Raw genomic sequence first — 115,343 nt, 5'->3', positions numbered from 1 at the left:
GCGGACAGCTCACGATTACGACCGATGTTGAAAACTTCCCCGGCTTCCCCGAAGGGATTCTGGGGCCGGACCTGATGGACAAGTTCAAGGCCCAGGCCGAACGCTTTGGAACGGTGATTCGCCATGAGACCGTGGAAAGCGTCGAGCTGGGCGCCCGCCCCTTTGTCGTGCAAACCGACGAGGCCCGCTACGAAGCCGACGCGCTCATTATCGCCACCGGCGCCTCCGCCCGCTGGCTCGGCATTCCCGCCGAACAGGCGCTGATGGGCCATGGGGTGTCGGCCTGCGCGACCTGCGACGGCTTTTTCTTTCGCGGCAAAGACGTGCTGATCGTTGGCGGCGGCGATACGGCGCTGGAAGAAGCCAATTTTCTGACCCGCTTCTGTTCTCGCGTGACGGTCGTGCATCGGCGCGACGAGCTGCGGGCGAGTAAAATCATGCGCGATCGGGCCATGGGCAACCCTAAAATTGACTTTCTGTGGAACGCGCAGGTCGTCGATATTCTGGGTTCAAAAGAAAACGGCGTGCATGCCGCCCGCATCCGCGACACGGTGAGCGGTGAAGAGCGCGAAGTCGCTACTCAGGGCGTCTTTGTCGCCATCGGGCATAAGCCCAACACCGAGTTGTTTCAGGGCAAGCTCACGCTGGATCAGGCGGGTTATCTCGTGGTCACGCCGGGTTCCGCCAGTACGGAAATCGAAGGCGTATTCGCCTGTGGCGACGTCGCCGATCACAAGTACCGACAAGCTATTACCGCAGCGGGGACCGGCTGCATGGCCGCCATGGAAGCGGAACGCTATCTTGAAGCCCTCCACGCGACGCCCGCCGGGGCCGTCTCCTAAAGGCGGTCGGGCGCTTGGCGAAGTTTCGCTCAGGGTTTATCGCGCTGGTCGGACGGCCCAACGTGGGGAAGTCCACCCTGTTGAATCGTCTGGTGGGCGAAAAAATCGCTATCGCGACGCCGGTGGCCCAAACCACGCGCCATCGCATCAAGGGCGTGGTGACGCTGGACAAGGGCCAGTTAATTTTTCTGGATACGCCGGGGTTCTCCAAGCCGCTGGATTCCCTGGGCAAGTATCTTTGCGATGAGGCGAGCGCCGCGCTGGCCGACGCGGACGCCATCGCCGTGGTGGTTGACGCCTCTCAGGCGCCGGGCAAAGGCGATGCATGGGTGTGTGAACAGGCGCTCAAGGCCGGCAAGCCGATCTTGCTGCTGCTGAACAAGAGCGACCTGCTCAAGGGCTCCGAAGAACAGCGCGCGGCGCGACGGGCGGCCTATCTGCGCCTGTTCGCGGACAGGCCGGATTCCGTAGATGCGCTGATGGTGTCCGCTCACACGGGCAAGCGCACCGATCGCATCGCCGATCGCCTGTTGCGCTGGATGCCCGAAGGCCCGCGCTACTACGACGCCGACGCGCTGACCGATCAGCGCCTGCGCGAGATGGCCGCCGAAACCATCCGCGAGAAGGCTTTGCTGCTGACGCGCGATGAGATTCCGCACAGCGTAGCCGTGTGCCTGGATCGTTTCGAGGAAACAGCGGATATCACGCGTATTGACGCGACCCTTGTCGTCGATCAGACGTCTCAAAAAGGCATTCTGATTGGGGCCGGCGGTTCGATGATTAAAGCCATTGGCGCGGCGGCGCGTCAGGATCTGGAATCGCTGATGGACGGGCCGGTGTTTGTCGGCCTGACGGTCAAAGTCCGCAAGAATTGGCGCAAAGACCCCAAGTTTCTGCAATCGCTGGGACTGGCGCCGCCTCAGGGCCAATGACCCGCAGATTGGTTTTATGCGCGCGCTTCCAGTACAATACCGGCCTGTCCATTCAGGCGCAAGCGTCCGATGCCTTGTCCGGCGCATTGCCCGGTCTCGTTCCGCCCCCAAGAGGAGATTTGCCATGACCGTTCGTTTGACTCTGTCGCCCCGCCGTGCGTCGATCATCGCCCTTTCGGCCCTGTTCTGCCTTCAGGGTCTTGTCTTCGCTGAGGGCGTGACCCCGCTGAACGCGGGCAGCGCGTCGATGGTGGATCTGCCCAACACGTCGGCCAAGGCGATTACGCTGGATATCGAAGACGCCCGTTTCGCCTCGCGCTCGGTCGGCCGGCTGAAACTTGAGGCTCAGGGCGTGGATTTCCGCAACGGCGCGCTCAACAGCCTGCGGGCCACGATGCAGTCGGGCTACTTCGACAATAACCTGAAAGTGGACGAACTGGCGCTGGTGACGCGCGGATTTTCGTTTGACCCGATGGAATTGCTGAACCATCAGCGCTTTTTGCTCACCCAGCCCGTGACGGCGGATGTGCATCTGACCTTATCCGAAGACAATCTCAACGCGTTTTTCTCGAATCCCAAAACCATCGAGAAGCTGGAAAACGCCATTGCCAGGAAGACGGCGGGCGTGAAGCTGGTGACGCTTTCGAATCCGTCGCTGACTCTGCGCGGCAAGGATGCGGCGCAGATGAATCTCACCGTGGTGGTGGGTCAGGCCGTGGCCGCGCCTATGCAGCTCGACGGCAAACTGGGCGTCAATAACGGCAAGCTGGCGTTTCGCGATCTCGCCGTTACCGCCAGTCAGGCCGCCCTGCCGGTGGACGTCTCGCGGACCATCGAAAAAGAGCTGAACAAGGCGATCGATATAGAACGTCTGGGCAAGGATGACTTTCAGGTCCGCGCCGAGCGCCTGACGTTTGGTCGCAAACTGATTCGTATAGACGGCACAGCGTCGCTGACGCGTCTCAGCTTCGGTAAAAACTGACGCCTTATGTCTTTGTCGCCGTCTGCCGGGACCCTGCGTCTCAGCGCTTACGACTACCCGCTGCCCGAGTCGCTGATTGCGCGTTATCCGCTGCCTGAACGCGATCAGAGCCGGATGCTGACGCTGGGGCGCGCCAGCGGGGAAATGGCGCATCGACGTTTTGAGGAGCTGCCCCAGTTGCTGGCGCCCGGCGATCTGGTGGTTCTCAATAATACGCGCGTGCTGCCGTCGCGGCTAATCGGGCATCGCGAGGGCTTTAGCGGACGCGTGGAAGTCCTGATGCTGCATCCGGCTGGGGGGAATGAGGATCCGTTAGTCTGGGAAGCGATGGCGCGGCCCGCGCGCAAGCTTGCGCCGGGAACCCGTATTGTTCTGAACGCCAGCGCCGCGACGTTGACCGTGGTTTCCCGCGCTGAAGAAGGCCGCGTACGGGTGCGCGTCGATCTGGGCGAAGAATTTTCTTCTGAAACAGAATCCGGCGTGTATGCGCTAATGGCCCGCGTCGGCCAGATTCCGATTCCGCCTTACCTGCGCCGCGAAGCGGAAGCCGCCGACGCCCAGACCTATCAGACGATCTTCGCCAAGGCGCCCGGCGCGCAGGCGGCCCCCACCGCCGGGCTGCACTTCACCGAAAAAACGCTGGCCGCGTTGAGAACGCGCGGCGTTGAGATAACAGAGATCACGCTGGCGGTCAGCAGCGGTACGTTTCGTCACGTCACCAGCGACGATATTACGCAACATCGCATGGATCCCGAGCATTACGACGTTTCTCCGCAAGCCGCACAGGCGATTGAAGCGACGCGCGCCCGGGGAGGCCGCGTCGTTGCCATTGGCACCACCGTGACCAAGACCCTGGAGACGGTCGCAAGCCGCCATGGCGGCCGCATCGTCGCCGAAGCGGGCTGGAGCGAGCTGTTTATTCATCCGGGGTTTACGTTTCAGACGGTCGATGCCATGCTGACGAATTTTCATCTGCCGCAAACCACGCTGCTGATGCTCGTCAGCGCCTTCGCCGGGCGGGATCGGATTCTGGCGGCCTATCACGAGGCCATCGCTCAAAGCTATCGCTTCTACAGCTATGGCGACTGCATGCTGCTGATTTAACGACCAGTAGAACGCGCGTAAGCGATTATCGCAGATAATTCAGCAGGCTGGGCTGCAAGACCCGCGCGGTCACGCCAAGCGAGGTCTGGAAGGTGTTTTCCATGGCGTTGAGATCTGAGATTAATTTGGCGGCGTCGATGTTCTGAATATCCGCGTATTGCTGGGTCAGAATACCCTGACGCTCTTCGATACGCTTGGCGGTTAAATCCAGCCGATTGGCGCTCGCTCCGACCGTGGCCTGTTGCGCCAGCACCTGATCGAGATTGACATCCATTTCGTCGAGCCGTTGACGGATTTCAGTGGTATTGCCCCCGAGTAAGTCCAGTTTAAGTTCGACCAGCGTCTTGAAAACCCCGCCCGATCCCGGCGAAAACGTTGGCGGAAGCGGCGCCGGGGCCAGCGTCTGGACGTTGCCCAGAATCGACTGGCCGTTAAGATTCACGTCCACTGTGACGCCTTTGGAGATTTCAATCGTCCGGCGCCAGTTATCGGTGGGTAAATTGCCGCTATAGTTGATGTCATCGCTTCCCGGCGGGCGGTCGAAGGGAGGGGCGTCGGTGCGCTTGCCGCCGAAAATATATTTACCGCCGATACTGGTATTACCCAGTTGCACCAACTGGTTAATGATACCGTCAATTTCCTGCGCCAGCGCATTGCGTCCGGTTTGGCTGGTCGTCACATTGGCGCCCTGAATCGCCAGATCTTTTGCCCGGTGCAGCAGTTCCGTCATGCTCGAAAGCGCCGAATCGGCGACCTGGGTTTCGGATTGCGCGCCCTGGATATTGCGCGCGTAGCGCTCATCGGTCGACAGGGTGTTGGTTAAATCGAGAATTTTGGTCAGGCCGACCGGATCATCTGAAGGGTGATTAATATTATTGCCAGAGGCCAGCTTCTCTTGCAGGCGCGAGAGCAAGAGCATGTTTTGATTCATGAATCCGACGGACTGGCTGGTCATAAAGCCATTTGAGATGCGATTAATACTCATGGGGAGAAATCCTCTTGGTTTACAGTCGGCGCGCCTGGGTCATGAGAGCTAATTGACCATATTCAGGATGGTTTGCGTCACTTCATTGAAGACCTGCATGGTTTTGGAGGAGGCTTCAAACGCGCGCTGGAAGCGAATCAGGTCCGAAAGCTCCTCGCTCTCGTTAACCCCGGAAACCGATTGACGGCGCTGATCCAGCGCCTTGACAACGGAATCCTGACTGTCGTTGCGGTTTTCGAAGGTGCGGGCGTCAATCCCGAGACTGGACACCACGCCGTTATAGAATTCAACAAAGCTGGTATTGCCCAGCGCCGCATACGCGCCATCGCGCAGTTGGGCCATGGCCAGCGCATTACTCCCGTCGCCCGCGCCCAGAAACGGGTTAGGCGGCCCTTCTGCCGCTGCAACCAGAGAAGGATCCTGAATAATATTGGGATTAACGCGATAACGGAAAATATTGAGTCCCGCGCCTGCTGTCAGATTAAACAGCGGTTCGCCCGCCTGTACGTTCCCGTTGAGATCCCGGCCCGTGGTCTGCAGAGCGTTGACCTGCGAGGCGAGCGTATCCAGCAGATTATCGATATCTTCCAGCATGCCGCGCACGGTGGATTGCGTGGCGCTTCGGCCCGCCGCATCCACAATGCCCTTGATGCCCCCGTATTGTACGGCGTTAACCGGCGCATTCAGGATATCGACGCCCGAGACGGCCGTGCGCACCAACGACGGTTCGTTTTCGGGATCCGGGATGGGTCCGGCGTTGGCGACGACTTGCAGCGTGTCGAGCACGGTCCCGCCGCGCACCATTAATTGTCCGGCAATGGAGACGGCCATCTGTCCGTTGGAGGTCTCCTGCGTGGTGATATCCACGAGTTTGGAGAGCGCATCCAGCGTATTATCGCGTTTGTCGAGCAGGTCGTTAGGCGATGCGCCGGACGCCTTGACGGTCAGAATCTCCTGGTTATAACGCGCCAGTTCGGCCAGCTTGTTATTCACTTCGGTGACGTTAATGGCCAGTTGACTCGTCGTAAAGCTGCCCGGCACGGCGGGGTCGCCTACCATATTGCGTTGAAGCGTTGCCAGCTGATTGGCTTCCTGCTGGAAGACCGTCAGAATATCCACCGCGTGCTGAATAAAATCTGCGCGCACAGCCTGGCTTTGTGGATTAATGCTGAGTTCTTGCGCGGCGTCGAAGAATTTTTGAATCGAGCCGTTAATCGCCGATTTCGATGGTTCAGCCGCGATGCCTTCCAGCTGTTGCAAGGCGTCGCGGAAGCTGGCGTTATATCCCTGAATGCCGCTTTCTGCGCGGTACTGGATGTCGATAAACGCGTCGCGAATCCGCTTGATGTCGACGACCTGCACGCCCTGGCCGACTTGCCCCGAGCGGAGATCCTGCCCCAGTTGAACGGGGCTGGCGTAAGCGTCAAAGGCTTCGAGATTCAGACGCTGACGGCTGTAGCCGGGCGTGTTGGAGTTGGAAATGTTGTGATTGACGGTATTCAACGCCATCTGCGTCGCCAGCAAGGCGCGATGCGAGGTGTAGAATCCGAAAAACGCGGGCGTTATCATCCCAGAATCCCCTCTCTTCGGCGCAAACGCCTATATTTCGCGGCGAATGGTAGATGCCTGTTCGGAAACGCGAACGGCCCCCGGACGCTGCCCCCGGCGATCATAAGCCCCGCCTTCGGGAATCAACCGCTGGGCAATGGCGTCAATCGTGCCGCTTACCCACTGGATAGAGGTCTGCAAGAGCGATTGAACGCGTTCGTGGCGCAGTTGCGCGCTTTCTATCTCGCGCAGCAGTTCGCGGCGCATCTCGTTCAAGGGTCGCGCTTCGTGCGGGGGGAGCTGCGCCAGCGTTTGCGACAGCGGCGTATGCGAATTTTCTCCGGATTGATTTAATTCTGCCCGGCGTTCCGCTTCGAGCGCGGCAATCTGCGCGTCAAGCGCCTGAAGATCCGCGTCGACGGCTTCCAGTTGTTGCATATCGCCGTCAATTAATGCGCGTTGCTTAACGCCCAGACGTTCGGACGTCTGGCGATACAGCGTCAGACGCTTGGCGAGAAAGCGGCGGACATTGGCGGCGTTGGGCGGCGTCGCGGCGGCGGGCGTCGCGTCTACCGGCGTGGGGTCCGAAAAAGAAGGATTCATGAGAAGGGCTCCTGTAGCGGGACAAGATTCAGGCGCGATAATCGGCCAGCAGGCTGCCGCCTTGCGCCATGGCGCGTGACAGCGCCGTGCGGGTCAGACCGACGTAACCGAGCGTTTCGGCCAGCGCGCTCACTTCGCGGAACAAGGCTTCTGAGGGATCGCGGCCCGATCCGGCGAGCGCCTCGCTTTGAAGGGCATTGCGCTCCGGATGACGTTCTGTAGAGAGCGGCGGCGGATTCCAGACCTGAGGCGAAGACGGCGCAGCGGTTTGCGCGTTCTGAGGGCGCTCCTGCATAGGGAGCGTCTGACGCAGACGCAGGCGCATCGACGACGAGGCGACCGTGGCGGCCTGCGAGGCGGATCCTGTAACCGATGAAATCGTCATCCCACTACTCCCGATTGCCCGTGGGCGTTTCTAACCCTTTTGATCCAGCTTCTGATCCAGCTTCTGATCTGGCTTCTGATCTGGCTTCTGATCTGGCTTCTGATCTGGCTTCTGATCTGGGCGATTCAGCGAGGGCGTCGTTTTTTCGGCGTCCAGCACGGCGGCCATTTGGCGATAAATGACCGGGGCCAGGCCAAATCCGCTGCCGCCGGGGCGTTCTGCGGACATTTGACCCAGATGCTGGTTCAACATGCCGCGAAAGACGTCTTCGCCGTATCCACCGCTGAGCATCGATTGCGAGCGGTCGATGGTCTTGTCCATGGCCGCCATCATCTGCTCCATAAAAATCCCCTCAAACTGCAAGGCGGATTTTTTGAGCGTTTCGCGCTGCTTGTCAGGCGGCGCCAGAAATTCGCGCTGGAGGCGCAGCAACTGGTTTTCGGGGCGGATGTCGGCGGTCATTACTAAATAATCTCCAGATCGGCTTCCAGACTGCCGGAAGCTTTTAACGCCTGTAGAATCGAGATTAAATCGCTGGGCGTCACGCCGATGGCGTTGAGCGCCGCAACCAAATCGCCCAGCGTGGCGCCGCCGTTGAGTTCGATCAACGAGCCCGCCTGTTTGTCGATATTAATCTCGCTGTTGGTGACGCCGGCGGTTTGTCCGCCCTGGCTGAGCGCGCCGGGCTGCGAAATTTCGTTAGAGGTTTTGACGGAAACCGTAATTCCGCCGTGGGCGACCGCTGAGGGCAGCAAGCGCACGCCGTTGCCGATGACGATCGTGCCGGTGCGTTCGTTGACGACGACTTTTGCGATCTCATCGATCGATTGCACATGAATGTTTTCCAGTTGGGCGATAAAGCGAATGCGATCGTCCAGAAAACGCTCAGGCAATTGCACGCGAACCGAACTGCCATCGACGGCGCGCGCCGGGGCCAGTTGTTTGCTCACGGCTTCGGCCACCCGGTTGGCCATGGTGAAGTCGGTGCGATTCAGCACCAGATCCAGCCCGGCGTCGTCGCCGACCGGCGTCACAATTTCCCGCTCGACAATGGCCCCGCGTGGGATGCGCCCGGTGGTAACAATCGCCGTACGCTTGGACGAGCCGCCCGCGTCGGCGGACGTGCCGCCGGTGGAAACAGCACCCTGCGCTACGGCAATAATTTCGCCGTTGGGGGCAAGCAATTGCGTTGAAACAAGCGTGCCGCCTTCCAGACTTTTGGCGTCAGCCATAGAGGAAACCATTACGTCAATCTGCTCGCCTTCTTTGGCAAAGGGCGGGATCACGGCGGTGACGATGACGGCGGCTGAGTTGGTGCTGCGGATGTCGTTCTGGCTCGCCATGCGCGATCCCATATTGCGAATCATGTTAAATTCGGCGTTGACGGTCGATCGGCTCTGATCGCCGGTGCGCGGCAGGCCCACCACGAGTCCGTAGCCAACGACCTGATTAATTCGAACGCCCTTGACGTGGGCGATGTCTTTCAGCTTGAGTTGCGCCGCCAGCGCCGGAGGCGGCGTCAGGGCGGCCTGCATCAGCATCAACGCCAGGACGGCGATCGCCAGAATCACAATCGTCAGAATCCGGGAGAGATCGGGTAAGGTCCAAACGCGGATATGCATCATCGATCCCCTAATTAAAGAGCTGTAAGAGCTTGTTCAGCATTCCGTCGTTCTGCTGACGGGTAATAACGCCGCGACCGCCCACCTGCGCGCGGAAATTCCCAACCTGACTGGACGCGATGCGGTTATTCTCGTCGAGGTAATACGGGTTGACGATGCCCGTGACCAGCAACTGCGTTTCGTCTTTATTGATAAGGACGCTTTTGGCGCCTTGAACCACTAACGCGCCATTGGGCAGCACTTGCACGACCTGACAGGTAATGGTATCGGTCAGGCGATTCTGGCGCAGGGCCTTGGCTTCGCTTTTAAGCTGATTACTGGCGTTAGAGCCGTTTAAATCGGGAAATGCAATGCGTTGCGGCACGCCTAACTGGTGAATCACCCGATTCAACAGCCCCGAGGAATTTTCGCCAACCGCCTGATTGCGCTTGACCTCCAGCGAGGCATTGGTGGTCATATTGGCGTTATCATCCACCAGAATCGTCACCAGATCGCCCACGCTGCGCGGAATCGGCTGGGTGAAGAGCGACGAGGGCGTAAATATCGCCGGAGCCGTGTACGTGGCGCTGGCGCGAAACAGCGATTCGCCATGGGCCGTCAGGACGGGGGTCGCCATCAGCGAGGCGAGCCCCAAGGCGAGTACCAGATGATTGAGCAGCAGACGATTGCAAGGCTTCATCTTAGAGATTCACCTCCACCAGGTTATCGCCCTTGACCACGCCGGTGTAGAACAGGGCGCGATTCAGGCTTTGCCGCACGCGCACGCGATCGCCGATACGCCCGTCGCTCATGGCGGTGCCCTTGAGGGCGACTTTGACGGGCAATCCGCGCACGACGACGCGCACGGGTTCGTTTTGTCGGACGGCGGGCGGATTGACGATCTGCCCTATTTGCAGAATTTGGCCGGGTTGCAGCACCAGACGGCTGGCGAGCGTCTCCAGCGGGATTTCGGCGCCGACGGCGAGATCAAAGCTGTCAGTAAGCGCGCGGCGCTCCGCCTTGAAGTCTTGCGCGGCGAGGCGCTGACCAGCCATCACGCGGTTTTTTGCGACCCAGACGGTTTTACTGAGTGAGATTTTCACCGGTACGCCGACTTCCACCACCTGGCCGTCGGGGGCCTGAATCCGCGCGCGAATCAGCGTGCGGGGCGCAAAGTATTGCATTAAGCTGGATTCGCAGGTAATCGCCAGCGTATCGGCAGATGCCACGCTGGGGAAGTCAATGGCGCGGCGCGCAACAGGAAGCGTTTCGACCGACAGGGTTTCGCCGTGCGCAACCAGGCCTTTATCGGCGGCCACGCCCTCGACGTGGCGCATCACCGCCTCTTGCAGCGCCCTGGGAGAAAGCGTCGCCGCCTGAGAAACGCCCACGACAATCGCCAGCGACGCCAAAACGCTCACAATAGCGCTCAAGCGGCGGGTCGATAAAAAGTCTGTCAAACGCGTCAACGTAAGTCTCCCTAAAGCCTTACACAATGTTATTGACGTTCTTCAGCACTTCGTCAGAGGCGCGCATAACCTGCGAGTTCGCCTCAAAGGCGCGCTGGGCGGTAATCAGGTTGATGAGTTCTTCGACGATTTGCACGTTGGAATTTTCCAGAAATCCCTGATTAATGCTGGTGTTGCCAAATTGTCCCTGTCCGGCGGTGCCTTGCAGCGCGTTGCCCGATCCGGGCGTCTCGCGAAAAATATTGCGTCCGATGCTTTCAAGACCTGCCGGGTTGGAGAACTTCGCCAGTTGAATCTGTCCAACCTGATTCAGGGTTTGCGAGCCCGACTGGCGCACGAACACGTTGCCGTCCAGCGCAATCACGACTTCGCTGGCGTCCGGCGGAATGGTAATGCTGGGTTGCAGCATATAGCCGTCCGACGTAACAAGCTGGCCGTTGGCGTCGCGCTTGAACGTCCCGTCGCGGCTATAGCCGACTTCGCCGCTGGGAAGCTGCACTTGAAAGAAGCCATCGCCCTGAATGGCCAGATCGAGCGGGTTGCCCGTCTGCGCCACCGAACCCGGCAGAAAAACGCGTTGCGTGGCCGAAACCCCGACGCCCAGGCCCACTTGCACGCCTACCGGATCATAAGTCCCTTGCGGCGTCAACGCGCCGGGCGACTGGAACGTCTGGCTGAGGAGATCCTGAAACTCCGCCCGGACCTTTTTATAGCCAGTGGTGTTGACGTTGGCCACGTTGTTGGCGATGACGTCAATGTTAAATTGCTGCGACTGCGCGCCGGTGGCGGACGTATAAAGGGATCGCATCATGGCGGAAGGCTCCGGGGTTAAGGGGAGGGCTTATCGAACGCGACCGATGTCGTTGACGGCTTTGGTCAGCGTCTGGTTTTGCATCTGGATGGATTTCTCCAGCGACTCGTACAGCCGCATACCGGTGATGTTGTTGACCAGTTCGCCAATCACATTGACGTTTCCGGTCTCAACAGACCCTTGAAAGACTTGATACCCCAGCGGTTCATCTGCCGTTTTAGGGACATGAACGCTTGCAGAAGCGGTTTTGCGGAACAGCGTATCGCCCTGCTTTTCCAGCGCAGCGTTATTGTCGAAGCGCGTGATTTTGAGGGTCCCCAAGGCCGTGGCGCCGCTGGTAACCGAGGCGTTCTCGTTGATATGGACTTCTTGACCGTCCATCGGCAGGCGAATGGGGCGGTCGTCTTCACCCAGCACTTTCATGCCGTCCAGCGTGATGAGATCGCCTTCCGCGTTAGCGACGAAATGACCGTTGCGCGTATAGAACGTCTGCCCTTTGCCGTCCTGTACGGTAAAAAAGCCATCACCCTGAATGGCCATATCCAGGGGATTGCCCGAGTGATAAATTGCGCCCTGCGTAAAATTAATCGCCGTGCCGTAAGTTTGCGCGCCGGTGGTGATGGTTCCGATCGATTTGGCGCCCTGCTGATCCACTTTTTGAATCAGCATGTCGGGGAAGCTTTTGTAATTGACGCCGTTCTTCTTGAAGCCTGTCGTGTTGACGTTGGCCAGGTTATTGGCGAGCGTGTCCATTCCCATCGAGGCCGACAACATGCCCGCTGCGGCGGTATACAAGCCTTTAATCATGGAGGGCGACCTCGTTTTGCGCGTACTGGCGTTGCAGCGACATCACGCGGCTGACGTACCCGCGCGTTTCTGCGTAAGGCGGCACGCCATGATGGCGATCGACCGCGCCGGGCCCGGCGTTATAAGCCGCCACCGCTAACGGCGCGCTCTGATATTTCTCTACCAGCCCCTTGAGATAGCGGGTTCCGCCCGCAATATTCTGGGCAGGATCGAAAGGGTCGCTGACGCCCATCTCACGAGCGGTTGCGGGCATCAGCTGCATCAGCCCCTGAGCGCCGACCGAAGACACCGCGCGCGGATTCATACCGGATTCCGCCTGAACAACGGCTTTGACCAGGCTGGGATCGAGCCCTTCGCGTTGGCTGGCCTGCTGAATCAGGGCATTAATCTCGTCTGGTCCGGCGCTTGCGGCTTGCCCGGCTGCGGGGGGAAGCGTTTGAAGCCTGGCGTTCAGCGCGCGCGAAAAATCGGCGCCCGAGGCGTCCGACGGCGGCGTTTCGGGTCGCCGGACTCCTATCTGGCGTTCAATCTGTCCAATGCGCGACAGCGCCATCTCCAGATGGTTCATGAACGTCTCTCTTGCTTTCCCTTAGGACGAGTTGCGCACCGGCGCATTCGTGTCACACAAAACCCACACTCTCACCGTATCCTTTGACGCCATGAGCTTCATCCACCGGATAGAGGAAATTTCCATGACCGTCTGCACCACCCCCACGGCGCCCGACGACGAATCTCCCCCAGCGGGGGCAGGGCATTCTGGCAAGAGACAAAGGGGAAGAAAATCGCCCTCTCTGCTTTATATTTCTTCGTGTCATGGCAACAATCGCGCTTGAGGCGTGTTCTTCCGGGCAACGCGTAATGTCATGGCAAGCACGCTTAACGCAGGATTCCCCCGCGATGGATTTTCGGCCTGTCTCTTTCTCCGCGCTCTCTACTCAGATCACGCCGCCGGCGCTTCGCTTCGGCGCTCAACGCGAGCGCTCAGCATCTGGATTATCGGCGCCGATGGATACGGTTCGCTTTGGCGCCAGCGACGCGTCTTTCGACAAGTCGCCCCTGCCGGCGGAAAATGACGTGATGTCGTCTCGCGAAATCGCCGGGCGACTCAATCCGCTGACGTTCTCAGGGCCATGGGAATCCGCGCGCACTCAGCAGCAGATGCAGCGCTATATGCACGATATTAAGGCGCCGATGGATTTTGAGGCCTTCCACTCGGGGATTCCGGCGCTTCTGTATGGCGTCGCCAACCAGTTGGCCAGTCAGAGAAAGTCGGGCGACTCGATTGAAGGCATCGTTGACCAGGCGACTCCCGTGGAAGCGCCGTTTTATCAGGTCTTCTCTGATTTCCTGACCCCGGAAGCGCGTCGCAAGCCGATTTCATTCCTGCACGCCGCGCGCATCATTGAAGATCACCTGCATCGGGCCTGGTGGCCGTCTCTCCAGGAAAAATCGGCTGTCCCCGAAGGCAGCCCGATGCCAGAGCCGTCTCCTGAGAGTTCGTCTGCCTCAGGCGGCGCAACTCAGAGTGAAAACCGCTGGACCCGCAAGCTTCATAACTTCATGGATCCCCGGCAATGGACGCCGCTGAATAATCCGATTGTCTGGGCCATGGTGGGCGCCATCGCCTTGATTCCGCCTATGACGCCGCTTGGATTGATTACGCTGCCTGCGGCGCTGCTGGTGGGCTATCTGCTCTCATCCGACAAGCCCCAGCCCTCGCCTGCGGGCAACGGCGCCGCGCCGGAATTCAATGGGTCGACGGAACAGGCCGGCGAGCTGGACATGCCGCTCAAGCAGACGCTAACGGCCTTTTTGCGCCAGACGCCTAACATGCGCGAGCAGACGCTGGGCAACTATCTCACGGTCCTGAACGATTGCGCCGAAGATCCCAAAGCGCCCGCAATCGTCAAAGAGGTTGCGCATCGGCTGAAAGGGCTGCGAGACGCCCTCAGCGCATTGCCGGAAGCGAGCGTCGACCCGGAGAACCGTCCTGTCAGAACGCCGTCTCAATCCGGGTCTGAACAGGCATCCCCAGACAATACGCTCTCAGATGATGAGAAGGGGCGGTTTATTCTCGACGCAAACTACCAGCATGCGGTGCGCCAGCAAAACGCGCCGTCTAAAATTGCCCAGTTCGAGCAGCGCCTCGATGCGCTTAAACGCGCCGGAAACATTACCCCGCAAAACGAAGCCGTCGTCCGCGGCTGGATAGAAGAGCTCCACAGCGGTAATCCGGCGGACCCGGGTATGGGAATGATCGAAAAGACCCTGACGACTTTTTTCAGGCTTCCGACGCGATCGGTTACGCCAGCGAAATTAAGCGAGGCGCAGGCGAGTGAGATTCTCGACCGCGACCATTGGGATATGAAACAGCCCAAGGACATGGTCCTGCGATACTTGATGAAAGAGCAGCATCTGGATGCGCTGGGCGTCCCAAAGGACAAGCGCCGCCCTGAAATCCTGTGCTTTGTCGGCCCCCCGGGCGCCGGTAAAAGCACGCTGGTTCGTTCTCTGGCCGAAGCCATGGGTCGCCCGATGGCCAAATTATCGCTGGGCGGCGTGCACAAAGAAGACGATATTCGCGGGCTGCAACGGTATTACATGGGCGCCAAGGCAGGCGGCATCGTATCGGAACTCATCCGCACCGGGGTCGATAACCCCGTGTTTCTACTGGATGAGATCGACAAAATGGGCGAATCTTCTCACCACGGCAACCCCGCCGCGGCCTTACTCTCCGTCCTGGATCCCGACCAGAATCGCCATTTTAACGACCACTTTCTCGATGGCGTAGACGTTGACCTCTCGAAGGTCCTGTTCGCCTGTACGGCCAACGATCTTGAAAAGATCCCCGGCCCGCTGCGCGACCGGATGAAGATTATTCCGATTAACGGCTATCTGCCCAACGAAAAACTCACCATGCTGGAAACCCATATCCTGCCCCGCGCGCGCACGCGCAACGGGCTGGACCGCGAAACCCTGCAACAGAAAGGGCTGCTCGACCCTTCGGTAAGCGGCGAGCCTTTTACGCTGCCACAGGCCACGCGCGAAGCCCTGATCGCAGAATACGGCCACGGCGACGGGGGCGTGCGCGGTCTTGATCGCCTCATCGACACCATTGCGCAAAACGTCGCGCGACATTTGCGCGCGGTCGAGGGCCGCCCCTACGTCGCAAGCGATTTCCCCACGATTCAACCCGCGGATTTACCGCAGTATCTGGATCAAAAATACGGTCATTCGACGTCCCGGCTCGATCCCGCGCCCAAGATCGGGCATGTGAACGTACTCTATTATCAATCCGGCGGCGGCGGGGGCGCCATGGGGTATTACGTGGACGTTGTGCCAGAATCTTCCGGCAAAACCGGATCCACAAAAACCACTCGTACGGGAGCCCAACTGTTAACACTCGCCGAATCCACCGGCGGCATGCAAGGCACGAACGTGGATTCTGCTCAGATTGGCTTTAATTTTGTGCAGAACCACTTCGACAAGATCCAGCGCTACTGGCGCGAAAGCGATGATCCGGCTGTGCAGCAGGCGGCCCGCCTCTATGACTGCAAAAGGCTTTTGGTGAATACCAGTAAGGCCTCTCCGGGGTCTCCTATGGACGGGCCGAGCGCCGGCGCCATTCAGGCCATTGCCCTGATCAGCGCGCTGACCGGCTTGCCGGTGCCGGGCGATTTTGCCATGACAGGGACCATGGACCTGCGCGGCAACGTGGGCATCATCGGCGGCGTGCGCGAGAAGATTACCGGCTCGTTCCAGCAGGGCGTGCAGCGGTATTTCATCCCGCGGGCCAATGCGCCGCATCTGGTGGACGTGCCCGAGAGCGTCAAGAGCGCCGTCAGCATTACGCCGGTGGATCACATTACGGATGTAATGGCCGGACTGTGGGGTAAAGACAATCCGCTGGTCAAAGCGTTTCGAGAGGACCCCACGCTGACGCCTTATCAAAAGCCGCCAAAAACCGGCTTGCGATTCCCCGCAGATGACGCGCCGAACGCGCCGGCAGCGGCTTAGGCGCGCGCGTTCCGTTTCCTGGCGTTAATTCTATTCTTCGTAGCGCATCGTGGCTTCGGCATGAATGGGAATCTGTCCCAGATTATAGGAATTCCCGCCGCTAAAGGCCGCCAATAGCGGCTCTACCGGCAGCGGATTCGTAATCGAGAAATCCAGGACGACTTCCACGCTTCGTTCGCCGACGGGCAGCGCCGGGTCCGGCGGCGTGACATCGATATCGTCCGGCATGACGATCAGCCCGGTGGTGCGCTGAACCATCGAAACCACATAGGTTTTAACCGCATCCACGCCCGCAGCGCTGGTAGCGGGCGCGCCGATTTCCTGATTCAGCGAGCCGATGCGCGCGCCTTCCCGCGCGGCGGTGACGATGGCCTGCTGCACGTATAAATACGCGCTCATGCTGGCGACAACCGTAATCATCAGAACAAACATAATGATATTGGCCGTCATTTCAATCATGGCCTGGCCGCGAGAGCGCCCGCGAAGGCGCAGGGGCGAACAAAAGCGATGGCAGACACGAACGTTCATAGGCGCTATCCGTCTCTTATGCGAATCGCGTAGCCAGCAAGCGCGGGATCGTTGCGATCGCCGCGCTGCTGAAAGCGGTTAAAAGGCTCAGCCGTGGCTTACGTAGGCAATTGGCCCGTGAAGAACGATTGAACCGAATCCATAATCTGGTTAAACAGGTTACCGATGCCATCCGGTCCAATCGCCAGAACGGCGGCGACCAGAACGGCGGCGATAACCAGCGCGCCGGCGTATTCAATAACGCCTTGACCCTTTTGCTGCTTTCTCATCTTCATGTGCGCAATACTCCTAAGGCTTACCAACTCTCACGGGCGGAGGCTTGTGTATACGTGCGAGCCATCAACTCCAGCACAGGCTTCCGCTTAACATTTCGGCAGCCGCGTGGAAAACTTTAACCCGTCCGAGTTCCAACAAACCAACCTTGCCAGACATAGGTTTCATGCCAACATGCGAGCATTCATAAACGCTTCGATTTATACTTCTTAATAACAATCCTCGTTTGTCGCACGGGCACAGGGTTTTAGATTTCCATCCAATGGGCGCGTTTTCTGATGCGCTTCATTCTGTGAGGAACGCTGTAACCTGTTTGCTCCATTTCAGGACGGTTCCCCTATTGAGAGGATCCTCGCGACTGCGTAACGGCAGCGCTAACATGATTGACCCGCTGTCAGCGCGATGGCAGCGGCTAATCTTTGATGTCGCCGTGATTAAGGCGAACGTTTCAAGCCCAAATCTTACCTTCAGAAGCGAACACCCGCACCGGGACGCTACAAAACGCATCCTGAGGGTTGAAAACCCCTTCAAAACACAGGATTCGGTTCGGAACGGGAGCGCTTCTCGAGAAGTCACCTTCACGCCACACGCCATAGCGGCGCAAATCCGTGACATAAAAAGACATCCTGAGATATCCTCTGGATCCAAACATTAAATCATCGCTAAGAAAGGCCTGTGGCTAACAACTTCCCCCCGAACTCGGGTTTTATTCATCTGTAAGCGCTGATTGAGCGAGTCTGGAGTGGTTAAAATGGCGTCTATTGATAAAATATACGGCAATAACCCCTTCGCCTCCTCGATGGTGGCAATGCCAGGCGTTGCGTCCCCCGGTCGGGTTTCGCAGCCTCAGCAAACGCCCCGATTCCAGGGCGCCGACGGCGGCCTGAATGACAAAAGCTTTGAAAACGCTGTCGCTGGCAATTGCTATACTCTCGGCGCTCAAAAATTACAGCCAGCCAATTATTCCGCGCCTGTGTTCGGCGGATATGGCCAAGCTCGCGATATCGCTTTCGCCTAATTGCTCTCCTTCTCTCCATTAATGCTATCATATGGACGCGGCGTTCCCGGAAACGGGCGCCGCTGTGTTTTTTTGTAGGCATATTGGGCCCGACGCCGTGAATGAACGCGACCGAATCGCCTGCATTGAGGCGACGCTCAACGCGGGACGCGATCCGCGCGCACAAGGGTTGGCGCTGGACGATGACGCGTTCTTCGATCCAAACGACCGGCGCATTTACACCACCGATCTGCTCGTAGAAGGCCGGCATTTCGATCGCCGATGGTCTTCGCCCGCCGATATCGCGTGGAAGGCCGCTGCGGTCAACATCAGCGATATTGCCGCGATGGGCGGACGGCTGACTTATCTGCTGGTATCGCTGGGCCTTACGGAAGCAGACGACGCGCGCTTTCTGGAACCATTTTACGCCTCACTGGCGACGATCTGCCGACAGTTCGGCGGCCGGGTCATCGGCGGGGATACTGTTGGCGCGGATCAGCTAATCATCAACGTCGCCGCTGTCGGAGAATTGCCGATCGAGCACACGCTGGGCAGACGCTCGCAAGCCATGCCGGGCGACGCGGTGATCTGCACCGGATTCCACGGGATGAGCGCTGTCGGCTTGCAGGCCTTTCAACGCGATATCGCCGGTTATGAGGCCTGTCGTCTGGCGCACCTGCGACCAACGCCGCGCCAGAGCGAAGCGCTAAAACTCTCGCGACTGTTCTCGCGCTATAGCCTGATGGACTCCAGCGACGGACTGGCTGACGCCGCATTGAAAATCGCCGCCGCCAGCGGCGTTCGTCTGGAACTGGCTGAAGAATGGCTGCCCATGCATCCGCAAGTCAGCCAATTTGCCGACGGACATGGGCGCTCTGCCGCTGAGCTGGCCCTGTACGGAGGAGAAGACTTTGAACTGATTGCGACGGTCCCGGTGACGGCCTTTCTGCCCAAGGGTTTTACCGTTATAGGACGCGTACGCGAAGGCGCGCCCGAGGCCGTCTGGCTGCCGCGCAACGGCGCTCAGTGGGAAGCGTTGTCTTTTGATAAAACCTGGCGACACTTTCAATAACAGGATGTAACAAAAACGCAATTTTATATCTTTTTTATTTTTAATAGATATATAACTGTTTTTTAAAATTAAAAATCCTCAACGGATACAGAGTTCAAGCCCTACGCCACAGAAAGAGTCTCGCTGATGGACGCCCCTCCCAATCGCCCCCTGATGACCCCACACTGCCCAACGCCCGATCCGGGGCAACGCGCGTCGTGGGTAAATTTCGCCAAGCTGCAGCAAGCGCAGCGCGAGCTACTCGACTGGGCCTCGCTAGCAGACGAATCGGCATTCGATTACGCCTATTTAAGGTAACGCCGCCATCGCCGGACGCGGGCAAAACCGCGCGGGCCATGACGGCGCTTTAAACCGGATTTTAGCGCCCCTGCCTAGGCGGGGACTTTGCTATTGAGTTTTTCGACATTGGCGGCGACGTCCTGAATGGAAATCTCGAGCATCTGACGCTCTTCGGCGCTCAGCTCGATTTCCATCACCTGCTCAATGCCGTTGGCGCCGAGCTTGACCGGTACGCCGACGTACAGATCCCGCACGCCATACTGGCCGGTGAGATACACAGCCGACGGCAGGATTTTATTTTTGTCTTTGACGATGGCTTCAATCATTTCGACCACCGAGGCGCTGGGGGCGTAGTAAGCCGAGCCGGTTTTCAGCAGGCTGACGATCTCGGCGCCGCCGTTGCGCGCGCGCGTGACGATCTGCTCGATCTGATCGGCGGGCATCAACGCCGTCAAGGGAATCCCGGCGACGGTCGTGTAGCGCACCAGCGGGACCATCGAATCGCCGTGGCCGCCCAGCACAAAGGCTTGCACCTGCTCGACGCAGACGTTCAACGCTTCGGCGATAAACGTGCGGAAGCGCGACGTATCCAGCACGCCTGCCATCCCCAGCACGCGCTGATGCGGAAAACCCGTGGCCTTCAGGGCGACGTGACACATGGCGTCCAGCGGATTGGAGACGACAATGACGATGGCGTCCGGCGCATAGCGCTTTACCTGCGTGCAGACGTCGGTCATGATTTTGGCGTTGACTTCCAGCAGATCATCGCGACTCATGCCGGGCTTGCGAGGCATACCAGCCGTGATGGCCACGATACTGGCGCCGTCCAGCGCGCTGTAGTCATTGCTGCCGATAACGCGCGAATCGTAACCGTAAACCGGTCCGGCCTGGAGGATATCCAGCGCCTTGCCTTGCGGAACGCCTTCCACGATGTCAATCATCACGACGGTTTTGGCCAATTCGGCTTCGGCAAGACGTTGCGAGAGCGACGCGCCGACGTTTCCGGCCCCGATAACGGCAATTTTCTTATGCATGCGGAAAAATCTCCTTTAACTCGCTAAAAAACAATGCCTGATGACGTTAATCCCGGCTGTCCACCGTGATTTTAGCGCGTTTGGGCGGACGCCCGCGACGACGCTTGGGCTTGTCTTCGGCCTCGGTCTCGTCTTCTTCGGACGCATCCGGCGGGGCGATTCTCGCGTCGTCGCGGTCATCGCGCTCGTCCTCATCGTCATCATCAGAAGCGTCGACCTGCTCAAGGTTGCGCTGATGCAGGGCGGACCAGTCCTCGTCATCTTTGACAAGCGACTCCTTCAGCAGGCGAGAGCGCGTCGACGATCGCGGCGCCTCCTCATCGTCCTCTTCTACAGGGGACAACTCGTCAGATGCGTCTTGAGACTCTTGAGAGGCTGGCGAAGACGCCTCAGGCCCCAGATCATCCACGTCCAGATCGCCGAAAGCGCCTTCATCCGAGGTCATCGAGCGTTCCGCTCGTTCCTCGCCGGCGGCGGCGCGATCATCCTGAGGCGAGTCGCCGTTGCCGTCCTCGTCGTCCATCAGGCGCGATTGCGCGTATTCGCCCGGACCGACGGTTTCAATCGTCCGAACCAGCGTCTGAATGTCATTAGCCCGCGGATTCATACGGGACAGATGGAAATTGGCCTGCGGCGGCGTACTGGAGAATTTGGCCACATAGGCGAAACGGACGCCCAGCTCCACAAAAATACGCTCCCGCAGTCGTTCTTCCAGCGCAAAGAAATCGCTGGGGCGTCGCGAGTCGGGACGCCCTCCCTGAGGGGCTCCGGGCGCGCCACCGCTGCCGGGACGAGGCCCCATGCCGCGTTGTTGAGAAGCGGGCGCGCCTGGCGCCGCGCCTGTTGCAGGCGAGGCATCCGGCGCAGGGCCGTTCAGCGGAAAACGAGGCGCGCGATCGCCTGGCGTCACCGTGGCATTAGAAGCGGCAGGCGGTCTGGGTCCGCGATCGCGACCGCGCGGCCCGTTGTTGCGACCCTGTCCGCCGCGCTGGAATCTGCTCTGAAGGCGCGGGTCGCCTTCGACGTTAGGCGGCGACCAGCCAAACGACTCTACCGCGTGTCCCGTGCCATCGCACGCCGAGCAGTGATGCGAGAAAATCTCGCTCAAGGACTGGCCCTGGCGATGACGCGTCATTTCCACAAGGCCGAGATCGGTCAGTTGGCCCATCTGCGGCTTGGATTTATCCGGCGCCAGCTCGTTTTCAAACGCTTCGAGAATGCTGAGCTGATCGGCGCGCGACTCCATATCAATGAAATCCACGACAATCATCCCGCCGATATTGCGCAGACGCAGTTGACGGGCGATCTCCGTACAGGCTTCCAGATTGGTCAGGCGAATGGTCTCAGCCTGCGATTTCAAACTGGTAAACTTGCCGCTGTTAACATCGATGACGGTCAGCGCCTCTGTCGGCTGTACATAGAGATACCCCCCACAGGGCAGGGGGACTTTGGTATTCAGCGCCAGCTTGATTTCGCGATCCACGCCAGTCCCGACCAGAATCGATTGCGCGCCGGCGTGCAGCGTGACCTTGATGTTTTTATCGAGATTCCAGTTTTGCAGCAACTGTTGCGCCCGTTGCTGGCCAAAGGCGGTATCCACGATGATTTCAGTCACGTCCTCGGTGACGACTTCGCGAATCACGCGATACAGCAAATCCTGATCGCGATACAGTAACGAGGGCGGCGACGACGTGTCGGCGGCGGCTGCGATATTTTGCCAGCGCTCCAGCAGGGTTTCAAAGTCTTCCTGAATGTCGGATTCTTTCTGATTATTCGCTTCGGTGCGAATGATCACGCCCACGCCATGTGGTTTGACCATACTCACAATGGCTTTCAGGCGCGAGCGTTCTTTTTGGGCGTCAATCTTGCGGCTGATACTGATTCCCTTGGATTCCGGCATCAACACCAGAAAACGCCCCGGCAGGCTGATGTTGGTGGTCACGCGCGGCCCTTTATGGCCGGTGGGTTCTTTCATCACCTGTACGACGAGTTTTTGCTTGGGCTTCAGACGCTCGGTCAGATCGCCGCGCCCCTGCGCGTCGCTGGAGTGCAGAAACCCCATCTTTTCGCCGCCGACGTTAACGAACGCCGCGTCGATACTGGGCAAAACGTTTTCGACCGTGCACAGATACACGTCGCCCAAGAGCATATCGCCTCGGTGAATCAGAAATTCAACGGCCCGATCGTCTTCAAAGAGCGCTGCGATGTTATCGCGCTCGGAGACAATGACTTTACGTTTGGTCATGAGAAAAATCCTTATCAGTTAAGCGTGGCTTACGATTTGCTTCTGTCAATGCGAAAAAGCCCCATGCCAGACGCATGAAGCGAATCATCGGGTAAAACTCGCGCGACGCAAGCGGCTGCCGGGCGCTTGGCGCGCGCGCGTAAAACGATTGGGTTACAAAAGCTGATGGGAACCGCCTGCACCGGGGGAACGCCCTTTCACGGCGAGATAAAACTGGCAACGAGACAGACACGGCGCGCCTAACCGTCTGATGCAGGTTTCCCCCAAGGAAGCGCGTGATTACAGCTCTATGGATGTCCGGGTAAGCGCCCAGCGGGCGTCCGGGTCAATCAGGTTCAAGAGCCATACGGGCTTGATGTAGGTGCGCTTTTCCGCCGGGGGGCTGGAGAAGCTGAAAGAAACCTGTACATGAGGGTCAGTGGCGCTGACGTCCAGTGAAGCAAGATGCGGGGCCAAATCGAGAATTTCCGAAGATGAGCCGGTCTTGCCGGAGCGTTTCCGTTCGATGGGCAGCGTCCGCTGGGCCGCCAGATATCTGACTCGTTCCTGTATTTTAACCCGTTGATCGTCGTCCTGACAAGTCCACCGGGCAGTGTAGTTCCAGCGGCGGATGCTCGGCTCGACGCCGGGCGAATGCGCAGGTAGCAGCGTCTGGGCCAGCGCCTTGCCGCCTTCGGGGAGACGCGCGTTCAAGGGGCCGAGCGCGTCTTCGATGGCCTCCACCAGATCAATATCGACGTATTCGGCCAGCGCTTCGCAAAACATCGGTAGCGCGGGGCTGAACGACAGGCGCGGTTTTGGATTGAATCCCTGACTATACGCCACCGGCAGGCCTGCGCCCAACACAGCCCGATGCAACAGCCGCAGCCAATCCAGATGCGAGATAAAGCGAAGCGCGCCGCGTTTTTCAATGGTCAGGCGAAGCTTGAAGGCGGGAGGGCGCGTCATCGCCTCTGAGCGCTGGGTCGGGCGCGCGCGCAGACGGCGCGGCTCTCCGGGCGCCGACGGCGTTAGCGAGGGCGGGGCCGCCGCAAACGAGGGCCAGGTCGCAAAGGTCGGGCACACGCCACAGGAACTGCACGTCTCAAAGCACGGCGTGGTACTGGCTGCTGCCATTGCCCGCTCGTATTCGCTTTTGAGCCAGGCAGCGTCAAGCCCCATGTCAATCGCATCCCACGGCAGCGCTTCTCCGGGGGTGATGAGCCGCTCGCGCGTGGCGGCTTCGGGATCGATGCCGCACGCCTGCATGGCGGCGAACCACTTGGCGAATCCGACGGAATCCCATGCGTCGAGATAAGCGCCGCGTTGATAGGCGCCCTCAATGACATCGGCCAAGCGCTCGTCGCCCTTGGCGATGACGGCTTCCAGCTTGCTGAGTTCGGGATCCGTGAAGCTTAACTTCAAGCCCGGCGTTTTGCCAAAGGCCTGGCGCAGGTAGGCGATTTTCTCGCGCAACTCCGGCATGGAGGCTTGGGGAACCCATTGAAACGGCGTGTGCGGCTTGGGCACGAAGTTAGAAAACGTCAGGTTAATATCCAGATGATGCCGAATCGATCGCGCCGGATCGCGCTGAATGGCCTTGCAGGCGAGCTTGAGGCGCTGCACCATATCCACGATGCCATCCAGATCCGCCTGAGTCTCGGTCGGCAGGCCGATCATGAAATACAGCTTCACCTTGTTCCAGCCCGCTTCGTAGGCCGTCGTCACCGCGTTGAGAATCTCATCGTCAGTAAGATTCTTGTTGATGACGTCTCGCAGGCGCGCCGTGCCAGCTTCCGGGGCGAAGGTCAGCGTGCTTTTGCGGACGCTTTGTACGGCCTGCGCGACATCGAGGCTAAAGCGGTCCGCGCGCTGGCTCGGCAGCGACAGCGATACCTGATGCTCAGCCAGCGTCTCGGCAACCTCGATCGCCAGCGCGCGAAACTGCGAGTAATCGGCAATTGAGAGCGACAGCAGCGAGCATTCGTCGTACCCCGTCTGCGCGAGTTCCGAAAGCGCCTTTTTCTGGATGGTTTCGATACTTTGCTCGCGCACGGGCAGGTTGATGAAACAGGGCTGGCAAAAGCGACACATCCGATCGCAGCCGCGCCGGGCTTCCACCACGATGCGGTCGTGAACGGCGGCCACAGCAGGAATCAGCGGGGCCAGCTCGACATCAAATGCGGCGATATCCACCAGACGCTTTTCTGCGCGTGTCGTCTGTCCGGGGAGAAACACCCCGCGCAGAGCGCCAAGCTCAGCCAGCAAGGCCGGCTTGTCAAGGCCGCGCGCTTTTCCATCGCGAATGACATCGAGAATCTCCACCAATACCTCTTCGCCGTCGCCGAGGATAAAGGCGTCGAAAAACGCCGCCATCGGCATCGGATTCCCGCAGCCGGGGCCGCCCGCCATTAACAGCGGCCAGTCCAGCGTCGGACGGTCGGCAGCGCGGAAGGGAATCTGCGCCGATTCCAGCATGCCGAGTATCGACGTGGCGTTCAGTTCGTATTGCAGCGAGAACGCCAGCAGGTCAAAGTCTCGCAAGGGCACGCGGCTTTCAACGCCAAACAGGGGCGTTTGCGTGGTGGCCAGCGCGGCTTTCATATCGTCGGCGGGGGCGTAGACGCGATCGCACAGGAGCCCTTCGCGCGCGTTTACCACGCTATAAAGCAGCTTCATGCCGTAGTTTGACAGCCCGATTTCGTAAATATCCGGGAAGGCGAAGGCCATGGTCGCCTGCGCCTGATCAAATGGCTTGCGGAAGGCGCCTTGCTCCAGACCCAGATAGCGCCCCGGCTTATTGACCTGCGGCAGGAGAATATCTTCCAGCAGCGTGGCGTCGATGGGCGTTTTGCGGGGCAGCGGCGGCGGCGAGAGAGAGACCATCGGCGATTGAATATCCTGTGAGTGGGCGGCGGGAGGCGCGCGCAGGGACGATCGTCGCACCATGGCGCAACTTTGCATGCTCAGTGACGTTATAGAACGTTATAGCAGAAGCGCGAAGGCTCATCATACCAGAACCAGTCCGCCAGAACCCGCCAACCCCCGCGCCCCGCCCCCCGTATTTGCCCCCGATTTGGATACTCCTTGTGATGACTGATTTTCCTGTTTACCGAAACACAACTCGCCCAAACGTTACACGAACCTACCTTCAAATTAAAAAAGAGAGAGCGCTAGCAGACGCTGTTACAAAGAGGTGTCTGCCTTCAACGCTTATTCTCTTACACGATAAAAAATTAGCCATTTTTATGGGGAACGTTGTTGGAGATAATGCGCAAGCAAGCGACGCTGTCATACCCAAATTTACCGTCATTTATGAGTTTTTCTGCCAATTGCTGAAGAATCGTAATGAGGTTGCGGTGGATCAGATCACGCCCGCCTCCAAAAAAGCCGGGCTGGATCGCGTGTTGGGGCAAAACGCTTTAACTCTAATTTTAAAAGCTATGCAAGAGGGAACGACGCTTCCTGTTCAGGAGATTGACAATACGGACGCGTTCATCGGCGCCCAGCCTGTTATTACCGATCTCTTAGCAACGCCCAAAAGAGGGGTCTCGGGCGATTCTGACGAGGGCCCCCCGGAAGGTCAGGATCATAGGCTTTTGTTGCCATCCCATCTCAATCAGGACATTTTTGATACCAGTTGGGAAAGAAGCAAAGCCCAGGCAGTTGTCGCCGAGGCGCTCATGACCAATACAGATAGTCCGTCACAGCGCAGGAAGAACCCTTTATACCTGCCTCACCCGAAGCGTAAACGCTGACGCAAGGCCAGCAAGCCCAGACCCAGCACGCAGACCATCGCCAGCGGGGCCCAGGCCAGCGCCCATGGGGGGGCCATATCGAATGCGCCGATATTGGCGATGAACGACGTCGCGATCACATACACGAACATCAACAGCGCCGCGAAAATCAGGCCATAATGGTTGCGCGTGCGGATGCGCTCCATTCCCAGCAGCGCGCCTAAAACTGCAAAGACAATCGAGGCGGCGGGCTGGGCGATTTTCTGGTAGCGCAGACGCTCGAAAAACGTGATTTCTTCTTGCTGATCGCCCGCGCGAAGCAGCCGCACGTATTCGCCGAGCGCCCGCGCATTCAGCGTTTTGGGATTATTCACGCTGTATTGCAACAACTTGTAGGAATACGGACTCATCGACACCCACTCCTGCGAAAAGGCGCGATTGGAGCGATAAACGCCGTCCTCGTCGAGCAGATAATCGACGCCGTTTTGCAGGGCCCACGCTTTGCGCGCGGGATCCCAGCGGCCGCGATCGGCGCGCATCAGACGGGCGATGCCGACGCCGCCGTCAGCGTCGCGACGATAAAAGAGCGCGAAAAAATCTGACAGCTCGCCGCGCGCGGCAAATTGCTGCGTCTGACCAATCAGCAGAAACTTATCCCACTCATTGCGGCGATTTTTCTGAACGAAGGTAAAATTGGCGTCTCGCAGCTCGCGCATGCCGGTTTCTTCCTGCATCCGCGCATAGCGAGGGCCTGTCTGCGGCAAAATTACTTCCTGAACCAGCGCGTGCGCCAGAGCAAACGCCGCGCCGACCGCCAATACCGGCGCCATCAGCCGAATCGGGCGGATTCCGGCAGCCTGCATGGCGATGAGTTCCAGATTCTGGCTCAAGCGTCGAAACGTCAGCACGCACGACAGCAGCACCGCCATCGGAATCGAGCGCTCCAGCGTCTCAGGCAGATTGTAAGCCAGCATCTGGAAAAACTGCGGCAGGTTAATCTTGCCGGAAAACAGCAGTTGCGTCAGGCGAAACAGGGTTTCGGGGGCCAGCCAGATCACGACAAACAGCGCCACGCCAAACAACGCGCCTTGCGTCAGTTGTTTAATGAGGTATCGATCCATCGCGGCGATGCGAAACAAGCGAAACAGTCTCCTGTCGGGGCGTGATATGACGGCGGGCGGACGTTAGAGCTGGAAATCCTCGCCCAGGTAATGGCGTCGCACCAGCTCGTTGTCGGCGGCCTCGCGGTTGGACCCCGAGAAGATGACTTTGCCGTCATGGACGATATAGGCGCGATCCACAATCGAAAGGGTGGCCTTGGGGTTGTGATCCGTCAGCAGGACGCCAAGTCCGCGCGCCTTCAGCAGGCCGATCAGGCGCTGGATGTCCTGAATCGCGATGGGATCGATCCCGGTAAAAGGCTCGTCGAGCAGCAGGTAATGCGGATTACAGGCGATTGCGCGCGCGATTTCCACGCGACGCCGCTCCCCGCCCGATAACTGGATGGCGGGCATGTCGCGCAGACGGGTCAGGCCGAATTCCTGCAGGAGCGAATCAATGCGCTCCTCGCGGGCTTTTTTGTCCAATGGCTGAAATTCCAGCACCAGCCGAAGATTTTCGGCGACGCTCAAGCGGCGGAAGACCGAGGTTTCTTGCGGCAGATAGCCAATCCCCGCGCGGGCGCGGCGATGAATGGGTTGATTGCGCAACGAGCGCCCGTCCAGCGAGATATCGCCCGCATCGGGTTGAATAATGCCCACGACCGCGTAAAACGAGGTTGTTTTGCCGGCGCCGTTAGGCCCTAACAGCCCAACCACCTCGCCGCGCTCAATATGAAACGACACATGATTGACCACCGGCCGCCCGGCATAGGTTTTAACGAGGTTTTCAATTTTCAGCGCCATCGACGTGATCGCTCTTTCCTGATGCAACCGTGTGAAGCCGCCGCGGCAAGCGCATACGCGGCCCCGCTTCGCGTCCTACCATACCCCAGAGAAGCGGGAATCCCAAGGGGGATTTCTCACGAGGAGAATCCCAGGACCGGGGCTATTCGAGGTAATCGTCTGACGGGCCCTTAGGCTGGGGAGCAGGAGAGGACGCGCCGGGTTTACCGGCAATCGGTTTTTTAGCGCCCGGCTTTGCGCTGCTGGCCGGAGCGGCAGGCGGCGTCACGGCAGGGGACTCCTTTGCCATAAAGCGGCTTTGAACGTGGCCCGTGGCGTCAAAATGCCGGGGCGTGGTCGTAATCACGATTTTGTCGGCCTCGACCTGGCGTCCGTCGCCGATGATGCTGGCCCTGCCAGTCAGAAAGACCTTGTCGACCTGGCCGCCCTTCATACGAAAGGTCGCCTTAGGGCCTTTGGCGCGGTAATCGCCGTACGTGATGCGCACATTGCCGCTGGCAAGCATGGTGTCAGAGGCCTTGTCGTACTGCTGGAAGTCTGACTCGATAATGACGCGACTCGCGCCGCCGCCCGCGCCCGGCTGGGATTTGACGTCGGTTTTGACGTTATGCTCCGCCAGCAGGTTATTGGAATCGGTCATCACCGTCAGCTTCTCGCTGGTGATGACGCCATCGCTCTGGCGGGCGCGCACGCCGCCGCTGAAGATTACTTTTTTGGCCTTGCCGCCTTCGGTATTCATCGTGGCGTGCGGGCTGTTGATCACCGTGTCCTGATAATTTACCTGTACGTTGCCGTTAGCGCGCACGACCCTGGAGACGGTATCAAACTCCTGCTGATCCGCGCGAATAGACACCGGCGCCGCCGCAATGCTGGTGACGACCGTGTAAGAATCTCCCTGGGCCTGGACCTTATTTTCATTGAGGAAGATTTTGATCACGTCGGCTTCCAGATGATCCTGCCCACCGCCCGGAACCACGCGCGAGCCTTGGGGACGATTCACAAATGTCGCTATCGACGGCTGGCCCTGAGCGTCCAGATCGACTTGTCCCAGCGAGCCCTTCAGGCGCAGATCCCGAAAACTGACTTTGACATTGCCAATGAACTTCGTGGCGCCGGCCAAATCCGTGGTCTGGCGGTCAGCCGTGATCGAAACCGGCTGCGACGCAGCGCCAGCCGTCGAGACGCCGACTAGCGTCGTCAACAGGGCGCATCCCCCGGCAAGCGCAAAGCGCATCATCCAAGGCGTACCGCGCATCAACAGGGATAACCGGCGCATAAGGGCCCTCTTTCAAATCGCAAGTAAAACAGGTCGCACGTAACAAACAGAGTCCAGGCAAAACGTCCGGCTTATTTAGGGATAGACGGATAGACGTCGCCCCGCCAAAACGTTCCCGCGCGAGACAGGCGAACGCCTGCGCTTCAGGATACCCCATCCAGCCCGCAGGGCAAGCCGTTCGTCCGAATCAGACGCAAGGCGCGGGAGCGGGCAGGTCGGCCCAGGCGCTCGCGTCTGCGTTCATGGCCGCCAGCGCCCGGGCGCGAAAAGCCTGCTGACGCGCGCGTTTATCGCGAATGCGTTCGGGCATGGGCGGCAGAATGCCCCAGTTGCTATTCACCGGCTGAAACTTTCCGCCGACGGCTTCGGCGCGGGTGATATAGCGCATCAGGGCGCCCAGCATCGTTTCCGGCGGAAGAACCCGAGGCGCGTCCCCTTGCGCCAGCCGCGCCATATTCAACGCCGCCAGCAGCCCGGTGGCAATGGCCTCGCTATAGCCTTCGCAACCGGTCAGTTGACCCGCAATCAGGATGTCGGGGCGGACCTTCAATTGCAGGGTCGGCAGCAGGGCATCGGGCGCGTGCAGATAGGTATTGCGGTGCATCACGCCATAGCGCATGACCTCGGCCGCCTCCAGGCCCGGAATCATACGGACCATGGTTTTTTGCGCGCCCCATTTGAGATTGGTCTGAAATCCGACCATGTTATACAGCGTCCCGGCCAGATTATCGCGCCGCAACTGAATAACCGCATAAGGGCGCCGACCGGTTCGCGGATCCTGCAAGCCTACGGGCTTGAGGGGGCCAAAGCGCATGGTGTCGACGCCACGCGCAGCCAGCGTTTCAATGGGCAGGCAGCTTTCAAAATAGCATGGCGCGCCACTGGCGGCGTCACGTTCAAAATCTTTCAGCTCGATATGCTCGGCGTTCAGCAGAAATTCGCGCAACGCTTCGTATTGAGCGCGGTCCAGCGGACAATTCAGGTAGCTGGGCGAGGCCTGTTTCTGATCAGCCTCGCGCTCATGGTCGTAACGATCCTGCGTAAACACAATGCTGCGGTCGATGGATTCCTCAGCCAGAATCGGGGAAGCGGCGTCGAAGAAGAACAGTTGGGGCTGACCAATCAACTCGGCGAGCGTCTGCGCCAGCGACGGCGTGGTCAGTGGACCGGTGGCGATGAGCGTTGCGGCGACGTCTGGGGGCGCCTGCGTCTGTTCGCCGCAAATCCGGCGAATGCGCGGTTCTGCGTCCAGCCGTTGCGTGACGCGGCGGGCGAAGGCGTCGCGGTCCACCGCCAGCGCTTGGCCGGCAGGGACCGCGGTATCGCGGGCGATGGCCATCAACTGGCAATCCAGCAATGACAACTCGGCCTTTAGCAGCCCGCTGGCGGTGGTGTCGCCTTGCGAGCCCAGGCTGTTGCTGCACACGATTTCGGCGCAATCCGGGTTGTGATGCGCCGCCGTGCGGGTCTCGGGCTTAATATCGTACAGATCAACTTCAAAACCCCGTTTTGCCAGTTGAAGCGCCGCTTCGGACCCGGCAAGACCTGCGCCAATAATGGCAAAGCGTTTAGTCATCGTCGTCCATCTCTTCGTCCTGGGGGTCTGAGGCTATTAAGGGCGGCATGGATCGCGACGGCGCATCGCCTGCGCCTGGGTCGCGATAATGAATAATCGCATGACGTAAGGCGTCAGCCACTTGCGCCATACGCTGCGGGTCGTCGGTTTCCAGCAAACAGAACCTGTCGGCGGGATTACGCGGCGACACGTGAATATAATACGTGCGCCGCATCGCCCGGCGCAAATACGCCACGCTGATGATTACGGCGATGAGCTGGACAAGCAGCAGAATCCAGCGTAAATCTGTCCAGCCTTCTCCCAGAGCCGGCGCCGGGCTGAAAAAATCCCGAACCTGAAAAACCCAGCCCATGCCTTGCGCCACGCAGGCCACCGCAAAGAAGAAAAACCGCCGACTCGCAAAAAAATCGCGCCGCTTGGTCCGCTTACGCTCAACAGAGGTAAGCGCGTAGAGCGGAAACAGGCGCTTCTCAACTTCAATGCGCCGATTGGAAATCAGGAGATCCGGCTCTTTAAGGAAAATCGTTTCCATGGGCGAGACGCTGGCGCTCAAGGGCGCGCCATAAGCCCGGTTTGCGCGGACGCGCCGACTTTCTCATCATATCACAGCGAAGCGCGAGGCCCTGGCGTCATATCCGACAAGGCCTCGCATACAGAAACAGGGTTTGCCCGGACGCAGCGCAGGCGTTTACGGCTCGCCGTAGCCGTCTTCTTGAGCATTACCGACCGGGGCGTTTGGCAGAAGGTCCGTCTGCGCATTCAGGGCCAGCAGGCGCCCATCGCGCAGAATCTGGAAATTCAAGCCGGAATGAATGGGTTTTTTCTGAATAAGCTGCTGAATAGTCTTCGGCTCAAGGATTTTCTGGCCATCGACGCGCTGAATCACGTCGCCGCTTCGGAATCCCGCCTTTTCGGCAGGGCTCCCCTGAATGACCTGGGCCACGACAACGCCTTCGGTATTTTCCGGCAAGCCCAGACTACGCGAGAGTTCGGGCGTCAGGCCGGACATCGCGACGCCGATCCAGGGGCGCTGAATGCTGCCGCTCGTAATCAGGCTTTGAGAGACCGATTTGGCGACGCTGACGGGAATGGCGAAGCCGATATTCTGCGCGCGCCCGGAAATGGCCGTATTAATGCCAATCACCTGCCCGCGCAGATTCACCAGCGGGCCGCCCGAATTGCCGGGATTAATGGCCGCGTCGGTCTGAATAAAATCGACGTTGCTGTTAATATCCGGCACGCGCCGCGACAGGGCGCTGATAATGCCCAGCGTCACCGTGTGATCAAAGCCGAGCGGGCTGCCGATGGCCAGTACCCATTCGCCGGGGCGCAGCCGTTCACTATCGCCCAGCACGGCAGGCTTGAGGTTCGGGGCGTTGATTTTTAATACCGCAATATCGCTATAAGCGTCGGAACCGACGACCCTGGCCGGGAACACGCGTCCGTCGTTAATCGTGACCTGGACTTCATCGGCGCCGCGGACCACGTGGTTATTGGTGAGAATATGGCCCTGAGCGTCAATAATAACCCCGGAGCCATTGCCTTGAATCACTTGGCGCTGGGGCTGTCCGCCAAATCGGCGGAAGGGCGTGGGTCCACCGCCATCAAAGCCAAAAAAACGCTTGAGAATCTCATCCTGAAACGGCGACATGCTATCAAACGCCGGTACCCGGGCGCTTTTAGAGACATCGATATTAACCACCGCCGGGGCGACGTGCTGCGCCACATCGGCGATCAGATCCGGATTGTCGCCGAACATGGCGTTAAAACCATTGCGACCGGGGCGATTCTCCGCCAACTGAAAACCGGCGTCGTTTTGGGTCCCCGTCAACCCGGAGGCGTTAAAGGCAGCGGGTTTGCCGGCCCACACGCTGACGCTCAGGGCGAGCAGCGAGACCCCTAGGGCCGCAGAAGCCAAAACCGACGGCGAGAAAAAGCGTTTGGAGCGTTCCAAAGAAAATGGGCTCATAAAGCGGCGTTCACCTCTTATTGAAGTACAACAGCGAGCTTAGCCCAAACGCCAGCGCGCTGCCTAGAGGAGACTGCGCCCCGGCGGAAAAGTTCCCATCCGCAGGGCCGCCGCCTCTTGAGAGACGGGGGGCTTTCGGGTATAGTCGCCGCATGATCCCCGTATCCGCTTAATACTGGACCGCCCGCATGACGCTTCCCTTGCCCGAAATCGTCCTCAAGAACCTGCAAGCCGAGGGTCTGTTGCGAGACGATCGCCAAACGCGGCTAGTCCTGGGATTTTCCGGGGGGCTGGATTCGACTGTCTTACTGCACGCGCTGGGCTCGCTACGCGCCGAACGCCCGTTAACGCTGACGGCGGCTTATTTTGATCATGGCTGGCGCGAATCCCTGCTTGACGAGCTGCCCTTGCTGCATCAGCATTGCGCGCGGCTCAAAGTCCCGCTGGTGATGATTCCCGCCGATCGCCGCTTACCCAGGACCGAGGCGGCGGCCAGAGAAGCCCGTTATGAGTCGCTCTTACGCCTTGCGCGCGACGTGGGCGCCCATGCGCTGCTCACCGCGCATCAGGCCGACGACCAGATTGAGACCCTGTTGTTTCGACTGTTTCGCGGGTCCGGCATTGAAGGGCTTTCGGGCATTCAGAAACGCCTGAACGTTTTTCAGGAGCTGAGTGCGCCGCCTGTGCTTCGCCCGATGCTTGACGTGAGCCGCGAAGACGTGCGCCGATACGCGGAGCAGCATCATTTACAATATTTTCGGGATCCGACCAACTCGCAGAGCCGCTATCAGCGCAATATGATTCGCAATGAGGCGCTGCCCTTCCTGCGCGAGCGCTTTCCGCAGATTGATGACGCCTTGCTGCGCCTGCGCGACGTCTGCGAAGGCGATTTGACCATTCTTCGCGACAAAATGGAAGACGTCTGGCAGCGCGTGTTTTACGCCGAAGACGGCGGTTCGCTGGACGCCATCGCGTTTAATCAGCTTGCGCGTCCCTATCAGCGGCGCATCGTCAAGCGTTTTCTGACGCTTCACCGACTGGAGCCGGATTTTCATCGTATTGAAGACGTCATTGACTTTATCGAAGGCGAAAACCGCCGCAACCTCAGTTCCGCGCTCATGTCGCTGGAAAAGCCGCATCTGGAAAAACTGCATACCGCAGAATCTTCCGTCACGGGGGGCGCAACGCCTGCCGGAGGTGGCGAATCGCGCTTTCTGTCGCTTTATAAGCACCGCATCAGCGTGGTGTCGTCCAACCGACTGAATCGCCCGCAGGAGGGCGAGGAGCCAGAAGCCCTGATCGAGACGCCTGTTCAAGGCCCTGGCGAATACGCGCTTGCAGAACTGGGCTTACGGGTTCGCATCGACGAACTCACCGAGCAGGAACGCGCCGCGCAAGGCCTGCTGCGGCCTGAGCAAAGTCTGGAAGCCTACGTCGATCTCGCCGAGTTCCGCGATCGTCCGCTGACGCTACGGACGCGCCGCCCCGGCGATCGCATCCATCCGTTTGGCATGTCGGGACCGATGCGGCTTAAAAACTATTTTATTAATCGCGGCGTCCCGCGTTTTGAGCGCGACCGCACGCTATTGCTGACCTATGGGCAGGACGTGCTCTGGGTGGCTGGCGTTGGCGTCTGCGAACAGCTGCGCGTGCAGGGTCGTCCCACGCATCGCCTGCAACTGGAGCGGGAGCCCGCCGCAGACGCCACGGCGGACGCGAGCGCTTCCCCGGTCCCATCGTCCTCCGCCGACTAAGCCTGCGAGCGCCTGCCCTTATGTCTGACGTTTCCGCCCAGCCCTCTCATGCCGTTGAGCCGCTTGCCCAGGACGCTATCGCCGTACGCCTGAGCGCCGAGCAAATTCAGGCGCGCATTGCGGAGATGGCCTGCGAAATTAACGCCGCTTACGCCGGATGCCAACGCCTGACGCTGATCGCCATCCTCAAAGGCTCATTCCTGTTTCTCGCGGATTTGGCGCGCCATTTGACGATGCCCTGCCAGATTGAATTCGTTCGTCTGGCCAGTTACGGCGATCAGACGCGATCCAGCGGCGCGGTCAAGCCGGTCGACCTCACGCTGCCGAATCTGGAAAACGCTGACGTGCTGATCGTCGAGGACATTATGGACACGGGCCTGACGCTGCGCTTCTTTATGGAGTACCTGCGCTCGCTGCATCACACGCGCTCGCTCAAGCTGGCGGTCTTGCTGGACAAGCCCGAAACCCGCAGCGAAGAGGCGCGTCATTTAAGCATCGATTTCTGCGGGTTTACCGTCCAAAACGAGTTTCTGGTGGGCTACGGGCTGGATTACGCCGGTTTATACCGCAATTTGCCATTTGTCGGCGTCCTGCCAACGCCCTGACCCTTACGCCAGACAGCTATCGAGAGAGAGGACCCGTCGCCCCATGAGCGCCCCCGCCGGATGCCAGACAACCGACATCGCCATTATCGGGGCTGGCATCGTTGGCTTGACCATCGCATGGGAGCTTCGCCAGCGCTATGCGACAGCGCGCATTGATGTCTTTGAAAAAGAGCCCGAACTCGCCCGGCATTCCAGCGGGCGCAATAGCGGCGTGCTGCACGCGGGCCTTTATTATCCTGAGCAGACCCTCAAAGCCCGCGTCTGCGTAGAAGGCGCCCGGCTGCTTGCGGCCTATTGTGAGGAACGCGGCCTGCCCATGAATCGCGTTGGCAAAGTCGTACTGCCCGTGCGCGCAGAAGACGACGCGCTGCTGGATTTACTCTGCTCGCGCGGCCAGAACAACGGCGCAAACGTCTCGCTGATTGACGCCGACGCCTTGCGCGCGCTGGAACCAGAAGCCCACACCGTCACGGGTCGGGCTTTGCATTCGCCTGACACCGCCGTATTCAACCCTGGCGCTATTATTCGCCAACTGGCGGACGATTGCGCCGCGCAAGGCGTGAGGATTCATCTGGCGGCGCCGGCGCGCGAGTTGCAGCCGGGGCGCGGCGAATTTTACGCTGGCAACGCGCGCTGGTCTTACGGGCATTTCATTAACGCGGCGGGCTTGCACGCCGACACGCTGGCGCATGCGTTCAACGTGGGCCGTCAGTACCGGATTCTTCCTTTTAAGGGGCTGTATTACAATCTGTCGCCGCATTGCCCGCTGAATATTCGCGGCCATATCTACCCCGTGCCGGATTTGCGCGTGCCGTTTCTTGGCGTGCATTTCACCAAGGGGTATTCCGGCAATATTTATCTGGGGCCGACGGCAATTCCGGCGTTTGGGCGCGAGCATTACGGGGCGCTGCGCGGACTCGATCCCTGGGAAACGCCTGTCATCGGCGCGCGTCTGCTGGAGCAATACGCCCTGAATTCAGGCGGTTTTCGCACGTTTGCGCATCAGGAAGCATTGCGATTTTTGAAGCCTGTTTTCGCCCAGGCCGCGCGCGCGCTGGTTCCGCGCCTGCGCAGCGCCGATATGGTCGCCAGCGCCAAGGTAGGCATTCGCGCCCAACTGCTGAACACCCAAACCCGCACGCTCGAAAACGATTTTGTCGTGCAGCCGGGCCCGCGCTCCACGCACGTGCTCAACGCGATTTCTCCGGCCTTTACGGCATCTTTCGCCTTTGCGCGCTGGGTGGTGGAAGCCCAGATAGCGCCGCAACTGGAAAGCGCCTCGCCGCCCCTGCTCCTCTCCCAACGCTGACAAACGGCGTGCGCGCCAATAAAAAGGGCGACGCCCTACACGCCGCCCAAAAAGCGTAGAAAGAAAAAGGAGAGGTTAATAATCACACCCATGGGTTCTATGCCCGAAAAGAAAGCGGGCGAATCGCATTGTAACCAAGTGTGTTTTTCGCGGGCTGAGGACCGTGCCAGCGATTGAACTCTCGAAAAATTGACGCCCCACAGCGACGACAATTCCTTTGATCGGGCGGCATGAAGAAGACGGCGAAATCTGCCGGCTTTCAAGAAAATCTAATCAAAGACTGTATTTAACCCCGAATCAAGTGATCTTACCCTGAGCAGAACACGTTTTAAAATACTTGGCGTGTAGACCCACTCAACTCAGAGATTCTTTTACAAGCCTGACAAGCCATCCAGAGAATTGCTACAATCTTCACAGCGCTAAGCCCTTTGTCTTATACTAAGTGAGAGTCACAAAGGCAAAAGGATACGACCGGTGTCTTCTCCTGACAAGCAATCCCGCCCGTTGAGCGGCAGAGCGTTACTCAAATGGACAATTCTAGCGCTTGTCAGTATTCTTGTAGGCTTGTTAGCGCTTTCCTTCTTTTTAATGGGTAGGGGCAGTAAATATTTTAAGGTGTTGCGTACCTATGACTCAATATACCGGTTAAATTCTGTCCTGGATTTGAAAGATGGGCGATTATTGATTGGCCCTGAGCATTTTTATCTCATAAAGCAAAACAGAATTGTCCCAACAAAACGAAAGCTGGTTTGCGAGCGTTTTATGCCAGAAATGCTCCAGCTCTTAGATAAGAGAATTTTGATTTATGGAGGTTCTATAACGGAGAATCCTTCTGATAAATGTAGGGAAGAGGTCGCAGAAATATTGGATCTTAAAACCGAAAAGTTTACGCCGGTTTTTAATATAAGTGCAGTTACTTCCAGGACCTCTGGAATTATGTTGCCAGATGGCCGCGTATTCTTTATCGGTGGTTTCGCTAAGCAGCAAAAAGATACGACTGGCAATCGCATTTGGCTCTTCGACGCTAAAACTAATGAGATAAAAATTGTGGGCCACTTGATAATTCCCAGGAATCGCCATACCCTGCTCCGTTTGCCGGATGACAACATTCTGATTGCGGGCGGATCGTTTGCGGTTCCTCGCCCTATTTTTAAGAAAGGGGAGTACAAGCCGATACCCCATGTGACATTGGTTGAGTTGTTTAATACAAAAACTTATAAAACAACCTCTGTTACCAATTTAAAGTTTGTACGAAATTCTAAAACCGCATTAATCCCCCTCAAGGGTGATAAAGTCGCCGTTATTGGGGGGATTGATCCAACTATAGAGGATTTGGATAGCGAAACGTTCCACGAACATCCCTATTTCAATAAAAAAGAGCCCATTGAAATTATTGATTTAAATCAAAAGACCTCCTCTGTCGCTAATACAATTCCGCAGCCAAAATCTAGTCCCGCGGTCTTTGCTTTGCCGGATGGAAAAATAATAATTATAGGAGGGGGCGCATGGGAACAACGAGAAAAGACGTTTCGAAGCGTGTTTATATTTGATCCTCAGCGAAATCGAGTGGATTCTTTAGACCCCCTTCATTCTTTCTTTGCCGGGCCGGTATCCGTACAGACAGATAACGCCGATATTTATCTTTTAGATTTCAATGTGATTCAAAAATTCAGCTATGAACAATACAGAAAAGATAAGAAGAAGCTAAAATAAGTCTTTTTTATTCGGCGAGCGCGGCGTCAAAACGCACTGTTTACCGTGAAGGCGGCTTGCTGGCCGCGCGCGACTTATCGTCAGGAGAAGGGGCGGGTTGGGCGACCACGCGACGCTTGGCCAGCAGATCGGAAGAGGCGGCGCGCGCCACCCACTCGCCGGGCTGCAAACCGGATTGAATCTCAACGGTTTCCAGCGAAATACGGCGCGCCGTCACCGCGCGGGCATGCGCCTTGCCCTGAGAGATAACGTAGGTCCGCCAGCCGGCGCCGGCTTTTTCGACGGCGGTCGCGGGCAAGGTAATTGCCTGGCGCAGCGAGCCGGTCATAAACGTAATATCGGCCTGCATGCCCGACAACAGGCGCGAAGGGCTGGCTTCGGGCCGCTGTGAGACGATATTCGCCTTGACGATGACCGTGCCGTTGTCCGGGTTCACCTCGTCGCCAATCTCGCGCACGACACAGGCCAGCGGCGTTTCCGGGCTAGCGTCAAGCACGACTTCGCAGTGCTGGCCGGTCGCAATGCGGCTTAACTCGCTTTCTTCGACATAGGCCTCCACTTCCAGCGTGCCACGATCGGCAATGCGCAGGATCGGCTGACCGGGCATCGCGATATCGCCCGGCTCTTGCAGGCGGGCCAGCGTGATTCCCGACAGCGGACTCCGAATGACGCGTTGCCCCAGTTGCGCAGCCAGCATGCGCGCACGCTGCCGGGCCGCCTCGTAAGCGGCGCTCGCCTGTTGGCGCTCAGGACCGGTGGGGCCGACGCGGCCTTTCTCATAATCGTCTCGCGCCTGCTGCGCGCGCGCCGCTGAAGCCGCCATCGCCGATTGCAGGCTGGAAACGGTTTGAGCCGCCGCCTGTGCGCGCGCGCTCAGAGCGTCATACTCATTCGCGCTGATGGCCCCGTCTTTGGCCAGCGGCGTCATCCGCTCAACATAACGACGCGCCTGATCGGCGTCGGCCTGCGCGCTTTTAAGAGCGGCTTGCGCCTGGGTGCGCTGCCAGTCCGCTTCCTGAATACGGCTTTTCAGGCGACTGAGGTCTTCGGGGCGCGTGCCTTGCGATACAAAGGCCAGCGCGGCGCGCGCTTCACGCATCTGGGCCTGGGCCTGCGCCAGCGCGGCGGCGGAGTCGTCGGCTTCCAGCGTCACCAGCGGCTGACCCGCCGAGATTGCATTGCCCTGACGCGTATGAATCGCCGTAATCCGCGCCTGAAAGGGCGCTGTGACCGATACGGTATTGTCTGCCGCGATGGCGCCCGTCACCGTCAGCGTGATCAACGCGTCGCGGCGCTGCGCCTGCACGGCCAAAACCGGCTCAGAGCGATAGAAATTCATCAGGCTGACCGTCAGAATCGCCAGCGCCAGCAGGGTCAGCAGCACAAAACGCCAATGGCGCGCCATCGCGCGAAAAACGGTCGGCAGAATCTTCATAGGGGCATTTTACGCGCCGCGAAGACGGGCGGCAATGCGCCACGGGGTTGTTTAATATGTGCCCTGTCGCGGCGACGCGTCAAACGCTTGTCGATGCGCCTGCTGCGCGCGTTTTTTGCTCACATGGGTGTAAATCTGCGTTGTGGCGATATCGCTGTGGCCGAGCAGCTCCTGAACCACGCGTAAATCCGCGCCGTTTTCGAGCAGATGGGTCGCGAAACTGTGGCGCAGCGTATGCGGCGAAATATCCCGGGATATTCTGCGCCCAAGCGCTTTTACGCGTTCCCAGACGTCTTTTCGGCTAATGGCCTCAGGGCGATCCGCGCGCGAAAACAGCGGACGCTCGCCGTGCGGGTGCGCGGTCAGGCCCTTGCCCTCCAGATATTCGCGCAGAATGGCGATCGACGCGTCGCCCATCGGTACGAGGCGTTCTTTCCCGCCTTTGCCGAAGCAACGCAGATAACCCGCCTTCAAGTCCAGCGAGGCCACGCGCAGCGACGTCAGCTCAGACACGCGCAGGCCGCAGGCGTACAGCAGTTCGAGAATCGCGCGATCCATCGGGTCAAGATCGCTGAAGTTCAGCATGCGCGCCACATCGCTCGCCGAAAGGGCTTTGGGCAGCATGCGCGGACGGCGCGGCGCTTCGAGGAAGGCAAGCGGGTTGTCCTGCACCAGCCCTTTCTCCTGCATCCAGCGATAGAAACCGCGAATACTACTGGTTTTACGCAGAATCGTGGACGTCGCGTTATTCTGTTTGCGCAGATGCGCCAGATACTGGTGCGCGTGACGCGTCGTAATCTGGGCAACCCCGTGACGGCGCTCGGAAAAGAAATCCAGAAACGCCAGAATATCGCGCTCATAAGCCGATAGCGTATTAGCGGACGCGCCGCGCTCCTGCGCCAGATTTTCGAGGTATTCCGACAGGAGCAATAACATACAGGGCGACTTCCCAGACACGCGCGGACCGCCGTCGATGGCCTGACAGGCTGGCGTTTCGCGCTTGAGATCGTGCGAGTATTATACCGTGTCCTGCCTGCCCGTCGCCGAAGGTCAGGATTTGGTCTGAATACCGGTGAGCAGCCGCTTGAAATCTTCCGGGCGCGTGGTTTTCAGGAGCGCATCCTCGAATTCCACGCTGTTTGACTGCACCAGCGCTTTCAGCGCCATTTCCATGGTCTGCATATTGTGCTGACCCCCGGTCTGAATAGCCGAATAGATTTGCGCGGCCTTCCCCTCACGAATCAGGTTGGAAATAGCGGGCGTGACGATCATGATTTCCTGCGCCATAACGCGGCCTTTTTTCTCGCCCAGCTCGTTGACTCTGGGCAGGAGGGCCTGCGAAAAGACCGCCACCAGACTGTTTGAAAGCTGAATCCGCACCTGCTGCTGCTGGTCTGCGGAAAAAACATCGATAATCCGGTCAACAGTCTGCATGGCGCTGGAGGTGTGCAGGGTGCCCATGACCAGGTGACCGGTTTCGGCGGCGGTCAGCGCCAGGCCGATGGTCTCAAGGTCCCGCATCTCACCCACCAGAATCACGTCAGGGTCTTCGCGCAAGGCGGATTTCAGCGCCTTGGAGAAGCTGCGGGTATCTTGCCCCAGTTCGCGCTGGTGAACGACGCTGCGTTTGGACGAGTGAATAAACTCGATCGGATCCTCGATGGTCAGAATATGCTCTGAGCGCTGGCTGTTAATATAGTCCACCATCGCGGCCAGCGTCGTAGACTTGCCGGAACCGGTCGGACCGGTCACCAGCACCAGCCCCTTGGGCCGATCCGCGATTTCTTTCACGATAGGCGGCAGATTCAGACTGTCAAAGCTGGGAATTTCCGTGCTGATGGAGCGCAAGGCCGCCGCATACGTGCTGCGCTCTTTGTAGACGTTGACCCGAAAGCGGCCCAGCCCCGAAACCCCATACGAGCAATCCAGTTCCCAGTCCTGCTCCAGTACGCGGCGCTGTTCGTTGGTCAACATGCTGAAAATCAGGCGGTGGACGTCTTCTTTCGACAACGGCGGATAGTCGCCGCGAATCAGCTTGCCGTCCACGCGAAAGACGGGCGGCAGGCCCAGACTCAAGTGCAAATCGCTCGCTTTGCGGCGAAACACTTCTTGCAGCAACTCTTCCAGAATCATCGCGTTTCTCTCCCGTCCCTTCGCCGCGCCATACGCGCCCTGCGTCCAACCGAAGCCGACGCTTCCCATTCTACAGAAGCAAGCATGACTTGCGGCAAATTCCTTGGCGCAAACGGCGAAAAATCCCTCGCCTGAAGGAGAGGTCTCCTCCAAACAATCGCCTGCGGATCCGCTTATTCTTCCAGAAAGAAGCGGACCGTGGTGACGACCTTGCCCTTGTGATACTTGAGCAACTCGTTAATGAGCCAGGCCGATTGATTGTGCAGAAAGTTATGCCACCAGCGCCGCGTGACGAATTCCGGCACGATGATGGTCACCAGATCGTGGGGCGAGCGCTCTTCCACCACGTCAATGTAATCCATCAGCGGTTTGGTCAGCGAGCGATAGGGCGACTTGAGGATCGTCAGCGGAATGCTGCATCCCCATTCCTGCCAAGCCTTTTTAAGGCGTTCGGTCCCTTCGGGATTCAATTCGACGTGGACAGCCTCGACGTGACCGGAAATGGTCTTGGCATACTCCAGCGCCGGCAGCGTCCCGCGATGCAGCGATGACACCAGCACCAGCGCCGTATGCTCCATCGTCACCGGGCAATAGCCCTTGTCGGGCAAGGCGAGCTGACGGGAAATCGAGCGATAATGCCGCTCAATCTGCCGGAAAATCAGGATGAAGGCCGGGACGGCGACCAGGACGATCCACGCGCCCTCGGTAAACTTCTCGAAGGCCAGAATCAACGTCACGATGGCGGTCACAACGGCGCCAAAGCCATTAATCCGCACGCCATAGCGCCAACCCGGTTCGCGATGCCGCAAATGATGCCGCACCATCCCCGCCTGCGCCAGCGTAAACGACAGAAACACGCCAACCGCGTATAACGGGATCAAAGCGTTGGTATCGCCATGGAACAGCCAGATTAACAACGCCGACAGCAGCCCCAGCGACAGAATCCCATTGGTGAAGACGAGCCGGTCCCCCTGATTCATCAACTGCCGTGGCAAGAACCCGTCATGCGCCAACATGCTGGCCAGCCTCGGGTAGCCCGCAAAACTGGTATTGGCCGCCAGCGCCAGAATCGTCATCGTCGCAAACACGGTCACGTAGTACAGGGCCTGCGCGCCCGGCCCCAGCGCCTCGGACGCCATGCGCGCGACTTGCGAAATGACGGTGTCGTTGGGATGCGGCACGACCTGAAAGTAATAAGCCAGGCAGGTCATCCCGAGAAACACCGCGCCGAGAATCAGGCCCATAATGGCCATCGTGCGATTGGCGCGTTCGACGACCGGCTCTTTGAAAGCCGTTACGCCATTGGAGATGGCTTCAATCCCGGTCAGGGCGGCGCATCCGTGTGAGAAGGCCTTGAGCAGGGCAAGCGCTACCAGCGCGCCGGTCCACTGATCGGCGTCGGACGCGCCCGCAGAAAACGGCACGAACGTCGGCTGCGAGACATCGCCATGGGCAATGCGCCACAAGCCGCACGCCATCACGATCGCCATCGAAGCGATAAACGCATAGGCGGGAAAGGCGATAATTTTGCCGGATTCGCGCACGCCGCGCAGATTGAGCAGCGTGATGGCCAGCACCAGCCACAAGGCAATCGACGTGCGCCATTCTGGCGGTACCAGTCCGGTCGAAATCAGGTTGGCCGCCGCCGCGCTGATGCTGACCGATACGGTCAGGATGTAATCAATCAGCAAGGCCGAGCCCGCCACCTGGCACGCGAGACGCCCCAGATTCTCCTTGGCGACGATATAGGCCCCGCCGCCTTGCGGATAGGCGTGAATCACCTGACGATAGGAAATCACGACAATGGCGATCAGCAGACAAATCGCCAGCGCCACCGGAATCGACAGTATCCCGGCCTGCAAGGCAAAGGCGCTGCCCACCAAAGCGATCAAGACCTCTTCGGTCGCGTACGCGGTGGAAGAGAGCGCATCAGACGAAAACACAGCAAGCCCCAGCGGGATATTCAGGCGCTCATGACGCTCCAGTTGGCTCGCCAGCGGTTTGCCGACCAGCCAGCGTTTAAGTTTGCCGAAATTGACGATAAATCGTCCGAACATCGCCTCTGCGTCCTCTGTCTTGGCGTTGCGCCGCGTCCTGTCTGCGGGCAGAATACCGGGACGGCGCGCCGGATGCAACCGGCGGATATGCAAAACGCGCCCGCGCTTACCTTTGGACGATAGAATCGCCGACCAGCGAGTGGGTAAATCCGCTGAGAATTTCCAGCGTGCGGCGTGATTCCCCCGACACCGGGAACACCTGATGCCCGCACCGCTCCAGCGCATGCGTCTCGACCCGAGGACTGTGAACCAGCGCCTCGGCCAGGCGGGCCATCTCGCCAAACGGAATAACCAAATCGCAAGGAGAATGCGCCAACAGCGTAGGAACGCGGATTTCTGGCAGTCGTTGGGCGAAGCGCGCCAGCAGGTCGCTGCCTTCTCGGGCGATACGCGCGTATTCCCAGGGGCGAAGCTGTGGCCGTTCAAAGCCCGTGACCTGATCGGCAAGATAAAACAGGCCGCGCAACAGCGACCACGGCGGCACGCGGAACACGCCCCAATGATAGTTAATTGTATAGGCCAGACTGCAAGGCGCCGACAACGACGCCACGCCCGCCAGACAAGGCGGATTCTCTGCGGCAATGCTCAATGCGCACACCCCGCCCAGAGAATGACCGATGACGACAATGCGATCCGCGCCGCTCTTTTCCGCAAAAGCGTGATAATCGGCGATGGCCCGTTGCACCATGGCTTCCGCCGAAAATTCGCGCAAGGGGCGATCGCGTCGCTTGCCATGCCCCAGCAGGCTGATGGCCCGGGTGACATAGCCTTGTTGCCGGAAAGCGGCTTCCACCGCGTCAAATTCACGCGGCGACCCCAGCATACCGTGAATCAGCAGGATGCCCGTCGTCATATCAGCATCTCTAACGGCGTCAAACGCTCGCGTTTATACCGAAACTGTCTCGGGCAACGCCAACAGCGCTTCGGCAACCGCATCCCCCATTTGCGACGTGCCGACCACGCGCGCGCCGCTCTCGGCGATGTCATACGTGCGGTAGCCTGCATCCAGCGCGTGGGAGACCGCCTGTTCGATCTGCCGGGCCGCTTGCGGCATCGCAAACGAATGCTCCAGCATCATCGCCGCCGACAGAATCTGCGCAATGGGATTAACCTTGTCCTGTCCGGCGTACTTGGGCGCAGACCCGTGAGAGGGCTCGTACATCGCGTGTTTGCCCTCGCCCAGACTGGCGCTCGGCAACATGCCCAGCGAGCCGGTGAGCATCGAGGCTTCATCCGACAAAATGTCGCCAAAGGTATTCTCGGTCAGAAGTACGTCAAATTGCCTGGGATTGCGAATCAACTGCATCGAGGCGTTATCGACGTACATGTGATCAAGCGTAACGCCGGGGTATTGGGCGGCGACTTCAATGACAATCTCGCGCCAGAGCTGCGAGGTGGCCAGCACGTTGGCCTTGTCGACAGACGTGACTTGCGAGCGGCGGGTTTTGGCCAGCTTGAAGGCCGCGTGGGCAATGCGTTCAATTTCCGCGCGCGCGTAACTCATGGTATCCAGCGCAAAATCGGCCTCGCGGCGCTTGGGTTGTCCAAAATACAGCCCGCCGGTAAGCTCGCGAACGACCATGATGTCGATGCCGTCAACAATCTCAGACTTCAGCGTGGAGGCGTGCAGCAGGGCCTTGTGCGCCTTGACCGGCCGCAGATTAGCAAACAGCCCCAACGCCTTGCGAATCTGTAACAAGCCTTGTTCCGGGCGAATTGCCGGGTCGAGCTGGTCGTATTTATAGTCGCCGACAGCGCCCAGCAAGACGGCATCCGCGGATTTTGCCAGCGCAAGCGTTTTTTCCGGCAGGGGCGCGCCGTCGCTGTCGATACCCGCGCCGCCGATGGGCGCGTATTCCAGCGTAAACGAGACGCCGAATTTACGCTCCACGGCTTTGAGCGTTTTAACAGCCTGCTCCACAATCTCGGGTCCGATGCCGTCTCCGGGCAGAACGGCGATAGCGTAGGCGGGGGTAGTCATAGCGGCAATTCTCCTGTGCTGCGGCGGGCGCTCGGCATTTATCAAACCACAAGCCGGATAACGACGCCAGAGGGCGATCGCCTCCTGCAGGGGGCATTTTCAAGCCAGGACGCTCCTAAGCGATAACGCCCCATTCTCCGGGAGTTTCCCGGCGAACAAGGCGCTATCAGCTTGCTGCTTACTCTTAAAAGGTCCCTGAGGCGTTCGTAGCGCTATTACCGCCACCACCCAGACGACCGCCGCCTTTACCGCCGCCACCACCGCCGCCGCCACCGTTAGCAGCCCTGGCAGCCTTTGCGGCAGCCTTCGCAGCGGCCTTCGCAGCTTCTCGGGCCGCTATTCTAGCAGCCTTTTCGGCTTCGCGCTCAGCTTGACGAGCGGCTTTCTCGGCTGCTCTCTCGGCTGCTTTCGCAGCAGCGTTGGCGCCACCGCCGCCGCCGCCGGTAGAAGCGCCATAGGAATCATCGGCGGGATCAGAGGAATCCTCTTGATCCAGCCAGCTTTCGTCACCCGGAAAAGCGCTGATAATGCAGTTGGCTGGATCATTATTGGTGCAAACGCTGGCAGCGGTTTGCGCCATTTGATTGGCCAGATTCTTGAACATCGCCGGCGTCATGTGGAAGTCGGTAAACGTCATATGCAGCGGTTGTTCCAGACCCTCTGGAATGGCGCCGCTATAAGGCTGCCAGCCGCCGTTGATGTAGATTTGCTGGCGATATTTTCCATTGGGCAGCGTGAAACTACGGTACATATTAGCGCCGTTGGCCCGATAATTCGTCACGGAATACGCTGCGCCGCGCTTGTTGTATTTGGTTTCCGTCCGGATATTGAAAGGCGTTACGTAGGTTTCTTTACTGCCTTTCATTTTGCACGAGCTGGGGGGACACAGATCGACCCCTTTCACGACGGCAAAGGCCTGCTTCCAGTGCAGATTGATGAGATCTTTGGACTCTGGAAAACCTCTTAAGGCGCCCGGATGGCCATCAATGTAATTCATAAGATTGGAATAGGCGGAAATCAGGTTCTGGAAATTTTTTCTTGGCAATTCATACGAGAAATACGCCAGCTTAAACAGCTCTTCCTGCGTGAAAAAGGACGCGTCGCAATTCCGGATATCACATTGATATTTTCGGAGAATCTCCTCCGCTTCGGTAAAACTCGTAGAGATCTTCTCGAATTCTGCGGCCAGTTTCTTCAAGAGATCAATCGTCTTGGGATTTCCGTCTTCTTTTTGAAGCTTTTCAGCCATTTCCAGAAAACTCTTTGCGTAGGCGCCGATTAGATCGCCGCCAAGGCCGCCCGCCGTATCCGCAACAGCGCCGCTATTGGGGATCAGGGGCATATTGACGCAAACCCCGCTCTGGAAACAGATCTGTTGCGAGCCGACTTTGCGCACGGCGCCGCTCATATCGCTGATATCGCCCATCGCGCGGACGTTCATTGATTTGGCTTCTTTTACATCGCCGTGCAGATAACGCGCCTGCAACTCCTGCAACATCGGCATCCACTGGCTCTGGGTCAGGAACAGGGCGACAGCGCCTAGCATAAAGCTGGCGCCCAGCGTGTATTCCACCGCCGCACTGCCCATAAAACGGTCTCTATTCTTCCATCGCATTCACAATTCCCTCACTGTTATCCATCAATGCTCAAATCGCGCATACAGAGAGTTGTCTCTCTATCGACCCCGGCGATTCAAACTTGAATAACGAGCGAAAGCGCCTCAAAACGCCCGCAGCAAGGGACTTGATTCGGCAAATGCCGCCAATACCCTGGCAAGTGTCTGACGCGTTGACTAAAGTCAATGCAGCCGGCCAACGATTCGGCTTAAGCTGACGAGGCTGGGATAGTTATTCCCACAATCACGGTCAGGCGCTGCGATGCGCAACGCGCCGTTCCATAGAATTTGTTCCTGGAATGTGTTGATAGAAAAGGACCCCCTCATCATGAGTATGTTTTGTTACCAATGCGAACAAACCTCGCGCGGCACGGGCTGCACGACCATGGGCATCTGCGGCAAGGAGCCGGAAACCGCCGCCCTGCAAGATTTAATGCTGCACGCGATTAAAGGCATTTCGATGATCGCCCATCGCGCCCGCGCTCTGGGCGTGAACGACGCCCAGGTCAACCGCGAGACCTTCGCCTCGCTGTTTCTGACGCTGACCAACGTCAATTTCGACAAATACGCCCACGTCGCCGACCTGCGCAAGCTGGATGCCACGCTCCAGCGCATCCGCACGCTCTATGCCGACGCCTGCAAAGCCCAGGGTAAAACGCCCGAGCTTTTCTACGGCCCAGCCGAGTGGCGCTTTACCGATGATGTCGCCACCCTTCTGAAACAGGGCGAAGAGACGTCTATCCCCAACCGTCTGGCCAAACTGAACCCGGACGTCGGCTCGATGCAGGAACTTATCGTATATGGCATCAAGGGCCTGGCCGCTTACGCGCACCACGCCTGCATGCTGTCTTACGAAGACGACGCCGTCTACGCCTTTGTCCATGAAGCGCTCGATTACCTCACCAAGGAAGAGCAGCCGCTGGACGTTCTGGTAACGCTGGCCATGCGCACCGGCGAATGCAATCTGCGCGTGATGGAAATGCTGGATCGGGCCCATACTGAGACCTTCGGCCATCCGGTTCCCTCACAGGCGCGTCTGACGCCAAAAGCGGGCAAAGCCATCGTCGTCTCCGGCCATGACCTCAAAGCCCTCTACGAGCTGCTCAAGCAGACCGAAGGCAAAGGCGTCAACGTTTACACCCATGGCGAAATGCTGCCCGCGCTGGGCTATCCCGGCCTGAAACGCTTTTCTCACCTGATTGGGCATTACGGCGGCCCCTGGCAGAATCAGCAGCGGGAATTCGCCGAATTCCCCGGCGCCATTCTGATGACGACCAACTGCCTCAAAGAGCCCCTGCGCGAGTACAACGACCGCATCTTCACGATGGATGTCGTCGGCTGGGAAGGCGTGCAGCATATCGAGGGCTACGACTACAGCAAACTCATCGCGCGCGCGCTGGAAATGCCCGGTTTCCCGGCGGACGTACCCGAGCAATTCATCACCGTGGGCTTTGGTCATAACGCGGTGCTGAGCGTGGCCGACAAGGTGCTGGAACTGGTCAAGGCCGGTAAAATCAATCACTTCTACGTGATTGGCGGCTGCGACGGCGCGGAATCCTACCGCGATTACTTCACCCGCTTTGCGACCTCCACCGGCGATGACAGCGTGATCCTCACCATGGGATGCGGCAAATATCGCTTCAACAAGCTCGAATTCGGCGATATTGAAGGCATTCCGCGCCTGCTCGATTTGGGCCAGTGCAATGACAGCTACTCGGCGGTCAAAATCGCCGTGGCGCTGGCCGAAGCGCTGGACACGGACGTCAACAGCCTGCCCCTGTCGCTGGTCGTGTCGTGGTTCGAACAGAAAGCGGTCGCCGTGTTGCTGACCCTGCTGCACCTGGGACTGCGCAATATCCGTCTGGGGCCGGCGCTGCCGGCGTTTATCTCGCCCAACGTGCTGGAGCTGCTGGTCAGCAACTTCAACATCATGAAAACCGGCGCTGTGGAAACCGATCTGGCCGCCACGCGCGCCTAACAACAAAGCATCTCGCACAGGGGGCGTCTGGAATAGCCAGCGCCCCCTGCGCATTTTATATCCCAGATGTCGAAAAGCGCCCGTCCTGAAGCCAGGACGAACGCCTTCCGAAATGGTCCTTGGTCCGCAGCGCCCGAAATTCGCCAGAGAACCCCGAACCCCGGCGCGGGCAACGAGATGGTACGGGCCAAGACCGTGGCGAATACGGAGAAAGAGTCGGGTTACATAAAGAACTGGGAGTATTTAGGGGCAATCCCGGTGGTCAACTGGAAGCCGATATTCATGGCGCCCCACTCATTGGCGAGCGATGCGCGATTGACCGGATCCAGCGTCAACAGGGAATTGGCGTTCGGGTATTGCGTCGGCGCATTGGGGAAAAGCCCGCCGAGCGAATAGTTATTGAAAGGCGAGAAAGCGCCGCCCAATAAACCGGTTGGAATCCCGGAATTGGCGAATCCGCCGCCGGCGCCTAAGCCAGCCGCGCCGCCGGCGCCCGCGCCAAAGCCTGCGCCAAAACCGCCGCCGCCAAAAATATCAAACGGGTTGCTTAATCCGCCCGACATACCGCCGCCGCCGCCAAAGCCGCCGGAAGTCTGGGGCATATTGAGAATGCCAAATTCGTTCAACAGTCGAGAATTGTTGACAGGACCGTTCATCAACTGGCCAACCGTCATCGACTGGGCCAGCAGGGGATAATTGAGGTTCATGTTGTCCCAGGGCTTATACACCTCATAGGAGTATTGGCCTTTTAACCACGGATAATTGAAATAATTGAGCTGACCTGCGCCAGTTACTGGAATGCCGCTGCTCACTGCGTGGTCTCCTCTCGCTAATGCATATCAAATGGACGCGGGGGAAGATATGGAGGCTTCCCAACGCAACACGATGGCTAGAAAGAAACGTAAAACTCGCTTTCTCTTAAAATAATAAAAACAATATAAAGATTCAAATTGCCTCCTGCGGCGCCCTTTTTACAAATCTTGGCAAAGCAGGCGCTGTCAGAATCGTCCGGGGCTTCCCGTTCATTTGAGCGCCGAAAGAGGCGTATAATGGGGCCACACAAGAGGCATGCACCAGAGACTGGCAGCAAAGGAAACCGCTTTTATGACAGAAGAGGGATCACCCGAGGCCGCAGGCGCGCGCTCGTACCTGTTCGCGTTGAACCCTAACGCCAGCGGCGTTGACAGCATTGATGCGCTCAAAAGCCAGATCAGCGAAGCAATGGCTGGCGCTGACTGCCGCTTTGTCACGCCGGAATCGGCAGAAGCGGTGGCAGGCGTTATCGAGGCCGCGCTGGCAGAACAACCCGCCGACGTGCTGGTGGGCGTGGGCGGCGACGGGGCCGCCCGCATGCTGATTCCTATTGCGTTAAAGCATGCGCCGCTGGCCTTGGGCATTATTCCGATGGGGACTGGCAATTTGCTGGCTTCGGCCCTGAATATCCCCGCAGAGGTTGAAGGCGCCTGCGAGGTGTTGCTTCACGGCGAGAGACGCCGCATGCATCTGGGCGCGCTCAATAACGGGGAATTTTTCACGCTGGCCGTGGGCGTGGGCATCGACGCGACGATTATGAAGCAGACCTCCTCCGAACGGAAAAAAGCCCTGGGCGGGCTGGCTTATGTGCTAGAGGGCATCCGTCAGATTTTTCGGGCCCGCGTCATGACCATGGATATCTGGATCGACGACCAGCGCCTGCGCCGACAGGCCAGCGGCGTCATGATTATTAACCATCGCGATTTCCTGACCTCGTTCAATCCCTTTTCGACGCCCTCTCAGGAAAATCTGGAAGATGAATGGCTGGACGTCTGCATTCTGGACCTAAGCAACCCGCTGGCGGCCATTCCCAGTATGTTACAGCTCATGACGCAGGATTTCAGCAATCCCCTGCTGCCGCTGGAGCATTTCCGGGGCAAGCGCGTGCGCGTCAAAACCCGACCCGTGACGGCGGTTCAGGCGGACGGCGATGTCATCGGCAAGACGCCTCTCGACGTCACCATCCGCGAAGAATGCCTGCCGTTTATCATGCGCGCCGCCGCCAGCAACTGAGGCCGGGTAAGCGCCGCCAGACTTTATCAGACGCCGGCGGCGCTGGCTTTGTCATCTCAGGTCAACCCCTCGGGGGCCGTTCCCGCCCCCGAGCCCCCACCCTGTCTTTTAATTTGAGGGCTTCGCCCTCAAGACCCGTCTGGTTCTGGCGGGCCAGCCCCTCACATTTTATGACGCCCCCTCATCTCAGGTTAACCTTTTGGAGGTCGTTCCAGCCCACGAGGCACACCCTGTCTTTATTTGATGGCTTCGCCCTCAAGACCCGTCTGCTTCTCTGGCTGCGCTCATCGGTGGGCCAGCCCCTCACATTTTATGACGCCCCGTCATCTCGGGTTAACCTTTCGGGGGCCGTTCCAGCCCACGAGGCCCGCCCTGTCTTTATTTGATGGCTTCGCCCTCAAGACCCGTCTGCTTCTCTGGCTGCGCTCATCGGTGGGCCAGCCCCTCACATTTTATGACGCCCCGTCATCTCGGGTTAACCTTTCGGGGGCCGTTCCAGCCCACGAGGCCCGCCCTGTCTTTATTTGAGGGCTTCGCCCTCAAGACCCGTCTGAGATTCTCTGGTTGGGCTCATCTGCGGGCCAGCCCCTCACATTTTATGACGCCCCGTCATCTCAGGTTAACCTTTCGGGGGTCGTTCCAGCCCACGAGGCCTACCCTGTCTTTATTTGAGGGCTTCGCCCTCAAGACCCGTCTGATTCTCTGGTTGGGCTCATCTGCGGGCCAGCCCCTCACATTTTATGACGCCCCGTCATCTCAGGTTAACCTTTCGGGGGTCGTTCCAGCCCACGAGGCCTACCCTGTCTTTATTTGAGGGCTTCGCCCTCAAGACCCGTCTGATTCTCTGGTTGGGCTCATCTGCGGGCCAGCCCCTCACATTTTATGACGCCCCGTCATCTCAGGTTAACCTTTCGGGGGTCGTTCCAGCCCACGAAGCACACCCTGTCTCTATTTGAGGGCTTCGCCCTCCAGACCCGTCTGGTTCTGGCGGGCCAGCCCCTCACATTTTATGACGCCCCGTCATCTCGGGTTAACCTTTCGGGGGGCGTTCCAGCCCACGAGGCCTACCCTGTCTTTATTTGAGGGCTTCGCCCTCAAGACCCGTCCTGCCGGGTCATGAAGGCATCATACCGGCGGCTCTGGCGGCGAAACAACCCCGACGCGGGTCTGGATCGCTCTGGCAAGGGATTCCAGCGCGCCGCGATTGTCTTGCAGCAGGCGCTGACCGTTTTCCACCACGGCGCTGTAATTTTCCGGTTGCGTGAGTAATTGCGTGGCCAGCGAAATGACGTCTTGCGGCGTCTGGGCCTGCATCCCCGCATGATGTTCGAGAATGCGCTGGCTGATATCGGCGAAATTAAACATATGTGGCCCAAAAATCACCGGGATTTTACGGCTCAGCGGCTCGAGCGGATTCTGTCCGCCATGCTCGACAAAGCTGCCGCCCATGACCGCCAGCGTACTCAAGGCGTACACCGTCACCAGCTCGCCTATCGTATCGAGAATCACAAAGGGCGCTTCGTTGGGCTGCGCCTCGCTCAGTTGACTGCGCAGACGATACGGCAGCCCGCGCGCATTCAGCAACGCCCGGACTTCGGCGACGCGTTCGGGGTGCCGGGGCGCAATGACAAACTTCAGCTCCGGGAAATCCTTGCGCAGGGTCAGGAAAACAGGCAACAGCAGCTCTTCTTCGCCACGGTGCGAACTGGCAAACGTAACGACAATATCGCGCGGGCCAAAGCCCAGAAGGCGGCGCAGGATGGTTTTATGCGCGTCATCCGCCGCCGGAGGCATATCAAACTTGAGATTTCCCGCCACATGGACGATTTCCGGCGGGGCTCCCAACGCAATGAGCCGCTGCGCGTCGGATTCGCTCTGCATATAGCAGTCGTCAAAGCAGCGTAAAACAGGGGCCATCAGGGCCTTAAGCCAGCGATATCCCTTAAAAGAGCCCGGCGACAGACGCCCATTGATGAGAATCACGGGAACGCCCTTGCGCTGCGTGGCGATATGGATAAAGTTGGGCCAGATTTCGGTCTCCACCAGCACGGCCAGATCCGGGCGAACGGCGTCGAGCGCGCGCCGCACAAAGGGAGCAAAATCCAGCGGGAAGTAGAATACCGGCAGATCGGGAAACACCCGGCGGGCCAGGCCTTGTCCGGTGTGCGTGGTCGTGGAGATCACCGGCAGGCAGGCGTCGTTTAGACGCTTGACCAGCGCGCGAATGGCGTTAAATTCGCCGACCGAAACGGCATGAAACCACACCACCGGCTTACCGCTCTGGCGCAGGGTTTGCAGTTGCGCCAGAAACTCCGGCGGATACAGGGCCAGTTTCTGGCGCAAGCCCGAACGGAGTTTCTGGCTAAAGGCCAACCAGATTGCGATGACCGGGGCCAGCAGAACGAGAGCCGCCCACAGCGCGACGTTATACAGGCCAATCGCCGTATTCATCGCCGTCTGCCGCGTCCGCCGCCAAAGCGGGCCTATTCCTCGTCGTCTTCTGCGGCGGCGTCGATTTTCTCTTCGCTCATACCGCTGACCAGCGTGGCGTCGTCATCGAGCAGGAAGTCGCTGAGCGTTTCCGGCGTGATTTCGGGCGAGCCGAACATGCTCTCGATTTCTTCGAGAATCGCCGACGGCTTGCGCGCGCCCGATTTGCTGGCGTTCTGGGTTTCCTCGATCATATCGACGCGCTCGTCGATAAAATGCGGGAAGCCGGTGCCGGCTGGAATCAGGCGACCAATAATGACGTTTTCCTTCAGGCCGCGCAGGTAGTCTTTCTTGCCTTCGACAGCGGCCTCGGTCAGTACGCGGGTCGTCTCCTGGAAGCTCGCCGCCGAGATGAAGCTCTCGGTGTTCAGGCTCGCCTTGGTGATCCCCAGCAGCACGGGCGAGCCCTGAGCGGGGATCTGCTCTTTTTCGAGCCGACGATTATGCTCATTCAGGTCTTTCTCGTCGACGAGTTCGCCAATGAGAAGCACCGTGTCGCCGCCTTCATCCACGCGAACCTTCTTCGACATCTGACGGACGATGACTTCCACGTGCTTGTCGGCGATTTCGACGCCCTGGGAGCGGTAGACCCGCTGAACTTCGTCGACCAGATACTTGCGAACGGCGACAATGCCCGAGACTTCCAGCAATTCGTGCGGATTCACGGCCCCGTCCGTAATCGGCTGACCGGCGCGCACGTGCTGCTTGTCTTCCACCAGAATGTTGGAGCCGATGGGCATCTGGAGTTCCTCGCGGCCATGATCGCTGATCATGTAGACCTTGAGGCCTTCCTCGTCATCGACGATTTCAACAGCGGCGTCGTGCTTGGCGATAATCGCGATTTCTTTGGGTTTGCGGCCTTCCAGCAGCTCTTCAACCCGAGGCAGACCCTGGACGATGTCCCCGGTTTTCTGACGTTCGAAGATCAGGGTCGCGATCAGGTCGCCGCGCTGACAGATTGCGCGATTCTCGTTCTGAAGCTGGGCGCCTGCGCTGATCAGGTACGGACGGCCCTGACGCAGCGTGATGCGATTTTTCTCAATCGCCGCCACGCGCCCAGAGACCGGCGAAGGCGTGCTGCCGTCGAGCAAGTCGCCGACCTTGACGAAATCGTCTTTCTTCAGGGAGCAGGATTCGGCCAGATCCAGCGACTTCAAGTGGTCCGGGCTAATCAGCAGCAGGCGGCGCACGTCGCGCTCGCCATCAGCCGCGCCCAGACTTACTTTACCGCCGGTTTTGGCCAGCGCCTGGGTTTTCACCAGCGGGGTCTTCGGCTCAATTTGCTGACCGTCATTAACCAGCAAGTGGGTTTGCACCGAATCTTCGCCCAGATTCAGGTCGCCCGGCGCATCGCGGCGGATCGTGAGGTTTTCCAGCACAACGATTTTCATGATGCCGGCGGCGGATTTATCGTCGCTCGACTCCTCGATTTCCACCAAGCCTTTGAGCCGCTCCAGGAAACCGCTCATCTGGATAACCAGACTGGTGCGGATTAGCGGCGCGCCTTCAATCTGGCGCACGCGATCGCCGTCGTTGAACTGGATTTGCGTAATGGGCACGATGCGAATATTGGTCGGCTCAGTGGATTCGAAATCGATGTTGACTTCGCGCGGTTCAATAAAGAACTCCTGCACCGGACGCAGAATCACTTCGGCGTACTCGCTGACCTCGGATTCGTCGACTTCGTCGGCGTCGAACTCAGCCTCTTCGGGCATGTCCATCTGGAAGTTGATGGTGACCATGCTGCGCTCTTTGGCGACGACGCCCGGCGCGACTTCAGCGCCTGCGTCAACCACGGCCCCGTCATCGACGTTGAGCGTGGTGACGTCGGAGACTTCAAACAGTTCGCCAGGGCGCACGATGACTTCGCGCACGATGTCATTTTCTTCAACCAGTTCGAGAATCCCGGCGGTGCGAGTGACAACGCCTTTGACCACTTCGGTGCCGGCCTGCACGAATTGCCCCGATTCCACGCCGGGAATCTTGAGCGAGATATCCTTGCTGACCTGATGCACTTCTTCCGGGATGAAGTAGACTTTGCCGGGCTTGGTAATGATGCGCTGCTCGTCGACTTCCAGATCCTCGTAGCGGATTTCGCCGCTGGTGGTGGTGCTGAGCGTATCGTCAATCAGTTCGGCCACGATGCTGCCGTTTTCAACGGTCGTGCGATCGGGCGCCTTGATGATGAACGTCTCATCGATCTTCTTGTCGTTGACCTTCCAGAGGCGCTCTTTCTTGGTGAGGGCCAGCTCGGCGTTGGACGGCTGAATCGAGGCGATGATAATCGTCAGTTCCTTGCCGCCGGTGATGGCGTTAACGGTTTTACCGTCGACCTTCATGGTTTCGGTCGTCAGGCTTTCCGGCACGCGCACTTCGCCGCCATGTTCGCTAATGAGCAGGGACTCGGCCAGCACCTCGCCCTTTTCGACAAACGCGCCGTCCTGCACCAGATTCTTGGCGCCCGAGGGCAGGTTGTACACATCGCCGCCCAGCACCCAGATGGTACCGGCGCGGTTGGCCGTACGGCTGATGTTGCCCTGACGATCCCGTTTTTCGTCGGCGTCAAAGCCGTCGTAGTGGATTTCGCCGCTGCGGGCCGTGTTGATGTCCTTGGTGGCTTTTTCCGTCAGGCGACGGGCGCTGCCGCGCGCCAGGAATGGATCGAGTTCGGCCAGCGCATCGCCGGCTTTCACTTTGGCGCCTTCTTCGCCGAGCAGCACCGTCGTGTTGACCGGCAGGTTATATTTGTCGACGCCGTCCTTGGTTTTAACTTCCAGAATGGTATCTTTGGCCGTTACATTGACGACATCCCCGTGGCGGGTGCGGATATCGCGGGTGCGCACGGCCTTGACGACCACGCCGTCGTTTTTGGCGCGAATCGCCTCACGACCGCCGCTACTCCCGCTGACGGCCCCACCCGTGTGGAAGGTGCGCATGGTGAGCTGTGTTCCGGGCTCCCCGATACTTTGTGCAGCCATAATGCCGATGGCTTCGCCGATATCGACCAGGCGATTATTGGTCAGCGACCAGCCATAGCATTGCTGACAGATGCCGAAATACGTGTCGCAGGTAAGCGCAGAGCGAACCAGCACTTCCAGAACCCCGGCGTCAGCGATTTTCTGGGCCAGGGTGCGGGTAATGACCTGACCCGCCTGCACCAACACTTCGCCGTCCTTTGTCACGACATCCACGGCGGAGGTGCGGCTGACAATCCGCTCTTCCAGCGGGACCAGTACTTTTTCGCCTTCTTTAACGGCCTGTAACGGAATCCCGTTCTGGGTACCGCAATCGGGCTCGGTAATAATCACGTCCTGAGCGACGTCGACCAGACGGCGGGTGAGATACCCGGAGTCGGCCGTCTTCAGGGCGGTGTCTACCAGCCCCTTGCGCGCGCCATAGCTGGAGATGATGTACTCGGTAACGCTCAAACCCTCTTTGAAGTTGGATTTGATGGGCATGTCGATAATCTGCCCCTGCGAGTCGGCCATCAGGCCGCGCATCCCGACCAGCTGACGCACCTGGCTGATGTTCCCCCGAGCGCCGGAGAAGGCCATCATATACACCGGATTCAGGCGATCAAAATGGTCGATGACCATCTTGGTGAGCTGCTCAGTGGTATCGCTCCAGGTGTCGATAACCTTGGTATAGCGTTCAACTTCGGTGATCTCGCCGCGAATAAAGCGCTGGGTAGCGGTTTCAATCTCGCTTTCGGCGGAAGCCAGCAGGTCTTTCTTGGTCGGCGGGACGGAGAGATCGTCGATCGAGATGGTCACGCCGGCAAGCGTCGCGTAGCGAAAGCCCAGATCTTTGAGGGCGTTGGCCAGCGCGCCGGTTTTGGCGGCCCCATGCTCTTCGTAGATCTTGGCGAGCAGCTTGCGGATGCCCTTCTTGTCGACCGTGCGATTGATGTATTCCAGTTGCTTCTTCTGGCTGGTGGCGGGAGACAGAATGCTCATGGCGATTGGGGGTCCTCGCTTGCGAAAAACTAGTGAATGGCGGCGCGAACGGCCTTGTTGAAGATAATGCGACCGGGCGTGGTCTCAATGAGATCGCCGCTGTCGTCGCGCACCAGAATCTTGGCGTGCAGCTCGACGACGCCCGCTTCGTGGGCGGCGAGCGCGTCTTCAAAGCTGAAGAACTTCATCCCGGCGCCGCGCGAGGCGCGCGGATTGTCGATGGTGAGGTAGTAGATGCCCAGAACCATATCCTGAGACGGCGTAATCACCGGCTGACCGGTGGCCGGAATGAGGATGTTGGTCGTCGCCATCATCAGCATGCGCGCTTCGGTTTGCGCTTCGATCGACAGCGGCACGTGAACCGCCATCTGGTCGCCGTCAAAGTCGGCGTTGAAGGCGGGACAGACCAGCGGGTGCAGTTGAATGGCGCGGCCTTCCACCAGCACGGGCTCAAAGGCCTGAATGCCCAGACGGTGCAGCGTGGGAGCGCGGTTGAGCATCACAGGGTGGCCCTGAATGACCTCTTCCAGCACGTCCCAGACGACGGTTTCCTGGCGCTCGATTTTCTTCTTGGCGGATTTGATGTTCTGGCTTTCGCCGCGCTCAATGAGCTTGTTAACCACAAAGGGCTTGAACAGCTCCAGCGCCATTTCTTTGGGCAAGCCGCACTGATGCAGCTTGAGTTTCGGGCCAACCACGATGACGCTTCTGCCCGAGTAGTCCACCCGTTTGCCGAGCAGATTCTGACGGAAGCGGCCCTGCTTGCCTTCGATGATGTTGCTCAGTGATTTAAGCGGGCGGTTATTGGGGCCGACGACCGTGCGCCCGCGCCGACCGTTGTCGATCAGGGCGTCGACGGCTTCCTGCAACATGCGCTTCTCGTTGCGGACGATGATTTCCGGCGCGCCCATTTCCAGCAGGCGCTTGAGGCGGTTGTTGCGGTTAATCACCCGGCGATAGAGGTCGTTGAGATCGCTGGTCGCAAAGCGGCCGCCGTCGAGCTGGACCATCGGGCGCAGATCGGGCGGAATCACGGGCAGGACGTCCATGACCATCCACGTGGGGCTGGCCTGGCTGCCCAGCAAGGCTTCAATCAGGCGCAGGCGCTTGAGAGCCTTGGCGCGCTTCTGGCTGGAGCCTGAGGCCCCGGCGATTTCCTCTTTGACCTGCTCCTGCAACTGGACCAAGTCCAGCTTTTCGAGCATCCGCTTGATGGCCTCGGCGCCGATGCCGACCTCCAGCTGCGCTTGCTCGTTCTCTTCGAGGATGTTGTCGTAGTCTTCTTCTGAAAGCAGTTGGCCGGTTTTCAGCTCGGTATTACCCGGATCCAGCACGATGTAGGAGTTAAAGTAGATGACCTGCTCGAGATCGCGCAGCGACAGGTTCAGCACCAGACCCAGATAGCTGGGAATGCCCTTCAGAAACCAGATATGAGTTACCGGCGCCGCCAGCGCGATATGCCCCATGCGCACGCGGCGGACCTTGCTCTCGGTCACCTCGACGCCGCAGCGTTCGCAGACGATGCCCCGATGGCGTACGCGCTTATACTTGCCGCAGAAGCATTCCCAATCTTTGGTTGGCCCAAAGATGCGCTCGCAGAACAGGCCGCCCATCTCCGCCTTGAGCGTGCGGTAGTTAATGGTTTCGGGCTTTTCCACCTCGCCGTGCGACAGTTCCATCACGCGCGAAGGCGAGGCGATGCCGATGCGGATAAAGTCGAACTGGTCAATACTGGTGCTTACCACGGGGGGTCTCCTTTATAAAGGCTATCGCCGCCGCTAGTCCTGGGCGGCCGAGAAGAAGTTCAGCAACTCGCTTTCTGCGCTGGAGAAGCGCTTCTTGCGAGAAACGCCCGCGCTGTCCTGCATCAGATCGACTTCGACCTCGCGATCGTCTTTCATCTTCTTGGTAACGCTGATATCGAGCCCGATGCTCTGCAATTCGCGCACCAAGACCTTGAAGGACTCAGGAATACCGGGCCGATTCAGGTTCTCGCCCTTGACGATGGCTTCATAGGCGCGGCTGCGACCAGTCACGTCATCTGACTTGATGGTGAGCATCTCCTGCAGCGAGTAGGCGGCGCCATAGGCTTCCAGCGCCCAGACTTCCATCTCGCCGAAGCGCTGACCGCCGAACTGGGCCTTTCCGCCCAGCGGCTGCTGCGTCACGAGGCTGTAAGGACCTGTGCTGCGCGCGTGGATCTTGTCGTCGACCAGGTGAACCAGCTTCATCATGTAGATTTTGCCGACGGCCACGGGGTTGTCGAAGGCGTCGCCAGTGCGGCCGTCGTACAACGTGGTTTTTCCGTCGGGATGAATGAAGCTTTTACCCGAGCTTTCGACCGCCTGGCGCAGGGCTTCATGCACCGTGGTGCGCGAGGCTTCTTCGCCATACATCTCGTCAAACGGCGGCACTTCGTAGAGATCGCCGTTCAGCCACGCCGTCAGGCCCAGCAGGGTTTCAAAGGTCTGGCCGACGTTCATCCGTGAAGGGACGCCCAGCGGATTCAGCACGATATCGACCGGCGTGCCGTCCTTCATGAACGGCATGTCCTCGATCGGCAGAATACGCGACACGATGCCTTTGTTGCCGTGGCGCCCGGCCATTTTGTCGCCCACGCTGATTTTACGCTTCTGCGCGACGTAGACGCGAACGACGGTATTGGCGCCTGGGGGCAGCTCGTCGCCCTTTTCGCGGTCGAAGACCTTGACGTCGACCACGCGACCGCCTTCGCCATGAGGGACCCGCAGCGAGTTATCCCGCACGTCTTGCGCCTTTTCGGCGAAGATGGCGCGCAGGAGCTTCTCTTCCGGCGGACGTTCAGATTCACCCTTGGGCGTAATCTTGCCCACAAGGATATCATCGGGGAAGACGCGCGCGCCGACCCGGACGATGCCGCGATCGTCGAGGTGGCGCAGGGCCTCTTCGCCGACGTTGGGCACTTCGCGGGTGATTTCTTCCGGCCCGAGCTTGGTGGTGCGGGCGTCGATTTCGAGTTTTTCAATGTGGATGCTGGTAAACGTGTCCTCGTGGATGAGGCGCTCGCTCAGCAGGATGGAATCCTCGTAGTTGTAGCCTTCCCACGGCATAAAGGCGACCGTGATATTACGGCCCAGGGCCAGTTCGCCTTCACGCGTGGCGGCGCCATCGGCAATGACCTGCCCGCGCCGCACCTCGTCGCCCTTGCGGACGATGGGACGGTGATTCATACAGGTATCCTGGTTGCTGCGCAGGTACTTGATGAGCTGGTGGCGATCCACCTTGTTCTGATCCGTGCGGATATCGACGTACTCGCCCGTGACTTTCTCGACGGTGCCGGCGCAGCGCGACGATACGGACATGCCCGAGTCTACGGCGACCTTGCGCTCCAGCCCGGTGCCGACCATCGGGCGCTCGGCGCGCACCAGCGGCACGGCCTGCCGTTGCATGTTGGAGCCCATCAGCGCGCGGTTAGCGTCATCGTGCTCGATGAAGGGAATCAGCGCGGTCCCGATGGAGATGATCTGAATCGGCGAAATCCCCACGAAGTCAACCATTTCAGGTTCTGTCGTGGTGAATTCGCTGCGATAGCGCACCGGCACCATCGGGCCGATAATCCGGCCGTCTTCGTGGCGGCGCAGATCGCCGGGGGCGATCCGGTAGCGGTCCTCTTCGTCAGCAGACAGGAAGACAATTTCCTTGGTCACAATCCCGTCGCGGACGCGGCGATAGGGGGTTTCCAGAAAGCCGTAGTCGTTGACGCGCGCATAGGTCGCCAGGCTGCCAATCAGACCGGCGTTCGGGCCTTCCGGCGTTTCCACCGGACAGATGCGCCCGTAATGGCTGGGGTGAATATCGCGAACCGCAAACCCGGCGCGCTCGCGGGCCAAACCGCCCGGCCCGAGGGCCGACAAACGGCGTTTGTGCGTGAGTTCGGCCAGCGGATTGGTCTGGTCCATGAACTGCGAGAGTTGCGACGACCCAAAGAACTCGCGAATCGCAGCCAGCAGGGGTTTGGGGTTCAGCAGGTTGCTGGGCGTCAAGGTCTCGGTATCTTGCAGCGTCATGCGTTCCTTGACGATGCGCTCCAGCCGGGTAAAGCCCACGCGAAACTGGTTCTGCAGCAGCTCGCCCACCGAGCGAATCCGGCGGTTGCCCAAGTGGTCGATGTCGTCCTCAATGCCTTCTTCGTAGTGCAGGTTGATGAGGTAATCGACCGCCGCAATCAGGTCTTCAGAGGTCAGAATGCGCACGGCGTCCGGCGTGGAGAGGCCGAGCTTCTTGTTCATTTTGTAGCGGCCCACGCGGCCCATATCGTAGCGCTTCTCATCGAAGAAGCGGCTTTCCAGCAGCGAACGACCGCCGCTGACGCTGGGCGGATCGCCGGGGCGCAGACGTTTATAGACTTCGATGAGGGCTTCTTCGGCGGTTTCCGTGACGTCTTTCTCCAGCGTGCGCTTGAGGAAGTCGAAATGCCGGAAACGGTTTTCCATCTCGGAAACCGTCATGCCCAGGGCGCGCAACAGCGTGGTGGCAGGCAACTTGCGATTTTTATCAATCTTGACGTGGATGACGTCGTTGGTATCCGTCTCAAACTTGAGCCATGCGCCGCGATTGGGGATCAACGTAGCGTTAAAGATACGCTTGCCGTTGAGCGCAACGTCTTTCTTGTAGTAGATGCCCGGCGAGCGAACAATCTGGCTGACAATGACCCGCTCAACGCCGTTAATGACGAAGGTCCCGCGATCGGTCATCATCGGGACTTCGCCGATATAGGCTTCCTGTTCTTTGATTTCGCCGGTATCGCGGTTGACCAGGCGCATCATGATGCGCAGTTGCTTGGAGTAGGTGGTCTCGTGCAGGCGGGCTTCTTCGACCGAATACTTGGGATTCTCAAAGGTATACTCCGGCAGGAAGTACAGTTCGAGACGGCCCGTGTAGTCTTTGATCGGCGAGAAGGAGAGCAGCTCTTCCTTCAGGCCTTCGGCGATAAACCAGTTGAACGATTTCTTCTGGATTTCGGCCAAATCGTGCAGCTCATCCAGCGGCAGGGGGTCGACTCCAGAAAGCGTCACCCGTTCTTGCATCACGGAAGTCATCGCATACCTCGTCTAATTATCAATGCTAACCGCAGCGAAACCTAACTCCAGACGGCCTTATCTCCCGGGCGTCGCGACCGCTGGCGGGAAAGCCCCATCGGCGCTGAAACGCAAACGAACCAAGCGGCTTCAGATCCTCGCTTCCAGTAAAGGGAAGGCCGATTAGGCGGATCTGAAGCCCTGTTGGCTCATGAATGCTACTTCAGCTCGACCGTGGCGCCAGCCGCTTCCAGCTGCTCTTTCAGTTTTTTGGCCTCGTCCACTTTGACGCTGGCTTTGATTTCTTTGGGGGCGGCGTCCACCAAGTCCTTGGCTTCCTTGAGACCCAGGCCGGTAATGGCGCGGACTTCTTTCAGGACGGCGATTTTGTTGCTGCCGGCGCTGGTCAGCACGATGCTGACTTCGGTCGGGGCTTCTTCGGCCTCGGCGGCGGCGCCAGCGGGGGCGGCGGCCATCGCGACAGGCGCAGCGGCGGTAATGCCGAATTCTTCTTCAAACGCCTTCACGAGGTTGGCGGTTTGCAGGAAGGTCAGACCCTTGATGCTTTCAAAAATCTGGGTGGTTTTGTCATCGAGTGCTACGGGCATGGCGTGTATGAAACCTCATGGTTTTCCGGTCAACGTTAGCTAGCTTGTTGCTTTTGGCTGGCGACTTGGTCCAGGACGTTCGCCAGCGCGCGATGCGGGCCGATGAGAGCCGCAACAAGGCCATTCATCGGAGAAGCGATCCCGCCCAGAAGTTTGGCGCGCAGTTCATCGAGCGGGGGCAGCTTGGCCAGTTCATCCACTTCCTTGGCCGAGAGCGCTTTGCCTTCGAGATAACCGCCGCGAATTTCGTTTTCTTTCTTGTTTTTCTTGAGATAGTCCTGAAGCGTCTTTACCGGCGCGACCTGATCGGCATTGCCGACGACCAGCGCCGTCGGGCCTTTGAGCAGAGGCTCAATCGCGGCCAGCGCATCGCCTTCGACGGCGCGCTTCATCAGGGTATTTTTGGCGACCGTCAGGGTCGCATTGGTCTTGGACAATTCGGCGCGCAACTGGTTGATTTGCGCAACCGTCAGTCCGCGATAATCGAGGACGACGGCGACCTGAACGTCGCTCACCTTGTCGCGAAGTTCTGCGACCGTCTGTTTCTTTCTAGGAAGGGCGCCCACAGCGAATACCTTTCGTTTTGAATCTCAAAAGTCCTGGGAATCTGAAAGCGAAAAAGGCTGAAAACGGCGTGTCGCAGCCCGCAGGCTACACTATCAGAGAAAAAGGCCGCCGTGTAAAGGGTTTAATCAGGCGACGCGAGGTCGCAGGCCCACAACGCGCAGAGAGTGGAGAGGACGCCGGATGCGCCCATGACCTGCCATTCGCCGCTCTGTCGCCGTGGGGGGCCATTGTAAAATAGCGGTAGGGGCTTGACAAGGGAAATCAGGCAAGCGGCGCGAAAAACAGCCGGCTTCAGACAGAAGCCGCGCTATTGGCGCGCTTGAGCCGGTTCATAATTTGTTACGTTTTTCAGCGCAGCGCGTAAGTCTGAGGAGATGCGCGACTTGGGAACGAACCGAAACGGCGTTTGCGGCATCAGCGCGGGATCAGAGCCGCTGATAAGAATAATCCCTCTTTCAGGATGGCCCTTCTCAAGCAGCGCGTCGGCGACTTGCAGGCCATCGCGAGAGCCGCGAAGCTTCCAGTCGAGCAGGGCCACGTCGGGGCGGATATCATCATACAGGGTCAGCGCATCGTCAAAGTTATCGGCGACGCCCGCCAGCTCGCAATCGTCACATAACGCCAGCAGCCCGGCAATCCCCGTTTGCCAGAGCGGTTCGTCTTCCACCAGCAGGATTTTCATTTCAAGAGGCCGCCTGTTGAGGGTGGGTCAGTCATCCATTCGGATTTTCATGCCCGCATCGTCGTCTATGACAGTTTTAGCGCTTTCCGGCAGACGTCCGGGCGGGAGGCCGGCAGGTTCAGGGCTGGTGAGGTTGAGCAATTCATCGACCGGGCGCGTGAAGACGTCAGCGGCCATCTGCTCCAGCTCGTCAATGTCAATCAGACGTTCATTCTGCTGACACCATTCCATATAGGCCTCGAACGATTCGATGGTGACGACCATGCGATAGGAGGCGGCCTGACGGTCCTCGTCAGTCATCATCAGGATGCTGTTGACGGCTTTGTGCAGCAACTGATCCTGATCATACCAGCGCCGCTTGGCTTTAGACTGAATCAGCCCCATTACCTTGGTATGTCCAAGGCTTTTCAGGCCTTCGCGACCGCCCAGCAGATTGTTATCTTCGCAAAACTGGGCAATGTTCTTGGCAATGAGGCGCTGATACTGCGACGACAGTTGCTCAAACAGCTCAACCGCTTTCTGCGTCTGCGGATACTTGTCATACCACCGGTTATTGCCTTTCGGCATCCTGAGTTCGCTTTCTATTGATACCCAAACGAGATACGTTTCCCTTATTAAACTGGATTGCGCAAGGGGTGTCAAAGCCAAAGTCAGACAATGGGAATGGCGACTCGTAAAAATGCAGGATTTTGGGGATGCGAAAAGAATTGTAACGGGGATATTCTCTAGAATAAAAGTTGGGAAGGAAGCTGCCGATAATGAGGAAGCCATTGTGGGATGACGCCCGGCATAACGGGCGCAAAGACGGAAAGACAGGCGTAATGCGCGCACACAAAGGATTTACCCTGATTGAGCTGACCTGTATCGTCGTTGCGATGTTGGTCCTGTCGGGCATCGCGCTGTTTGTGTACGGCGACGTCATGGAATCGGGCGATGCGACGCTGGTGGATTCTGTCCAGGGCTCGCTTCAGACGGTCATTTCCCAGGCGTCTTCGCGGCTGGACGTGAATCCGACGGCAACGCCGTCTGCCAACGTCGTCAACGTGCTGCGAATGTCCATCCCCGATACGGCGGCGGTTACTGCGACCGGACCGACGACATACCGGCTGGAAATGCCCCGCTCGGCTCGCCGCGCGGCTTATCAGGTGGGGGCCAACGGCGCCGTGCGAATCACGGGCCTGTCGGGCTTCACGCATTACAGCATTGACGCCGACGGATCGATCAAGAAGCTCTAAGACGCAGCATTCAAGACATCGAAGATCCCAAAAACGCCGGGAGACCAGACGCCATGCGAATCGCCGCCCGAGGCCTGACCCTCATTGAGATCGCCATCTCGATGGGCCTGTTTATGCTGGTGGCGCTGGCGGTCGCAACCATTCTGAGTTCGGGCATGGATACGCAAATGGCCTACCGCGTGCACGAAAACGAGCACAACGTGGCCATGAACATCATCGATTCCCTGCGTCAGGATATCATTCGGGCCAAGGCCATTACGGTGGCGGGCGGGGGAAGCCAACTGGTCATTACCTCGCCGAGCAATGCCGTCATCAACTGGAGCATCACCGGCGGAGAAGCGCGGCGCAATGGGCTGCTCTTGAGCCGCAGCGCCTTTTCCCCCAATATCGCCCTGGCGGCGAGATGCGGCGGCAACGGCACCACCGTCTGCTTTGAAGGCCGCGACCAGAACGGGGCGATCATCAACATCAATCCGCGACGCGTCGTTCTCAATGAACTGACCATCGTCCAGCAGTTGCCCACCGGCGGCGGAAGCAAGCTGGACCGCGAGTTTGGGGCCGCCTCCTACCGCGTCAACGACGCCAGTTTTGAAGTGACAACCGGAACAACGTTCCAGTAATCGCGGCTAGTCGGCGCGAATGGCGTCAAACTGCATCAGGCCGGGGTGGAGAATCACGCGCTGAACGACAGCCAGCGGCGCGGTGAACTCAATAAAGCTATCGAAGACGCTCATGCGCGACAGGCCGCCCTCTTCTCGCAGCGTGCGCTGAATTTCTTCCAGCGCCTGAGCCGACTGCGCCGTGATGCGGCCCCGGACGGCGGCGCCCGTAAACAGACCGGGGGCATTGCGAAAGGCCAGGAAGATATCCCAGGCGCGGCGCGTACAGCGAGAGGTCGCGGCGCTAAAGACGTCGGTGGAGACCGGCGGCGGGGCGCCAGCGGCAGAGTCTGGCGAGGCGGGGGCGGCTGGAGCGGCGGCGTCTTGGCTCATCGGGCATCCGGTCCTTATGATTACGTCTTGCGGATTACGGCTTAAAAGGGCCGGTCGCGTTATCTTAACAGGAGCCGATCGATTCGGGCAAGAAGCGCCGCGCGCGCGGGTTTTCTTAATTCATTGTTAACGTGCCGGATTTCACGCGTTTTTTTAGATACAGTAGGAATGTCGCACGGACAAACGGCTCCCCCGCCCCCGGCGCAAGCGGCCCGCAAGACTTGCAGCGTCTGAAACGACGCCCGAATGCAGACAGAGAGGCCCTTTCACACAACATCTTTAACACCCCGTTATTCAGCGTTTGAGTCTATAAATAAGAAAGAGGACGCAGGCTATGTCCGAAAAAGTCGTTGGAATTGACTTAGGCACCACTAACTCCGTCGTGGCGGTTATGGAAGGCGGTCAGCCCGTCGTCATCGCCAACGCGGAAGGCAACCGCACCACGCCGTCGATTGCGGCCATCTCCAAAACCGGCGAATGGCTGGTCGGGCAATTGGCCAAGCGTCAGGCCGTGTTGAACCCGGATCGCACGATCGCCTCCAACAAGCGCCATATGGGCGCGGATCACAAGTGGACCATCGACGGCAAAGGCTACACCCCGCAGGAAATCTCGGCCAAGATTCTGCGCAAGCTGGTGGACGACGCCTCGAAGTACCTTGGCGAAAAAGTCACCAAGGTCGTCGTGACCGTCCCGGCCTATTTTAACGACAGTCAGCGCCAGGCGACCAAGGACGCCGGGCGGATCGCCGGGCTGGACGTACTGCGCATCATCAACGAGCCGACCGCCGCTTCGCTGGCCTATGGCCTGGACCGCAAGAACGACGAAACCATTCTGGTTTTTGACCTGGGCGGCGGGACATTCGACGTATCGGTGCTGGAAGTGGGCGACGGCGTCTTTGAAGTGAAATCGACCCACGGCGACACGCGCCTGGGTGGCGACGACTTCGACGAGAAGCTCATTGACTGGCTGGCCGAAGAGTTCCGCAAGCAGGAAGGCATCGACCTGCGCGGCGACAAGCAGGCCATGCAGCGGCTGAAAGAAGCTGCCGAGAAGGCCAAATGCGAACTGTCCAGCGTGATGGAAGCGCACATCAGCCTGCCGTTTATCACCGCAGACCAGAACGGGCCCAAGCACCTGGAAATGACCCTGTCGCGCGCCAAATTCAACGACCTGACCCGTGATCTCGTCGAGCGTTGCCGGGGCCCCGTCCAACAGGCCCTGAAAGACGCAGCCCTCAAGCCCGCAGACATTGACGAAGTCGTGCTGGTGGGCGGCTCGACCCGGATTCCGGCGGTGGTGGATTTGGTGAAAGAACTCACCGGCGGCAAAGAACCTCATCAGGGCGTCAATCCTGACGAAGTCGTCGCCGTCGGCGCGGCGGTTCAGGCGGGCGTCCTGGCCGGAGAAGTCAAGGACATCGTGCTGCTTGACGTCACCCCGCTGAGTCTTGGGATCGAAACCCTCGGCGGCGTCATGACCAAGCTCGTCGAACGCAACACGACCATCCCCAAGCGCGCCTCTGAGACGTTCTCGACTGCCGAAGACAATCAGACCAGCGTCGATATCCATGTGCTGCAAGGCGAACGCCCGCTGGCGCGCGATAACAAGACGCTCGGCAAGTTCCGTCTCGAAGGGATTCCGCCGGCGCCGCGCGGTATTCCCAAGGTGGAAGTGACGTTTGACATTGACGCCAACGGCATCGTGAACGTCAGCGCCAAGGACATGGCCACCTCCAAGGAGCAGAAAATCACCATCACGGCCAGCACCAACCTCGACGATCGCGAAATCGACCGGATGGTGAAGGAAGCCGAGGCCCATGCCAGCGAAGACGCCAAGCGTAAGGAAGAGATCGAACTGCGCAACAACGCCGACAACTTGTGCTACAGCGTCGAGCGTCAACTGAAGGACCTCGGCGATAAAGTAGCCGACGACGAGAAGTCGCGCGTTACGAGCCTGGTTGACGACCTGCGCGCGGCCATCAAGGCCGACCGCTTCGACGATATGAAGCGGCTGGTCGACGAGCTGCAGAAGGCCGCCTACGACATCTCGACCAAGGCCTACGAATCGGCCGGGGCTTCGGCGGAAGGTACAGGCGAGGCGCCAGACGGCGCCGGCGGAGATGATATCATCGACGCCGAATTCCGCCCATCGGACGAAGGCGTGGGGGCTGCCAAAGACTAGGCGCCCTGGCCGCCGGGCGCCTCGCGCCTCAGCCGCCCTTCTAACCCTTATAACGTCCGCGCGCTCCCCTCGATCACACTCGATCACAAGGGAGCGCGTGGCGTTTGGAGCCGGGCGCGCGCCAGCAGGCCGCTCAGCAGCGCGCGGCTCACAACAATCCGGCGAAAGAAGACAAGCGCGCATCGTCAACAAGGGGGCGGCTTTCCGCAAAACGTCCAGCGCTGCCACCAGGCCTGTTGCGGCTCGATGTAGAAATCTTCCGGGCGCAGCGTCACGGTGTGCGCGAGCGCTGACGCCGGAAAACGGGCCGTAATCAGCGCTTGCGCGCGCGTATCCGACAGAATGCCCGTACACGGCGGGGTTTTCTCCAGCGCGGGATGGGGACGGGTCTGCTGGGCCTGAAGCAGCGCGCCTGCGGGGTTTGCAAGCGTCCCGCAAGGCGCAGGCAGCGGCGAACGCAGCCGGGTCGCCTTCTGACGACGCTCGCGATCGTCCGTATTCACGGCGCATGCGCCGCCCGACGCCGCGCCTTCCAGCGCCCACAGGCGTTTCTGAATGTAGTCGATGAGAAACGCCTTGGGCAGCATAATCCGCATGCCCGAACCGAGGCCGGGGCGCGGCGCAGGCGGGCTCTGCGCCGAAGAAAGGGCTTCGTCCGCTGACGAGACGCGCGGCGCAGTTGACGCGCCGGGATTCAGCATCGCCAGCGGGCATTGCAGCACGCGCAGCACGGCGCGCAGGGTTTCCAGCAGCGGGGTTTGCGTCGGTAATGGCCGAGGCGCCCGGCGTCCGATGCCCATCCAGGTGCGCATGGCGCGTTCAAAACGCGTGACAAACTGCACCGCCCAGAATCCCAGCCTGCGTTTGCCCGGATCGCGGGTTTTATCGGCCATCGCGACATCGAGCGCAGCGCACATCACCTCGTCAAAGAGCGAGATGTTCTGCATGAGGATTGAGAACAGCGCCTTTTGGCGCGAAACGCCAGCCATGAGAGGATTTCTCCCTGTTTGCGAGAGGCTTGAGAGAGGTGATACTATCAGGCTAGCGCATGCGTTTATAAAAGCATAGAGATCAATATTTACGATTTTCAGCAGCCCGCCCCCTGAGCGCGTTTCGGGGGTGTGGGGGGGGAGGGCGAATTCCTCGCATGGGAACGACGCGTCAGGAAAGAACCCTCACCTTCGCCCATGAACAACGCCGCTCAGCCGGGGTTTACTGTGAAAGCTTGTGCGCGTCCCTCGCTTAGGCGAACGCCTTTTTTGGCAGTATCGAGGCGCTTATTGTTTGGGGGTTGCCTGCTTCAGGAGACGGGTCCATGTGGCCCGCGCCTCAGGGCCCATGTCCGGCTTTTTAATGGCGTAATGCACAACATATAAGCCCTCTTCTGTCGAAAACATTCGTTGAATTTCGTCCTGAACCATTTCGACAGGCTCCATTATTTTAAATTCAAAGACGACATCATTTGGCGTGTTCATCACATAGCTTACTTGCACGTCTGGAACCTGATTTCTCAGACGCATCACAAAATTCTGGACGTATTCCTGAGCGTTTGCCAATTGGCCCGTATTGGGGACAAATTGCGACGTGACCAATTCTTTCCAGCTATTAATGTCATCGCCTTTTACGAGATATTCAACGGTGAGCAGATTCGGATTTCTTTCTTGCCAAGCGGGGAGCCAGGTTCGCTCATCGAATTTCAAGTTGAGGCGATCATAATTCGTTTGAGAAACCCCGCCATCTCCCTTAAGAAGGGCTGTTGTACTGCAATAGGGCTTTCCGTCAATAGCAAAATATTCAACGCACGACGGTTTATTTTGAGAAGTAACTTCAATCAGATTGGGCGGAATTCCTTCTGCGGAAGCGCTAGAGAAAGCAGCCAACACGGCGACAGGCAGTAATAAACAGGCGGCTGACCATTTTGGGTTCATGTGATGGATCTCCTGGCGTCTTGAGCCCGGCCCCCGCCATGAGGAGGTGAAGGGGAGAAGGCGAAGGGGCCTAAATCGTGTAATTTCAACGTCATAAAAACGTCGTCAAATCGCGCTTTTATCATGACATTCTATGAAAATAACGCTTGCGCACAAGCTTTCTGAGCGATCCATTTTGAGATAAATGAGGTCCTGAAGGCCGAGCGCTTGGCGACGGGCAGCCCAGCTCCGCGCGCGGGATTTCTACAAATCGCCCCATGTTGCATGGCCTCGAAAACTGATTATCCTGTGGAGTGAAGCATCCTTCGGGCGGTGGATTGAGGGTCGAAAAGCCTCCAGTTTCGACTGGAGAGGTCGACACGCTGATAGATCCACTGCTTCTTGCGGGAGGCTGAGGGGTTTCGCTGAGACGACGGGAAGTAAGCGCGCGCATGGCCTCACGGGTGTATGGCTATTATCTGCCGCCGGTGTTTACCGGCTCCGGCGACAAGCGTAAAAGCGCCGCCGCCTCCGATGAGGGCGCCGGCGCGGGACTCGCCAGCGCAAGCGCGCCGTCTGCGACGTTGGCCACGGTTCACGAGCAGACGCGCGGCAATGGGATTTCGATTACCGCCATTCTGGATGACTTCCGCAACACCATGAACGCCTTGGGCGCCGATGAGCCGCTGCGCGAAGAAGTCGACGCCTATCTGCGCGCGGTGAGCCTTCAGGCGAGCAAAAGCAATCCGTCGGTTCCGTTTATCAAGCAGTCGCTCAAAACGGCCGCCGACTCGGTTGACGCGTACATCGCCAAAACACTGGAACAGCCCTCGCGCGTGGTGCGCGACTGGGTAGACGCCCTGCTGCTGCAAACCATTGACTATCGCAAAACCGCCGCCGCCCCTTCCGCCAGCGGCGTCACGGGCGATTCGTTCACGGTGTCGCGTGCGCAAGGCCTTGGCTCTGCGGCGAACGGGACTCCCGCTGCGGCGAAACCGACGGTCGTACGGACCAGCGCCTTGAGCGCCGACGATAAGAACCGGTTTCGAGACGCCTTTGACGCAGGCAAGACGCTGGCCGCGCAAGGACAGCCGGAATCTGCGCTGACGTCTTTTGAACAGGCGCTCGCCATTGCCCAGGACCACGGGCAAGCCTCGCTGGCGGGTAGAACGCTTTACGCCATGGGCAAAACCGCGCAACTCAGCGCCGATCCCGCTGTACGTGATCAAGCGATCGGCTACTATCAACGCGCGCAGGATAAATTCATCGAAACCCAGCAGATTGAAAAACAGGCCCGCGCGCTGGCGGCGATCGGGGCGATTCACGATGATCGCAACGAACTGGCGCAGGCGGCCAGCTATTACGCGGGCGCGCTTGCCCCCTCGCGCGAATCGGGCAACGGAAAACTCACGGGCCGCATTCTCAACGACGCCGGGATGGTCAGCGTGCGGCAAGGCCGACTGGTCGAGGCGATCGCCCAGTTCAAGGACGCCGCCAACGCCAATACGTCTTCGCAACAGGGCGATCCCCATTTATTGCCCGATATCTACAGTAATCTGGGCGAAGCGTATCGCTTGCAGAACGAGACGACGCAGGCCGCCGGGGCCTTTCGGCAATCGCTGAAATACGCTCAGGAGCTGCGCGATAAAGATGGCTATCTCAACGCGCTGACGCAATTGGCGGCTTTATACGAGTCGCAGGGCCAGAGCGAGAAAGCCGCGCCTTTTCGCCAGCGCTTGCAAAAGCTTCAGCCGGGGCTGGTTTAGGGGCAGACGACTGCGCGATCGGGGGCTTATGAGGCTCTTAACAGCGGCGCGCGTCTAGCGATCGTCGTCCTGATCGGCGTAATCGGCTTCGTTGTAGAGAGCCGGGGCAGGCGGCTCGGCGCTGGCGATGGGACGCACCACGACGGCGACCGATGCGCTGACCTTAGAAGAAAACTTGACGTACAGCGTGTATTCGCCCACGCGATTAATGGGGGCGTTGACGTTGAGCTGTTTGCGCTCAACCAGCAGGCCAGACTTTTCGTGCAGGATGCGCGATAACTCTTTGGTGGTAATCGCGCCGTAGAGCTTGCCGGTGTCGCTGGCGTTGGCTTCCAGCGCGATGGTTTCGATGGCGGTAACGATGTCGGCCTTGTGTTGATCTTCTTTCTGCTTTTTCTCGGCCTTGGCGCGGATGCGCTCAATGCGGGCCTGCAAGTCTTTCATCGACCCTTCGGTGGCGACGATGGCCAGTTTTTTGGGGAAGAGATAATTGCGGGCGTAACCGTCGGCTACCGCCAGCACGTCGCCGCTATCGCCCAGGGCGTCTACGTCTTTGGTCAGAATCACTTTCATAAAACAGAGCGTCTCCACAGGTCAGGTCGAGCTTACTATCATACATAGGCAATCGTGCGTGTCAAAGCGGCGGCCTTACGCGCGCATTTTGGCTATAATAGCCGCCTGTCCCCTGTTTTTAACGCGATGATAGTTGACCGGATTTTAAACCCGGATGGAGCCCCCTGTCGCATGCCCGCCCAATCGCCCCTGAATTTGTCGCCGCCTCTGGAAGACGCCTTCTGGAAGGACCCTGAGGCGCTCTCTGTTGAGGCGATGACCCGGCTGACAGCCGCCCTGAATATTCGCCACGTCGCCGTCATTATGGATGGGAATCGACGATGGGCCAAGCGCCGCCATTTGCCGACGCTGGCCGGGCATGGCGAAGGCGTTCTGGCTTTTAAGCGCATCGTTGAGCATGCGGGCGCCGTCGGATTGCAGGCGCTGACGGCCTATGCGTTTTCCACCGAAAACTGGCGCCGCGACCCGCAGGAAGTCTCCGGCTTGATGGGCCTCTTTTTGAAGACCATTGCGGCAGAAGTCGATCGTCTGGCGACGCAGAACGTGAGATTACGCTTTATCGGCGATCTGGCGGCCTTTTCGCCCGATCTGGGCGATGCGATGCGCGCCAGTGAGGCCAAAACCGGGCAGAACAATGGGCTGTTGCTGCAAGTGGCCGTCAACTACGGCGGACGCGCGGAAATCGTCGCCGCCGCTCGCGCGCTGGCCCAACGCGCGGCGCAAGGCGAGCTGTCGCCGCAAGTCATCGGCGAAGACGACCTGAGCGCGGCGCTTACCACGGCCGGGGCGCCGGACCCGGATCTCGTCATCCGCACGGCGGGAGAATCCCGGCTGAGTAATTTTTTGCTCTGGCAGGCCGCTTATGCCGAATTCTACGCGAGTGAGGCGCTGTGGCCCGATTTCTCGCCGGTGGAATTGAATCGCGCGCTGCTGGCCTACGCCCGCCGGGAACGCCGCTACGGGGGATGATGGACGCCGCTCAAGTTTGAGGGCCTCCTGTCGACAGGCTAGCAGAGAGCGCCCTTACGGAGACAGGCGGAGCATCATGGCAGCCCCTCAATCGATCCCCCCGTCGATTTCAGATCCCGGATATACCGCCGCTTCGCGCGCGCCGTCGCTGGGCGTGGTGGCCGACGCGCCCCGGCATTCGCGCTTGGGGATGCTCAGCCTGGGAATTGGATGCCTTGCGGCCAATACCGGGCTGCTCACGTTTATGCTCGTGGTCATGCTGCTGATGGTGAAAGAATCCGGGTGGGCGCTGTTTTTTGCCATCGTGTGCCTGCCCTCTGCGTTCAGCTTGACGTTACTCGGCCTGGGGCTGGGCGTCTGGAGTCTGTTTCGGCCCCGGCAGCGGCTGGGCTTTAAAATCGCCGCCGTGTCGCTGAGCGGGCTTAATCTGGCGGGGATTGGCGTGATTGCCCTGACGCTGCTGGCTCTGGGCGTGAGCTGGAACGCCGCCGAAAGCAAGGCGACTCAGGACGACGCCGCGTCGACGGAAGACGCCTACGGCTATATTTAAGCTCAGAAGCAGGGCTTAGCCGTCGCGCAGGTCGGCCAGCGCCTGATATAAGGCGAGCGCCTTGGGCGAGAGTTTCTCGGGCATGGCAATCGCAATGGTGACGAGCTGATCGCCGCGCCCGCCGCTGTTAGGCGCGCCTCGGCCCTTCATGCGCAGCGTTTTGCCGTGCGGCGTGCGCGGCGGAATAGAAAGCTTTACCAGCCCGTCCAGCGTCGGAACATCGATTTCTGCGCCCAGCACCGCCTGGGGAATGCTGAGAGACAGCGTGTAGTAGACATCCGCGCCCTCGACGCGCAGTCCGGGGTCGGCTGTGACTTTGATGATTAGATAAAGATCGCCGTTTTCGCCGCCGTCGCGGCCCTTGCCGCCTTCACCGGCGACGCGGACCTTGGAGCCGGTTTTTACCCCCGGCGGGATGCGAACCTCGAGCTTTTGCGTGCGCGAAACGGATTTTTCGCCGCCGCAGGCCGGGCAGCTCACGCCGTTGAGCTTGCCGGTGCCGCTGCATCGGCGGCAGGTTTCGACGTGTTGGGCATGCACCGGTTTGATCACGCCGCTTTCGGCCTCGTGCGGAAAAATCGGCGTCTCGACAGAAATATCCTCGCCGCGCCGGGGCTCTGCGGCGGGGCGCGAGGACCTGGGGGCTTTGGCTTGCGGCGGCGGAGCGGCGGCCTTCTTCAGGAAGTTCTCGAAGAGTTCGTTAATGCCGACCGTGTGCGTGTCGGCCTTTTCTTTAGATGATCCCGAAGAGGAGGACGCAGAAGAAGAGGAAGACGGCGGCGGCTTTTTTGCCGCCTGAGGCGGCGGCGGGGGGGGCGGCTGTTTTTTCTCGGCGGCTTTGGGAGGCGGCGGCGTTTCAGGGGCGCGACGTTTCAGCGTGAGTTCCAGCGCGGCGTCGTACTTGATGCGCTTATCGGGCGAGCTGAGCGTTTCGTAGGCCTCGTTGATGGCCTTGAATCGTTCCTCGGCGCTTTTATCGCCGTTATTCAGATCCGGGTGAAACTTGCGCGCCAGACGTCGATAGGCAGATTTCACGGCTTCTTCGCCCGAGAAGGCGGGCAAGTCGAGGGTGGCGTAATGATTTTTGAACGGCGGCATTCAGGAGCCTTCTGGTTCACGCGGGGTCTCAGGGCGCAAAGGGGCTCAAAACTCCAGAGGGCCGCCCGACGCTTCTATTTTAGACCAGATTTCGTCCTTGAGACGTTCGCCTCAGACGTTGCGACAGGACGGTCGCCTTCTTGCGATCCGTATCGGTCGCGCGAGTGGGGATCTTCAATCGTCGGCCAGACGGCGCCATAGCAGCCGATAGTCAGACAAGCGCTGATGTTGCGCCCAATGCGCGGAATGCCCGGCCAACGCGCCCTGCATCTGTGACACCCAGCTTCGCAGGCCCTGCAGAGCGTCTTCCAGATGCGCCTGATAAACGCCATTGGCCCGTGGGCGGCCTTTTTGTTGCGAAGCCCGTTGTGAGAGGCGCATTATCACGTTGGAGGCGGCTTCGTCGAAGCATTCCGCACGCATCAGCGGACGCGCCAGCCAGATAACGCTGCGACCGGCGGCGGTTTCTTCAAGAGCCGAGACGGGATCCTGTTCGCGTTGAGGCGTATAGAGGCGGATCGGGGTCTGGCGGATGGCCGTTTCTTCAGCGCCAGCCTCTGCGGGCGGCGCGACATGGCGGCCCTGGGCGTAAAAGGCCGCCAGCGATTTGAGAAGCCTCAATTGCAATTCTTCTTCCTGCGTCGGCGTGACGGCCTGACGCGCGAGTCGATCGCGCCAGAAGGTCTGTGCAGCAGGCATGCCCAACGCATGGAATCCCGGCGCGCAGAGAGCGAAGCCTTCTTTGGCAAGCGTCTGGCGGGCGTTTTGCGCGTCGTCGTCGCCGTTAAAGCCGGCATCGGCCAGGAGCCCGGCTTCAAAGGGCATTCCCAGACGGCGGCTCTCCGCCAGCGAGAGGGCGCCTTTCAGCAGCAGGCGCGCGGCGCTGCGATCGGCGTTAAATTCCGCCAGTTGCGGGTCTCGCGATAATGTGGCAGATGCGCCGCCTGCCGTGCGGGTCTCCCATATCGGGCGCAACGTCTGAATGACGTCCACCAGCTCTTGATCGCTCAGCGAGCCGAGGATATTCTCATGGCGAATCAGGTTGGAGAAGTCGCGTTCGGTAAACGGCGCGTCAGGGCCCGGCGTGTCGGCGACGTCGGCGTCGGTTTTCGTCCAGAAGGACAGACGCTCCAGCGCGCATTGCGGAGAAGACTCCGGCTGGAGAGTGGATTGATACGCGGTCGGACGGCCCTGAATCGTCAAATCGCCTGTTTGCCCGGCCGCCAGCAGTTTAAAGCCAAAGGCCGGGCTTTCAAACGTCGCTTGCGGCGCGGCATTGAGCGTAGAAGGCGTCAGTATGCGCAGCGACGCTTCGGCGCCGGGCGCTTTTTTGCCGTTGGCGGGCGGAAGACCATCGTCCGAGGCCGGAGCCTGCGAAAGCGCCTGCTTCAAACGCTTAAGGCGAAGCGCCTGTATCGAATCGGCGGCCATGCGGCGCTCGAAGCAGTCGTCGCGCATGGAATCCAGCAGCATATTGGTTTCGCTGAGGGCATGACGCGTCAGCGTCAGCTCTTGATGCAGATGACGCATTTTCGCCTGAATCTGGCCCCGGGTTTCTGACGAAAGGCCCAGCGTCTGACGCGTCCAGCGGATGGCGGCATCCCACAGGCGTCGCCACAAGCGGCGAGCGGGCGTCGCGGAATTGAGGCGCTCTGCCGCCGGACGATGCCGGACAGGCGTCGGCGCCAGATCGTTATGTCCAAATCGGGGCGCGGAGCAAGCGGCGCCCATCAGCGGGGAAATCGGCATCAGGTTACAACCGTTGTTGCGTTCGGCGAGGGGCGCTGCGTCAGAGTGAGCGTCAGGGCCATGCCGGATCAATAAACGCGGCGGGCGCGAATGGATTGTCATTGGCGACGTCTCAGGATTATAATAACGGCCCTGAAAGACGATCCACAGAGCAGACAATCTCGCCAGAACAAGCCCCCAGAAAAATATCCAAGAGAGAGGACGGTCCTGATGAAAGCATGTGCGCCCCCCGCCCCCCCCTTCATGGCGGGACTGCTGGCCCTGACGCTCGCCCTGCCCCTGACGCTGGCCGCTTGCAAGCCGCCTCAACAAGAGACCGCCCCCGACGCGTCGCCGCGCGTCAGCGTGTCAATCGATCGTCCCATCGTTGAGATTCCCCTCAAGCAGGAGGCCTTCGGCCTGTACGCCATTCGCGAAATCGCAGGCGTCGAATATCTGATTTCACGCGATCCCGTGGGCCAGCCGGGCGGGACGTTTCTGGACGCGTCGATCGGCAACGGCCCCAAGACGTTTAATCCGTGGGTCAGCAAAGACGGCACGTCCTCGAGCATGGGCGCCAAGATCACGTCGGGGCTTATTACCATCGATCCCGGCAGCGGCGGCGTGATTCCGTGGCTGGCCAAGTCGGTCGAGACCCTGCCCGATCGCCTCACGTATCGCGTCACCCTGCGCAAAGGGCTGCGCTGGTCGGACGGCAAGCCGCTCACATCGAGCGACGTGGTTTTTACCTGGAACGAGATCATCCGCCCGGGTCTGGGCAACGCGAGCTTGCGCGATCTGGTGATGCTCGAAGGCAAATTCCCCGAAGTCCGGGCGATTGATCCGCTGACGATTGAGTTTAAGACCGCGAAACCCTTTGCGCCGTTTATCCGCCGACTCGGCTATGAAATCGCGCCCGAGCATTACTTTGGCCCGATTGTGCGCAAGGGCGGCGAAAAGGCCTTTAACGCCGCATGGGGCAACGACGAGGCCGCCCAGCATCCGGAACGCTTTATTTCGTCGGGCATGTGGGTGCTGGAGCGCTACGAGCCCAGTATGCAGCGCGTGACGTTCAAGCGGAATCCGTATTTCGCTATGCGTGACGCCAATGGTGCGCCGCTGCCTTATCTTGAGCGCTATGTCACCAGTTTTGTCTCAGACAGCAACAACCTCGTCCTGAGCTTTGAGCAGGGCAAGATGGACGTCTACGGGGTGGATCCGCAGTATGTCGCCCATGTGCGCCGCTTAAAACGCCCCGGCTTTACGATGTACAATCTGGGCCCCAGCGAAGGCAAGCAGTTTCTGATGTTCAACCTCAGCGCGCGGCCCGATCCCACGACCGGCCGCCCGGCGAACGATCCCGTTCGCGCGCGCTGGTTTGCGCAACAGGGGTTTCGCCAGGCCGTTGACTGGGCGATTAATCGCAGCGATATCGCCAGTAATATCTTTAAGGGATTGGCGCAGCCGTCATTTACGGCCGAATCGCTCGCCTCGCCTTTTCTCAACGAAACGCTCGCGCAAGGCCACCCGCAGGATCTCCAAAAGGCCCGGCAATTGCTGCAATCCGCCGGATTCCACTGGGATGCGTCGGGCAAGCTGCAAGACGCGCAGAATCATCCGGTCGTCTTTGAGCTGATCACCAACGTCGGCAACGAGCTGCGCGAGGCCATGGGCAACAGCATCGTGGGCGATCTGGCGGAATTAGGCATTCAGGCGCAGTTAAAACCGATTGATTTCAACGTGCTGACCACCCGACTGGATTCCGGCCAGTGGGATGCGGTGATTCTGGGGCTGGGCGGCGGCAGTCCGCTGGAGCCGCACGATGGCGTCAACGTCTGGCGCAGCGACGGGGCCCTGCACATGTTTAATCAGCGCATCAAGAACCCGAAAACCGGCAAAATTGACCTCGCCGACCGCTTCCCGTGGGAAAAAGAAATCGACGACCTGTTTGAAAAAGGCGCGCAGACCATCGATCCCGCAGAGCGAAAATCCATTTACAACCGCTATCAGCAAATCGTCGCCGATCAGGTCCCGTTTATTTATCTGGTGTCGCCGTATCGCTTTATCGCCGTGCGCGATCGGCTCCAGAACGTCCGGCCCACGCCGCTGGGCGGGATTGAGCATAATCTGGAATCCATCTGGATTCAGCCGCAGGCCGACGCCGCCACGGGTGAAGGTCAGGCGCGCTAGTGGGCGAAGCCAGAATCAAGGTCCGGGCCGCAGCGGCGCTGATTCAGGACGACCGGCTGTTATTGGCGCGCCAGAACGATCGCCCGTTCTGGGTGTTGCCGGGCGGCACGCTGGAGCCGGGAGAAAGTCTGGCGGCTTGCGTCATCCGCGAGCTGCGCGAAGAAACGGGGCTGATCATCTCGGTGCGGCGCCTGCTGTATCTGCGGGATTTTCGCCATCCGCAGCGGCCCGCGCTGGACGCGTTCTTTCTGGCCGACCTCTGCGGCGGCGCGCTGGCAATGACGCGCGAGGAGAATCTCAACGAGCTGGGATTCTTCTCGCGCGCAGACGTTGCCGCCATGTGCGTCGAACCGCAGCCGGTCTTTGAGCGTCTGCTGGCGGACTGGGACGCGGGTTTCCCGGATGCGCGCGCCTCGACAGTTTATCTGGAAGGCTAAACGGCCTCGTTCGTCGCGCGGGCGCTGGGGTCGCGCCGGGGATGAAATCTCATGAGGGCGGGTGGTGCGGCAGAAAGGGGTGGCCGGTACAATGGAAAGCGTCGGCTTCTTAAGGAATCTCGCCCGGTGTCCTCGCCCGTTCGCATCTTGCATTACTACCCAGATTTTGGCGCGCAGGGCGGCATTGAACGCCACATCGAGCAACTGACGCTTGCCCTGAAGGCGCGCGGACGCTATGAGCCTCTGGTCGCCTGTACGGCGGACGGACCGTTTTTGAGGCGTCTACAATCGCAGGGCGTACGCGTATGCGGCATCCAAACGGCGGCGCTCTTTGCCAAGCCCAACTATCGCGCGCTGGATCTGGCGAGTATGACGCAGCTTGCGCGCCTCATTCGCCGCGAGAAGCCGCAGGCGGCGCATGTGCATATCGGCCAGATTGAGAATCTGCTGTTTAAGGCCTTGGGGCTGCCCACGGCGTATACGTTTCATGGCTACGAAAAGCTCTATAGCCTGGAGCAAACGCCTCATGCGGTAACGCGCGCGTTTAAGCGGGCAATCCGCGCAGGATTTCGCTTTAGCGTGGATCGGCTGGACGCGTTTTGCGTCGTCAGCCGCGCCGAACGCGATCGCCTCGCGCGTGAAGGCTATCTGTCGAGCGCCGATCGCGGCATGATTCTGCCCAATGGCGTGACGCTGGAGGCGTTTTATCCGCCGAATCTGGCGGCGCGCGTGGCGGCGTTTGAATCTCGCTGGCAGATTCCGGCCAATGCGCGCTGCATCAGCTTTTTGAATCGCCTCGACGCGAATAAGAATCCGCTGGCCTATGTTCGGCTGGCCGAGCGCTTGTGCGCGGCTTTTGCTGAGCAGCCGCTGTTTTTTCCGCTGGCGGGCGAAGGGCCGTTGTCAGAGGAGGTCGCGCGGGCGGTTCAGGCGAGCCCGTTTGCCGATCGCTTCCGCCTGCTTGGATTTTGCGATGACGTGCCCGCTTTGTTGGCGCGCTCAGCGGCCACGGTCTTCACGCCGCTGATGGAAGGCTTTGGATTGGGCGCGCTGGAAGCGATGGCTGCCGGATCGCCGCCGGTCGTCTACGCAGTCGGCGGCCTGCCCGAAATCATCGGCGACGCCCCGGATTTGAGCGCGCTTCTGGTCGCGCCCGACGACGAGGCGGCCCTGTTTGACGCTGTTTGTCAGATTCTCGCCTTGTCTGGCGCCGAGATCGAGGCGCTCCGGGCGCGTTTGCAACAGCGCGCCGAGGGATTCTCCCTGTCGGTCATGGTTGACCGCGTGGAAGCCTTGTACGACTCTATTCTGCGTCGCGATCGATCGGTCTGTCCATGAGGCGTACCGCGATGCCTTGCGAGAGGGCTGCATAATGTCTTGCGCTGTGAACCCGTCCGCCGCCCCTGACGCCGCGCCGCCGCTGGTGTCGGTGATTTTACCTGTGTATCAGGGCGAGGCGACTATCACCCAGGTCGTCCGCTCGGTGCTGACGCAGACATACGCGCATCTGGAACTGATTGTCGTCGATGACGGCTCGACGGACGCGACCGCCCAGCGTCTGGCCGCGATCGCCGATCCGCGCCTGCGCGTGATTCGGCAAGACAATCAGGGCGTCGCCTTTGCGCGAAATAACGGGTTTTCGCAGGCGCGGGGCGAGTACATCGCGTTTATCGACGCCGACGATCGCTGGCTGCCCGAAAAGCTCGCCGTCGAGATGCAGACTGTCGAACAGCACGGCCAGCCGCTTTGCATTGTCTATAGTCGCTATTACGGCGTTGACGACGCCGATCGCCTGATTAACCTGTCTCCCTCATTCACGGCCAGCGGCGATGCGCTGGAGACGATTCTCAACAACGAGAGCGTCATGCTGCCCAGTACGGCCTTGATTCATCGGCAGGTATATGAGGCCGGGGGCGGCTTCTCGAAAGATTGCTATCACGAGGATCGCTCGTTTTTTATCCGCGCCTGCCGCGATTTCCCCGCGTTTCCCACGCAACAGCGGCTGACGCTGTATCGTCAGGCGATGTCGGGCCGGTGTCGCCGCGTGCTGGCCGATTATGACGCCGCCATCGACGCGGAGTTCTCGATCGTCTCCGCGCTGCAAGGCGCGCTGAGCGAGGAGCGTCTGGAGCGGCTGCGGCGCGTTCAGGCAAAAAATCTCTTGTATCGATTCCTCATGTACGGTTACATGGACTACGCTCGTCGCTTTTACCCCCGCGTGGATCGCTCTCTCTTGAGAGCGGACAAAAAAGGCCGACTGGCGTTGATCACGATGATGACTGGCATCAATGCGCTAAGCGCCGCGAGACTTTGCGCTCAGACGGTCCTTCGTCTGGCCCTGGCCCCGTGGTGGAAAACCCGACTGGCGCAATTGAACGCCATCTGGCAGCCTTCTGCCGGATCTGCCGACGCTCTGAAGGCGATTTCCCATGCTGCTGTTTAACTTCCATTACGTCGAACCCGTCGCGGCACGGCCCGAGCGACGCCATATCACCATTACGCCGCAAGGGCTGGCGTGGTTCATCCGCACGCTGCGCATGCTGGGATTCCGCTTCGTTTCCATCGGCGAGGCGCTGCAGGCCGCGTCTCCCGAAGCCCTCGGCCCCAAAAGCGCCATGATTACCTTTGACGACGGCTACGAGAATCTCGCGCGTCACGCCTTGCCGGTTCTCCAAGCCCTCAACTGCCCGGCGCTGCTCTTTGTCCTGGCCGGAAAGCCCGGCGGTTCCAACGATTGGGATCAGGGCCATGTGCCCGATTCGCAGCGCGATCGCCTGATGACGTTTGAACAAATGCGCTCGCTGGGCGAATCTCAGGTCATTACCTTTGGCAGTCATGGCTTGCTGCACCGCTCCTTGCCATCGTTACAGGAAGACGCGCTTGACGAAGAGCTGAACCAGTCTTACGCGCGCCTGAGCGCCGAACTGGGCGAGTCCTTTGCGCCGGTGTTTGCGTATCCGTGGGGAGACGTGTCGCCCGAGGTGCTGGACTTTATGGCGAAAACCCCTTACCGCATGGCCTTCACCACCGAGAAGCGCCGCTGGACCTCGACGGATTCGCCCTATGCGATTCCGCGCCATTCGGTTTATTTTCGCGACGGCAACCCGCTGATTCTGACCGCCAAGCTGGCCCGCCATGGGCTGCTGATGGGCTAAGCGTAACAATTCTACAGGCGACGCGCGTCGCACTTGACTTGTCTACGATAAGCGTCACATACTGAGGCGGACACGAAGATACACGTTTCCTATCCGGCGTGTATCCGCCGGATTTGCGTGACGCGCGGCATTGCCGTGCGATGGCCCGGCCCTCTTATTTGATGTAGCGATGTGGAGATAACAATCATGGATGTCAGTATTCCCCCTCATTTTGGCGCGAGACAGGCTTCCCAAAAGAATCGCAGGATGCAGGCGGCGGCCCTTGCGGGCGCGTTGTCGGCAGCGGCAGGGCCTTCCGCGGCGCAGTCTGTAGATCCCAATGTCACGTGCGCTACGTTTAAACTCGGCCCCACCACCTTGTTTGAACAACCCGCCGGAAGCAAATATGCCTACAAGGGAGTTCTCCCCTTAATAAAGCCCAATACCCCCGAAGGGGATGAAGTGGTGAACAAGATTGCTGAGGCCATTAATAGAATCGATGGCCTTAACGTCACGGGAAAAGACATTACAGATGCCTTTAAAGCCGGACAATATAGTGGGGAGTATACCGGGACTGATCAACGGCCAACCGAAAACGCCCCTCTCTGGAAAGAAGCTCATCATTACGGGAAATTCAGCTTTTCTCCCAAAAGAAATGACGGCAAGCTCGGCACTCCAGTCTATGGAGTCCCAGGTACAGAAGTTTCCTTAGTTTATGATTATGTAGACTATGGCGCCACACGGGAAATTCCTGTTTTACGGAAAGCATTCGTGAAATTCCCTGGCCTTCCAGATACGGTCTTAGCGCCAACCACCGGGATGGATCAGCAAGACGTTAGAATCGTGTTCAATGTGGATGGAGACAAATCCATCCATATCCCCGGCACGGAAGAAACGGAGAATTCCCCTAACCCCGGTGTTCCGGTATGCGTTTATAAATACTACTAACCCGTCTATCTCGATTGAAACGCCGCGCTTCGCTTGAAGGCGGCGTTTTGTCTGCGCAGGCGATTATCTACTACAATTGAAGAAGCTCTGCTTGATTTGCCTTGGCGGTTTGAGACATAATCTTTATGACACGACTCCCCCAGCTCGCGGGGCGCTTGCCGTCTCAGTACGCGCCGCCTGCGGTTGCGCTGGGGATCCCCAACCCGACTGTGGAGATTTTACCCTCATGACGATATCCCCTGTTCATTTTGGCGCGCAACAGAGCCGCGCTCACCAAACCGCGAAGGCTGCCGCGTTGGCGCTGGCTTTAACTGCCCCCATTCCCAGCGTCGCCGCCGACCCGTCCGGCGCCGTCTGCGGGGATGTGAGCGTCATCAAGGCCGCTATTCGCAAGACTGAAGAGAATGGTCGGCCTGCTCTGACCAGCAAAAACGTCAAACTGGAAGTCGCCCCCACTCCGGAAAATCGAGCTTTATTAGAGCTGCTGGCTGAGCGCATGGGCGTTGACGCCGCAGGGGTCAATTATTTGCTCAAAAAACGGGGGGTGGAATTGAAGGCCCCATGGGTTGGCACGACGGTTCTTGCCGGTCCCGACAACAAACCGTCGGGAGATATCGCCACGTATGAAGGCAATCTCTCAGGCGTTGGCCGCAACGGCAAGCAGGATCCGGGACAAACGCTGGCGGTTCGTCTGGAGACCGTCCGTCACTATGCTCCCAATACCCAATGGCCATCGGTTTCAGAAATCAGTTTTCAGCCGACGGGCGCGCCTGATAAAGGCGCCTTTGCCGGCCTTATCCCCACGGACGCCAGCCAGTGGAAATCCCCTGAGAATTTTGATCAACGCCCGAGAAGTGGGGTTATTCTCATCAGCGAAGACGCTGAAGGCGACAACAAACAAACGCCTGCGTTTCGCGTGTGTTTAGACGAGCCCCTGGCTCCCCCGGCGAATGTTCGGATTGAGGGCGAGAACTAGCCCCAGTCCAGGCCGATATCGACCGCCGGCGCGCCCAATGTGAGCGCGCTGGTGGAGATAAGGCGCACGCCGGTTTGCGCCACCGCGCGCGCGTTCTCCAGCGTGATGCCGCCGCTGGCCTCGACAATGGCGCGATCGCCAATCATCGCGACCGCCTCGCGCAAGGCCTCCAGCGACATGTTATCCAGTAGAATCGCGTCGGCGCCCGCTTCGAGCGCCTCGCGGGCCTGGGCCAGCGTGTCGGCCTCGACCTCGATCTTCGCCAGATGCGATAATCGCGCGCGCAAGGCGGCCACGGCAGAGGCAATGCCGCCGCAAGCGGCAATGTGATTATCTTTCAGCATGGCGGCCATTCCCAGATGGTACCGATGCGGGGCGCCGCCGCCGTCGATGACGGCTTGTTTTTCCAGCAGACGCAGGCCGGGGGTGGTTTTTCGCGTATCGGCAATACGGGCGCCCGTGCCAGCGAGCGCATCGGCAAACTGTCGGGTGCGCGTGGCCACGCCGCACAGGTGTTGCAGAAAATTCAGCGCGGTGCGCTCGGCGCGCAGAATCCCGCAGGCGGGACCTGACACCCTCAGGAGCGCCGCCCCGGCTGCCAACGTATCGCCGTCGGCGCACAAGGGCTCGACGCACAGGCGCGCATCGGTCAGGGTAAAGGCCAGCGCAGCGGTCTGCAAGCCGGACACAGTCAACGGCTGACGGGCGCGCGCTGTGGCCTGCGCCTGCTGAGCGGCCAGCGCGGGCAGGTTATCCGTGGTGATATCGCCTTGCGCCAAATCTTCCAGAAGCGCCCCACGGACGAGGGGCTCCAGCAGGAGCGCGCGATCGATGCCGTTGTTCATATAAGCAGACCTCAGACCAGATTTCGCCGCGTCATACCGGGACGGCCGCCATGGCGATCGCGCCATTTTTCGCCTGTCGGCTGTGGCGCGCCGTCGCCTCGGTGTCGGGGTAATCGGCGCGGTAATGCGCCCCGCGACTCTCGCGGCGGGCCAGCGCGGCTTCCGTAATGAGTCGGCAGACGCCTAACTGATGGGTATAATCGGCCCCCAGCGGAATAAAGCGCTCATATTGCGCTTCTTCAGCCTGCCGGGTGAGCGCGTCAATCTGGGCGAGGGCTTCGCGCAAACCGGCCTCGTGGCGAATCACGCCAACGCCTTCCCACATCAGGCGATGCAGGGTCGCCAGACGGTCCGGCAGTTCAGCGGGCGTCTCAAACGTCGGCGCGGTCATTGGCGGCAAGTCCAGCGACAAGTGAGATTTTTCTGATAAGACGCCCGCTGCGGCGGGGGATTCGGCTAGAATCGCCCGGGCGGCTGATCGCGAGATCACCAGGCACTCGAGCAGCGAGTTGCTTGCAAGGCGGTTGGCGCCGTGCAGGCCCGTCCAGACGCTTTCTCCTACGACGTAGAGGCCGTCGACGTCGCTGCGGCCTGACGTTAAATCGACCCGCGCGCCGCCCATCATGTAATGCGCCGCCGGTGCGACGGGAATCCACTCGGTGCGCAGGTCCACGCCAAAGCCCAGACAGGCTTTCAGGATCGACGGAAAGCGTTTTTCCAGTAAGTCGGGCGGCAGATGCGTCATGTCCAGAAACACGCGGTCGCTGGCCTGGGGTCGGCCTTCCTGACGATGAATCTCCTCGAAAATGGCGCGCGTCACGACATCGCGCGGCGCCAGCTCGCCTGCCGGGTGATAGCGCCTGGCGAAGGCCTCCCCAAGCGCGTTGCGTAAAATACCGCCTTCTCCGCGCAGGGCTTCGCTGATCAGAAAGCGCGCCTGTCCGTCCTGATAGAATGCCGTCGGGTGAAACTGTACGAATTCCATATCGCGCAGCTCAGCGCCCGCCTGATAGGCCAGCCAGAAGCCGTTGCCGGTTGCGCCCGGCGGATTCGTCGAGCGACTGTAAAGCCGACCGCCGCCGCCGGTGGCCAGAACGACCGCGTCGGCGAAGATTCGGTACGAGCGTTGATTCTCAAAATCGTGGGCGTCGCAGCCGTAGCAGCGGCGTCCGTCCGACAGCAGGGCCGTGGCCTCGCAAAAAGCCAGCGCCTCAATCAGCGGATGCTCGCGGACGCGATCGATGAGGGTCATTTCCACTTGCTGACCCGTCGCGTCGCCGCCCGCGTGAATAATGCGGCGCGCGCTGTGACCGCCTTCCAGCGTGAGTTCGAGCCTGCCCTCGGCGTCGGCGTCAAACGGCACGCCCAGCGAGAGTAAATCGGCGATGGCGTCCGCCCCGTCGGCGAGAATTTCGCGCACGGCGAGCGGGTCGCACAGGCCTGCGCCGGCGGCGAGCGTGTCGCGCACGTGCAGATCCAGCGAATCGTCAGCGTTGTCGGCGAAAAACGCCGCAATGCCGCCTTGCGCGTACCGCGAGTTGTTTTCGCCCAGCGCGTTTTTGGAGACAATCAGCGAGCGACGGCCCGCAGCGGCCAGCTTGAGCGCCAGAAACAAGCCAGAAATGCCGCTGCCGATAATCAGCGTCTGGGTATGCAGAAACTCGGGCTCCGCAGGCATAGCAGGCGTCCAAAAGCGAAGGCGGACAACTCTTTCGCGTATTGTCGCAGAAACAGACAAAAAAAACCGGCGAGGGGGATCGCCGGCAAGAATCTACTTTTCGTAGGGAATTTTCGTCACTCTCAACCGTTAATACTGCTCCAGATAGGGTAAAAGCTTCTGGACGCGCGCCGCATCCGGTTTTCCAAGCGCGGTGAGCAGCGCGGGCACAACTTTGTTCATCTGGCACTGGAACGAATAGCGTCCCTTTAAAATCGAACAATTAACGCAATCGGCGCTGGTGAGGTAGCACTTAATGGCCTGATCCGTCCAGGTCTGCGTAATGGACGCCGACACGTCCTCATCTGAAGGGGCTAACCCCGGAATGGGCGGCTCGGAGGCGTATGATTTCCAGTAGCGCTCCAGCTCAACCCCATGCGTCGTATCCGTTGTCGACATGCCGCCTGTCACCTCGTCTGCTCCGCCCAATGCCCTATTGCCGACGCGTTCGACGGCGGGGTATTTACAAAACGATACAAACGGCATTGTAGCGATTGCGCCCGCGCTCGCAATCCCCTGGACGCACGAGCTTGCCATCGGCGCGCAATTGGCGACCTCTGGCTCTCGCGCGCCGGGCTGTTTCTCGTGTATGGTGATGAGCATCGCCCTGTTGCTGGAGCCCACGTCCCGATGGACGCGCCGACGCCGTATTACCGCTCGTATCGCCGCTATCTTCAAGACACGTTCGGCGCCAAGATCTACAAAGTGACGCTCGACGCGGGTTTCACCTGTCCTAATATTGACGGGGCCAAGGGTCGCGGCGGCTGCACGTTCTGCGACGAGACCGGCTCGTCGTCGCGCGCGCAGAATCCCGCCGACAGCCTGACGGCACAGATTCAGCAAAACATCGAGCGGCAGCGCGCGCGATTCGGCGCGGAAAAATTCATCGCTTATTTTCAGTCGCATACCAACACCTATGCCCCCGCTGCGCGTCTGAAAGCTTTATACGACGAGGCGCTCGCGGCGCATCCTGACGTGATGGGGCTCGCTATTTCCACGCGGCCCGATTGCGTGGATGCGGACAAGCTCGATTTAATCGCTTCATACCAGCGCCCCGATCGCTCTATCTCTGTCGAATACGGCATGCAGACCATTCACGACGCGACGCTTGCGCGCCTGAATCGCTGCGAAACGCATGCGGACTTTCTCAAGGCCTATGAGATGACGCGCGCGCGCGATCTCGACCATACAATCCATGTAATTCTCGGCCTGCCCGGCGAATCCCATGCCGATATGATGGCGAGCGCGGATGCGCTGGCCGCGCTGGATGTTCGCGGCGTCAAGATTCACTTGCTGGTAGCGATGGAAAAGACCCAACTGGCAAAAGAATATGCCCAGGGCCGCTGGCGCCCCATGGAACAAGCCGAATACGTTGAAACCGTCTGCGATTTCATTGAACGCCTGCCCCCGCACTGCGTCATTCATCGCGTGGCAGGCAACGGGCATCATCAACACGTGGTCGCCCCGCGCTGGATGATGCGTAAACTGGAAGTCATGAACGCCATTGACGCCGTGTTTCGCCGACGCGGAACCCGTCAGGGCGCGGCCTGTCGCACGCCCTCGCCCAAGGCTTGATTCTGCGCCCGCCGTGCGCGACGATGACGGAACTCCCCGCGCGTCTCTCGCAACGACGCCCCGCATTGCCTTCAAGACCTCCCCCGTATAAGCGCCCTGATGAAGCCCTCTGCATGACGACAGCGTTTAATCCCGCGTTTGCGGTTCGCCGCGAAGTGACGCTCAGCGGCCATCTGCTTGACTCGCTGACCCTGGCCAAGGTCCTCGACCTGATTGAAGCCATGGGCGGCGATTACGCCCTGAATGCGCTCACCATTGGTCAGTCGCGGCGCGAGTTTTCGTTCGCCTCGATTGAGGTCGCCGCCGCAGATAACGCCGCGCTGGAAGCCATTGTGGCCGCTCTCCAGCCGCATCTCGACAAAACGCCGTTCCCCTCCAGCGATTGCCGTCAGGGGCGCGGGGCCGCTCTGGCTGCGGCATGCGAGGCCAGTCCCCTCAAAATCGGCGCATCGCCTCTGGGCGCGCCGCAAACGCCTAAAGTCCTGATGTGCGCGCCGGATTATTTCACCATTGAGTACGCCATCAACCCGTGGATGAGCGTTGGCGGCGCGTGCGACGGGGCGATGGCCCGTCAGCAATGGGAAGCGCTGGCCCAGGCCATCGAAGCGGCGGGCGCGCAAACGCTGCGTCTTCAGCCGGTCGCGGGCTTGCCGGATCTCGTTTTTACGGCGAACGCCGCTTTTGTCTACGGCGACTGCGCCATCATCGCGCATTATAAGTTCCCAGAGCGGCAGGGCGAAGAGCCGCATGTCCAGCGATGGTTTCAAGAACAGGGCTTTCGCGTGGCGACCATGGCGCCGGGTATTCACTTTGAAGGCGCGGGCGATGCGTTAATCTGGCGCGATCGGGTGTTTGCGGGCTATAAAACCCGATCGGCGCTGGCCTCCCACTCGGCGATTACCGCGCAAACGGGCCTGCCGGTCCTGTCGCTGGAATTAATCGATCCGCGTTTTTATCATATCGACGTCTGCCTGTGTCCGCTTCGCGGGGGGCATACGCTGTTTTATCCCGGCGCCTTCGATGACTGGGGGCAAAGCGTCGTGCGCGCCAATATTCCGCCAGAGCTGTTAATTGAAGTGACGCCGGAAGAAGCCGCCGATTTCGCCTGCAATGCCGTCAATATTGACGACGCCGTGATTCTCAACCGCCCGTCGGCGCGCCTGCGCGAGATACTGGGCGCGCGCGGCTTCAACGTGGTCGGTCTCGACATGAGCGAATTTCTGAAATCCGGCGGCTCGTGTAAATGCCTGACGCTGCGCGTGGGTTAAGCGCGGGAGACTGCTGATTCGCCATGGCCCCGTCCCTGCTCCCGCCGCCGCCTGATATTGCGCAATTGCGTCGCGACTGCGCAGGATTACTGCAACAGGCCGTGGAAGAATCGCTGACCGCGCGTCAGGCAATTAATCGCTGGCCGGCGCCCAGTGGCGCGGACCCGTCGCTGGATGCCGCCTATCAGGCGCTGTTGCATTTTGAAGCCGACGAAGTCCAGCAACGCGGCGAGATGTTCTATATGGATGCGCAACTCGCGCTGTTGTCGCAAATAGCGGCCTTTCTGGCAGACAATCGCGACTTGCCGCCCTATATGCTCAGCGCCTATCCCGTCGAGCATCGCACGGCGGTATTTCATGAGCGCGAGGTGCTACTGAAGCCGCTGGCACAATGCCGTGACGCCTGGCAATGGATCCGGCGAAGCGTTTCGACGGCCCTGACCGATATCGCGCGCCTGTTATCGCAAAAGCGGTAACGGACGCCGACTGTTTTCTGGCTAGCGCAGGGGCGGACTTCCCCCCGCGCCGCTGACGACCGGCAAGGGTTTCGAAGCGCTGACAACCATACCCGAAGAGGCAGTTGAGGCCGTTTGCTGAGGATTTCGTTTCGAGGGCGGCGGATAATGTCGCTGCGCGCTTCTGTAAACCTGATCGGCGCGCGCTTTCATCGCTTGGCGAACCGGGGCGTCGGGCGGCAGGTTCTGCGACAGGACGTCATATTGACGCGAATATTGCGTCACCAGTGACTCCAGTTGCGCGACCTGAGTCGGCGTCGCAGGCGGGCTCTGGGCAATCTGCTGGTCGAGCGTGGCAATTTGCGCGGCGAGCGTTTCCAATCCCTGTGATTGCCCGCCATACGGCTGGCCAGCCGCGCTACCGGGCAAGGCATCGGCGGGTAGCGGCGTCAAAGAGGACGCCGGAGCCGCCGTCTTGAGGACCTGACCTTGGGCGGAGGTGGTCACCGAGCCCATCGCGGGAAGCGGGTCTGGCGCGCTTCTTGCGGCAATGCCCTCTGTCGCCAGACTGGGGTCGGGGCCCTGCTGGGCAAGGCTGTTCATGGCGACGCTCGCGCTGATTCCGGTCTCTGGCGCGTTGGGCAGCGCAGAGGGCAGCTCGCTGCGCGAGAGGGCGGGCGGACCGTCGCCGGCTTGACGGTTCAATAACGACAGGACGGGCGCGTTGGCGGCCGCATTGCCGACATGGTGGAGGCTGTCGTCGTAGTTTTGCGAAAATAACAGGATCGCCGGAACTGCCGCCAGTCCAATGAGCGCCGTCAGGGCGCCAGTTTCAATGGCGGAGCGACCATGGGCGTTTCGCATCATCATCTGCCGGGCCTTCCTTCTTAACACTGTGAATTCTCGTATGTCCAGAAAGGACTCGACCGAAAGCCGGAAATCTGGAGAGAGGGAGGCGGAATTGTTACAATTGCCAGAGGCGATCTGCGATTTTATGCGCGTGAGCCGTCTGCCGCGCTATCGTCGTCGACGGTTTTGTAACGACGGACCAGCCATTTTTGCTCACGGGTCTGATTCAGCTTGTCGGCGAAGGCTCGGGTCAGGGCGCCGATTTTAAGCTGGATGGCAGGTTCGAGGAACTCCACGGCGTCCATTTTCTGCTTGAGAAACGCCTGAACGTCCGCTGACTGCTGAGTCAGGTCATACGCCTGAATCGCGCGGATGCGTTCGCCGCGCTGAAACAGCAACTGGGCGATTTGATGCACGTCTTCCGCCGCAAGCGCATTCAGCAGAGCGTTGGAAAGCCGCTCCAGATGCTCGAATTCCGCCTGAAGGCTGCTCGTCGCTGATCTCATGGCAGACGTCAGGGAGGGGGGCGCATCAGGCGCTGTCGCGTCGTCCTTCACTGGCTTCCCTTTCCAACGGCGCAGAGGCGTTCAGAGCGCCCGCCCGCTCGCGCAACGCAATTTCGATGGCTTCGCGCCATGTGTCGCGCAGCGAGCGCATATGGCCGAGGACTTCATCCACCATCGTAACATCTTTTTTGAGGTTGGCTTCTACCAGCCGGTAGTGCAGATAATCGTACAGCCGGTACAGATTCTGGGCGGCTTCTCCGCCGATTTCGATATTCAGGCTGCACATGAGTTCGGTAATAATGCGCTGGGTTTTAATGAGGTTGTTATGCGATTTTTCGATATCGCCGGTTTCGAGACCTTTACGCGCGGCATTGAGAAAGCGAATCGCGCCGTCGTAGAGCATGATTAAAATTTCTTCCGGCGTGGCGGTGGTCACCGCCTGCTCTTTGTAGTGCTGGGCTTGCTTGGCGTAAGCCGAGGGTCCGCTCATAAACGGGCGCGCTCTCTCATTCGGCGTCGACGTCAAAGGCCGACATCTGTACAGAGAGCATCGGCGCGCCGGGGCTGAAACTTGAACCGTCCGCCAAGGCCTCGTCCATCTGGAGGAGGCCGCGCACCGCCGCCGCGCCCCTGATTTTGCCAAAATCGCCCTAACCTGCCACGCAGGCAGGCGGAAAAACCCGCCTTGAGGGCCAAGCCCTCAAACACAGACAGGACAGGGGCCTAGGGGCGGGAACGCCCCATCATCAGGAGGGGGACATAAAATCCGGAAGATTTTCTGCCCCTGCGCCACGCGGGCAGGCGAAAAAACCCGCCTTGAGGGCCAAGCCCTCAAACACAGACAGGGCAGGGGCTCGGGGCGGGAACGCCCCATCATCAGGAGGGGGGGACATAAAACCCGGAAGATTTTCTGCCCCTGCGCCACGCAGGCAGGCGGAAAAACCCGCCTTGAGGGCCAAGCCCTCAAACACAGACAGGACAGGGGCCTAGGGGCGGGAACGCCCCATCATCAGGAGGGGGACATAAAATCCGGAAGATTTTCTGCCCCCTGCGCCACGCAGGCAGGCGATAAAACCCGCCTTGAGGACCCAGCCCTCAAACACAGACAGGGCAGGGGCTCGGGGGCGGGAACGCCCCATTATGAGGAGGGAGCATAAAACCCGGAAGATTTTCTGCCCCTGCGCCACGCAGGCAGGCGGAAAAACCCGCCTTGAGGACCCAGCCCTCAAACACAGACAGGGCAGGGGCCTAGGGGCGGGAACGCCCCATTATGAGGAGGGGGACATAAAATCCGGAAGATTTTCTGCCCCTGCGCCACGCAGGCAGGCGGAAAAACCCGCCTTGAGGGCCAAGCCCTCAAACACAGACAGGACAGGGGCCTAGGGGCGGGAACGCCCCATTATCAGGAGGGGAACATAAAACCCGGAAGATTTTCTGCCCCTGCGCCACGCAGGCAGGCGATAAAACCCGCCTTGAGGGCCAAGCCCTCAAACACGCAGGCAGGCAATAAAACGGGCCTTGAGGGCGAAGCCCTCAAATAAAGACAGGGTGGGGGTTTGGGGGCGGGAACGGCCCCCAAAAGGCAGCACTCATGAAAGAATCATCATACAAAAAACGGCCAACGCCCCAACCCGGCGGGGAAAGGAACCGATTTCCCCGCTGGTTGGGTCGTTGAACTGTGTGTTGTTGAAATGAGTGAAAGAAAAATCGAAACGCTCGGCCCGCTTAGCGCACAAACAGCGACAGGCCAGGAGGCGTAAAGCCGCTGATAATCGCCTGATGCAATTGCGCAAGAGGCGTATCGGCGTTGAATTTGAGTAAATCGACAATTTTGGGAAGCGGGCGATCGCCCTGGACGACCGAGGCGCTGGCGCCGACCATCAACGCCAGACTGGCCAGCCACAGCGTGAGTTTTTCGACGGGGGACAAGGAGCGTTCCTGCATCACGACTCTTCTCATCTGCGCATTCTCCTGAGCTATTTCATCTCGCTGAAAAATTCAGGGGGAATCAGAGTTAATAACCTCAAGAGCCAGTATCCGTATTCATCGCCGACCCGGCTGACGCGCGATTTGAATGGAAAACCTGAGCCTAATCCATCTTGCCAGCCGCATCCTACTGGGACTTATGACGAACGCGGCTTAAAAAGTTCCCGCAGGGGCGGCAATTTGTTTCGATATTTGCATGAGAAAACCAAAAACGCTTACGCCTGAGGGTCTCACGCCGTTTACATGACTTCAGACGTCGCCGCGCGCGTAAAACGGGTCCCGATTTTTCCTTCCAGGGCCTGGCACAGGGCGTCCAGACTGGTGATCAGGGCCTGTTTGCCGCCTGCGTCCAGATAATCCAGCAGGGCTTCGACTTTGGGACCCATACTGCCCGAAGAAAACTGTCCCTGAGACAGATACCGGCGCGCATCCTCGACCGATGTCAGGCCGAGCGCTTGCGCCTGCGGCGTACCATAGTCGAGATAGACGTGGCTGACGTCGGTACAAATCACCAGCGTCTCGATTCCCAGCGAGGCGGCCAGCAGACACGAGGCGTAGTCTTTGTCGATGACGGCTTCAACGCCTTTCAGCCCGTCGTCGCCGCGCACCACCGGCACGCCGCCGCCGCCGCAACACAGCACGATAACGCCTTGCTCAATGAGCGTCTGAATGGCCTTGAGTTCCAGAATCGCCTTGGGGCGCGGCGACGGGACGAGGCGGCGATAGCCGCGACAGGAGTCCGGGCCGACGTGCCAGCCGCGTTCTTCGTACAGACGCTGGGCGACTTCCGGCGTGATAAATTTGCCAATGGGTTTACTGGGATGCTCAAAAGCCGGATCCTCGGGCGAGACTTCCACAGACGTGATGGTTGCCATCACGGTGGCGTCGAGTCCGGCGCGGATCAGGCGCGTTGAGAGGGTATTGGCAAGCCAATAGCCCATTTGGCCTTGTGTCCAGGCCACGCAACTTTCCAGCGTCACCCGCGAGGTGAACAGACGCGCTGAGGTTTCCGCCATATCGAGCAGGTTGCCGACCTGCGGACCGTTGCCGAAGGTAATGACCGGCAGATAGCCCTGGCGCACGACGTTGACGATATGGTCGCAAATAATTTCCACTTGCGCCGGATGCAGGTTATTGCCGCCCTCTTTGTCATAGAGCGCGTTGCCGCCAATGGCGATTACGATGCGTCGCGTCACTCGTCTTTCTCTTTCTTGTTTTTTCTATCTCTATCTCTATCTCTATCTCTATCTCTATCTCTATCTCTATCTCTATCTCTATTTTTATTTCTCGATTTCTCTATCTGTCTGCGCGCTCTCTGTTTCCCCTCTTCTTTATTATAATGAACCGGGCGCCGTCGCGCCAAACCCTCCAGTTTACGGGTTTTTGCAAACCCTCCCCGAGCCAGAGCCTTCCTCGCCGATGACAACTGACGCGCCGCCCTCCTATCGCTATCTGGATAACGCCGCCAGCGCGCCGTTAGACCCTCGCGCGCTGGCTGCAATGTTGCCGTGGCTCGCCACCGCCCAAACGGCCGCGCACGGGTTCGCCAATCCGGCAAGCCTGCACGGGCCGGGGCAAGGCGCGCGCACGGCGGTTCAGAATGCGCTGGCGCAAATCGCCCATTGTCTGGGCGCGCGTCCCGATGAAATCACCCTGACCAGCGGCGCCACGGAAGCCAATAACTGGGCGATTCGCGGGCTGGCCGAAACGCTGAGCGCCAGCGGACGCCCGCGCCATCTGGTGACGACTGCCATTGAGCATCCGTCGGTGCGCGAGCCTGTGCGCTGGCTGGAGCGCGCGGGATGGCGCGTGACGTATGCGCCGGTTGACCGCGAGGGCTTTGTGCATCCCGACCTGCTGGCGCAGGCGATGGGAGACGATACCGCCCTAGTGTCGATTATTCACGGTCATAACGAAATCGGGACGGTGCAGCCGCTCGACGAGCTAATCGAGGTCGCGCATCGCCATGGCGCGCTCTTTCATGCGGACGCCGCGCAGACCGTCGGCAAACTGCCGCTGAATGTGGCCCGCCTGCCGGTCGATTACCTGACGTTTTCCGCTCATAAGTGCTACGGCCCTAAAGGCGTCGGCGGGTTATTCGCCCGTCACGACGCGCCCGCGCCTGCGCCCCTGCTGTTGGGCGGCGGTCAGCAACAGGGCCGACGCTCCGGGGTGGAGAATCCGGCGCTGGCGGTCGGGTTTGCGACTGCCCTGCATTACGCCTGCGAAGAAGCGCCAGCCGAAAGCCGCCGCCTGCGCACGTTGGGGCGTCGCCTGCTGGAGCGCCTGCGCATTGAGCTTCAAGAAAGCCGCTTCCGCCTGATTCTCAACGGTCCTGAGGATTTTCATCGGCGTTTGCCGGGCAATGCGCATTTTTCGCTATTATGCGAGGGTCATGCGCCGCTCGAAGGCGAAGCCTTGGCCCTGCAACTGGATTTACGCGGCATCGGCGTTTCCAGCGGCTCAGCGTGTCATAGCGGCTCGCTGACGCCTTCTGCCTCCGTGCTGGCGCTGGGTAAAACCCAGGCCGAGGCCACGGCGACCCTTCGCGTGAGTTTAGGCCGTGAGAACGACGACAGCGACGTGGAAGCCCTCATCGCCGCGCTGCCTGCCGTCCTGCGGCGTGTGGTTCCGGCGGGGCGGTTATAAATAGAGTCGCGCCGATCGCAAGCGTCGGCGCATGGCCTCACGGCTATGGTATGACGTTGAAGCGACTCGCAGCGCTCATACCTTGTTTTCCGTCGGGGGCCTGGAAAGTGACAAGCCTTACTTGAGTAATTTCGGAGCCTTTGGCAATAGGGAACTTTCCGGAATCCGTTACTATTGTAAAAGTGTCGTCAAACTTCATACCCGGATATAGCGTTTCAAAATCTCTTTGATTAGTGATTTCAGAATCCAATTGAACGCGTTGGCCTTCCAGACGTCCGGGATAGTTTTCCGCAGTGCCCCGAAATTTGAGGGGCTGAACAGTGGAAAGCATGTCGAGTCTCCCAATGATGAGCGATTATTAAGTTTCTTTCATAAGGCAAACGACGCGTCGCGTCAATTACATGCATAGCAAATAAAGAGGCGACGCCCGCATCCGGTTGGCCAGCCCTTAGAAAGGGGTAGAAAGTCTGAAGAGGCCGGTATTGGTCCAATCAGGCTGTCCAGGCGCTGATCATCCGCTTTGGCCCAGGCAACCGGGGTGTGATGGGTTTTAAATTTTTGTCGAGGAAAACATCAAATTTACTTGCAGGAATCATGCGAGAGAGTCTGTCGTCTGTCGTACCGCCTGCTTTGTCCCGTACCGCTTCGACGCAAAGCAGTCTGGGAGCTTCCTTCCAAAACTCATCGCCACTAAATAAAAGTCCACCTTGTTGATTATCCATCAGTGTTTTGAATATATGATAACCTTCCATCTCTGGATATTCTTCATAAAAACGGGCGCCATCGCCTGTGCGGTCGACTCTGACGTACATACCGGCCAGGGATCCGTCGTAATGTTCCGCCGTGCCGCTGAATCGGATGGGTTGAGTAGATAAGGCCATGGGAGCGCTCCTAAAAAAGGGACTACTGGAATCCCTTTTGTAAGGCAAACAAGCGTCAAGATCAATTACAAGTGTAATAAATTGTGCGCCTTACGGGCGCGCATCGAAAGGGCGTCAGGCGCAAAGGCCTGAGCGGGCCTTAAAACTGGCGGGTTAACGTTTCCATAGCCAGTGGAAACCGGCTCTCAGGGAGGCGATCGCCTGTCGTAACGATGAATTTCTGGGCCTCAAGGGGTCTGGCGACCCTTATATCACAACGTCAAACCGCTCCGCAGCGCTGAAATCAGACAATTTTCCGTCCTCAGTCTGGAATTTAACAACTCTTGGAGGGGAATACACGCCGTCTTTAACCATAAACGCAGATGGAGGACCGTCAGGATCAGCAATTATGGTGAAACTCTCATAGCCTTTCATCTGTGGATAAATTTCACCAAAATCAGCGCCCCCGCCTATCCAATCGATGGTGACGGTTCTCCCGGCTAACGATTCTGGATAGGTTCCCGCCGTACCGCCGAATCGGATGGATCGAATAGACAAAGCCATAGAAGCCGTCCTCAAGAGGAACTTTTGAATCCCTTTTATAAGGCAAAAAACCATCAAAATCAATTACAAACGTAATAAAATTAACGCGACTTACGGGCGGTTGCCCAGAGCGTCGGCGGGCGGGGCGGCGCTGGGGAATCGGGCGAAGGCGGCGTTGAATTTCATCAGGTAAGGCAGGCATTCCGGCGTGATGCCCTTGCGATCGATGGTCCCCGGCCCCTGAAAATACGCGGCGAGCGCTTTGTCGAGATTCCCCTCGTACTTGCGCAGCAAATAACTCATATAGCGCGTCAACCCCGCCGCATTGTCCGCCGGATGATACGGGTCGCGCACGCCCAGCCAGCGCGCCGTGTCCGGCTTAAGCTGCCCCAGACCGATGGCCCCGGCGCTGGAGACGGCATCGGCGCGAAACGACGATTCGATCGAGACCAGACTGGCGATAATGCGGTAATCGACCCCATACAGTTGCGCAAAGCGAAATAGCGCCCACGCGATGTAACGCGTCTGCATGGGATCCAGCGCGCGGTTGCTCTGCTGGATAAAAGCCGGCAGCTCGCCGGGCAAATCGCGCAGAATTACGGCCATGGGGGTGGGGGTGTCGAGACCGACGGGCGACGGCGCGCCGAGTCTGGCGTCGAGATCCGAGTCAAAGCCGATGCCTTCTATGATGATTTCGCTGGGCGCGTTTCCCTGGGTGAGCATCGGGTTTTGCGGCGTGGCGCTTGCGATCGACGGCGGCATCGGGCCAACGCTTGCCGCAAACAGCGTCGTGACAATAATCAGGGGAATCGCGCGATGTCGAAAAGGTCTCATAGCCTTTACTGTCTCTGTCGATGCCTTCGTCTCTGCGTCTGGAGCGGGATTTCGCAACCGTTTGCAGGCGTCTCTCTATCCGATGAGCATCCTCGCGCGGGGCGCTTGGCGGTCTCAGCGGCGCTCCCTGTATTTTAGCATCTTGACTCGATTGGCGACGAACCCAAGGGCAGCGAACACGACGACGCGGGGGCCGATGGCGCGTTCTGGGCGGATGCGTCAAACGTCGTTTGCGGCAGAAAGCGCTCGATATAGCCGCCGCCCAGCAGTTCCACGAAATCTGCGTCGTAGATGGCGCAGACCTGGCCTGCCGTCACGGCGTTCAAGGGCGTTTGCGCCTCGATGAGATAAGCGCCGGGAGTCTCGGCGGGGCAAATCCCGGCTTGCGCAGGCGGCGCGGCATAGCGGATTTTAACGGCGGCGCGAAACGACGGTTCGCGCGGCGCGTCGCCCAGCCAGCGAACATCCAGCGCCGTCAGGCGCGATGATTCCAGATGGCAGGCATCGCCTACGTAAACCGTATTGCTGGCGGCATCTACCCGCACGACGTAGACGGGACGGCTTGCGCCGCCGCCAAGCCCCTTGCGCTGCCCGACGGTAAAGGCATAGAAGCCTTCGTGACGCCCGAGCGTCCTGCCTGTATCGAGATCAACGATCGGGCCGGGCTGTTTGCCCAATGCGCCCTGGATGTAGGCCGCATGGCCGTTCATCGCAAAACAGACGTCCTGACTTTCCTTGCCGTCGGCTTCGGCAATGCCCATCTCGCGGGCCATGGCCACCACTTGCGGCTTGACGAGATCGCCGAGCGGAAACAGCGCGGTTTCCAGATCCTGAGAGCGAACGCGGGCCAGCATGTAAGTCTGATCCTTACGCGCGTCGGCAGCGCGAAACAGGCGAGGACGGCCGCCGCGTCTGTCTATGCGCGCGTAATGGCCGGTGGCCAGAAAATCCGCGCCCAGCGCCTCGCGGGCGTACGCGGCAAGCGCTTCCCACTTGACATACTGGTTGCACTCCACGCACGGATTGGGCGTCAGGCCCTCGGCATACGAGCGATTGTAATAATCCAGCACGTAGTGCGAAAACATGGCGCGTAAATCTACCGTGTCATACGGGACGCCCAGTTGTTCGCACACGCGCCCCGCCTTGATGAGAGCGTCATTGCAGCATTTTCCCGGACCGTCGAGCGTCCAGGCCGTGAATCCCACCACGTCATGACCCGCACGCGCCAGCAGACAGGCGACGACGCTACTATCGACGCCCCCGCTCATAGCGACAGCGATGCGTTTTCGGCCAGAAGGCGCGGCGTTAACGAGGACGTCGGGCATAGAAAACATGGTGCGCGCAGTTGACGCGCGCCGTTTTTAGGGCTTCCATGAAAAAACGCCAGACAAGGCGAAGATGCCCATCATAACGCGATCAACGCCTGGCCGCCATCACGCCTTAACGCAGGATTTATCATGCGCGTTACGCCCGCCCCGCCAAGGTTTGGCGGCCTCTTTAGCCAGATTACCCCTGTGACTGCGCTGGATAGCAACGGGTTGCTACCCGGAGAAGCTCCCCGTGAGCATCCGACGGATATTCTCGCCATTGGCAATCGATCGACGACGCCGGAGAGTTTTGGCGTCAACGCGCCGGTGACGATCACGGTGGATCGCGAAAACGCATCCATTAACGTTCTATCTCATGGCACGCTGTTTGAGGCGGCTCTCGAAGCTATTGTGGATTTACAGGTCGCCCGGGCGTTAGCCGCGCGCGGGGCGACGGCGCATTACGAGGGCCCGCTCACGGATTGGGCGACGAAACAGAAGAACCCTAGCCCGGAGGCGCAAGCGGCGTTGGCGGCGATGACGCCCCGGTCGTCTTAAAGCGTTTCGTCGCTGATGACCTGATACAGCGTCTCGGCCAGTTGCGCGGGAACAGCTTTTTCCGGGGCCTGTAAGACTTCCACCGTCAGGCGGCGCGCGCCCATGCGCAGCGTAATGCGTTGACCCACGCGAATTTCTGCGCCGGCTTTGGCCATGGCCCCGTTGATTTGCGCATGGCCCTTGTCGCAGAGTTCATTGGCGAGCGTGCGGCGCTTGATCAGGCGCGAAACCTTCAGAAATTTGTCGAGCCTCAAGGCGACGTTCTCCTTGCGCGTATGGGCCTCGGCCCGTTTGCAAATGCCTGTGCGCGGGCATATGATAATCACACACCGTCTGACAGCATATCAAACCCGCCGCCTTCAACGCGACTTTTGGAGCGAACTCTCGATGGAAGAATACCTGCAAAACGAGACGTTCTGCATGGCGCAGAAACAACTTGACGAAGTGGCCGAAAAAATGAACCTGGACGCAGGCATCCACGAGCGCCTGCGATACCCGCGCAAAGCGCTGATCGTGTCAGTGCCGATTAAGCTGGACAACGGCAAAACCAAGGTGTTCAGCGGCTACCGGGTGCAGCACGACCAGACCCTGGGCCCGACCAAGGGCGGGATTCGCTTCCATCACGAGGTGTCGCTGGGAGAGGTCGCCGCGCTGGCGATGTGGATGACGTGGAAATGCGCGCTGCTCAATCTGCCCTACGGCGGCGCCAAGGGCGGCGTGCAGTGTTTTCCCGAAGAAATGAGCCAGACCGAGCTGGAGCGCATCGCCCGGCGCTACACCACCGAGATTCTGGCCCTGCTGGGGCCGGAAAAAGACATTCCCGCGCCCGACATGTACACCAACGAGCAGACCATGGCGTGGATCATGGATACGTACAGCAATTTTGTCGGCTACGCCGTGCCGGGCGTCGTCACAGGCAAGCCCGTGAGCGTCGGCGGCACGCTGGGACGTACGGAAGCCACCGGACGCGGCGTCGCCTATATCGTGAAACTGGCGCTCGAAAAGGAATTTCGGGGGTTGGAAGATCCCACGGCGGCGGTGCAGGGCTTTGGCAACGTGGGCAGCGTCACGGCCAAATATCTGTATCAGCAGGGCATTAAAGTCACTGCGGTCAGCGATCTGCACGGCGCCATCCGGAATCCCGCCGGACTGGATATCCCGCGCCTGCTCAATTATGTTCGGGAAACGGGCTCTGTTAGCGGATTTGAAGGTTCAGAAGCCATCGACGGCCAACAGGTGCTGGAAGAGCCCGTCGACGTGCTGGCCCCCTGCGCCGTGGCCAGCGTGATTCACGAGCGGAATGCGGATCGCATTCAGGCCCGGCTGATTGTCGAAGGCGCCAACGGCCCGGTGACCTACGAAGCCGACCAGATTCTCAATGCCAAGGGCAAGCTGGTGATTCCCGGCATTCTGGCCAACGCGGGCGGCGTGGTGGTGTCTTATTTTGAGTGGGTGCAGGATATCCAACACCTGTTCTGGAGCGAAGAACAGGTCAATGAGAAGCTGTACTACCTTATGGGCAGAGGCTTTGAAGAAGTCTATCACCTGCACAAGGCGCGTGACGTGGATACCCGCACCGCCGCCATGATGCTCGGCGTTGGACGCGTGGCCGCCGCCAAGACGCTACGCGGCCTGTACCCCTGAATCTGGCCGGAAAATCCGGCTAGAAACTGCCAGAATCGCGCGCAGGGCGAAGCGATTCATGCTCAGAGAACGAGTCGTCGTGGGCGCTGTCCTGACAGTTGGCGAAAATCTTGAGCTGCACGTCTACCAGCGTCAGACGCTTTTCGCGCGCGATTTTGGCGGCCAGCGCAATGACTTCCGGCGATTCAAATTCGGCGGTCTTGCCGCAGTCGATGCAAATAATGTGATGATGCGGCTTTTCCGGGTCGCGAATCAGTTCGTAGTGCTTGTGATCTTCCGAAAAATCCAGTTCGCGCAGCACGCCCATCGTCACAAACAGGCGCAGCGTGCGGTATGTCGTCGCCAGACTGATATCTGAGGCCTGCTTCTTAAGCGCGCGATGCAGCTCTTCGACGCTCAAATGGTCGCCGGTCGGCTGATTCAGAAAAACGTCCAGCACCTGCTCGCGCTGTAAGGTCAGGCGAAAGCCCTGGGCGCGTAGTTCCGAGAGCAGTCGTTCACGAAAATCCAGCGGAAGCGCGGCGGCGTCGGCTGTCATGCGAGGAATCCCCATACAGGCGTTGCGTCCGGCTGCGCGCGTTTACTTGCGCCCGCCAGCGTGCTAGAACTATACCATAAATTTGACAATGCCCTGAAGCGCCTTGTCCTGCGCGTTTCGCCAGCAGTCTGCGTCAGGCTGTTCGAGAGGCGGAGCCCCTCCCGCAGACAATTGCCAGTTGACATGTGACAGATGAAAGGAGCGGAGATCATGCCTTTTAACATCGGCCCGCTTGAAATCGCCCTTCTGTTTTTGATTGTGTTGATTCTGTTTGGCCCCGGGCGCCTGCCCGACGTGTTCCGCGTCATGGGTGAAGGCGTGCGTCAGTTCAAGCGCGCGGCTCGCGATATTTCCGCCGATGACGCGCCGAAAACCGAAAGCGCCGCCAAGCCCCCTGCGGCATGACCCGCGTCGCCTTCGTCATTGACCGCCACGGCTGGGCTTTCGATTCCGACGCCCACGCCATCGCCGCGTCTATTGGGCCGGACTATACGATCGACGTGCTGTGCAGCGCCGACTATACGCCGCGCGCCGCCCTCTTCTATGAGCTGTTCTTTGTCCGTCGCTACGACATCATCCACTTTTGGTGGTCGGTCGACGCGCAAGAGGCCTTGAGCGAAACCACGCTGCGCTACCTCCAAGCGCGCGGGGTCTCGTTAAACGCGTGGATCGAGCGCTTCTCGCGGCAAATCGTCAGCGCGTCGATTTACACCAATCGCTATCTGACGCCTGACAATCAGATTCGCTTTGCCGCCGTTTTCAGCGCAGTCAACGCCTATGCGGTCGGCAACCAGATTCTCTACGCCCAATACGAAGCCATTCCCTGGGCGCCGCTCCCCGCCATTCTGGGAGAAGGCGTAGATCTGGCGCTTTTCGCCGGTCCCGAGCCGACGCCGCGCCAGCCCTCAGAGCCCCTCGTTGTCGGTTGGGCGGGCAACAGCCAGTTTAATCCCGGCGAAGACCACAAGGGGATTCACACGATTATCCGCCCGGCGGTGGCCCAGTTGCAGGCGGAAGGCGTTCCCATCGTCCTGAAAACCGCCGACCAGCAGGATCGGCTGATTCCGCACGAGGAAATGCCTGCCTTTTACCGCCAGTTGCATGTGTACATCTGCGCGTCGGCGTACGAAGGCGCGCCGTTACCGGTTCTGGAGTCGATGGCCAGCGGACTGGCCGTGGTTTCTACCCGCGTCGGCCTGGTCCCGGAGGCGTTCGGTCCGCGCCAGCAGGACTTTATTTTGCCGCAGCGTTCGGCCCAAGCGCTGGCCGACGCCCTGCGCACGCTGGCAACTGACGATGCAACGCGTCTGGCGCTGGCGCAGGAAAACCTGCAAAGCGTTCAGGCCTGGTCGTGGCCGGAAAAAAGCCGCCTCTGGCGGGATTTTCTGGATGCCCTGATAAAGGACAACAGCGAATCGCTACGTCGTCGCAAGGCCTACACGCTGATGGCGCACTATAACCGGCTGATTCACTGGGATGGGCGCGCAGCCCTGCGCTACGTCAAAACCGCGTGGGACATCTTCGCCGTAAAAGCGCGTCGGCGCTCGCAAAAATTCTTTAAATAGCCCCGACGTTCAAATGCGACAGACGGGGCATGACCACATCGCCGCCATTATTGGCGCGATTCGACAGCCACAGCGGCGTGGCGTTGACTTGTCCCGGAAGGATCGCCGCCAGACGGGGCGCCCGTTTACGAATAAAGCCATACAGGCCATTGGCAAGGCTCAGACCCGCCAGCATCCCGATAAGCGCGCCAAACAGCGGATTCGCGGCGCGAATGAGCTGATAGCCATACTTCTGCGAATCGGTCAGGCGGTTGGCCAGTTCGCGCACGCGGCGCATCACGCGCTGCCGCGCCTGCCAGTCAACGTCGAACGGATGCTGCGCCAGTTTTTCAGAAACGCCCTGACTCAGGCGCGCAAAGTATCCTTCCAGCGCCGGATCATTCAACGGGGCTTGAATTTTGCCCAACTCCTGCGAGAGCTTCATCCGATGACTTTGCGCCGTCAGCGGCTCTGCGCTCAAAAATCCGCGGGAATGCTCCAGCAAAGGCAGGCTGTTGTCGATATGACCGCCCATTTCTTTGAGCCCGGCGCGCAGCGTGGGATTCTCGCGCGCCAGATCGTCGCCCAAGGCGTGTAAAGCGGCGTCGGAATCCTGCGCAAAGAAGCTGCGCACGCTGGGGTCTCGCAGCAAGGGCAGCAGCTTGCCCGTCTCGCGGTCGGCAGACGTCATGGTGTAGCGAAGGCCTGTCATCGCGCCCAAATAGCCCAGCGACATGGAGCCTGCGACCGTCAGCGCGCTTTTCAGCTTGCTGTTGTCGTTGGCGCCCTGCCCCATTTTCCAGGCCAGCGTGCCGAGCGCAATTAGCGGCAAGACGCCGCTGGTATACGTCATCAGCCCATAAATCAGCCCGGCTTCGCCCAGGAGTCTGGCCCACAGGGTCGGGTCGCCTGCGGGGCGGGCGCGCTCCTGTCCCTCGATGTAAAGCAGCGCGGAGCCGGCGGCGGCGGCAAGCGGAATCTGTTCTGTCGCCAGCCTGAATTCCTGACCTTCTCTTAAAATCTGGCTGGGGGCCTCAAAAAAACGGTGCAGGACGTTACTGGCGCGATCCGCCGCGCGGCCCATGCCGCCGCCCGCCACGTGAGAGGCGCTGTTGACGCTTGCCGGTTTAATACGCTGAATCGCCACAAACCCAGACCTTTTTCGGCGCATGCGAGCTATTGCTCCCCCAACCAAAACAGGCGCACCGGAAAAATTGCTTTGCCTTGTCATCACGGCGTCATACCCGCGCGCGACGATCGCGATTGCTCCCGATTCGCGCGTAATAAACCCGCAATCAATACGCAATTGAGGAGCGCCCTCCGTCTTAATAGCAGTGACGGAGATAGCGCCGATCCCCTCGTTTGCGCCCTCCAGACGTCAGGAAAGGCCAGCTTCGGCTTTTGACTGTGCTACAGCCTCTCGATCCATCCACGCGATCCGCTCCCCGCGCCCGCTTTTCGCAGGCGCCGATTGCCGCAGGCCGACGCTTACGCGCCGCGCAAGGCGTTTTTAACTGGCTGGAGCGCAGCGGCCTGGGCAAGAGCGACTGGCGCAAAGGCAATCTGTCGCTTCAGGATTTCGCCAGCCGCACGAGCCTGCTCTTCTCGTGGTATGTGCCGCAGACGATTATTTCCATTCGGCATAAAACCCACCCGTGGGAGAACTTTGGCCGTAACCTGACGGTGTTTCTGGTGACGTTGGGGGTTCTCAGCTACACCAAAAGCGATCGGTTCAGCCTGAACACCCTGCTGTTTGATCGCTTCATGAAACCCGCGCGGCTGGGCGGCGATTATTTTGAACTCTTAAAAGCCGCCGGCATTGATTTCTGGGAAAAAGACCGCAAGCGCCCGTTCTGGACCAAGCTGGATGATAATCAAATCGCAAAACTGGACGATTTCATCCAGAAAATCGCTCCCGGCGCGAGCGCCGAAGGCCTGTTACCCTGGGAACAGCGCGTGCTGGGCAAGTTTTCGGACGCCGACAAGCTGCGCCTGCATACGATGGGCAAAAAATTCCTGAATCGTCTGAATGGCATGCGCCTCGCCTCCACCGGCATTATTATCGTCGCCATGGCCTTGCTCGTCGGACAACTGGCGATGGAATTCGTCTTCCGCACCTTCGCGCGTCTGGATAAAGACTTTGATCCGCAGGAATTCAAGCAACGCCATCTGGATTTAAAGCGGCCAGCCGCTGCGACGTCATCGCTTGAGCCAAGCCGCGTTCTGTCCCTTCCGGCGCCGCTTATGACGCCCGTTTCTGCGTCTTCCGGGCCGCGTCCCGTTTCAGCAAGGCCTGTCATGGCGGCTTCTGCGCCTCAGCCGGCGACGGCGCCATGGGCGTATGGGCCGATGCCGACTTATGGGGGCGGCGCCTATGGTCAAGCGCCGCAAACGGTCTGGAGCTGGCCGCCGCCGTCTGCGCCTTCGATCAACTCGTTTGCGCCCCCGGCGATGCCGCGAGGGCCTCAGCCATGACGTATCTGTCCAGCCAGCTGGTTCAGGCCACGCTGATGCACGCGGGCAACCTGGGCTACGTGTTTCGCGACGCCTACCGCGACGAGACGACCGTTCCCGATTCGCGCTACGCCGAGTATCAATTCCGGCATTTCTTCGGGTCGATGGTGTCGCCCTTTGTCTTTGACGGGGCCTTTCGGGCTGTCGATTCCTTCTACACGATGCCCTTGATGGCGCATACCCTCAAGCTCGATGACGCGCTGGGCATTGACAGCCTCGAAGCCGTTCCGGCCTTGCGCAGGCGCTTTATCAACGTCGGCGTGCAGGCAGACCATTACCCGATGGTGGCGCGCATGTTCGAAGCCGTCGATGCGCCGAATCTGCCCGCCCACGTGCGCGAAAAAGCCGCGCCATTAGCCCGCCATCTGAAAAAAACCCTGTTCTACGAGCATTACCTCACTGATAGCGGCTTGCTGCCGCAGGCAGAAGAACGCGCCGTCAAGTCGATTCTGCGCACGCACGACATCGCCCGCAAGTTCGTCGCTTCGTTGGAAAACGTCAAGAACGAAGCCCCGTTGCGAGAAGGCCTGAGCGCACTGGCGCGCGATGGCAGTCTGGCAAGCAAAGCCGCGCGCGATCTGGTTAAAGGCGCGCTGGAGACCTTCCATTTCCGGCTGAATGTCGACTGCAAGGCGCTGGAATCCGCGCCAAGTCTGTCGCATTTTCTGGAGGGGCTGGTGGCCCAAGGGCGGCTCAAGGCGCATCATGTAGCCGAGATTCAGCAGGCGGCGACCATGGCGCATAAGGCCGTCTTACATCCCGACGCCTCGCGCGATGCGCTGGAAACCCATGAACTGGCCAGACTGGCGCAGGATCCTGAGCGTCAGAAGCTGGCCCCGTTTGTAAAAGAAGGATTTGAAAGCCGCAGAGTCCTGCGCACCCTGCAACGGATTCACCGCACGGCTTTCTGGCCCAAGATGGCGGCAAGCGCCGCCACGTTTTTCGTCATCGTCGGCTGGCTGCTGCTCAATTATGACGCCCAGAAAGTCCAGCCGTGGCAGAAGCGACTTATCGCCGAAGGCATTAATCCGGCGCCGGTCGTCCGCGCGCCGTCGTATTTGAGCATCATTCCCGGCATTGCGACCTTTGCGGCGCTCCAGTCGGATCGCATCGCCGACAAGCTGGGTCTGGCAAAGTGCGCGACATTTCTGGATCGTCGTCTCGGCTACGCCGGTCGCTTCGCCTTTGCCGCCGCCGCCGGTCTTTCGGCTGTCATTGCCAGCGGCAGCGCGATGATTAGCCGCAACCTGAGCAAGGCCCGCGCCGCCCGGCCCGCGCCAACGTCGCTGTCCCCGTCAGCGGCGGCGCATGCGCTGCGTAATCCGTTTTTTGCGACGTTTCGCCAGACAAGCGCCCAAGGCTTCTAGGTCGGGCTTAAGGCTCGGCTAAGTCGCGCAGGGCGCGGCGCAAGAGCTTGCCGGTCGGCCCCTTGGGAATTTCCGCCAAAAACCGGACGGATTTGGGACACTTGAAGTCCGCCAGCCGCTCGCGGCACCAGGCAATAACCGCCGCCTCGTCCAGAGTCGCGCCGTCGCGCAGAACGACGTAACTCCGCACGTCCTCTCCATAGAGGGCGTCCGGCACGCCGATGGTCGCGGCATCGGCAATGGCCGGATGCTGGTAGAGGCATTCATCCACCTCGCGCGGATAAATGTTCTCCCCGCCGCGAATAATCATGTCTTTGACGCGATCCAGAATATAGAAAAATCCGTCGGCGTCGCGCATGCCGATATCGCCGCTGTGAAACCAGCCGCCGCGAAAAGCGTCCTCGGTAGCGTCGGGGCGCTTGAAATAGCCCCGCATCACGTTATCGCCGCGAATCACGATCTCGCCGCTCTGGTGAGGGCCCAGCGGCTGATCGTCTTCGCCCCAGATGGCCACCTCGTCGCCCGCCGCCAGCCCAATGGAGCCTATCTTGCGCCGGGAGGCGTCGCGCGGGTTAAACGTGGCGTAACACGTGGTTTCTGAGAGGCCATAGCCTTCAAAAACCGGAAAATCAAAGGTCGCCTCAAACTGCCGATGCGTTTCCACGGCCAGCGGCGCAGCGCCACAAATGGCGAATTGCAGCGTCGGCGCCGGCGTCTGCGGACGTCCGCGACTGGTGAGAATGGACAGAATCGACGGCACCGCGCTGAACAGCGTGACCCCATACGTCGTCACCCAGGGCCAGAACTGAGAGGCGCTGAATTTTCGGCACAGGACGACGCTTGCCCCGCACGCCAGCGGCGTCATCAGCGTGACGACTTCGCCATTGACGTGAAATAGCGGCAGAACGCACATAAAACGGCTGTTTTCATCGAGCGAGAACCACTGAAAGATAGTCGTCGCATTGGCGATTAAATTCCCATGCGTCAGCAGCACGCCCTTGGGCTTGCCGGTCGTGCCGGAGGTGTAAATAATCATCGCCTCGTCGTCGGCGCTGAGGGGGCCTTGCGCCGCGAATCCGTCACGCTGGCCGCGCGTCGTCAGCGTCAGCGGTTCGATGTCGTGACGGGGCCACGGAAACGCCGCCTGCGGCGCGCTCTCCGTCGCCGCGTCGATCGCCGGATCCGGAATGACGACCAGACGCCGCAGGTGCGGGAGCTGCTCGGCGATGCGCGCCAGCTCCGGCAAAAATTCCCGCGTGGTGACCAGAATGCCGGCCTCGCAATGGTCGACGATAAACTGAATTTCCGGCGCCTTCAACAGCGTATTAATCGGCGCGGCGACGGCCCCGATCGCCATCGCCCCCCAGTAAAACAGGCAGAACTCGGGAATGTTCGGCAGCAGCAGCGCGACTTTTTCGCCGCGCACGACGCCCCACTCGCTCAGCAGACGCGACACCCCGGCGCAGCCATCGGCCAGTTGCGCGTAAGAGAGCGTCTGCTCACGCTCGGGAAAAATCAGAAACGGCGCCTCGCCGCGCGCGCGCGCCTGTCGTTGCAGTAAATCGCGAATCGTCTCGCCCGCCGTCATGCCGTAGAATCCCCCGTCAAGGTCTGGGTCGTTGCGCGCCCCGCGTGAGAGCCCGCGCTAGATATTGTATTCCCGTTTCAGGACATTGTCAGACGCTTCACAAGGCTGAGAAGATGGCGTCTTGTCAGGGGGGCGCGGTCAGACGTTTCTGACGCTTGAAACGCACGGCGTCCGCGCTAATAACAGGTAAACCCCGGATTCAGCAGCGAAGGCTTGTTATACAGAAACGGACCGCCATCCGGCGCGCTCAGCAGCGTTTTGCCGCAGGCCAGCGCCATCGCGTGCCCGGCGGCGATGTCCCATTCCATTGTGGGGCCGCTGCGTACGTAGGCGTCCGCCGCGCCATCCACCAGACGGCAGAACTTCAGCGCGCTGCCGATTTTCAGCCGCTCAATGATGCGTCCCTGCGCTTTCCACACGTCAAGCGCGGGACCTCGGCGCACATCGTCGCCGCTGCCCAAGACCCGCACGGGGCCGCTTTCCGGGAACGCGCGCGGAGTCAGCGCCAGGGGTTGCGCATCTCCTTGCTGGCGGTAGCAGCCGCCTCCCACGAAACCGTAATGCGTCGTGTCTTCCGTGGGCGCGCAAATCAGCCCAAAGACCGGCAGTTGGCCCTGAATCAGCGCGATATTAACGACAAATTCGCCGTTGCGGCGCAGAAAATTCTTCGTCCCGTCCAGCGGATCGATCAACCAGAAGCAGTCCCACGCGCGCCGGGCGTCATACGACGGCAAGTCGGCCTCTTCCGAAATCAGCGGGATACCCGGAAACAACCGTGTCAGTCCGCTCGCCAGCACCTGATGCGAAGCCCGATCGGCGGCGGTCAGCGGGCTGTTATCCGCCTTCATGGCCACATCGACCCCAGGATCCAGAGGCCGCTCATAAACGGCCAGAATCGCCTCTTGGGCCTGGCGGGCCAGCGATACCAGCGCGCGCGCCTCAGGGGCGCCTAGGAGTGTCGTTGTCATCAGCCTTTTATTATACCGCTCGCAAGAAAGGCCTTGCGACAGGATGGCCCGCAGAACGGAAGCGATTTGTATACCAGTATACAGGTTTATTTTGCTGTTTTCGAATGATTACTATCTTACGCGGCCCCTATTATTGTTACAATAAAACACATTGGGTTGTTATTCAGAATGAGTTGGCAGGTTTTTTGTCCTGAATACTCTTGTTAGGGTTGATAGTCGGGTTTAGCAGCCATTTTGGGGTGATTTCGCGCGATGACCGTCGGGCAGCAGCACCGGATATTACTGATTGATGATGAGCCCACCGTGGTTCGCGATACCCTGGACGTTTTCGGCTATGACGTCGACGTGGCCACAGACGGTTACAGCGGCGTGCATCAACTCTCGACGAACCCCTACGGCTACTCGCTGATCATTCTCGACCTGAACATGCCGGTCATGGACGGCTGGGCAACGCTCAAGTGTATTCGCCAGGGACATGACAACCCGACCATCCCCGTCCTGATTATGACCTCTGAAGACGCCGACAGCCTGGCGGTCAACGGCTTGCGGCGCGGGGCCGATGAGTATCTCGTCAAGCCCGTTCCGCCCGCAACGCTTCTGGCGCGCGTCGAAGCGATTCTGCGCCGCGTCGAATGGACGCGCGAATCGGCCCAGCGCGCTGACGGCAAGCCCGATGGGCTGCATGAGTCCTTTCACCTGCTCACCCCGCGCGAGCGCGAGCTGTTACAGTTTCTGGCGCGCGGTTACACCAATAATCGCATTGGTGACACGCTGGGCATCACGGAAACGACGGTTAAGAATCATCTGGCGCACATTTTTAAAAAGCTCAAGGTCTCCAATCGCACTGAGGCCGCCTATATCGCTCAGAAACTCGATGTCGTCTAGCGTGAGGGCCGCCCGCCGTGCCTGAAGCCCGCTTATTTGGATCGTTTATCAGCGTCAACCCCGCGCATGTCGAGCCTTCCGGCCAGGCGTCTGACGGGGGTTCTGAAGAAACGTCCGGCCAGATTTCAGAAAACAGCGAAGATGCGCCTGTCTTGCTTCAGGCGCAGGTAATGTCCTGCGCTCAAGCGTTTTTGAAGTCGCTGTCGCTGCGCACGCCGCTTGAAACGGCTGCAGAGACCCTGTGCGAATCGCTCGCCGGGGCCTTCGGGCTGGATAGCTGCCTGCTACTGCTGAATGACGACTGGGAATTGTTGATGCCCGCCTCGCGCGTCGCGGCCTCCCCCGCTGAAGAGGGCTTCTTCCCGGCCAGCGGCGTGAATTTGCTGACGCGCCAGGCGCGCTGGCTCTACGAGGAGCGGGCGCCCTGGTCGCCGTTTGTGATTCAGGCGCTGTTTGAGTGGATCGACGCGTCGCCGGAATCTGCGCCGCTGATAATCCCGGATCTGGGCGCCGATGCGCTTTTGCCGCAAAGCATGCGGTCTTATTTTCGGGCGCAGCATGTAAAATCGCTGGGCATCTGGCGGCTTTACGATGCGGCGGGCGCGACGGCGGGGCATTTGCTGTTGCTGGGACGACGACCCGGCTCCTGGCATGAGATCGCGTGCCAGGCGCTGACCCAGAGTGGTGAATGGATTGCCATGGGCCTGTCCATGCAAAGCCAGTTGCTGGAGCAGCGGCGCGCGCTTCGCCGCGAGCGTCTGGTCGGCAAGATTATGGGTTACTTGAATCAGACGTTTAACGTCCAGTCGATTCTCGGGCTGATTTGCAAAGACATTGCCCGCGCACTCGGCGCGGATCGCTGCCTGATTCTGCAATACGACAGCGCCTCGGAATCGCTGCCGGTGCAGTATATGGGCCAGTATTGCGCACACTCGGGCATTGAGCCGGTTCAGCGCGACGATCTGCCAAGCGAGGCCATTCTGTACAGCCTCAACGGGCAAATCGTGTCGAACGCGCCTTGCGCGCGTCTGGCGCAGCAGATTCAGGATTTTAACGACCGGTATGGCGCGCAATCGTCCGCCGCCGTGCAGATGGTCTTTCGCGGCGCGCCCATGGGAATGATTCTGACCCAGCAATGCGATCGGCTGCGCGTGTGGGACGAGGACGATATGGCGCTGCTGCATACGCTGGCCATGGAGCTGGGCGGGGCGTTCTATCTGGCCGAGTTGTTCCGGCTGACGGAGCAGGCGGGGTTGGAGGCGGCGACCGCTTCTGAGCGCAAGAATCGCGCGCTGGCAAGTTTTGCGCATGAGCTGCGCTCGCCGCTGCACACGGTGATTTCGTGCGCGGAATTGATGAAAGACGATCTGTTTGTCCAGCAGCCCGAAAAGCGCCGCGAATACGCGGCCCTGAGCGAAAAAAGCGCGCGCTATCTCCTCAGCCTGATTAACGATATGCTCGACGCCGCCCGGATCGAGACTGGCGGCTTTTCCGTGCGCGGCAAGACCTTTAACCTGCATGCGGCCGTTCTCGACGCGGTGGAGATGATTCAACCGCAGTGCGATCAAAAGCGGCAACGGCTGCGAGCGTTGTTTCCGCGCGCGTTGCCGAGCGTCTACGTCGGCGACCCGATCCGCATTCGTCAGGCGCTGATTAATCTGCTGGCCAACGCGCATCAGTACACCCCGGAAGGCGGGGAAATCACCGTATCAGCGATTTTTCATCCAAAATCGCCCGACTCTTTGCGTCTGAAGGACAGCGAGCAATGCGTGTCCATCCACATCGCCGATACCGGCTGCGGTTTGTCAGCCGAAGACGCCGAAAACGTCTTTCGGCCCTTTTACCAGGTGAATCCTGAGGATCCCGCCTCTAAAAAAGGGTTGGGGCTGGGGCTGAGTATCGCAAAATCCATTGTGGAACTGCACGGGGCCTCGTTATCGCTGGGGCCGCGCGAGGGTGGCGGTGTGGAAGCCGTGCTGACGCTGCCGCTGTGCGGCGCGGTGCGCGCTGCGTTTGCAGAAACGCCCGACTCCAACAACGCCGAATAACATCCGCACACGCCGGGCCGGATTAAATATCCAGATTACCGACTTTGCGCGCGTTGGTCTCGATGAACAGACGTCGCGGTTCCACGCGCTCGCCCATCAGCGTATCAAAGAGCTTGTCGGCGACGGCGGCTTCTTCGATTTCAACGCGCAGCAGCGTGCGGGTTTCCGGGTTCATGGTGGTGTCCCACAACTGGGCGGGCATCATTTCGCCAAGGCCTTTGAAGCGTTGCAACATGACGCCTTTCTTGCCGCGATCTTCCACAAACTGACGGAGATCTTCGTAGGTCGCCAACGACGATTCTTCTTTGGAGCCCACGACCATGGTCAGTTTTTCGTCAGGGGTGAGCGGGTAGAAAGCGACGATTTTAGCGTGCAGCTCCAGCAGGCGCTCGTATTCCAGACTGTCCAGAATATCAACCGACAGCGAGATGATCGACTCGCTTTCGGCCCGACGGGCGTCACTGCGGGCGCTCATCGGGTCGACGGGCTTGCCGTCGGCGGCCGGTTCAATGTGGATAAAGGCATGTTCCTGCTCAGGATGTTCGGCGTCGAGCGAGAACCTGTGATGCGGGAACTGCTGGATGAGGCGCTGACAGAAGGGCTCTGCGCTGGCGCGCGTATGCAGCTCGGCGGATTCAATGTGGTTTTCCACCAGATATTGCCGCACAT

At 59.8% G+C, this 115,343-nt stretch carries 103 protein-coding genes (2 of these 103 running past the window's edge); 40 read left to right on the top strand and 63 right to left on the bottom strand.

The window, feature by feature from the left end:
• From trxB to queA, 4 genes are all read left to right on the top strand, one after another.
• Positions 1-842, top strand: the 3' portion of a protein-coding gene (gene trxB, locus IPK79_10385; GenBank protein ID MBK8190843.1) for a thioredoxin-disulfide reductase. The gene continues 118 nt to the left of window position 1, outside the view; only the last 842 of its 960 coding nucleotides appear in the window; its start codon lies beyond the left edge, outside the window; its stop codon occupies positions 840-842.
• Positions 843-856: 14 nt separating this feature from the next.
• Entirely contained in the window at positions 857-1,774 is a 918-nt protein-coding gene (era, locus tag IPK79_10380) for a GTPase Era (protein ID MBK8190842.1), read from the top strand.
• Between the two features lie 124 nt (positions 1,775-1,898).
• Positions 1,899-2,756, top strand: coding sequence for an LmeA family phospholipid-binding protein (locus IPK79_10375; protein MBK8190841.1), 858 nt, complete (start codon positions 1,899-1,901; stop codon positions 2,754-2,756).
• 33 nt (positions 2,757-2,789) lie between these two features.
• Positions 2,790-3,860 (top strand): tRNA preQ1(34) S-adenosylmethionine ribosyltransferase-isomerase QueA, encoded by a 1,071-nt coding sequence (gene queA, locus IPK79_10370; GenBank protein ID MBK8190840.1) that lies wholly within the window; start codon positions 2,790-2,792, stop codon positions 3,858-3,860.
• Between the two features lie 25 nt (positions 3,861-3,885).
• On the opposite strand, the gene flgL is transcribed toward queA, so the two are convergent.
• From flgL to IPK79_10315, 11 genes are read right to left on the bottom strand one after another with little or no spacing between them, the layout of a single operon-like run.
• Complete coding sequence (flgL, locus tag IPK79_10365; GenBank protein ID MBK8190839.1) at positions 3,886-4,845, bottom strand: flagellar hook-associated protein FlgL; 960 nt, start codon at positions 4,843-4,845, stop codon at positions 3,886-3,888.
• A 48-nt stretch (positions 4,846-4,893) separates the two neighbouring features.
• Positions 4,894-6,414, bottom strand: coding sequence for a flagellar hook-associated protein FlgK (gene flgK / locus IPK79_10360; GenBank protein ID MBK8190838.1), 1,521 nt, complete (start codon positions 6,412-6,414; stop codon positions 4,894-4,896).
• A gap of 30 nt (positions 6,415-6,444) precedes the next feature.
• The gene (locus tag IPK79_10355) at positions 6,445-6,996 is read right to left on the bottom strand and encodes a flagellar protein FlgN (protein MBK8190837.1); all 552 of its coding nucleotides are present in this window, start codon (positions 6,994-6,996) and stop codon (positions 6,445-6,447) included.
• A gap of 28 nt (positions 6,997-7,024) precedes the next feature.
• Entirely contained in the window at positions 7,025-7,381 is a 357-nt protein-coding gene (locus IPK79_10350; GenBank protein MBK8190836.1) for a hypothetical protein, read from the bottom strand.
• 30 nt (positions 7,382-7,411) lie between these two features.
• Complete coding sequence (locus IPK79_10345; protein ID MBK8190835.1) at positions 7,412-7,843, bottom strand: rod-binding protein; 432 nt, start codon at positions 7,841-7,843, stop codon at positions 7,412-7,414.
• Positions 7,844-7,845: 2 nt separating this feature from the next.
• A complete protein-coding gene (locus IPK79_10340) occupies positions 7,846-9,006 on the bottom strand; it encodes a flagellar basal body P-ring protein FlgI (GenBank protein ID MBK8190834.1) in 1,161 nt (386 codons plus the stop codon).
• A gap of 7 nt (positions 9,007-9,013) precedes the next feature.
• Entirely contained in the window at positions 9,014-9,682 is a 669-nt protein-coding gene (locus tag IPK79_10335; protein ID MBK8190833.1) for a flagellar basal body L-ring protein FlgH, read from the bottom strand.
• Position 9,683: 1 nt separating this feature from the next.
• Entirely contained in the window at positions 9,684-10,451 is a 768-nt protein-coding gene (gene flgA, locus IPK79_10330) for a flagellar basal body P-ring formation protein FlgA (GenBank protein ID MBK8190832.1), read from the bottom strand.
• A gap of 19 nt (positions 10,452-10,470) precedes the next feature.
• A complete protein-coding gene (gene flgG, locus IPK79_10325; protein MBK8190831.1) occupies positions 10,471-11,262 on the bottom strand; it encodes a flagellar basal-body rod protein FlgG in 792 nt (263 codons plus the stop codon).
• A gap of 30 nt (positions 11,263-11,292) precedes the next feature.
• Entirely contained in the window at positions 11,293-12,069 is a 777-nt protein-coding gene (locus tag IPK79_10320; GenBank protein MBK8190830.1) for a flagellar hook-basal body protein, read from the bottom strand.
• The gene (locus tag IPK79_10315) at positions 12,062-12,637 is read right to left on the bottom strand and encodes a lytic transglycosylase domain-containing protein (GenBank protein ID MBK8190829.1); all 576 of its coding nucleotides are present in this window, start codon (positions 12,635-12,637) and stop codon (positions 12,062-12,064) included. Before IPK79_10315 ends, IPK79_10320 begins: the two co-directional genes overlap by 8 nt.
• Positions 12,638-12,966: 329 nt before the next feature.
• Between IPK79_10315 and IPK79_10310 the strand changes: the two genes are divergently transcribed.
• Positions 12,967-16,086 carry an AAA family ATPase gene (locus tag IPK79_10310; protein MBK8190828.1) on the top strand — a complete coding sequence of 1,040 codons (3,120 nt, stop codon included), beginning with the start codon at positions 12,967-12,969 and terminating at the stop codon, positions 16,084-16,086.
• Positions 16,087-16,116: 30 nt separating this feature from the next.
• Here the strand turns inward: IPK79_10310 and IPK79_10305 are convergent, their stop codons facing one another.
• Positions 16,117-16,614: a pilus assembly protein gene (locus IPK79_10305; GenBank protein MBK8190827.1), complete on the bottom strand. Its 498-nt coding sequence runs from the start codon at positions 16,612-16,614 to the stop codon at positions 16,117-16,119.
• 98 nt (positions 16,615-16,712) lie between these two features.
• A complete protein-coding gene (locus IPK79_10300; GenBank protein MBK8190826.1) occupies positions 16,713-16,889 on the bottom strand; it encodes a pilus assembly protein in 177 nt (58 codons plus the stop codon).
• A 749-nt stretch (positions 16,890-17,638) separates the two neighbouring features.
• Here IPK79_10300 and IPK79_10295 point away from each other — a divergent pair.
• From IPK79_10295 to IPK79_10285, 3 genes are all read left to right on the top strand, one after another.
• On the top strand, positions 17,639-17,905 hold the full coding sequence (locus tag IPK79_10295) for a hypothetical protein (protein ID MBK8190825.1): 267 nt from the start codon (positions 17,639-17,641) through the stop codon (positions 17,903-17,905).
• A gap of 97 nt (positions 17,906-18,002) precedes the next feature.
• Complete coding sequence (gene thiL, locus IPK79_10290) at positions 18,003-18,956, top strand: thiamine-phosphate kinase (GenBank protein ID MBK8190824.1); 954 nt, start codon at positions 18,003-18,005, stop codon at positions 18,954-18,956.
• A gap of 126 nt (positions 18,957-19,082) precedes the next feature.
• A complete protein-coding gene (locus tag IPK79_10285) occupies positions 19,083-19,253 on the top strand; it encodes a hypothetical protein (GenBank protein ID MBK8190823.1) in 171 nt (56 codons plus the stop codon).
• Positions 19,254-19,327: 74 nt separating this feature from the next.
• Here the strand turns inward: IPK79_10285 and mdh are convergent, their stop codons facing one another.
• The 3 genes from mdh to IPK79_10270 form a co-directional block, all read right to left on the bottom strand.
• Positions 19,328-20,269, bottom strand: a complete 942-nt coding sequence (gene mdh / locus IPK79_10280; protein ID MBK8190822.1) for a malate dehydrogenase — start codon at positions 20,267-20,269, stop codon at positions 19,328-19,330.
• Positions 20,270-20,315: 46 nt separating this feature from the next.
• A complete protein-coding gene (locus IPK79_10275) occupies positions 20,316-22,514 on the bottom strand; it encodes an Rne/Rng family ribonuclease (GenBank protein ID MBK8190821.1) in 2,199 nt (732 codons plus the stop codon).
• 279 nt (positions 22,515-22,793) lie between these two features.
• On the bottom strand, positions 22,794-25,442 hold the full coding sequence (locus IPK79_10270; GenBank protein MBK8190820.1) for a DUF2344 domain-containing protein: 2,649 nt from the start codon (positions 25,440-25,442) through the stop codon (positions 22,794-22,796).
• Between the two features lie 143 nt (positions 25,443-25,585).
• Between IPK79_10270 and IPK79_10265 the strand changes: the two genes are divergently transcribed.
• Positions 25,586-26,251, top strand: coding sequence for a hypothetical protein (locus IPK79_10265; GenBank protein MBK8190819.1), 666 nt, complete (start codon positions 25,586-25,588; stop codon positions 26,249-26,251).
• On the opposite strand, the gene IPK79_10260 is transcribed toward IPK79_10265, so the two are convergent.
• The 6 genes from IPK79_10260 to IPK79_10235 all read right to left on the bottom strand — a co-directional run bounded on the left by IPK79_10260 (position 26,230) and on the right by IPK79_10235 (position 32,955).
• Positions 26,230-27,369, bottom strand: a complete 1,140-nt coding sequence (locus IPK79_10260; GenBank protein MBK8190818.1) for an LptF/LptG family permease — start codon at positions 27,367-27,369, stop codon at positions 26,230-26,232. The genes IPK79_10265 and IPK79_10260 overlap by 22 nt on opposite strands.
• A 45-nt stretch (positions 27,370-27,414) precedes the next feature.
• Positions 27,415-28,134: an LPS export ABC transporter ATP-binding protein gene (lptB, locus tag IPK79_10255; GenBank protein MBK8190817.1), complete on the bottom strand. Its 720-nt coding sequence runs from the start codon at positions 28,132-28,134 to the stop codon at positions 27,415-27,417.
• Between the two features lie 142 nt (positions 28,135-28,276).
• On the bottom strand, positions 28,277-29,410 hold the full coding sequence (locus IPK79_10250) for a hypothetical protein (GenBank protein MBK8190816.1): 1,134 nt from the start codon (positions 29,408-29,410) through the stop codon (positions 28,277-28,279).
• Positions 29,411-29,597: 187 nt separating this feature from the next.
• The gene (gene trmFO / locus IPK79_10245; protein MBK8190815.1) at positions 29,598-30,986 is read right to left on the bottom strand and encodes a methylenetetrahydrofolate--tRNA-(uracil(54)-C(5))-methyltransferase (FADH(2)-oxidizing) TrmFO; all 1,389 of its coding nucleotides are present in this window, start codon (positions 30,984-30,986) and stop codon (positions 29,598-29,600) included.
• Entirely contained in the window at positions 30,979-31,518 is a 540-nt protein-coding gene (locus tag IPK79_10240; GenBank protein MBK8190814.1) for an ammonium transporter, read from the bottom strand. The genes trmFO and IPK79_10240 overlap by 8 nt, the downstream gene beginning before the upstream one ends.
• Before the next feature lie 156 nt (positions 31,519-31,674).
• Positions 31,675-32,955 (bottom strand): trypsin-like peptidase domain-containing protein, encoded by a 1,281-nt coding sequence (locus IPK79_10235; protein MBK8190813.1) that lies wholly within the window; start codon positions 32,953-32,955, stop codon positions 31,675-31,677.
• Between the two features lie 188 nt (positions 32,956-33,143).
• On the opposite strand from IPK79_10235, the gene tilS reads away from it, so the two are divergent.
• The 4 genes from tilS to IPK79_10215 all read left to right on the top strand — a co-directional run bounded on the left by tilS (position 33,144) and on the right by IPK79_10215 (position 38,336).
• Complete coding sequence (gene tilS / locus IPK79_10230; protein ID MBK8190812.1) at positions 33,144-34,709, top strand: tRNA lysidine(34) synthetase TilS; 1,566 nt, start codon at positions 33,144-33,146, stop codon at positions 34,707-34,709.
• A gap of 20 nt (positions 34,710-34,729) precedes the next feature.
• Positions 34,730-35,314, top strand: coding sequence for a hypoxanthine phosphoribosyltransferase (gene hpt / locus IPK79_10225; protein MBK8190811.1), 585 nt, complete (start codon positions 34,730-34,732; stop codon positions 35,312-35,314).
• 43 nt (positions 35,315-35,357) lie between these two features.
• Entirely contained in the window at positions 35,358-36,623 is a 1,266-nt protein-coding gene (gene lhgO, locus IPK79_10220) for an L-2-hydroxyglutarate oxidase (protein MBK8190810.1), read from the top strand.
• 474 nt (positions 36,624-37,097) lie between these two features.
• Complete coding sequence (locus IPK79_10215) at positions 37,098-38,336, top strand: hypothetical protein (protein MBK8190809.1); 1,239 nt, start codon at positions 37,098-37,100, stop codon at positions 38,334-38,336.
• 40 nt (positions 38,337-38,376) lie between these two features.
• On the opposite strand, the gene IPK79_10210 is transcribed toward IPK79_10215, so the two are convergent.
• The 7 genes from IPK79_10210 to IPK79_10180 form a co-directional block, all read right to left on the bottom strand.
• Complete coding sequence (locus tag IPK79_10210; GenBank protein ID MBK8190808.1) at positions 38,377-39,771, bottom strand: efflux RND transporter periplasmic adaptor subunit; 1,395 nt, start codon at positions 39,769-39,771, stop codon at positions 38,377-38,379.
• Between the two features lie 51 nt (positions 39,772-39,822).
• On the bottom strand, positions 39,823-40,707 hold the full coding sequence (locus tag IPK79_10205; GenBank protein MBK8190807.1) for a tyrosine recombinase: 885 nt from the start codon (positions 40,705-40,707) through the stop codon (positions 39,823-39,825).
• Between the two features lie 114 nt (positions 40,708-40,821).
• Positions 40,822-41,904 carry a type IV pilus twitching motility protein PilT gene (locus IPK79_10200; GenBank protein MBK8190806.1) on the bottom strand — a complete coding sequence of 361 codons (1,083 nt, stop codon included), beginning with the start codon at positions 41,902-41,904 and terminating at the stop codon, positions 40,822-40,824.
• A gap of 173 nt (positions 41,905-42,077) precedes the next feature.
• The gene (locus tag IPK79_10195) at positions 42,078-43,961 is read right to left on the bottom strand and encodes an APC family permease (GenBank protein MBK8190805.1); all 1,884 of its coding nucleotides are present in this window, start codon (positions 43,959-43,961) and stop codon (positions 42,078-42,080) included.
• 106 nt (positions 43,962-44,067) lie between these two features.
• Positions 44,068-44,814, bottom strand: coding sequence for an alpha/beta fold hydrolase (locus IPK79_10190; protein ID MBK8190804.1), 747 nt, complete (start codon positions 44,812-44,814; stop codon positions 44,068-44,070).
• Positions 44,815-44,847: 33 nt separating this feature from the next.
• The gene (leuB, locus tag IPK79_10185; GenBank protein ID MBK8190803.1) at positions 44,848-45,942 is read right to left on the bottom strand and encodes a 3-isopropylmalate dehydrogenase; all 1,095 of its coding nucleotides are present in this window, start codon (positions 45,940-45,942) and stop codon (positions 44,848-44,850) included.
• A gap of 184 nt (positions 45,943-46,126) precedes the next feature.
• Positions 46,127-47,530, bottom strand: coding sequence for a hypothetical protein (locus IPK79_10180; protein MBK8190802.1), 1,404 nt, complete (start codon positions 47,528-47,530; stop codon positions 46,127-46,129).
• Positions 47,531-47,891: 361 nt separating this feature from the next.
• Between IPK79_10180 and hcp the strand changes: the two genes are divergently transcribed.
• Positions 47,892-49,535 (top strand): hydroxylamine reductase, encoded by a 1,644-nt coding sequence (hcp, locus tag IPK79_10175; GenBank protein MBK8190801.1) that lies wholly within the window; start codon positions 47,892-47,894, stop codon positions 49,533-49,535.
• A 221-nt stretch (positions 49,536-49,756) separates the two neighbouring features.
• Here hcp and IPK79_10170 read toward each other — a convergent pair whose 3' ends face one another.
• Positions 49,757-50,347, bottom strand: coding sequence for a hypothetical protein (locus tag IPK79_10170; GenBank protein MBK8190800.1), 591 nt, complete (start codon positions 50,345-50,347; stop codon positions 49,757-49,759).
• A 292-nt stretch (positions 50,348-50,639) separates the two neighbouring features.
• Here IPK79_10170 and IPK79_10165 point away from each other — a divergent pair, with 292 nt between their 5' ends.
• Complete coding sequence (locus tag IPK79_10165) at positions 50,640-51,581, top strand: hypothetical protein (GenBank protein MBK8190799.1); 942 nt, start codon at positions 50,640-50,642, stop codon at positions 51,579-51,581.
• Positions 51,582-52,706: 1,125 nt separating this feature from the next.
• Here IPK79_10165 and IPK79_10160 read toward each other — a convergent pair.
• The 8 genes from IPK79_10160 to IPK79_10125 form a co-directional block, all read right to left on the bottom strand.
• Complete coding sequence (locus tag IPK79_10160) at positions 52,707-54,032, bottom strand: 3-deoxy-D-manno-octulosonic acid transferase (GenBank protein MBK8190798.1); 1,326 nt, start codon at positions 54,030-54,032, stop codon at positions 52,707-52,709.
• Between the two features lie 32 nt (positions 54,033-54,064).
• A complete protein-coding gene (locus tag IPK79_10155) occupies positions 54,065-58,027 on the bottom strand; it encodes a DNA-directed RNA polymerase subunit beta'' (protein MBK8190797.1) in 3,963 nt (1,320 codons plus the stop codon).
• A gap of 29 nt (positions 58,028-58,056) precedes the next feature.
• On the bottom strand, positions 58,057-59,706 hold the full coding sequence (rpoC1, locus tag IPK79_10150) for a DNA-directed RNA polymerase subunit gamma (protein MBK8190796.1): 1,650 nt from the start codon (positions 59,704-59,706) through the stop codon (positions 58,057-58,059).
• A 99-nt stretch (positions 59,707-59,805) separates the two neighbouring features.
• Positions 59,806-63,093, bottom strand: coding sequence for a DNA-directed RNA polymerase subunit beta (gene rpoB, locus IPK79_10145; protein ID MBK8190795.1), 3,288 nt, complete (start codon positions 63,091-63,093; stop codon positions 59,806-59,808).
• 209 nt (positions 63,094-63,302) lie between these two features.
• Positions 63,303-63,692: a 50S ribosomal protein L7/L12 gene (gene rplL / locus IPK79_10140; protein ID MBK8190794.1), complete on the bottom strand. Its 390-nt coding sequence runs from the start codon at positions 63,690-63,692 to the stop codon at positions 63,303-63,305.
• Positions 63,693-63,727: 35 nt separating this feature from the next.
• Positions 63,728-64,258, bottom strand: coding sequence for a 50S ribosomal protein L10 (locus IPK79_10135; GenBank protein MBK8190793.1), 531 nt, complete (start codon positions 64,256-64,258; stop codon positions 63,728-63,730).
• A 308-nt stretch (positions 64,259-64,566) separates the two neighbouring features.
• Positions 64,567-64,941 carry a response regulator transcription factor gene (locus tag IPK79_10130; protein ID MBK8190792.1) on the bottom strand — a complete coding sequence of 125 codons (375 nt, stop codon included), beginning with the start codon at positions 64,939-64,941 and terminating at the stop codon, positions 64,567-64,569.
• A 27-nt stretch (positions 64,942-64,968) separates the two neighbouring features.
• Positions 64,969-65,508: a hypothetical protein gene (locus tag IPK79_10125; GenBank protein ID MBK8190791.1), complete on the bottom strand. Its 540-nt coding sequence runs from the start codon at positions 65,506-65,508 to the stop codon at positions 64,969-64,971.
• Positions 65,509-65,762: 254 nt separating this feature from the next.
• On the opposite strand from IPK79_10125, the gene IPK79_10120 reads away from it, so the two are divergent.
• Both IPK79_10120 and IPK79_10115 read left to right on the top strand, forming a co-directional pair.
• On the top strand, positions 65,763-66,176 hold the full coding sequence (locus IPK79_10120; GenBank protein ID MBK8190790.1) for a hypothetical protein: 414 nt from the start codon (positions 65,763-65,765) through the stop codon (positions 66,174-66,176).
• A gap of 53 nt (positions 66,177-66,229) precedes the next feature.
• Positions 66,230-66,796, top strand: a complete 567-nt coding sequence (locus IPK79_10115) for a hypothetical protein (GenBank protein ID MBK8190789.1) — start codon at positions 66,230-66,232, stop codon at positions 66,794-66,796.
• A gap of 6 nt (positions 66,797-66,802) precedes the next feature.
• Here the strand turns inward: IPK79_10115 and IPK79_10110 are convergent, their stop codons facing one another.
• On the bottom strand, positions 66,803-67,168 hold the full coding sequence (locus IPK79_10110) for a hypothetical protein (GenBank protein ID MBK8190788.1): 366 nt from the start codon (positions 67,166-67,168) through the stop codon (positions 66,803-66,805).
• Positions 67,169-67,502: 334 nt separating this feature from the next.
• Between IPK79_10110 and dnaK the strand changes: the two genes are divergently transcribed.
• Complete coding sequence (gene dnaK, locus IPK79_10105; GenBank protein ID MBK8190787.1) at positions 67,503-69,350, top strand: molecular chaperone DnaK; 1,848 nt, start codon at positions 67,503-67,505, stop codon at positions 69,348-69,350.
• Between the two features lie 185 nt (positions 69,351-69,535).
• On the opposite strand, the gene IPK79_10100 is transcribed toward dnaK, so the two are convergent.
• On the bottom strand, positions 69,536-70,339 hold the full coding sequence (locus tag IPK79_10100) for a hypothetical protein (GenBank protein MBK8190786.1): 804 nt from the start codon (positions 70,337-70,339) through the stop codon (positions 69,536-69,538).
• Between the two features lie 288 nt (positions 70,340-70,627).
• Entirely contained in the window at positions 70,628-71,278 is a 651-nt protein-coding gene (locus tag IPK79_10095; protein MBK8190785.1) for a hypothetical protein, read from the bottom strand.
• A 431-nt stretch (positions 71,279-71,709) separates the two neighbouring features.
• Between IPK79_10095 and IPK79_10090 the strand changes: the two genes are divergently transcribed.
• Positions 71,710-73,023: a tetratricopeptide repeat protein gene (locus tag IPK79_10090; GenBank protein MBK8190784.1), complete on the top strand. Its 1,314-nt coding sequence runs from the start codon at positions 71,710-71,712 to the stop codon at positions 73,021-73,023.
• Positions 73,024-73,077: 54 nt separating this feature from the next.
• On the opposite strand, the gene rplI is transcribed toward IPK79_10090, so the two are convergent.
• Entirely contained in the window at positions 73,078-73,596 is a 519-nt protein-coding gene (gene rplI, locus IPK79_10085) for a 50S ribosomal protein L9 (GenBank protein ID MBK8190783.1), read from the bottom strand.
• Positions 73,597-73,851: 255 nt separating this feature from the next.
• Between rplI and uppS the strand changes: the two genes are divergently transcribed.
• Positions 73,852-74,565 (top strand): di-trans,poly-cis-decaprenylcistransferase, encoded by a 714-nt coding sequence (gene uppS, locus IPK79_10080; protein MBK8190782.1) that lies wholly within the window; start codon positions 73,852-73,854, stop codon positions 74,563-74,565.
• Positions 74,566-74,641: 76 nt separating this feature from the next.
• The gene (locus tag IPK79_10075) at positions 74,642-75,115 is read left to right on the top strand and encodes a hypothetical protein (GenBank protein ID MBK8190781.1); all 474 of its coding nucleotides are present in this window, start codon (positions 74,642-74,644) and stop codon (positions 75,113-75,115) included.
• Between the two features lie 15 nt (positions 75,116-75,130).
• Here the strand turns inward: IPK79_10075 and IPK79_10070 are convergent, their stop codons facing one another.
• Positions 75,131-76,213 (bottom strand): J domain-containing protein, encoded by a 1,083-nt coding sequence (locus tag IPK79_10070; GenBank protein ID MBK8190780.1) that lies wholly within the window; start codon positions 76,211-76,213, stop codon positions 75,131-75,133.
• A 174-nt stretch (positions 76,214-76,387) separates the two neighbouring features.
• Entirely contained in the window at positions 76,388-77,962 is a 1,575-nt protein-coding gene (locus IPK79_10065) for a hypothetical protein (GenBank protein MBK8190779.1), read from the bottom strand.
• Between the two features lie 210 nt (positions 77,963-78,172).
• Here IPK79_10065 and IPK79_10060 point away from each other — a divergent pair, with 210 nt between their 5' ends.
• The 7 genes from IPK79_10060 to IPK79_10030 all read left to right on the top strand — a co-directional run bounded on the left by IPK79_10060 (position 78,173) and on the right by IPK79_10030 (position 85,626).
• Positions 78,173-80,131, top strand: coding sequence for an ABC transporter substrate-binding protein (locus tag IPK79_10060; GenBank protein ID MBK8190778.1), 1,959 nt, complete (start codon positions 78,173-78,175; stop codon positions 80,129-80,131).
• A complete protein-coding gene (locus IPK79_10055) occupies positions 80,131-80,568 on the top strand; it encodes an NUDIX hydrolase (GenBank protein MBK8190777.1) in 438 nt (145 codons plus the stop codon). Before IPK79_10060 ends, IPK79_10055 begins: the two co-directional genes overlap by 1 nt.
• Before the next feature lie 126 nt (positions 80,569-80,694).
• A complete protein-coding gene (locus tag IPK79_10050; GenBank protein ID MBK8190776.1) occupies positions 80,695-81,906 on the top strand; it encodes a glycosyltransferase in 1,212 nt (403 codons plus the stop codon).
• Positions 81,907-81,940: 34 nt separating this feature from the next.
• Positions 81,941-83,011 carry a glycosyltransferase family 2 protein gene (locus tag IPK79_10045; protein MBK8190775.1) on the top strand — a complete coding sequence of 357 codons (1,071 nt, stop codon included), beginning with the start codon at positions 81,941-81,943 and terminating at the stop codon, positions 83,009-83,011.
• Entirely contained in the window at positions 82,998-83,723 is a 726-nt protein-coding gene (locus tag IPK79_10040; GenBank protein MBK8190774.1) for a polysaccharide deacetylase family protein, read from the top strand. Before IPK79_10045 ends, IPK79_10040 begins: the two co-directional genes overlap by 14 nt.
• Positions 83,724-83,909: 186 nt before the next feature.
• Positions 83,910-84,650: a hypothetical protein gene (locus IPK79_10035; protein MBK8190773.1), complete on the top strand. Its 741-nt coding sequence runs from the start codon at positions 83,910-83,912 to the stop codon at positions 84,648-84,650.
• A 226-nt stretch (positions 84,651-84,876) separates the two neighbouring features.
• Complete coding sequence (locus tag IPK79_10030; protein ID MBK8190772.1) at positions 84,877-85,626, top strand: hypothetical protein; 750 nt, start codon at positions 84,877-84,879, stop codon at positions 85,624-85,626.
• Here IPK79_10030 and nadC read toward each other — a convergent pair.
• The 3 genes from nadC to IPK79_10015 all read right to left on the bottom strand — a co-directional run bounded on the left by nadC (position 85,623) and on the right by IPK79_10015 (position 88,674).
• Positions 85,623-86,471, bottom strand: coding sequence for a carboxylating nicotinate-nucleotide diphosphorylase (gene nadC / locus IPK79_10025; protein MBK8190771.1), 849 nt, complete (start codon positions 86,469-86,471; stop codon positions 85,623-85,625). The genes IPK79_10030 and nadC overlap by 4 nt on opposite strands.
• A gap of 31 nt (positions 86,472-86,502) precedes the next feature.
• Positions 86,503-88,149: an L-aspartate oxidase gene (gene nadB, locus IPK79_10020; protein ID MBK8190770.1), complete on the bottom strand. Its 1,647-nt coding sequence runs from the start codon at positions 88,147-88,149 to the stop codon at positions 86,503-86,505.
• Positions 88,150-88,278: 129 nt separating this feature from the next.
• Positions 88,279-88,674, bottom strand: coding sequence for a hypothetical protein (locus tag IPK79_10015; GenBank protein ID MBK8190769.1), 396 nt, complete (start codon positions 88,672-88,674; stop codon positions 88,279-88,281).
• A 144-nt stretch (positions 88,675-88,818) separates the two neighbouring features.
• On the opposite strand from IPK79_10015, the gene IPK79_10010 reads away from it, so the two are divergent.
• From IPK79_10010 to IPK79_10000, 3 genes are all read left to right on the top strand, one after another.
• A complete protein-coding gene (locus tag IPK79_10010; GenBank protein ID MBK8190768.1) occupies positions 88,819-89,763 on the top strand; it encodes a TIGR01212 family radical SAM protein in 945 nt (314 codons plus the stop codon).
• A gap of 113 nt (positions 89,764-89,876) precedes the next feature.
• Positions 89,877-91,031: a hypothetical protein gene (locus IPK79_10005; protein MBK8190767.1), complete on the top strand. Its 1,155-nt coding sequence runs from the start codon at positions 89,877-89,879 to the stop codon at positions 91,029-91,031.
• A gap of 23 nt (positions 91,032-91,054) precedes the next feature.
• The gene (locus IPK79_10000; protein ID MBK8190766.1) at positions 91,055-91,507 is read left to right on the top strand and encodes a hypothetical protein; all 453 of its coding nucleotides are present in this window, start codon (positions 91,055-91,057) and stop codon (positions 91,505-91,507) included.
• Between the two features lie 21 nt (positions 91,508-91,528).
• Here the strand turns inward: IPK79_10000 and IPK79_09995 are convergent, their stop codons facing one another.
• The 5 genes from IPK79_09995 to IPK79_09975 form a co-directional block, all read right to left on the bottom strand.
• A complete protein-coding gene (locus tag IPK79_09995; GenBank protein ID MBK8190765.1) occupies positions 91,529-92,356 on the bottom strand; it encodes a hypothetical protein in 828 nt (275 codons plus the stop codon).
• 122 nt (positions 92,357-92,478) lie between these two features.
• Entirely contained in the window at positions 92,479-92,841 is a 363-nt protein-coding gene (locus IPK79_09990; GenBank protein ID MBK8190764.1) for a hypothetical protein, read from the bottom strand.
• Between the two features lie 25 nt (positions 92,842-92,866).
• Positions 92,867-93,331, bottom strand: coding sequence for a flagellar export chaperone FliS (gene fliS / locus IPK79_09985; GenBank protein MBK8190763.1), 465 nt, complete (start codon positions 93,329-93,331; stop codon positions 92,867-92,869).
• A 1,235-nt stretch (positions 93,332-94,566) separates the two neighbouring features.
• Positions 94,567-94,800: a hypothetical protein gene (locus IPK79_09980; protein MBK8190762.1), complete on the bottom strand. Its 234-nt coding sequence runs from the start codon at positions 94,798-94,800 to the stop codon at positions 94,567-94,569.
• A gap of 266 nt (positions 94,801-95,066) precedes the next feature.
• Positions 95,067-96,023, bottom strand: a complete 957-nt coding sequence (locus IPK79_09975) for a carbamate kinase (protein MBK8190761.1) — start codon at positions 96,021-96,023, stop codon at positions 95,067-95,069.
• A 223-nt stretch (positions 96,024-96,246) separates the two neighbouring features.
• Between IPK79_09975 and IPK79_09970 the strand changes: the two genes are divergently transcribed.
• Entirely contained in the window at positions 96,247-97,476 is a 1,230-nt protein-coding gene (locus tag IPK79_09970) for a cysteine desulfurase (protein ID MBK8190760.1), read from the top strand.
• 43 nt (positions 97,477-97,519) lie between these two features.
• Here IPK79_09970 and IPK79_09965 read toward each other — a convergent pair whose 3' ends face one another.
• From IPK79_09965 to mnmA, 5 genes are all read right to left on the bottom strand, one after another.
• The gene (locus IPK79_09965) at positions 97,520-97,807 is read right to left on the bottom strand and encodes a hypothetical protein (GenBank protein ID MBK8190759.1); all 288 of its coding nucleotides are present in this window, start codon (positions 97,805-97,807) and stop codon (positions 97,520-97,522) included.
• Positions 97,808-97,967: 160 nt separating this feature from the next.
• Entirely contained in the window at positions 97,968-98,357 is a 390-nt protein-coding gene (locus IPK79_09960) for a hypothetical protein (protein MBK8190758.1), read from the bottom strand.
• 246 nt (positions 98,358-98,603) lie between these two features.
• Entirely contained in the window at positions 98,604-98,900 is a 297-nt protein-coding gene (locus tag IPK79_09955) for a hypothetical protein (protein ID MBK8190757.1), read from the bottom strand.
• Between the two features lie 90 nt (positions 98,901-98,990).
• Positions 98,991-99,713, bottom strand: coding sequence for a lytic transglycosylase domain-containing protein (locus tag IPK79_09950; GenBank protein ID MBK8190756.1), 723 nt, complete (start codon positions 99,711-99,713; stop codon positions 98,991-98,993).
• A gap of 134 nt (positions 99,714-99,847) precedes the next feature.
• The gene (gene mnmA / locus IPK79_09945) at positions 99,848-101,038 is read right to left on the bottom strand and encodes a tRNA 2-thiouridine(34) synthase MnmA (GenBank protein MBK8190755.1); all 1,191 of its coding nucleotides are present in this window, start codon (positions 101,036-101,038) and stop codon (positions 99,848-99,850) included.
• A gap of 132 nt (positions 101,039-101,170) precedes the next feature.
• On the opposite strand from mnmA, the gene IPK79_09940 reads away from it, so the two are divergent.
• The gene (locus IPK79_09940; protein MBK8190754.1) at positions 101,171-101,578 is read left to right on the top strand and encodes a hypothetical protein; all 408 of its coding nucleotides are present in this window, start codon (positions 101,171-101,173) and stop codon (positions 101,576-101,578) included.
• Here the strand turns inward: IPK79_09940 and IPK79_09935 are convergent.
• Positions 101,575-101,832 carry an RNA-binding S4 domain-containing protein gene (locus IPK79_09935; GenBank protein MBK8190753.1) on the bottom strand — a complete coding sequence of 86 codons (258 nt, stop codon included), beginning with the start codon at positions 101,830-101,832 and terminating at the stop codon, positions 101,575-101,577. The two genes, IPK79_09940 and IPK79_09935, sit on opposite strands and share 4 nt — an antisense overlap.
• Before the next feature lie 133 nt (positions 101,833-101,965).
• On the opposite strand from IPK79_09935, the gene IPK79_09930 reads away from it, so the two are divergent.
• The gene (locus IPK79_09930) at positions 101,966-103,222 is read left to right on the top strand and encodes a Glu/Leu/Phe/Val dehydrogenase (protein ID MBK8190752.1); all 1,257 of its coding nucleotides are present in this window, start codon (positions 101,966-101,968) and stop codon (positions 103,220-103,222) included.
• 19 nt (positions 103,223-103,241) lie between these two features.
• Here IPK79_09930 and IPK79_09925 read toward each other — a convergent pair whose 3' ends face one another.
• Positions 103,242-103,760 carry a transcriptional repressor gene (locus tag IPK79_09925; protein ID MBK8190751.1) on the bottom strand — a complete coding sequence of 173 codons (519 nt, stop codon included), beginning with the start codon at positions 103,758-103,760 and terminating at the stop codon, positions 103,242-103,244.
• A 210-nt stretch (positions 103,761-103,970) separates the two neighbouring features.
• On the opposite strand from IPK79_09925, the gene IPK79_09920 reads away from it, so the two are divergent.
• Positions 103,971-104,165 carry a twin-arginine translocase TatA/TatE family subunit gene (locus IPK79_09920; GenBank protein MBK8190750.1) on the top strand — a complete coding sequence of 65 codons (195 nt, stop codon included), beginning with the start codon at positions 103,971-103,973 and terminating at the stop codon, positions 104,163-104,165.
• Positions 104,162-105,325, top strand: a complete 1,164-nt coding sequence (locus IPK79_09915) for a glycosyltransferase (protein MBK8190749.1) — start codon at positions 104,162-104,164, stop codon at positions 105,323-105,325. The genes IPK79_09920 and IPK79_09915 overlap by 4 nt, the downstream gene beginning before the upstream one ends.
• Here the strand turns inward: IPK79_09915 and IPK79_09910 are convergent.
• Positions 105,318-106,451, bottom strand: coding sequence for a hypothetical protein (locus tag IPK79_09910; protein MBK8190748.1), 1,134 nt, complete (start codon positions 106,449-106,451; stop codon positions 105,318-105,320). The genes IPK79_09915 and IPK79_09910 overlap by 8 nt on opposite strands.
• Positions 106,452-106,705: 254 nt before the next feature.
• On the opposite strand from IPK79_09910, the gene IPK79_09905 reads away from it, so the two are divergent.
• Both IPK79_09905 and IPK79_09900 read left to right on the top strand, forming a co-directional pair.
• On the top strand, positions 106,706-107,779 hold the full coding sequence (locus IPK79_09905) for a hypothetical protein (GenBank protein ID MBK8190747.1): 1,074 nt from the start codon (positions 106,706-106,708) through the stop codon (positions 107,777-107,779).
• The gene (locus IPK79_09900; protein MBK8190746.1) at positions 107,776-109,185 is read left to right on the top strand and encodes a hypothetical protein; all 1,410 of its coding nucleotides are present in this window, start codon (positions 107,776-107,778) and stop codon (positions 109,183-109,185) included. Before IPK79_09905 ends, IPK79_09900 begins: the two co-directional genes overlap by 4 nt.
• Before the next feature lie 7 nt (positions 109,186-109,192).
• On the opposite strand, the gene IPK79_09895 is transcribed toward IPK79_09900, so the two are convergent.
• Both IPK79_09895 and IPK79_09890 read right to left on the bottom strand, forming a co-directional pair.
• Positions 109,193-110,773 (bottom strand): AMP-binding protein, encoded by a 1,581-nt coding sequence (locus IPK79_09895; protein MBK8190745.1) that lies wholly within the window; start codon positions 110,771-110,773, stop codon positions 109,193-109,195.
• A gap of 176 nt (positions 110,774-110,949) precedes the next feature.
• The gene (locus IPK79_09890) at positions 110,950-111,741 is read right to left on the bottom strand and encodes a 3'(2'),5'-bisphosphate nucleotidase CysQ (GenBank protein MBK8190744.1); all 792 of its coding nucleotides are present in this window, start codon (positions 111,739-111,741) and stop codon (positions 110,950-110,952) included.
• Positions 111,742-111,993: 252 nt separating this feature from the next.
• Here IPK79_09890 and IPK79_09885 point away from each other — a divergent pair, with 252 nt between their 5' ends.
• Positions 111,994-112,626 (top strand): response regulator transcription factor, encoded by a 633-nt coding sequence (locus tag IPK79_09885; GenBank protein ID MBK8190743.1) that lies wholly within the window; start codon positions 111,994-111,996, stop codon positions 112,624-112,626.
• A gap of 17 nt (positions 112,627-112,643) precedes the next feature.
• Entirely contained in the window at positions 112,644-114,674 is a 2,031-nt protein-coding gene (locus IPK79_09880; protein MBK8190742.1) for a GAF domain-containing sensor histidine kinase, read from the top strand.
• A gap of 22 nt (positions 114,675-114,696) precedes the next feature.
• Here the strand turns inward: IPK79_09880 and gyrB are convergent, their stop codons facing one another.
• Positions 114,697-115,343 carry the end of a DNA topoisomerase (ATP-hydrolyzing) subunit B gene (gene gyrB / locus IPK79_09875; GenBank protein ID MBK8190741.1) on the bottom strand. 1,825 nt of this gene lie beyond the right edge of the window, so the window shows 647 of its 2,472 coding nt (coding positions 1,826-2,472); its start codon lies off the right edge, out of view; its stop codon occupies positions 114,697-114,699.

Source organism: Vampirovibrionales bacterium, from assembly GCA_016712355.1.
Classification (GTDB): domain Bacteria; phylum Cyanobacteriota; class Vampirovibrionia; order Vampirovibrionales; family Vampirovibrionaceae; genus JADJRF01.
This window is presented reverse-complemented; position numbering and strand designations above follow the sequence as displayed.

Excerpts from the sequence above, each read along its gene's own strand:
- IPK79_10375 (MBK8190841.1), top strand. The coding sequence starts at position 1,899 with ATGACCGTTCGTTTGACTCTGTCGCCCCGCCGTGCGTCGATCATCGCC.
- flgL (MBK8190839.1), bottom strand. The coding sequence starts at position 4,845 with ATGAGTATTAATCGCATCTCAAATGGCTTTATGACCAGCCAGTCCGTC.
- flgK (MBK8190838.1), bottom strand. The coding sequence starts at position 6,414 with ATGATAACGCCCGCGTTTTTCGGATTCTACACCTCGCATCGCGCCTTG.
- IPK79_10355 (MBK8190837.1), bottom strand. The coding sequence starts at position 6,996 with ATGAATCCTTCTTTTTCGGACCCCACGCCGGTAGACGCGACGCCCGCC.
- IPK79_10350 (MBK8190836.1), bottom strand. The coding sequence starts at position 7,381 with ATGACGATTTCATCGGTTACAGGATCCGCCTCGCAGGCCGCCACGGTC.
- IPK79_10345 (MBK8190835.1), bottom strand. The coding sequence starts at position 7,843 with ATGACCGCCGACATCCGCCCCGAAAACCAGTTGCTGCGCCTCCAGCGC.
- IPK79_10340 (MBK8190834.1), bottom strand. The coding sequence starts at position 9,006 with ATGATGCATATCCGCGTTTGGACCTTACCCGATCTCTCCCGGATTCTG.
- IPK79_10335 (MBK8190833.1), bottom strand. The coding sequence starts at position 9,682 with ATGAAGCCTTGCAATCGTCTGCTGCTCAATCATCTGGTACTCGCCTTG.
- flgG (MBK8190831.1), bottom strand. The coding sequence starts at position 11,262 with ATGATGCGATCCCTTTATACGTCCGCCACCGGCGCGCAGTCGCAGCAA.
- IPK79_10320 (MBK8190830.1), bottom strand. The coding sequence starts at position 12,069 with ATGATTAAAGGCTTGTATACCGCCGCAGCGGGCATGTTGTCGGCCTCG.
- IPK79_10315 (MBK8190829.1), bottom strand. The coding sequence starts at position 12,637 with ATGAACCATCTGGAGATGGCGCTGTCGCGCATTGGACAGATTGAACGC.
- IPK79_10310 (MBK8190828.1), top strand. The coding sequence starts at position 12,967 with ATGGATTTTCGGCCTGTCTCTTTCTCCGCGCTCTCTACTCAGATCACG.
- IPK79_10305 (MBK8190827.1), bottom strand. The coding sequence starts at position 16,614 with ATGAACGTTCGTGTCTGCCATCGCTTTTGTTCGCCCCTGCGCCTTCGC.
- IPK79_10300 (MBK8190826.1), bottom strand. The coding sequence starts at position 16,889 with ATGAAGATGAGAAAGCAGCAAAAGGGTCAAGGCGTTATTGAATACGCC.
- IPK79_10295 (MBK8190825.1), top strand. The coding sequence starts at position 17,639 with ATGGCGTCTATTGATAAAATATACGGCAATAACCCCTTCGCCTCCTCG.
- IPK79_10285 (MBK8190823.1), top strand. The coding sequence starts at position 19,083 with ATGGACGCCCCTCCCAATCGCCCCCTGATGACCCCACACTGCCCAACG.
- mdh (MBK8190822.1), bottom strand. The coding sequence starts at position 20,269 with ATGCATAAGAAAATTGCCGTTATCGGGGCCGGAAACGTCGGCGCGTCG.
- IPK79_10275 (MBK8190821.1), bottom strand. The coding sequence starts at position 22,514 with ATGACCAAACGTAAAGTCATTGTCTCCGAGCGCGATAACATCGCAGCG.
- IPK79_10270 (MBK8190820.1), bottom strand. The coding sequence starts at position 25,442 with ATGGTGCGACGATCGTCCCTGCGCGCGCCTCCCGCCGCCCACTCACAG.
- IPK79_10265 (MBK8190819.1), top strand. The coding sequence starts at position 25,586 with ATGACTGATTTTCCTGTTTACCGAAACACAACTCGCCCAAACGTTACA.
- lptB (MBK8190817.1), bottom strand. The coding sequence starts at position 28,134 with ATGGCGCTGAAAATTGAAAACCTCGTTAAAACCTATGCCGGGCGGCCG.
- IPK79_10250 (MBK8190816.1), bottom strand. The coding sequence starts at position 29,410 with ATGCGCCGGTTATCCCTGTTGATGCGCGGTACGCCTTGGATGATGCGC.
- trmFO (MBK8190815.1), bottom strand. The coding sequence starts at position 30,986 with ATGACTAAACGCTTTGCCATTATTGGCGCAGGTCTTGCCGGGTCCGAA.
- IPK79_10240 (MBK8190814.1), bottom strand. The coding sequence starts at position 31,518 with ATGGAAACGATTTTCCTTAAAGAGCCGGATCTCCTGATTTCCAATCGG.
- IPK79_10235 (MBK8190813.1), bottom strand. The coding sequence starts at position 32,955 with ATGAGCCCATTTTCTTTGGAACGCTCCAAACGCTTTTTCTCGCCGTCG.
- tilS (MBK8190812.1), top strand. The coding sequence starts at position 33,144 with ATGACGCTTCCCTTGCCCGAAATCGTCCTCAAGAACCTGCAAGCCGAG.
- hpt (MBK8190811.1), top strand. The coding sequence starts at position 34,730 with ATGTCTGACGTTTCCGCCCAGCCCTCTCATGCCGTTGAGCCGCTTGCC.
- lhgO (MBK8190810.1), top strand. The coding sequence starts at position 35,358 with ATGAGCGCCCCCGCCGGATGCCAGACAACCGACATCGCCATTATCGGG.
- IPK79_10210 (MBK8190808.1), bottom strand. The coding sequence starts at position 39,771 with ATGAAGATTCTGCCGACCGTTTTTCGCGCGATGGCGCGCCATTGGCGT.
- IPK79_10205 (MBK8190807.1), bottom strand. The coding sequence starts at position 40,707 with ATGTTATTGCTCCTGTCGGAATACCTCGAAAATCTGGCGCAGGAGCGC.
- IPK79_10200 (MBK8190806.1), bottom strand. The coding sequence starts at position 41,904 with ATGATTCTGGAAGAGTTGCTGCAAGAAGTGTTTCGCCGCAAAGCGAGC.
- IPK79_10195 (MBK8190805.1), bottom strand. The coding sequence starts at position 43,961 with ATGTTCGGACGATTTATCGTCAATTTCGGCAAACTTAAACGCTGGCTG.
- IPK79_10190 (MBK8190804.1), bottom strand. The coding sequence starts at position 44,814 with ATGACGACGGGCATCCTGCTGATTCACGGTATGCTGGGGTCGCCGCGT.
- leuB (MBK8190803.1), bottom strand. The coding sequence starts at position 45,942 with ATGACTACCCCCGCCTACGCTATCGCCGTTCTGCCCGGAGACGGCATC.
- IPK79_10180 (MBK8190802.1), bottom strand. The coding sequence starts at position 47,530 with ATGGGCAGTGCGGCGGTGGAATACACGCTGGGCGCCAGCTTTATGCTA.
- hcp (MBK8190801.1), top strand. The coding sequence starts at position 47,892 with ATGTTTTGTTACCAATGCGAACAAACCTCGCGCGGCACGGGCTGCACG.
- IPK79_10165 (MBK8190799.1), top strand. The coding sequence starts at position 50,640 with ATGACAGAAGAGGGATCACCCGAGGCCGCAGGCGCGCGCTCGTACCTG.
- IPK79_10160 (MBK8190798.1), bottom strand. The coding sequence starts at position 54,032 with ATGAATACGGCGATTGGCCTGTATAACGTCGCGCTGTGGGCGGCTCTC.
- IPK79_10155 (MBK8190797.1), bottom strand. The coding sequence starts at position 58,027 with ATGAGCATTCTGTCTCCCGCCACCAGCCAGAAGAAGCAACTGGAATAC.
- rpoC1 (MBK8190796.1), bottom strand. The coding sequence starts at position 59,706 with ATGGAACTGTCGCACGGCGAGGTGGAAAAGCCCGAAACCATTAACTAC.
- rpoB (MBK8190795.1), bottom strand. The coding sequence starts at position 63,093 with ATGCAAGAACGGGTGACGCTTTCTGGAGTCGACCCCCTGCCGCTGGAT.
- rplL (MBK8190794.1), bottom strand. The coding sequence starts at position 63,692 with ATGCCCGTAGCACTCGATGACAAAACCACCCAGATTTTTGAAAGCATC.
- IPK79_10130 (MBK8190792.1), bottom strand. The coding sequence starts at position 64,941 with ATGAAAATCCTGCTGGTGGAAGACGAACCGCTCTGGCAAACGGGGATT.
- IPK79_10125 (MBK8190791.1), bottom strand. The coding sequence starts at position 65,508 with ATGCCGAAAGGCAATAACCGGTGGTATGACAAGTATCCGCAGACGCAG.
- IPK79_10120 (MBK8190790.1), top strand. The coding sequence starts at position 65,763 with ATGCGCGCACACAAAGGATTTACCCTGATTGAGCTGACCTGTATCGTC.
- IPK79_10115 (MBK8190789.1), top strand. The coding sequence starts at position 66,230 with ATGCGAATCGCCGCCCGAGGCCTGACCCTCATTGAGATCGCCATCTCG.
- IPK79_10110 (MBK8190788.1), bottom strand. The coding sequence starts at position 67,168 with ATGAGCCAAGACGCCGCCGCTCCAGCCGCCCCCGCCTCGCCAGACTCT.
- dnaK (MBK8190787.1), top strand. The coding sequence starts at position 67,503 with ATGTCCGAAAAAGTCGTTGGAATTGACTTAGGCACCACTAACTCCGTC.
- IPK79_10100 (MBK8190786.1), bottom strand. The coding sequence starts at position 70,339 with ATGGCTGGCGTTTCGCGCCAAAAGGCGCTGTTCTCAATCCTCATGCAG.
- IPK79_10095 (MBK8190785.1), bottom strand. The coding sequence starts at position 71,278 with ATGAACCCAAAATGGTCAGCCGCCTGTTTATTACTGCCTGTCGCCGTG.
- IPK79_10090 (MBK8190784.1), top strand. The coding sequence starts at position 71,710 with ATGGCCTCACGGGTGTATGGCTATTATCTGCCGCCGGTGTTTACCGGC.
- rplI (MBK8190783.1), bottom strand. The coding sequence starts at position 73,596 with ATGAAAGTGATTCTGACCAAAGACGTAGACGCCCTGGGCGATAGCGGC.
- uppS (MBK8190782.1), top strand. The coding sequence starts at position 73,852 with ATGACCCGGCTGACAGCCGCCCTGAATATTCGCCACGTCGCCGTCATT.
- IPK79_10075 (MBK8190781.1), top strand. The coding sequence starts at position 74,642 with ATGGCAGCCCCTCAATCGATCCCCCCGTCGATTTCAGATCCCGGATAT.
- IPK79_10070 (MBK8190780.1), bottom strand. The coding sequence starts at position 76,213 with ATGCCGCCGTTCAAAAATCATTACGCCACCCTCGACTTGCCCGCCTTC.
- IPK79_10065 (MBK8190779.1), bottom strand. The coding sequence starts at position 77,962 with ATGCCGATTTCCCCGCTGATGGGCGCCGCTTGCTCCGCGCCCCGATTT.
- IPK79_10060 (MBK8190778.1), top strand. The coding sequence starts at position 78,173 with ATGAAAGCATGTGCGCCCCCCGCCCCCCCCTTCATGGCGGGACTGCTG.
- IPK79_10045 (MBK8190775.1), top strand. The coding sequence starts at position 81,941 with ATGTCTTGCGCTGTGAACCCGTCCGCCGCCCCTGACGCCGCGCCGCCG.
- IPK79_10040 (MBK8190774.1), top strand. The coding sequence starts at position 82,998 with ATGCTGCTGTTTAACTTCCATTACGTCGAACCCGTCGCGGCACGGCCC.
- IPK79_10035 (MBK8190773.1), top strand. The coding sequence starts at position 83,910 with ATGGATGTCAGTATTCCCCCTCATTTTGGCGCGAGACAGGCTTCCCAA.
- IPK79_10030 (MBK8190772.1), top strand. The coding sequence starts at position 84,877 with ATGACGATATCCCCTGTTCATTTTGGCGCGCAACAGAGCCGCGCTCAC.
- nadC (MBK8190771.1), bottom strand. The coding sequence starts at position 86,471 with ATGAACAACGGCATCGATCGCGCGCTCCTGCTGGAGCCCCTCGTCCGT.
- nadB (MBK8190770.1), bottom strand. The coding sequence starts at position 88,149 with ATGCCTGCGGAGCCCGAGTTTCTGCATACCCAGACGCTGATTATCGGC.
- IPK79_10015 (MBK8190769.1), bottom strand. The coding sequence starts at position 88,674 with ATGCCGTTTGTATCGTTTTGTAAATACCCCGCCGTCGAACGCGTCGGC.
- IPK79_10010 (MBK8190768.1), top strand. The coding sequence starts at position 88,819 with ATGGACGCGCCGACGCCGTATTACCGCTCGTATCGCCGCTATCTTCAA.
- IPK79_10005 (MBK8190767.1), top strand. The coding sequence starts at position 89,877 with ATGACGACAGCGTTTAATCCCGCGTTTGCGGTTCGCCGCGAAGTGACG.
- IPK79_10000 (MBK8190766.1), top strand. The coding sequence starts at position 91,055 with ATGGCCCCGTCCCTGCTCCCGCCGCCGCCTGATATTGCGCAATTGCGT.
- IPK79_09995 (MBK8190765.1), bottom strand. The coding sequence starts at position 92,356 with ATGATGATGCGAAACGCCCATGGTCGCTCCGCCATTGAAACTGGCGCC.
- IPK79_09990 (MBK8190764.1), bottom strand. The coding sequence starts at position 92,841 with ATGAGATCAGCGACGAGCAGCCTTCAGGCGGAATTCGAGCATCTGGAG.
- fliS (MBK8190763.1), bottom strand. The coding sequence starts at position 93,331 with ATGAGCGGACCCTCGGCTTACGCCAAGCAAGCCCAGCACTACAAAGAG.
- IPK79_09980 (MBK8190762.1), bottom strand. The coding sequence starts at position 94,800 with ATGAGAAGAGTCGTGATGCAGGAACGCTCCTTGTCCCCCGTCGAAAAA.
- IPK79_09970 (MBK8190760.1), top strand. The coding sequence starts at position 96,247 with ATGACAACTGACGCGCCGCCCTCCTATCGCTATCTGGATAACGCCGCC.
- IPK79_09965 (MBK8190759.1), bottom strand. The coding sequence starts at position 97,807 with ATGCTTTCCACTGTTCAGCCCCTCAAATTTCGGGGCACTGCGGAAAAC.
- IPK79_09960 (MBK8190758.1), bottom strand. The coding sequence starts at position 98,357 with ATGGCCTTATCTACTCAACCCATCCGATTCAGCGGCACGGCGGAACAT.
- IPK79_09955 (MBK8190757.1), bottom strand. The coding sequence starts at position 98,900 with ATGGCTTTGTCTATTCGATCCATCCGATTCGGCGGTACGGCGGGAACC.
- IPK79_09950 (MBK8190756.1), bottom strand. The coding sequence starts at position 99,713 with ATGAGACCTTTTCGACATCGCGCGATTCCCCTGATTATTGTCACGACG.
- mnmA (MBK8190755.1), bottom strand. The coding sequence starts at position 101,038 with ATGCCCGACGTCCTCGTTAACGCCGCGCCTTCTGGCCGAAAACGCATC.
- IPK79_09940 (MBK8190754.1), top strand. The coding sequence starts at position 101,171 with ATGCGCGTTACGCCCGCCCCGCCAAGGTTTGGCGGCCTCTTTAGCCAG.
- IPK79_09930 (MBK8190752.1), top strand. The coding sequence starts at position 101,966 with ATGGAAGAATACCTGCAAAACGAGACGTTCTGCATGGCGCAGAAACAA.
- IPK79_09925 (MBK8190751.1), bottom strand. The coding sequence starts at position 103,760 with ATGACAGCCGACGCCGCCGCGCTTCCGCTGGATTTTCGTGAACGACTG.
- IPK79_09920 (MBK8190750.1), top strand. The coding sequence starts at position 103,971 with ATGCCTTTTAACATCGGCCCGCTTGAAATCGCCCTTCTGTTTTTGATT.
- IPK79_09915 (MBK8190749.1), top strand. The coding sequence starts at position 104,162 with ATGACCCGCGTCGCCTTCGTCATTGACCGCCACGGCTGGGCTTTCGAT.
- IPK79_09900 (MBK8190746.1), top strand. The coding sequence starts at position 107,776 with ATGACGTATCTGTCCAGCCAGCTGGTTCAGGCCACGCTGATGCACGCG.
- IPK79_09895 (MBK8190745.1), bottom strand. The coding sequence starts at position 110,773 with ATGACGGCGGGCGAGACGATTCGCGATTTACTGCAACGACAGGCGCGC.
- IPK79_09890 (MBK8190744.1), bottom strand. The coding sequence starts at position 111,741 with ATGACAACGACACTCCTAGGCGCCCCTGAGGCGCGCGCGCTGGTATCG.
- IPK79_09885 (MBK8190743.1), top strand. The coding sequence starts at position 111,994 with ATGACCGTCGGGCAGCAGCACCGGATATTACTGATTGATGATGAGCCC.